This is a genomic window from Advenella kashmirensis W13003 (assembly GCF_000506985.1).
Taxonomy (GTDB): Bacteria; Pseudomonadota; Gammaproteobacteria; order Burkholderiales; family Burkholderiaceae_B; genus Advenella; species Advenella kashmirensis_A.
Map to the genome: position 1 here is coordinate 115,343 of NZ_KI650982.1, position 112,237 is coordinate 227,579.

General features: G+C 54.2%; 119 protein-coding genes, 2 tRNA genes and 1 riboswitch (2 of these 122 cut by a window edge). Of the genes, 56 read left to right on the top strand and 65 right to left on the bottom strand.

Features of this window, described 5'->3' with window-relative positions:
• The 5 genes from W822_RS42500 to W822_RS42520 form a co-directional block, all read left to right on the top strand.
• A protein-coding gene (locus W822_RS42500; RefSeq protein WP_024006889.1) for a thiolase crosses the window boundary here: on the top strand, positions 1 to 330 show its 3' end. Its footprint begins 843 nt before the window's first position; 330 of the gene's 1,173 nt are visible here — the last part of the coding sequence; its start codon lies beyond the left edge, outside the window; its stop codon occupies positions 328 to 330.
• A 22-nt stretch (positions 331 to 352) separates the two neighbouring features.
• Positions 353 to 1,027 (top strand): 3-oxoacid CoA-transferase subunit A, encoded by a 675-nt coding sequence (locus W822_RS42505; protein ID WP_024006890.1) that lies wholly within the window; start codon positions 353 to 355, stop codon positions 1,025 to 1,027.
• Positions 1,020 to 1,730, top strand: coding sequence for a 3-oxoacid CoA-transferase subunit B (locus tag W822_RS42510; protein WP_024006891.1), 711 nt, complete (start codon positions 1,020 to 1,022; stop codon positions 1,728 to 1,730). The genes W822_RS42505 and W822_RS42510 overlap by 8 nt, the downstream gene beginning before the upstream one ends.
• The gene (locus W822_RS42515) at positions 1,727 to 2,725 is read left to right on the top strand and encodes a Bug family tripartite tricarboxylate transporter substrate binding protein (RefSeq protein ID WP_253272341.1); all 999 of its coding nucleotides are present in this window, start codon (positions 1,727 to 1,729) and stop codon (positions 2,723 to 2,725) included. Before W822_RS42510 ends, W822_RS42515 begins: the two co-directional genes overlap by 4 nt.
• A gap of 75 nt (positions 2,726 to 2,800) precedes the next feature.
• Positions 2,801 to 3,769, top strand: coding sequence for a Bug family tripartite tricarboxylate transporter substrate binding protein (locus W822_RS42520; protein WP_024006893.1), 969 nt, complete (start codon positions 2,801 to 2,803; stop codon positions 3,767 to 3,769).
• Positions 3,770 to 3,864: 95 nt separating this feature from the next.
• Here the strand turns inward: W822_RS42520 and W822_RS42525 are convergent, their stop codons facing one another.
• Entirely contained in the window at positions 3,865 to 4,863 is a 999-nt protein-coding gene (locus W822_RS42525; protein ID WP_081724460.1) for a Bug family tripartite tricarboxylate transporter substrate binding protein, read from the bottom strand.
• Between the two features lie 222 nt (positions 4,864 to 5,085).
• Positions 5,086 to 5,994, bottom strand: a complete 909-nt coding sequence (locus tag W822_RS42530) for a LysR family transcriptional regulator (RefSeq protein ID WP_024006895.1) — start codon at positions 5,992 to 5,994, stop codon at positions 5,086 to 5,088.
• A gap of 156 nt (positions 5,995 to 6,150) precedes the next feature.
• Between W822_RS42530 and W822_RS42535 the strand changes: the two genes are divergently transcribed.
• Both W822_RS42535 and W822_RS42540 read left to right on the top strand, forming a co-directional pair.
• Entirely contained in the window at positions 6,151 to 7,065 is a 915-nt protein-coding gene (locus W822_RS42535) for an SDR family NAD(P)-dependent oxidoreductase (protein WP_024006896.1), read from the top strand.
• 17 nt (positions 7,066 to 7,082) lie between these two features.
• Positions 7,083 to 7,943, top strand: a complete 861-nt coding sequence (locus W822_RS42540) for a MaoC/PaaZ C-terminal domain-containing protein (RefSeq protein ID WP_024006897.1) — start codon at positions 7,083 to 7,085, stop codon at positions 7,941 to 7,943.
• A gap of 55 nt (positions 7,944 to 7,998) precedes the next feature.
• Here W822_RS42540 and W822_RS42545 read toward each other — a convergent pair whose 3' ends face one another.
• Together W822_RS42545 and W822_RS42550 are read right to left on the bottom strand one after the other, a co-directional pair.
• Entirely contained in the window at positions 7,999 to 8,853 is an 855-nt protein-coding gene (locus W822_RS42545) for an undecaprenyl-diphosphate phosphatase (RefSeq protein WP_024006898.1), read from the bottom strand.
• Between the two features lie 28 nt (positions 8,854 to 8,881).
• Positions 8,882 to 9,676 (bottom strand): inositol monophosphatase family protein, encoded by a 795-nt coding sequence (locus W822_RS42550; protein ID WP_024006899.1) that lies wholly within the window; start codon positions 9,674 to 9,676, stop codon positions 8,882 to 8,884.
• 111 nt (positions 9,677 to 9,787) lie between these two features.
• Here W822_RS42550 and W822_RS42555 point away from each other — a divergent pair, with 111 nt between their 5' ends.
• Positions 9,788 to 10,666 (top strand): RNA methyltransferase, encoded by an 879-nt coding sequence (locus W822_RS42555; RefSeq protein ID WP_024006900.1) that lies wholly within the window; start codon positions 9,788 to 9,790, stop codon positions 10,664 to 10,666.
• A gap of 87 nt (positions 10,667 to 10,753) precedes the next feature.
• On the opposite strand, the gene W822_RS42560 is transcribed toward W822_RS42555, so the two are convergent.
• The gene (locus W822_RS42560) at positions 10,754 to 11,575 is read right to left on the bottom strand and encodes a mechanosensitive ion channel family protein (protein ID WP_024006901.1); all 822 of its coding nucleotides are present in this window, start codon (positions 11,573 to 11,575) and stop codon (positions 10,754 to 10,756) included.
• A gap of 224 nt (positions 11,576 to 11,799) precedes the next feature.
• Between W822_RS42560 and W822_RS42565 the strand changes: the two genes are divergently transcribed.
• Together W822_RS42565 and W822_RS42570 are read left to right on the top strand one after the other, a co-directional pair.
• Positions 11,800 to 13,293 (top strand): AMP nucleosidase, encoded by a 1,494-nt coding sequence (locus W822_RS42565; RefSeq protein ID WP_024006902.1) that lies wholly within the window; start codon positions 11,800 to 11,802, stop codon positions 13,291 to 13,293.
• An 8-nt stretch (positions 13,294 to 13,301) separates the two neighbouring features.
• A complete protein-coding gene (locus W822_RS42570; RefSeq protein ID WP_024006903.1) occupies positions 13,302 to 14,231 on the top strand; it encodes an AEC family transporter in 930 nt (309 codons plus the stop codon).
• Between the two features lie 196 nt (positions 14,232 to 14,427).
• Here W822_RS42570 and ehuA read toward each other — a convergent pair whose 3' ends face one another.
• The 7 genes from ehuA to W822_RS42605 all read right to left on the bottom strand — a co-directional run bounded on the left by ehuA (position 14,428) and on the right by W822_RS42605 (position 21,351).
• On the bottom strand, positions 14,428 to 15,303 hold the full coding sequence (gene ehuA, locus W822_RS42575) for an ectoine/hydroxyectoine ABC transporter ATP-binding protein EhuA (RefSeq protein WP_301280280.1): 876 nt from the start codon (positions 15,301 to 15,303) through the stop codon (positions 14,428 to 14,430).
• On the bottom strand, positions 15,300 to 15,992 hold the full coding sequence (gene ehuD, locus W822_RS42580) for an ectoine/hydroxyectoine ABC transporter permease subunit EhuD (RefSeq protein ID WP_024006905.1): 693 nt from the start codon (positions 15,990 to 15,992) through the stop codon (positions 15,300 to 15,302). Before ehuD ends, ehuA begins: the two co-directional genes overlap by 4 nt.
• A 2-nt stretch (positions 15,993 to 15,994) precedes the next feature.
• Positions 15,995 to 16,666 carry an ectoine/hydroxyectoine ABC transporter permease subunit EhuC gene (gene ehuC / locus W822_RS42585; protein ID WP_024006906.1) on the bottom strand — a complete coding sequence of 224 codons (672 nt, stop codon included), beginning with the start codon at positions 16,664 to 16,666 and terminating at the stop codon, positions 15,995 to 15,997.
• Positions 16,667 to 16,867: 201 nt separating this feature from the next.
• Positions 16,868 to 17,731 (bottom strand): ectoine/hydroxyectoine ABC transporter substrate-binding protein EhuB, encoded by an 864-nt coding sequence (ehuB, locus tag W822_RS42590; RefSeq protein ID WP_024006907.1) that lies wholly within the window; start codon positions 17,729 to 17,731, stop codon positions 16,868 to 16,870.
• A gap of 483 nt (positions 17,732 to 18,214) precedes the next feature.
• Entirely contained in the window at positions 18,215 to 19,138 is a 924-nt protein-coding gene (locus tag W822_RS42595) for a dihydrodipicolinate synthase family protein (RefSeq protein ID WP_024006908.1), read from the bottom strand.
• A gap of 30 nt (positions 19,139 to 19,168) precedes the next feature.
• Positions 19,169 to 20,374 carry a mandelate racemase/muconate lactonizing enzyme family protein gene (locus W822_RS42600; RefSeq protein ID WP_024006909.1) on the bottom strand — a complete coding sequence of 402 codons (1,206 nt, stop codon included), beginning with the start codon at positions 20,372 to 20,374 and terminating at the stop codon, positions 19,169 to 19,171.
• A gap of 8 nt (positions 20,375 to 20,382) precedes the next feature.
• Positions 20,383 to 21,351 (bottom strand): Bug family tripartite tricarboxylate transporter substrate binding protein, encoded by a 969-nt coding sequence (locus W822_RS42605; RefSeq protein ID WP_024006910.1) that lies wholly within the window; start codon positions 21,349 to 21,351, stop codon positions 20,383 to 20,385.
• Between the two features lie 124 nt (positions 21,352 to 21,475).
• Here W822_RS42605 and W822_RS0124055 point away from each other — a divergent pair, with 124 nt between their 5' ends.
• From W822_RS0124055 to W822_RS42620, 4 genes are all read left to right on the top strand, one after another.
• Positions 21,476 to 22,165 carry a FadR/GntR family transcriptional regulator gene (locus W822_RS0124055; protein WP_051401857.1) on the top strand — a complete coding sequence of 230 codons (690 nt, stop codon included), beginning with the start codon at positions 21,476 to 21,478 and terminating at the stop codon, positions 22,163 to 22,165.
• A gap of 317 nt (positions 22,166 to 22,482) precedes the next feature.
• Positions 22,483 to 22,833: a hypothetical protein gene (locus W822_RS42610; RefSeq protein WP_024006911.1), complete on the top strand. Its 351-nt coding sequence runs from the start codon at positions 22,483 to 22,485 to the stop codon at positions 22,831 to 22,833.
• The gene (locus W822_RS42615; protein WP_024006912.1) at positions 22,805 to 23,479 is read left to right on the top strand and encodes an SOS response-associated peptidase; all 675 of its coding nucleotides are present in this window, start codon (positions 22,805 to 22,807) and stop codon (positions 23,477 to 23,479) included. The genes W822_RS42610 and W822_RS42615 overlap by 29 nt, the downstream gene beginning before the upstream one ends.
• Positions 23,480 to 23,513: 34 nt before the next feature.
• Positions 23,514 to 24,374 carry a hypothetical protein gene (locus W822_RS42620; RefSeq protein ID WP_024006913.1) on the top strand — a complete coding sequence of 287 codons (861 nt, stop codon included), beginning with the start codon at positions 23,514 to 23,516 and terminating at the stop codon, positions 24,372 to 24,374.
• A gap of 158 nt (positions 24,375 to 24,532) precedes the next feature.
• Here W822_RS42620 and W822_RS42625 read toward each other — a convergent pair whose 3' ends face one another.
• From W822_RS42625 to W822_RS42740, 29 genes are all read right to left on the bottom strand, one after another.
• The gene (locus W822_RS42625; RefSeq protein ID WP_024006914.1) at positions 24,533 to 24,880 is read right to left on the bottom strand and encodes a hypothetical protein; all 348 of its coding nucleotides are present in this window, start codon (positions 24,878 to 24,880) and stop codon (positions 24,533 to 24,535) included.
• Positions 24,874 to 25,509, bottom strand: coding sequence for a glycoside hydrolase family 19 protein (locus tag W822_RS42630; RefSeq protein ID WP_216593325.1), 636 nt, complete (start codon positions 25,507 to 25,509; stop codon positions 24,874 to 24,876). The genes W822_RS42625 and W822_RS42630 overlap by 7 nt, the downstream gene beginning before the upstream one ends.
• Positions 25,493 to 25,822, bottom strand: coding sequence for a hypothetical protein (locus W822_RS42635; RefSeq protein ID WP_024006916.1), 330 nt, complete (start codon positions 25,820 to 25,822; stop codon positions 25,493 to 25,495). The genes W822_RS42630 and W822_RS42635 overlap by 17 nt, the downstream gene beginning before the upstream one ends.
• Positions 25,822 to 26,247 carry a hypothetical protein gene (locus tag W822_RS42640; RefSeq protein ID WP_024006917.1) on the bottom strand — a complete coding sequence of 142 codons (426 nt, stop codon included), beginning with the start codon at positions 26,245 to 26,247 and terminating at the stop codon, positions 25,822 to 25,824. The genes W822_RS42635 and W822_RS42640 overlap by 1 nt, the downstream gene beginning before the upstream one ends.
• Entirely contained in the window at positions 26,244 to 26,486 is a 243-nt protein-coding gene (locus W822_RS42645; RefSeq protein WP_024006918.1) for a hypothetical protein, read from the bottom strand. Before W822_RS42645 ends, W822_RS42640 begins: the two co-directional genes overlap by 4 nt.
• On the bottom strand, positions 26,483 to 26,722 hold the full coding sequence (locus tag W822_RS42650; protein WP_024006919.1) for a hypothetical protein: 240 nt from the start codon (positions 26,720 to 26,722) through the stop codon (positions 26,483 to 26,485). Before W822_RS42650 ends, W822_RS42645 begins: the two co-directional genes overlap by 4 nt.
• Before the next feature lie 408 nt (positions 26,723 to 27,130).
• Complete coding sequence (locus W822_RS42655) at positions 27,131 to 30,943, bottom strand: pyocin knob domain-containing protein (RefSeq protein ID WP_024006920.1); 3,813 nt, start codon at positions 30,941 to 30,943, stop codon at positions 27,131 to 27,133.
• A gap of 56 nt (positions 30,944 to 30,999) precedes the next feature.
• The gene (locus tag W822_RS45995; RefSeq protein ID WP_024006921.1) at positions 31,000 to 33,834 is read right to left on the bottom strand and encodes a host specificity factor TipJ family phage tail protein; all 2,835 of its coding nucleotides are present in this window, start codon (positions 33,832 to 33,834) and stop codon (positions 31,000 to 31,002) included.
• A complete protein-coding gene (locus W822_RS42660; RefSeq protein WP_024006922.1) occupies positions 33,831 to 34,199 on the bottom strand; it encodes a hypothetical protein in 369 nt (122 codons plus the stop codon). Before W822_RS42660 ends, W822_RS45995 begins: the two co-directional genes overlap by 4 nt.
• 55 nt (positions 34,200 to 34,254) lie before the next feature.
• A complete protein-coding gene (locus tag W822_RS42665; protein WP_024006923.1) occupies positions 34,255 to 34,761 on the bottom strand; it encodes a hypothetical protein in 507 nt (168 codons plus the stop codon).
• Positions 34,751 to 35,251 carry a hypothetical protein gene (locus W822_RS42670; RefSeq protein WP_024006924.1) on the bottom strand — a complete coding sequence of 167 codons (501 nt, stop codon included), beginning with the start codon at positions 35,249 to 35,251 and terminating at the stop codon, positions 34,751 to 34,753. The genes W822_RS42665 and W822_RS42670 overlap by 11 nt, the downstream gene beginning before the upstream one ends.
• Positions 35,251 to 37,593, bottom strand: coding sequence for a phage tail tape measure protein (locus tag W822_RS46635; protein WP_024006925.1), 2,343 nt, complete (start codon positions 37,591 to 37,593; stop codon positions 35,251 to 35,253). Before W822_RS46635 ends, W822_RS42670 begins: the two co-directional genes overlap by 1 nt.
• 2 nt (positions 37,594 to 37,595) lie before the next feature.
• Positions 37,596 to 37,829: a phage tail assembly protein T gene (locus tag W822_RS42680; protein ID WP_024006926.1), complete on the bottom strand. Its 234-nt coding sequence runs from the start codon at positions 37,827 to 37,829 to the stop codon at positions 37,596 to 37,598.
• Between the two features lie 74 nt (positions 37,830 to 37,903).
• Complete coding sequence (locus tag W822_RS42685; RefSeq protein ID WP_024006927.1) at positions 37,904 to 38,215, bottom strand: hypothetical protein; 312 nt, start codon at positions 38,213 to 38,215, stop codon at positions 37,904 to 37,906.
• Between the two features lie 2 nt (positions 38,216 to 38,217).
• Complete coding sequence (locus W822_RS46000; RefSeq protein ID WP_024006928.1) at positions 38,218 to 38,700, bottom strand: phage tail tube protein; 483 nt, start codon at positions 38,698 to 38,700, stop codon at positions 38,218 to 38,220.
• Positions 38,701 to 38,762: 62 nt separating this feature from the next.
• Entirely contained in the window at positions 38,763 to 39,137 is a 375-nt protein-coding gene (gp17, locus tag W822_RS42690; RefSeq protein ID WP_024006929.1) for a tail completion protein gp17, read from the bottom strand.
• Complete coding sequence (locus tag W822_RS42695; protein WP_024006930.1) at positions 39,137 to 39,616, bottom strand: HK97-gp10 family putative phage morphogenesis protein; 480 nt, start codon at positions 39,614 to 39,616, stop codon at positions 39,137 to 39,139. Before W822_RS42695 ends, gp17 begins: the two co-directional genes overlap by 1 nt.
• Complete coding sequence (locus W822_RS42700) at positions 39,609 to 39,953, bottom strand: phage head closure protein (RefSeq protein ID WP_024006931.1); 345 nt, start codon at positions 39,951 to 39,953, stop codon at positions 39,609 to 39,611. The genes W822_RS42695 and W822_RS42700 overlap by 8 nt, the downstream gene beginning before the upstream one ends.
• Complete coding sequence (locus tag W822_RS42705) at positions 39,953 to 40,228, bottom strand: phage head-tail connector protein (RefSeq protein ID WP_024006932.1); 276 nt, start codon at positions 40,226 to 40,228, stop codon at positions 39,953 to 39,955. The genes W822_RS42700 and W822_RS42705 overlap by 1 nt, the downstream gene beginning before the upstream one ends.
• Positions 40,229 to 40,284: 56 nt before the next feature.
• Entirely contained in the window at positions 40,285 to 41,505 is a 1,221-nt protein-coding gene (locus W822_RS42710) for a phage major capsid protein (protein ID WP_024006933.1), read from the bottom strand.
• The gene (locus W822_RS0124070; protein ID WP_031243539.1) at positions 41,502 to 42,368 is read right to left on the bottom strand and encodes a head maturation protease, ClpP-related; all 867 of its coding nucleotides are present in this window, start codon (positions 42,366 to 42,368) and stop codon (positions 41,502 to 41,504) included. The genes W822_RS42710 and W822_RS0124070 overlap by 4 nt, the downstream gene beginning before the upstream one ends.
• On the bottom strand, positions 42,355 to 43,596 hold the full coding sequence (locus tag W822_RS42715; RefSeq protein WP_024006935.1) for a phage portal protein: 1,242 nt from the start codon (positions 43,594 to 43,596) through the stop codon (positions 42,355 to 42,357). Before W822_RS42715 ends, W822_RS0124070 begins: the two co-directional genes overlap by 14 nt.
• A 4-nt stretch (positions 43,597 to 43,600) precedes the next feature.
• Entirely contained in the window at positions 43,601 to 45,328 is a 1,728-nt protein-coding gene (locus W822_RS42720; protein ID WP_024006936.1) for a terminase large subunit, read from the bottom strand.
• Positions 45,294 to 45,812 (bottom strand): P27 family phage terminase small subunit, encoded by a 519-nt coding sequence (locus W822_RS42725; protein WP_024006937.1) that lies wholly within the window; start codon positions 45,810 to 45,812, stop codon positions 45,294 to 45,296. The genes W822_RS42720 and W822_RS42725 overlap by 35 nt, the downstream gene beginning before the upstream one ends.
• Before the next feature lie 144 nt (positions 45,813 to 45,956).
• A complete protein-coding gene (locus tag W822_RS42730) occupies positions 45,957 to 46,292 on the bottom strand; it encodes an HNH endonuclease (protein WP_024006938.1) in 336 nt (111 codons plus the stop codon).
• Complete coding sequence (locus W822_RS46440) at positions 46,289 to 46,447, bottom strand: hypothetical protein (protein ID WP_024006939.1); 159 nt, start codon at positions 46,445 to 46,447, stop codon at positions 46,289 to 46,291. The genes W822_RS42730 and W822_RS46440 overlap by 4 nt, the downstream gene beginning before the upstream one ends.
• Positions 46,448 to 46,582: 135 nt before the next feature.
• Positions 46,583 to 46,963 carry a hypothetical protein gene (locus tag W822_RS42735; RefSeq protein ID WP_024006940.1) on the bottom strand — a complete coding sequence of 127 codons (381 nt, stop codon included), beginning with the start codon at positions 46,961 to 46,963 and terminating at the stop codon, positions 46,583 to 46,585.
• A 352-nt stretch (positions 46,964 to 47,315) separates the two neighbouring features.
• A complete protein-coding gene (locus W822_RS46005; RefSeq protein ID WP_024006941.1) occupies positions 47,316 to 49,661 on the bottom strand; it encodes a VapE domain-containing protein in 2,346 nt (781 codons plus the stop codon).
• 10 nt (positions 49,662 to 49,671) lie between these two features.
• Positions 49,672 to 49,950 (bottom strand): winged helix-turn-helix transcriptional regulator, encoded by a 279-nt coding sequence (locus W822_RS42740; protein WP_024006942.1) that lies wholly within the window; start codon positions 49,948 to 49,950, stop codon positions 49,672 to 49,674.
• Between the two features lie 407 nt (positions 49,951 to 50,357).
• On the opposite strand from W822_RS42740, the gene W822_RS46445 reads away from it, so the two are divergent.
• The 4 genes from W822_RS46445 to W822_RS42765 all read left to right on the top strand — a co-directional run bounded on the left by W822_RS46445 (position 50,358) and on the right by W822_RS42765 (position 52,187).
• Positions 50,358 to 50,531, top strand: a complete 174-nt coding sequence (locus W822_RS46445; RefSeq protein WP_024006944.1) for a hypothetical protein — start codon at positions 50,358 to 50,360, stop codon at positions 50,529 to 50,531.
• A 64-nt stretch (positions 50,532 to 50,595) separates the two neighbouring features.
• Complete coding sequence (locus tag W822_RS42750; RefSeq protein ID WP_024006945.1) at positions 50,596 to 50,826, top strand: hypothetical protein; 231 nt, start codon at positions 50,596 to 50,598, stop codon at positions 50,824 to 50,826.
• Positions 50,827 to 51,217: 391 nt separating this feature from the next.
• Positions 51,218 to 51,667 carry a helix-turn-helix domain-containing protein gene (locus W822_RS42760; RefSeq protein WP_172642826.1) on the top strand — a complete coding sequence of 150 codons (450 nt, stop codon included), beginning with the start codon at positions 51,218 to 51,220 and terminating at the stop codon, positions 51,665 to 51,667.
• A gap of 106 nt (positions 51,668 to 51,773) precedes the next feature.
• Entirely contained in the window at positions 51,774 to 52,187 is a 414-nt protein-coding gene (locus tag W822_RS42765) for a hypothetical protein (RefSeq protein ID WP_024006948.1), read from the top strand.
• Positions 52,188 to 52,341: 154 nt separating this feature from the next.
• Here the strand turns inward: W822_RS42765 and W822_RS42770 are convergent, their stop codons facing one another.
• Positions 52,342 to 52,914: a hypothetical protein gene (locus tag W822_RS42770; RefSeq protein WP_024006949.1), complete on the bottom strand. Its 573-nt coding sequence runs from the start codon at positions 52,912 to 52,914 to the stop codon at positions 52,342 to 52,344.
• Between the two features lie 316 nt (positions 52,915 to 53,230).
• On the opposite strand from W822_RS42770, the gene W822_RS42775 reads away from it, so the two are divergent.
• The 17 genes from W822_RS42775 (at position 53,231) to W822_RS42845 (ending at position 64,313) form a co-directional block, all read left to right on the top strand.
• On the top strand, positions 53,231 to 53,461 hold the full coding sequence (locus W822_RS42775; protein WP_024006950.1) for a hypothetical protein: 231 nt from the start codon (positions 53,231 to 53,233) through the stop codon (positions 53,459 to 53,461).
• Positions 53,458 to 53,649 carry a hypothetical protein gene (locus tag W822_RS42780; RefSeq protein ID WP_024006951.1) on the top strand — a complete coding sequence of 64 codons (192 nt, stop codon included), beginning with the start codon at positions 53,458 to 53,460 and terminating at the stop codon, positions 53,647 to 53,649. Before W822_RS42775 ends, W822_RS42780 begins: the two co-directional genes overlap by 4 nt.
• A 7-nt stretch (positions 53,650 to 53,656) precedes the next feature.
• Positions 53,657 to 54,277 carry an Lcl domain-containing protein gene (locus W822_RS42785; RefSeq protein ID WP_024006952.1) on the top strand — a complete coding sequence of 207 codons (621 nt, stop codon included), beginning with the start codon at positions 53,657 to 53,659 and terminating at the stop codon, positions 54,275 to 54,277.
• A 42-nt stretch (positions 54,278 to 54,319) separates the two neighbouring features.
• Positions 54,320 to 54,661 carry a hypothetical protein gene (locus W822_RS42790; protein WP_024006953.1) on the top strand — a complete coding sequence of 114 codons (342 nt, stop codon included), beginning with the start codon at positions 54,320 to 54,322 and terminating at the stop codon, positions 54,659 to 54,661.
• 10 nt (positions 54,662 to 54,671) lie between these two features.
• A complete protein-coding gene (locus W822_RS42795; RefSeq protein WP_024006954.1) occupies positions 54,672 to 55,550 on the top strand; it encodes a DUF2303 family protein in 879 nt (292 codons plus the stop codon).
• A 9-nt stretch (positions 55,551 to 55,559) separates the two neighbouring features.
• A complete protein-coding gene (locus W822_RS42800; RefSeq protein WP_155848208.1) occupies positions 55,560 to 55,964 on the top strand; it encodes a hypothetical protein in 405 nt (134 codons plus the stop codon).
• Position 55,965: 1 nt separating this feature from the next.
• Complete coding sequence (locus W822_RS42805) at positions 55,966 to 56,352, top strand: hypothetical protein (protein ID WP_024006956.1); 387 nt, start codon at positions 55,966 to 55,968, stop codon at positions 56,350 to 56,352.
• Entirely contained in the window at positions 56,349 to 56,504 is a 156-nt protein-coding gene (locus W822_RS46455; RefSeq protein ID WP_024006957.1) for a hypothetical protein, read from the top strand. Before W822_RS42805 ends, W822_RS46455 begins: the two co-directional genes overlap by 4 nt.
• Positions 56,501 to 56,707: a hypothetical protein gene (locus W822_RS42810; RefSeq protein WP_024006958.1), complete on the top strand. Its 207-nt coding sequence runs from the start codon at positions 56,501 to 56,503 to the stop codon at positions 56,705 to 56,707. Before W822_RS46455 ends, W822_RS42810 begins: the two co-directional genes overlap by 4 nt.
• A 412-nt stretch (positions 56,708 to 57,119) precedes the next feature.
• Complete coding sequence (locus W822_RS42815; RefSeq protein WP_024006959.1) at positions 57,120 to 57,743, top strand: hypothetical protein; 624 nt, start codon at positions 57,120 to 57,122, stop codon at positions 57,741 to 57,743.
• A gap of 41 nt (positions 57,744 to 57,784) precedes the next feature.
• On the top strand, positions 57,785 to 58,378 hold the full coding sequence (locus tag W822_RS42820; protein WP_024006960.1) for an Lcl C-terminal domain-containing protein: 594 nt from the start codon (positions 57,785 to 57,787) through the stop codon (positions 58,376 to 58,378).
• 103 nt (positions 58,379 to 58,481) lie between these two features.
• On the top strand, positions 58,482 to 58,640 hold the full coding sequence (locus W822_RS46460; protein ID WP_155848209.1) for a hypothetical protein: 159 nt from the start codon (positions 58,482 to 58,484) through the stop codon (positions 58,638 to 58,640).
• Entirely contained in the window at positions 58,637 to 59,179 is a 543-nt protein-coding gene (locus W822_RS42830) for an ASCH domain-containing protein (protein ID WP_024006962.1), read from the top strand. Before W822_RS46460 ends, W822_RS42830 begins: the two co-directional genes overlap by 4 nt.
• 81 nt (positions 59,180 to 59,260) lie before the next feature.
• Complete coding sequence (locus W822_RS46815; RefSeq protein WP_081724463.1) at positions 59,261 to 59,467, top strand: DUF4224 domain-containing protein; 207 nt, start codon at positions 59,261 to 59,263, stop codon at positions 59,465 to 59,467.
• Positions 59,464 to 60,453 (top strand): tyrosine-type recombinase/integrase, encoded by a 990-nt coding sequence (locus W822_RS42835; protein WP_024006963.1) that lies wholly within the window; start codon positions 59,464 to 59,466, stop codon positions 60,451 to 60,453. Before W822_RS46815 ends, W822_RS42835 begins: the two co-directional genes overlap by 4 nt.
• Before the next feature lie 39 nt (positions 60,454 to 60,492).
• Complete coding sequence (gene mutS, locus W822_RS42840; RefSeq protein WP_031243552.1) at positions 60,493 to 63,126, top strand: DNA mismatch repair protein MutS; 2,634 nt, start codon at positions 60,493 to 60,495, stop codon at positions 63,124 to 63,126.
• Positions 63,127 to 63,131: 5 nt separating this feature from the next.
• Entirely contained in the window at positions 63,132 to 64,313 is a 1,182-nt protein-coding gene (locus W822_RS42845; protein ID WP_024006965.1) for a JmjC domain-containing protein, read from the top strand.
• A 103-nt stretch (positions 64,314 to 64,416) separates the two neighbouring features.
• On the opposite strand, the gene bamC is transcribed toward W822_RS42845, so the two are convergent.
• The 3 genes from bamC to W822_RS42860 all read right to left on the bottom strand — a co-directional run bounded on the left by bamC (position 64,417) and on the right by W822_RS42860 (position 67,297).
• On the bottom strand, positions 64,417 to 65,538 hold the full coding sequence (gene bamC / locus W822_RS42850) for an outer membrane protein assembly factor BamC (protein WP_031243556.1): 1,122 nt from the start codon (positions 65,536 to 65,538) through the stop codon (positions 64,417 to 64,419).
• 15 nt (positions 65,539 to 65,553) lie between these two features.
• Positions 65,554 to 66,459 carry a 4-hydroxy-tetrahydrodipicolinate synthase gene (dapA, locus tag W822_RS42855; protein WP_024006967.1) on the bottom strand — a complete coding sequence of 302 codons (906 nt, stop codon included), beginning with the start codon at positions 66,457 to 66,459 and terminating at the stop codon, positions 65,554 to 65,556.
• A 208-nt stretch (positions 66,460 to 66,667) separates the two neighbouring features.
• Positions 66,668 to 67,297 (bottom strand): L-threonylcarbamoyladenylate synthase, encoded by a 630-nt coding sequence (locus tag W822_RS42860; protein WP_024006969.1) that lies wholly within the window; start codon positions 67,295 to 67,297, stop codon positions 66,668 to 66,670.
• A gap of 92 nt (positions 67,298 to 67,389) precedes the next feature.
• On the opposite strand from W822_RS42860, the gene W822_RS42865 reads away from it, so the two are divergent.
• A tRNA-Arg gene (locus W822_RS42865) sits at positions 67,390 to 67,466 on the top strand.
• A gap of 25 nt (positions 67,467 to 67,491) precedes the next feature.
• On the opposite strand, the gene W822_RS42870 is transcribed toward W822_RS42865, so the two are convergent.
• The gene (locus W822_RS42870) at positions 67,492 to 68,946 is read right to left on the bottom strand and encodes a phospholipase D-like domain-containing protein (RefSeq protein WP_024006970.1); all 1,455 of its coding nucleotides are present in this window, start codon (positions 68,944 to 68,946) and stop codon (positions 67,492 to 67,494) included.
• Between the two features lie 116 nt (positions 68,947 to 69,062).
• Between W822_RS42870 and W822_RS42875 the strand changes: the two genes are divergently transcribed.
• Positions 69,063 to 69,138: transfer RNA gene (locus W822_RS42875), tRNA-His, on the top strand.
• Positions 69,139 to 69,321: 183 nt separating this feature from the next.
• Here W822_RS42875 and W822_RS42880 read toward each other — a convergent pair.
• Positions 69,322 to 69,546 (bottom strand): hypothetical protein, encoded by a 225-nt coding sequence (locus W822_RS42880; RefSeq protein WP_024006971.1) that lies wholly within the window; start codon positions 69,544 to 69,546, stop codon positions 69,322 to 69,324.
• Positions 69,547 to 69,901: 355 nt separating this feature from the next.
• Between W822_RS42880 and W822_RS42885 the strand changes: the two genes are divergently transcribed.
• The 3 genes from W822_RS42885 (at position 69,902) to gdhA (ending at position 75,780) form a co-directional block, all read left to right on the top strand.
• Complete coding sequence (locus W822_RS42885) at positions 69,902 to 73,462, top strand: indolepyruvate ferredoxin oxidoreductase family protein (protein WP_024006973.1); 3,561 nt, start codon at positions 69,902 to 69,904, stop codon at positions 73,460 to 73,462.
• 139 nt (positions 73,463 to 73,601) lie between these two features.
• Positions 73,602 to 74,015 carry a heme-binding protein gene (locus W822_RS42890; RefSeq protein WP_024006974.1) on the top strand — a complete coding sequence of 138 codons (414 nt, stop codon included), beginning with the start codon at positions 73,602 to 73,604 and terminating at the stop codon, positions 74,013 to 74,015.
• Between the two features lie 412 nt (positions 74,016 to 74,427).
• Positions 74,428 to 75,780 carry an NADP-specific glutamate dehydrogenase gene (gdhA, locus tag W822_RS42895; protein ID WP_024006975.1) on the top strand — a complete coding sequence of 451 codons (1,353 nt, stop codon included), beginning with the start codon at positions 74,428 to 74,430 and terminating at the stop codon, positions 75,778 to 75,780.
• Positions 75,781 to 76,129: 349 nt separating this feature from the next.
• On the opposite strand, the gene pnp is transcribed toward gdhA, so the two are convergent.
• A complete protein-coding gene (gene pnp, locus W822_RS42900; RefSeq protein WP_024006976.1) occupies positions 76,130 to 78,295 on the bottom strand; it encodes a polyribonucleotide nucleotidyltransferase in 2,166 nt (721 codons plus the stop codon).
• Between the two features lie 161 nt (positions 78,296 to 78,456).
• Positions 78,457 to 78,726 (bottom strand): 30S ribosomal protein S15, encoded by a 270-nt coding sequence (rpsO, locus tag W822_RS42905; protein WP_014751468.1) that lies wholly within the window; start codon positions 78,724 to 78,726, stop codon positions 78,457 to 78,459.
• A 499-nt stretch (positions 78,727 to 79,225) separates the two neighbouring features.
• Between rpsO and W822_RS42910 the strand changes: the two genes are divergently transcribed.
• Positions 79,226 to 79,717 carry a hypothetical protein gene (locus W822_RS42910; RefSeq protein WP_034280987.1) on the top strand — a complete coding sequence of 164 codons (492 nt, stop codon included), beginning with the start codon at positions 79,226 to 79,228 and terminating at the stop codon, positions 79,715 to 79,717.
• A 78-nt stretch (positions 79,718 to 79,795) separates the two neighbouring features.
• Here the strand turns inward: W822_RS42910 and pssA are convergent, their stop codons facing one another.
• Both pssA and W822_RS42920 read right to left on the bottom strand, forming a co-directional pair.
• A complete protein-coding gene (gene pssA, locus W822_RS42915) occupies positions 79,796 to 80,719 on the bottom strand; it encodes a CDP-diacylglycerol--serine O-phosphatidyltransferase (protein WP_024006979.1) in 924 nt (307 codons plus the stop codon).
• A complete protein-coding gene (locus W822_RS42920) occupies positions 80,716 to 81,399 on the bottom strand; it encodes a phosphatidylserine decarboxylase (RefSeq protein WP_024006980.1) in 684 nt (227 codons plus the stop codon). The genes pssA and W822_RS42920 overlap by 4 nt, the downstream gene beginning before the upstream one ends.
• 337 nt (positions 81,400 to 81,736) lie before the next feature.
• Between W822_RS42920 and W822_RS42925 the strand changes: the two genes are divergently transcribed.
• From W822_RS42925 to W822_RS42940, 4 genes are all read left to right on the top strand, one after another.
• Complete coding sequence (locus tag W822_RS42925; protein ID WP_024006981.1) at positions 81,737 to 82,630, top strand: amino acid ABC transporter substrate-binding protein; 894 nt, start codon at positions 81,737 to 81,739, stop codon at positions 82,628 to 82,630.
• A gap of 83 nt (positions 82,631 to 82,713) precedes the next feature.
• Positions 82,714 to 83,478, top strand: a complete 765-nt coding sequence (locus W822_RS42930; protein ID WP_024006982.1) for an amino acid ABC transporter permease — start codon at positions 82,714 to 82,716, stop codon at positions 83,476 to 83,478.
• A 9-nt stretch (positions 83,479 to 83,487) separates the two neighbouring features.
• On the top strand, positions 83,488 to 84,255 hold the full coding sequence (locus W822_RS42935) for an amino acid ABC transporter permease (protein WP_024006983.1): 768 nt from the start codon (positions 83,488 to 83,490) through the stop codon (positions 84,253 to 84,255).
• 17 nt (positions 84,256 to 84,272) lie between these two features.
• The gene (locus W822_RS42940) at positions 84,273 to 85,007 is read left to right on the top strand and encodes an amino acid ABC transporter ATP-binding protein (RefSeq protein WP_024006984.1); all 735 of its coding nucleotides are present in this window, start codon (positions 84,273 to 84,275) and stop codon (positions 85,005 to 85,007) included.
• A 112-nt stretch (positions 85,008 to 85,119) separates the two neighbouring features.
• Here the strand turns inward: W822_RS42940 and pcaF are convergent, their stop codons facing one another.
• The 6 genes from pcaF to W822_RS42970 all read right to left on the bottom strand — a co-directional run bounded on the left by pcaF (position 85,120) and on the right by W822_RS42970 (position 92,816).
• Complete coding sequence (gene pcaF / locus W822_RS42945) at positions 85,120 to 86,322, bottom strand: 3-oxoadipyl-CoA thiolase (RefSeq protein WP_024006985.1); 1,203 nt, start codon at positions 86,320 to 86,322, stop codon at positions 85,120 to 85,122.
• Between the two features lie 53 nt (positions 86,323 to 86,375).
• A complete protein-coding gene (locus tag W822_RS42950) occupies positions 86,376 to 87,014 on the bottom strand; it encodes a 3-oxoacid CoA-transferase subunit B (RefSeq protein WP_024006986.1) in 639 nt (212 codons plus the stop codon).
• Positions 87,015 to 87,026: 12 nt separating this feature from the next.
• Positions 87,027 to 87,707, bottom strand: a complete 681-nt coding sequence (locus W822_RS42955) for a 3-oxoacid CoA-transferase subunit A (protein ID WP_024006987.1) — start codon at positions 87,705 to 87,707, stop codon at positions 87,027 to 87,029.
• 87 nt (positions 87,708 to 87,794) lie between these two features.
• Complete coding sequence (locus W822_RS42960; protein WP_024006988.1) at positions 87,795 to 89,444, bottom strand: long-chain fatty acid--CoA ligase; 1,650 nt, start codon at positions 89,442 to 89,444, stop codon at positions 87,795 to 87,797.
• Positions 89,441 to 90,619: an acetyl-CoA C-acyltransferase gene (locus W822_RS42965; RefSeq protein ID WP_024006989.1), complete on the bottom strand. Its 1,179-nt coding sequence runs from the start codon at positions 90,617 to 90,619 to the stop codon at positions 89,441 to 89,443. The genes W822_RS42960 and W822_RS42965 overlap by 4 nt, the downstream gene beginning before the upstream one ends.
• A 112-nt stretch (positions 90,620 to 90,731) precedes the next feature.
• Positions 90,732 to 92,816 carry a 3-hydroxyacyl-CoA dehydrogenase NAD-binding domain-containing protein gene (locus W822_RS42970; protein WP_024006990.1) on the bottom strand — a complete coding sequence of 695 codons (2,085 nt, stop codon included), beginning with the start codon at positions 92,814 to 92,816 and terminating at the stop codon, positions 90,732 to 90,734.
• A 347-nt stretch (positions 92,817 to 93,163) separates the two neighbouring features.
• On the opposite strand from W822_RS42970, the gene W822_RS42975 reads away from it, so the two are divergent.
• From W822_RS42975 to W822_RS42985, 3 genes are read left to right on the top strand one after another with little or no spacing between them, the layout of a single operon-like run.
• On the top strand, positions 93,164 to 94,360 hold the full coding sequence (locus W822_RS42975) for an acyl-CoA dehydrogenase family protein (protein WP_024006991.1): 1,197 nt from the start codon (positions 93,164 to 93,166) through the stop codon (positions 94,358 to 94,360).
• A 55-nt stretch (positions 94,361 to 94,415) separates the two neighbouring features.
• A complete protein-coding gene (locus W822_RS42980; protein ID WP_024006992.1) occupies positions 94,416 to 95,582 on the top strand; it encodes an acyl-CoA dehydrogenase family protein in 1,167 nt (388 codons plus the stop codon).
• A 15-nt stretch (positions 95,583 to 95,597) separates the two neighbouring features.
• Positions 95,598 to 96,023, top strand: a complete 426-nt coding sequence (locus tag W822_RS42985) for a PaaI family thioesterase (protein ID WP_024006993.1) — start codon at positions 95,598 to 95,600, stop codon at positions 96,021 to 96,023.
• 153 nt (positions 96,024 to 96,176) lie between these two features.
• Here the strand turns inward: W822_RS42985 and W822_RS42990 are convergent, their stop codons facing one another.
• Positions 96,177 to 96,998: an IclR family transcriptional regulator gene (locus W822_RS42990; protein ID WP_051401846.1), complete on the bottom strand. Its 822-nt coding sequence runs from the start codon at positions 96,996 to 96,998 to the stop codon at positions 96,177 to 96,179.
• 369 nt (positions 96,999 to 97,367) lie between these two features.
• Between W822_RS42990 and W822_RS42995 the strand changes: the two genes are divergently transcribed.
• From W822_RS42995 to W822_RS43025, 7 genes are all read left to right on the top strand, one after another.
• Complete coding sequence (locus W822_RS42995; protein ID WP_024006995.1) at positions 97,368 to 98,336, top strand: NAD(P)H-dependent flavin oxidoreductase; 969 nt, start codon at positions 97,368 to 97,370, stop codon at positions 98,334 to 98,336.
• A 15-nt stretch (positions 98,337 to 98,351) separates the two neighbouring features.
• Positions 98,352 to 99,101, top strand: coding sequence for an enoyl-CoA hydratase-related protein (locus tag W822_RS43000; RefSeq protein WP_024006996.1), 750 nt, complete (start codon positions 98,352 to 98,354; stop codon positions 99,099 to 99,101).
• Positions 99,102 to 99,134: 33 nt separating this feature from the next.
• Entirely contained in the window at positions 99,135 to 100,289 is a 1,155-nt protein-coding gene (locus tag W822_RS43005) for an acyl-CoA dehydrogenase family protein (protein WP_024006997.1), read from the top strand.
• A 128-nt stretch (positions 100,290 to 100,417) separates the two neighbouring features.
• Complete coding sequence (locus W822_RS43010; protein WP_051401858.1) at positions 100,418 to 101,380, top strand: tripartite tricarboxylate transporter substrate binding protein; 963 nt, start codon at positions 100,418 to 100,420, stop codon at positions 101,378 to 101,380.
• A 237-nt stretch (positions 101,381 to 101,617) separates the two neighbouring features.
• Positions 101,618 to 102,217 (top strand): nitroreductase family protein, encoded by a 600-nt coding sequence (locus W822_RS43015; protein WP_024006999.1) that lies wholly within the window; start codon positions 101,618 to 101,620, stop codon positions 102,215 to 102,217.
• Between the two features lie 258 nt (positions 102,218 to 102,475).
• A complete protein-coding gene (locus W822_RS43020; RefSeq protein WP_024007000.1) occupies positions 102,476 to 103,435 on the top strand; it encodes a Bug family tripartite tricarboxylate transporter substrate binding protein in 960 nt (319 codons plus the stop codon).
• Between the two features lie 92 nt (positions 103,436 to 103,527).
• Positions 103,528 to 103,614: riboswitch (glycine riboswitch) on the top strand.
• A gap of 131 nt (positions 103,615 to 103,745) precedes the next feature.
• Positions 103,746 to 105,011, top strand: coding sequence for a D-amino acid dehydrogenase (locus W822_RS43025; RefSeq protein WP_024007001.1), 1,266 nt, complete (start codon positions 103,746 to 103,748; stop codon positions 105,009 to 105,011).
• Here W822_RS43025 and W822_RS43030 read toward each other — a convergent pair.
• The 5 genes from W822_RS43030 to W822_RS43050 all read right to left on the bottom strand — a co-directional run bounded on the left by W822_RS43030 (position 105,008) and on the right by W822_RS43050 (position 109,440).
• Entirely contained in the window at positions 105,008 to 105,733 is a 726-nt protein-coding gene (locus W822_RS43030) for an amino acid ABC transporter ATP-binding protein (protein ID WP_024007002.1), read from the bottom strand. The genes W822_RS43025 and W822_RS43030 overlap by 4 nt on opposite strands.
• A complete protein-coding gene (locus W822_RS43035; protein ID WP_024007003.1) occupies positions 105,730 to 106,407 on the bottom strand; it encodes an ABC transporter permease subunit in 678 nt (225 codons plus the stop codon). The genes W822_RS43030 and W822_RS43035 overlap by 4 nt, the downstream gene beginning before the upstream one ends.
• 1 nt (position 106,408) lies before the next feature.
• Complete coding sequence (locus W822_RS43040; protein ID WP_024007004.1) at positions 106,409 to 107,146, bottom strand: amino acid ABC transporter permease; 738 nt, start codon at positions 107,144 to 107,146, stop codon at positions 106,409 to 106,411.
• A 66-nt stretch (positions 107,147 to 107,212) separates the two neighbouring features.
• The gene (locus tag W822_RS43045; RefSeq protein WP_024007005.1) at positions 107,213 to 108,136 is read right to left on the bottom strand and encodes a glutamate/aspartate ABC transporter substrate-binding protein; all 924 of its coding nucleotides are present in this window, start codon (positions 108,134 to 108,136) and stop codon (positions 107,213 to 107,215) included.
• 26 nt (positions 108,137 to 108,162) lie between these two features.
• The gene (locus W822_RS43050; protein ID WP_024007006.1) at positions 108,163 to 109,440 is read right to left on the bottom strand and encodes a hypothetical protein; all 1,278 of its coding nucleotides are present in this window, start codon (positions 109,438 to 109,440) and stop codon (positions 108,163 to 108,165) included.
• 147 nt (positions 109,441 to 109,587) lie between these two features.
• Between W822_RS43050 and W822_RS43055 the strand changes: the two genes are divergently transcribed.
• Complete coding sequence (locus W822_RS43055; protein ID WP_024007007.1) at positions 109,588 to 110,490, top strand: LysR substrate-binding domain-containing protein; 903 nt, start codon at positions 109,588 to 109,590, stop codon at positions 110,488 to 110,490.
• A gap of 96 nt (positions 110,491 to 110,586) precedes the next feature.
• Here W822_RS43055 and W822_RS43060 read toward each other — a convergent pair whose 3' ends face one another.
• The gene (locus W822_RS43060) at positions 110,587 to 111,576 is read right to left on the bottom strand and encodes a Bug family tripartite tricarboxylate transporter substrate binding protein (RefSeq protein WP_024007008.1); all 990 of its coding nucleotides are present in this window, start codon (positions 111,574 to 111,576) and stop codon (positions 110,587 to 110,589) included.
• A gap of 33 nt (positions 111,577 to 111,609) precedes the next feature.
• Positions 111,610 to 112,237, bottom strand: the 3' portion of a protein-coding gene (locus W822_RS43065) for a methionine aminotransferase (RefSeq protein ID WP_024007009.1). It continues 515 nt past the right edge of the window; only the last 628 of its 1,143 coding nucleotides appear in the window; the start codon falls outside the window, past its right edge — the gene reads right to left on this strand; the stop codon is at positions 111,610 to 111,612.

Consider the following 112,237-nt stretch of genomic DNA (forward strand, 5'->3'; position numbering starts at 1 on the left):
GTGGCCGAAGTGTATGACGCGTTCACCATCAATACGATTCTGTTTATGGAAGACCTTGGATTTTGCAAAAAAGGAGAAGGCGGAGACTTTGTGAGCAAAGGCGGCATTGCCCCCGGCGGGCACTTGCCTGTCAACACCAACGGCGGCGGGCTTTCCTGCGTGCATCCGGGCATGTACGGAATGTTCATTCTGATCGAAGCGGTCAGGCAATTGCGCGGCCAGGGCGATGCGCGCCAGGTCGCCGACGCACAGCTGGCCCTGGTCCACGGCAATGGCGGCACCCTGTCGAGCCAGTCCACCGCCATTCTGGGCACTGAAGCCACGTTATGACCCCTTCCAATACAGGACAAAGATGATAAACAAAATTCTTGAAACGCATGAAGCCGCATTAAGCCAGATTCCCGACGGGGCATCCATTATGGTCGGCGGTTTCGGTGACTCGGGTATTCCATTTGAAATGCTGACCAGTCTTGCTCATATGGGCACGCGCAATCTGACGATCATCAGCAACAATGCAGGAACACGCGAAGTGGGTATCGCAGGTCTGATCAAAAACGGTCAGGTCAGAAAAATTATCTGCTCGCACCCTCGTCCTCCGCAATCGGATATTTTTGCACAGGCGTTTCGCGCAGGACAGGTTGAACTGGAATGTACTCCCCAGGGCACGCTGGCCGAAAGGATGCGTGCTGCCGGCGCCGGCATGGGTCCGTTTTTTACGCCGACCGGGTATGGTACGCGTGTCGCGGAAAACAAAGAAGTGCGCGTGGTCAACGGCATTGGTTACGTGCTCGAAGAGCCTTTGCACGCCGATTTTGCGCTGGTGCGCGCCCATCTGGGCGATCGCTGGGGCAACCTGACCTATCGCTGGGCCGCGAGGAACTTCAATCCGGTCATGTGCACGGCCGCAAGGCACGCCATCGCGCAGGTAGACAAAATCGTCGAACTGGGCGACATCCATCCGGAGCAGGTGATGACGCCGGGTATTTTCGTTAAAAGCATTGTCCTTGCAGGAGCGCAACATGGCTGATTACACCCGTCTTGACAGAGAACAGATCGCCAGACTGGTCGCCAACAGCCTGCCCGATGGCGCCTATGTCAATCTGGGTATCGGCATGCCTACGACCGTGGCCGATTATTTGCCGGCCGACCGGGAAATCATCCTGCACAGCGAAAACGGTATTCTGGGCATGGGGCGCAGTGCGATTGACCACGAAATTGACACTGACATCATCAACGCCAGTCGCAAGCCCATTGTATTGTTACAGGGCGCATCCATTACCGAACATACCAATTCATTTGCCATGATGCGCGGTGGCCATCTGGACTACTCTATTCTGGGCGGTTTCCAGGTGGCGGAAAACGGCGATCTGGCAAACTGGATTACCGATGCCCCGAACGCCATTGCCGCCATCGGCGGCGCGATGGACCTGGCAGTCGGCGCCAAACAGGTGCTGGTCATGATGGAGCATACCACCAAGACAGGCGAGCCCAAACTGCTGCGTTCCTGCACCTATCCCTTGACCGGAGCCGGGGTGGTTGATTTTGTCTATACGGATCTGGCAATCATCGAAGTCAAAGAGAGCCGATTCCTGATCCGTGCCATGGTGCAAGGGCTGACGCAACAGCAACTACAGGCCCTGAGCGAGGCGACACTGCATATGGACGAGCCCTGCGCGACCATTGCCGTAGACGACGCCGGACAACCGTTTTTCAAGGAGGAGACGCAATGACTATAAAATGGATCAAATTGCGGCAAGGCATGCTGCGCAGCGCATCGGCGCTGGGACTCGGACTGGCCATCGGGCTGACGGCAGCCGGCAGCGCCCAGGCCTTTCCCGACAAACCCATCACCCTGCTGATACCCTATCCGCCGGGCGGAAGCGCCGATCTGCTGGCGCGACCGATAGCCGCCCAAATGCAGAAAACCATCAAGCAGCCGGTCGTGCTTGAATATCGTCCCGGCGCTGGCGGCACCATTGCCACCGCGCAACTGGCCCGGGCCAAACCCGACGGCTATACCGTTCTGATGGTGCTGGCAGCGCATGCCATCAATCCAAGCATGTATAAATCTTTGCCCTATGATACGGAAAAGGATTTCGCACCGGTCTCGGTACTGGCAACCTTGCCCATGCTGGTGGCTGCGGCCAAACAGACACCCGTCAATACGACGCAGGAATTGATCGACTATGCCCGCGCCAATCCAGACAAGCTGACCTTTGCCTCTGCCGGTAACGGCAACACCAGTCATCTGGCCGCCGAGCTGTTCAAAAGCGCTACCCATACCAAAATGATTCATGTGCCCTACAAAGGCAGCGGGCCGGCTGTCGTCGCCATGCTGTCGGGCGAGGTGTCGCTGATGTTCGACAGTATTTCGACTTCCCTGCCCCATGTGAAGGCAGGCAAACTAAAAGGCATTGCGGTCACCGGCAGCAAACGCTCCGCCGTTCTTCCCGATGTGCCGACGGTTGCCGAATCCGGCGTACCGGGCTTCGAAGTCAACGGCTGGTATGGCATCCTCGCGCCTGCCGGAACGCCGGACAGCGTGATCAGGGATCTGAACAAAGCTTTTAACGATGCAGCGCGAACCCCTGCGGTCAGCAAGCAGCTCACCCAGTACGGTTACGAAATAGAAGGCTCCACCCCTGGAGCGTTTTCCAGTCTGATAGCAACTGAAATAAAAAAATGGAAAACAGCGGTCGACCAGTCGGGGGCCCGCATCGAATAGAAACTGAACCATGCACGGGATACGCAACACACACCACTGTGTCTCGCGCCTCATGAACAGAATAATGGAGACTGTATGTCAAAACGATACCTGCGTTTCATCCCACTGCTGTTCTTTCCCGTGCTCGGCCATGCCGCCGATACATGGCCCGACAAACCCGTCAAACTCGTCGTCGGCTATGCCGCTGGCGGACCGGTAGACACGGCAGCCCGCCAATTTGCCAGGTTTTTTGGCGATCAGATCGGCCAGCCTGTCGTCGTTGAAAACAAAGCAGGTGCAAGCGGTATTATCGCAGCTGAAAATGTGGCGCGTGCAGCGCCCGATGGCAGCGTACTCTATTTCCTGGCAAGTCCGACACTGACGATCACCCCACACATCCAGAAAGGCATATCAATCAATAAAGACCGCGACTTCCGCTATTTGGGCAATCTGGTCGAATATACCAACGTGCTGGTGATCAACAACAATCTGAAGGTAAACAGCATTGGTGAATTGATCGATTATGCCAAAGCCAATCCGGGCGCCCTGTCTTTTGGCTCAGCCGGCGTCGGTTCGTCCAACCAATTATCGGCCGAGCTTCTGAAACAGCGCACCGGCACGCAAATGCTGCATGTTCCCTATCGTGGCAACGCCCCGGCCATGATTGACGTTATCGGCGGTAAAACGTCAATGATGTTTGACATTACCGGAACGGCAGTCAATTACATCAATAGCGGCAAAGTACGCGCGCTGGCAGTGACATCCAAAGAACGCAATCGCGCACTGCCCAATGTACCGTCTATGTCGGAAGCCGGTATCAAAGACTATGATGTCACGGGCTGGTACGGCATTGTCGGCCCGGCAAAATTAAGCGATGCGACTGCCGGACGCATTGAACAGGCGCTCAAGACGGTATCCGATATGCCCGAATATCGTAAGCAAATGGAAAAAGTGGGCTATACCATTTCCCTGCGCAGCGGGCGCGATCTGAAATCGCGTATCGACAAGGAATATGTGCTGTGGCAGGAAGTGACAGAAAAGGCGGGGATCAAGACGGGTCAATAGGCCGGCCGGCATCAATACGACGCTGTTGACAGGCAGCGCAATCCGATACGATCGGCAGCGCAGGACTTGCCGCCATACGCTGCCTGCCCGGGCAATCAGCCCTGGATGGTGATTTTTGCATCCGCGATCGTTTTATGCCACTTGGCAATTTCAGCCCGTAAAAACCCGCCGAACGCATCCGGTGTCATGGGAATGGGCTCTGAACCGCTGCGATGCATTTTCTCAATGACCGCTTTGTCTTTCAGTTGGGCATTGATGTTTTCATTGAGCGTGTTCACGATATCCGCAGGTGTACCCGCTGGTGCAAAAAGCCCGCTCCAGGAATACGCCTCGTAGCCCGGCAGTCCTTCATCGGCAATCGGTGGTACGTCAGGCGCCAGCGCCGAGCGCTGCGGATTGCCAATGCCCAATGCAACCACCCTGCCCGATTTCATAAAAGGCAGCGCAGACGTGGCATCGGCGAACATCAATTGCACTTGTCCGCCTACCAGATCCTGTACCGCAGGCGCACTTCCCTTGTAAGGCACATGCTGCAGGCTGATATCGGCCATACTGGCGAACAGCGCGCCAGCCAGGTGAGTGCCGCCGCCCGTTCCTGACGAACTATAGGCAATCTTGCCGGGCTGCGCTTTGGCCAGCGCGATCAATTCCCTGACCGATGACACCTTCAGAGAGGGATGGGCAATCAGAATAATGGGAAACCGCGCGACGCCACCCACCGGCACAAAGTCTTTTTCGATATCGTAGTCCAGCGCGCTGTTCAGACTGGGTAAAATGGCGTGGTGAATGGCCGCGAAAAAATAATGATAACCATCGGGCCTGGCTTTGGCCGACAGCCGGGCACCCAAAATGCCACCCGCACCCGCCCGATTGTCAATGACTGCAGTCTGTCCCCATTGGCGGGACATACCTTCGGTCACAATACGGGCAGCGGTGTCGACCGGGCCGCCTGGTGCAAAGGGCACAATAAAATTGACCGGCTGTGCCGGCCAAGTCGCAGCAAAAGCGCTGAAAGGTCCCAGTCCATAGGATGCGGCCGCGCCATACAGCATGGATTTGAGCAGTTTCCTGCGTTGTATCATTTCAGTTGTCAAAACAGTCTCCTTGTCTGGCCATGCTCGTAACGGCATGACTCTATTGGTTATTGCATTCTCAATTATGCCGCGAGACCGGGCCAGGCCGGTTTTTAATCCATGAAGGAGTCCCTCAGCCAGGCCGAAGTCAGACCGCAAGCTCAGCATTATGGACAGCAGGCCAAGGGTTATGTTTTGCAGTTGCTTTATTCCGGCGCGTTTTGCAGTTACCCTGTCCCGTCGCTAGCGGGCGTGCAGGCGACGCGACACGTCCAGCAGATGGCTGATGAATTTTTCTGCGTAAGCCGGCAGATCGCGCCCGGCAAGACGACAGATATTGCGTTCGCGATCTGCCCATTCGTCGGTGAGTTTCAGAATATGCAGCCGGGGCGCCCGGCTGTAGGCGCGCGCGCATTCGATCGGCACAATCGCCAGGCCAATCCCGGCATCGACCATGCGACATACCGCCTCGAAACTGCCGACATGGACACGCTGGTGCAAACGCTTTCCCAGCTTGTATGCCTTGTCATCCAGAAAAGTCTGAATGGCGCTTTCCGGGTTGATTCCGATAAACTGATATTGATCGATCAATGCTTCAAATGCAATATCCTGACGCTGCGCCAGTGGATGTGCCAGATCGGTCACCACGACCAGCTCGTCCCGAAACAGCGGCAACACGTCCATGCCATCCAGATTGACATTGCTGGATACAATGCCGATGTCGACCGATCCGCCGCGCACGGCCGAGACAATTTCCTTGGACAGTTTTTCTTCCAGTTCGATATCGATATCGGGATTTTCAGCCAGGAACGTGGACAGGGCTTCGGACATGAAGGAGTGCGTCGCGGCGGTATTGGCCATGATGCGCAACTTGCCCTTGATCCCGCTGGAAAACGGCTGCAGCTCCGCGTGCATGCACTCCAGCTGCTGAAACACGCCCTTGGCATATTTCAGAAATACCTCGCCGGCCGGGGTAACGCTCACGCCCGTGACCTGACGAATCAGCAGTCGCACCTTGAGCGAGTCTTCCAGGTTTTTGATCCGCGCACTGGCCGCAGGCAGCGACAGGAAAGATTTTTCTGCGGCCTTGGTCAGATTGGACACTTCGCCAATATGAATGAACAGTCTCAGATCGGTCAGGTCATAGCGCATCTTAAGCTTTCACGAAGGGGGTAATTGAGAAAAATGAACAGTGCCATCGGCCATTTTGGCCTATGATGAAATACCACAGCAATAGATCATAATCCCTAACGGTGCCGGCTGGCCGCCATGAGGGTCGAACCCGCGAAATTGACAGGAGTAAAACGGATGGGCGCAATAGCAGAAGGAAAAGTAGTCATCGTAACCGGCGCAGGCGGCGGGATCGGCAAAGAGATCGCCCTGGCGTACGCCCGCGCCGGTGCCAAAGTGATCGTGAATGATATCGGTGTATCGCTCAGTGGTCAGGGCGCCAATGATGGCCCCGCCCATGCGGTGGTCGATGACATTATCGCCGCAGGCGGCACAGCTGCCCCCAGCACCGACAGCGTTGCCGGCTATGAGTCGGCCAGCAAGATTGTACAGGCGGCCATGGACCATTTCGGTCGCATCGACATCGTAGTCAATAATGCAGGTAATTTGCGCGACCGTCTGTTTCATAAAATGAACGAGGAAGAATGGCGTCAGGTGATTGATGTGCATCTGCACGGCACGTTTTTTGTAAGCCGCGCGGCCGCCCCCTATTTTCGCGAGCAGGAATCCGGAGCCTACGTGCATATGACCTCTACCTCGGGCCTGATCGGCAATTTTGGCCAGGCCAACTATTCGGCCGCCAAACTGGGCATCGCTGCCCTGTCCAAGTCTATCGCTCTTGACATGTCCCGCTACAACGTCCGGTCCAACTGCATCGCACCGTTTGCCTGGAGCCGCATGACCAGTTCCATTCCCGCTGAAACTCCCGAAGAAAAAGCACGGGTGCAAAAACTGCAAAAAATGGAAACGCATAAAGTAGCGCCCATGGCCGTCTACCTGGGTAGCGATGCCGCGAGCCAAGTCACGGGCCAGATTTTTGGGGTGCGCGCCAACGAAATTTTGCTGTTCAGCCAACCGCGCCCGGTCCGTTCAGTGCATATGTCCGACGGCTGGACCCCCGAGCTGATCGGGCAGATTGCCATTCCTGCCATGCAGGGCCAGTTCCACAAGCTCGAGCGCTCACCTGATGTGATCAATTGGGATCCCATCTGACGACAGGAGACAGACGTATGCCCCTGGACTACGAGCGAATTAAAAACTGGACTTTTGCCGATACGCGCCATGAATACGCCCGGCGTGACAGCATATTGTATGCGCTGGGAATCGGTCTGGGCGCTGACCCGGTGGACCCATTTCAACTGCAATATGTCTACGAAAAAGACCTGCATGCCTTCCCGACGATGAGCAGTATCCTGTGCTATCCGGGGTTCTGGATGCAGGATGCGGCCACCGGCATCAACTGGGTCAAACTGGTTCACGGCGAGCAGCGCAGCACCTGGCACCGGCCGCTGGCAGCCGAAGGCGTGCTGACCGGCAGAACGCATATTTCGCATGTCATAGACAAGGGCGCCGACAAGGGCGCACTGGTGATTGCCGAACGCAATATGTATGATGAAGACAATACCCTTGTTGCCACCATACAGCAGACCACCTTCTGCCGGGCCGATGGCGGCTTCGGCACAGGCGACAGCCCTCCTGCCGCCCTGCCTGCCGTACCGCAGCGGGACCCCGACCTGCAGGATGAAATCGCCGTGGCGCCAAACGCGGCTATTCTATACCGTCTCAATGCCGATCCCAATCCCTTGCATATCGACCCGCAGACCGCTGCGGCTGCCGGTTTCGAGCGCCCGATTCTGCACGGGCTGAGCACCTACGGCCATGTTGCCAGGGCGGTGGTGCAACATTGTTGCGACCAGGACCCGGCCCGGCTGTTTCGTTTTGATGCCCGGTTTTCAGCGCCGGTCTATCCGGGCGAGACACTGGTGTGCGATATCTGGCGGGACGGCCCGCAAGATATCCATTTCCAGGCGCGCGTCAGGGAGCGAAACGTGACGGTGCTCAGCCACGGCTATGCCGCATTGCGGACATAAAAAATGCCGGTCGCAACCGGCATTTTCAATAACATCAGCGTAGCCGCAAGGTGGGCTAGGCCATCTGGTTCCAGGCCCACATCGCAACGATGAGGCCAAATACGATGCGATACCAGCCAAAGGGCCGATAGGATGCGCTGGACAGAAAACGCATGAGGGCGCGAACCACCAGCAACGCACTGACATAGGCAGCAATAAAACCCAGTACGACCGCCAACAAGTTGCTTTGGGTCAATTCTCCGCCATGCTTGTACAAGCTCAATACCGTTGCGGCAATCATGGTCGGCATGGCCAGGAAGAAGGAAAATTCGGTCGCCGTCTTGCGGTGAATGCCGGCCATCATGCCCGAAATAATCGTGGCTCCTGAGCGAGAGGTGCCTGGTATCATGGCCAGACACTGAGCGAAGCCCACCACCAGCGCCTGCTTCCAGGTAATATCCTCCAGGCGTTGCACCTGATGGGCCAGTTCGTGATCCTGCAACGTGGTGTGCTTGGCCATTGTAGGCCGCCGCTCAACCCACAACATGATGATACCGCCGACGACAAGCGTGAAGGCATAAATCATGAACTTGCCATCAAGCAGCCGGTTGATCTGGTTAATCAGCAGCAAGCCAATGATGGCAGCCGGCAAAAAGGCAATGATCAAATTGAGCGTAAAGCGCTGCTCGGTCCGGTTGCCCGTGAACGTACCCACAATGACTTCCCGCAGCCGCTGCCGATAGAGCCACATGACCGCCAGGATAGAACCCAGCTGAATCACGATTTCATAAACCTTGAATTGCCCGGAGTCGAATCCGATCCAGTCGCCCAGAATCAGCAAATGAGCCGTGCTGGAGATCGGCAAAAACTCGGTTACGCCCTCAACCACGCCCAGCACGATGGCTTTAAACAGATACCACACTTGATCCATAACAGCTGCTCCGAACGGGGCTTAAAGCTTACTGCTTCAGCGAAATTAGCATTTGGGTGAAGATTTTGGGACTGGCTGCCAGCACATTGCCGGTCTTCTGCCACGTCTGTTCCCCTTCGAAGTCTGCAATGAGGCCACCCGCTTCCAGAACCAGCAGGCTGCCTGCCGCCAGGTCCCAGGGTTTCAGGTGCACGCCGCAATAGCCATCGAAACGTCCGGTGGCAACATAGGCCAGTTCCAGCACCGTCGCGCCCAGCCGACGAAAACCGGAGCATTCGTCTACCAGGCCGTAATACCGTTCTGCGCCGGTGCGATTCGAACCGGAAACGGATGGAAAACGACCGGCGATCAGGGCGTCGGAAAAGCGCGTGCGGCTGCCGACGCGCACGCGCCGGTCATTCAGGAAGGCGCCACCGCCCCGGGTGGCCGTGAACATTTCATTGCGCGCAGGGTCATAGACGACCGCCTGCGTGACCACGCCTTTGTGCAGCAGCGCGATGGAGACTGCATAATTGGGAAAGCCGTGGACGAAATTGGTGGTGCCGTCCAGCGGATCAATCACCCACTGGTACTCGGGCATTTCATTTTCCTTGTCCTTGGGACCGGGAATATGGCCGGACTCTTCGCCCAGAAACGCATGGTCCGGATAAGCCTCGCGCAACACCTCGATGATCGCCTGTTCTGCATTGCGATCGATTTCGGTAACATAATCGTTTGGTCCCTTGCGTGCAACCTGGACTTTATCCAGATCGAGACTGCCACGATTGATAATGGAGCCGGCACGGCGGGCAGCGCGTACGGCAATGGTGAGCATGGGGTGCATAACTATCCAGACTTCGGTTGAGTAGTAAAATACGCATTTTAATGGACATTAAAGCAGACTTCTGCAAATCCATTGGTTTGTGTCCATATTCATGCCGTTCGAAGGAATATTATGTCACCGTTGCATACCCGGGTCCGTTTTATCATGGTGTCCCCCACCCACCCAGGCAATGTAGGCGCTGCCGCCAGGGCCATCAAAAACATGGGGTTTGGCGAGCTGGTACTGGTTCGCCCGCGGGATCCGGACATTCTGGGCAATGACGAAGCCCGAGCGCTGGCCAGTGGCGCAACCGATATCCTGGACAGCGCCCGCATCGCCCCCGATCTTGACGCGGCGCTGACAGGCAGTACCCTGGCCTTTGCCCTCACGGCCCGCAGCCGCGACATGGGACCGCCGTCGCTGGATATCCGCCAGACAGCACAATTATCCCGCACGCATCTGCATAATCACGCCAATACCCGTATTGCAATTGTGCTCGGCACAGAGCGGACCGGCCTGGAAAATGACGATATCAGCCGTTGCCATCGCATTTGCCATATCCCGGCCAACCCGACATACAGCTCGCTCAACGTTTCCCAGGCCCTGCTGCTGGCCGCCTGGGAATTGAACTATGCCTTGCAGGCCCCCGTGGCATCCCACCAGGCTGCACCAACAGCAGACAGCCCTGCGGTGTCACCTCCTGCTGCAGCGACAGTAGACAGCAGCCCCGCACACATGCATCCGGCCCTGGCCCGGCTCGCTTCACTGGCGACCGACCCGGCGGCGCCGGCTTTGCCTGACCGCGACTATGCGCCTGCGGAAAAAGTCGAGGCCTTTATCAATCATTGGGAGAGTGCGCTGATCGGGATTGATTTTCTGAACCCGAATCATCCGAAAAAACTGATGCCGCGCATGCGCTATATGTTTACCCGCATTCATATGACACAGGAAGAAGTGGATATGATGCGCGGTGTGTGCACCAATATTCTGAAGACCGTCTATCGTCCTTAACCCACAGGCATGGCAGACCCTTTTGGGTGGTGACATTCACCGGGGTACCATGCCAGGCGGCATACGAAGGTCAGTCTTCGCATTGACTCACGGATGCTTCCCGGTGTCCACGGCAACCCGAACCGGCATGGGGCTTTGGAATCCCTCCTGCTCCAGTCGCATCTGAACCTGGCGATTCAGGTCATTCTGCAGATTCGTGAAATCACCGGCGCTGGACCAGACACGCAAGGTCAGCGTAATGGTTCCGTCCTTGCGATCACTCACAAAGACAGAGGGTTCGGGCATCTTCAGCGCCACAGGCTGCTCGTCCAGCAGCTTGAGCAGAACCTCGATGGCCCGATTGACATCTTCCCCATACCGGATAAACGCCAGAATATCCATCCTGCGATTATGATTGCGGCTCAAGTTGATGATATTGCCGTTCCATACGGTGCTGTTCGGGATCGTAACCTGCACGCCATCGGCTTGTACGATGCGTGTCAGAAACAGGCCTACTTCATCGACTGTTCCGGACACGCCACCGGCGACCGTTACGCTTTCCCCGGCACGCAAGGGCCGCAGCCCCAGCAACATAATCCCGGCAGCAATGTTCTGCAGGGTTCCCTGCAGCGCCAGACCAATGGCCAGGCCGGCTGCGCCTAGTACGGCAATCAGACTGGCTGTTTGCACACCGAATTGCGAGAGCACCGCGATTACGGTGAAAATCCGGATACTCCAGACCACCACCGTGCGAAACATGGGGATAATGGTCGGATCAATCCGGTCTGAGCGTGCGCTCAGACGTTGCACCACGTTGCCCAGCCACCTGGAAATCGTCCAGCCCAGGGCAAGAATAAGAACGGCGACAACCACATCAATGGCAAACCGCTGGAAAAAAGGCCAAAAGCTTTCAATATGCTGAATATCCATACAAATCACTCTATTGAGGTTAATTGAAGGGGTGTGGCCGACGCAGACGTGTGCACCCAACTACACCGACAGCCCCATCCCGGCGATGGGCATTCGTTGTTTCAGGATTTTAACGTGTCATAATGACAGAATATACTTCAGGATTATCAAGCAGCGCCGATTTCAACTGAGCTCTTTCATGAAACGGCCTGCATTTTGTCGAAGACTGTGACACAAGCCTATTCATGAATACTCAGCAAAGCACCCCTTCTCCCTTTTATTCTCCTGAAAGAATCGGATTTTCCAGTTTCCACGAGCCTGCTCAGGCTTATGAAGCACTGCTGCACATCTACGAGCGCAACACACTGTTCATTCGCGAATCCTTTTACCGTTATATCAGCGACGAAAACCGGTCAACCCGGCGCACGCGTGCCTGCTACCCGGCCATCCGCCTGCATGTACCTGATCACCAGGAAGTTGATTCGCGCCTGTCCTACGGCCATACCACCGAACCAGGCCTGTATCAGACCACGATTACCCAGCCGCAGCAGTTCAAAAGCTACCTGCTGGAACAAATCGCGCTCATCATGAAAAACCACCAATTGCCGGTCGAGATCGGGGAGTCGGATGTTCCCATCCCCCTGCACTTTGCATTCACGGGCGGCCAGTATATCGAAGGGGTGTATGCAGACACGCTTGGATCGTCGCTGCGCAATTATTTCGACGTACCCGATCTGGCCGTGATGGATGACGCGATCGTCAACGGTACATTGCGCGAGGAGCCCGGCCAGCCGGGGCCGCTGGCACCGTTTACCGCACCCCGGATCGACTATTCGCTGCACCGGTTGCAGCATTACACCGCCACCGCCCCCGAGCATTTCCAGAATTTTGTCCTGTTTACCAACTACCAGTTCTATGTCGACGAGTTCATCAGCCGCGCGACCCAACTCATAGACGATGATGCTTCAGGCTATACAGAACTGGTGGAGCCGGGCAATCATATTTCACGCAAGAATCAGCCCGACACCTCGCAGAAGCTGCAAAGACTGCCACAAATGCCGGCGTATCACCTCAAGCGGGCAGACGGCAACGGCATTACACTGGTCAATATCGGCGTGGGGCCTTCCAATGCCAAAACCATTACCGACCACATCGCCACCTTGCGGCCCTCAGCCTGGATTATGCTGGGCCATTGCGCCGGTCTGCGCAATACACAACGCCTGGGCGATTATGTGCTGGCTCATGGCTATGTGCGCGAAGATCACGTGCTGGATGCCGACCTGCCGCTGTGGGTACCGGTTCCGCCACTGGCTGAAATCCAGATCGCCCTGGAGCATGCCGTAGAGGAAATATCCGGTCTTTCCGATTGGGAACTTAAACGCATCATGCGTACCGGAACGGTCGCCACGATTGACAACCGTAACTGGGAATTGCGTGACCAGCACGAACCCGTCCAGCGTTTTTCCCAATCACGGGCGATCGCGCTGGACATGGAATCGGCCACCATTGCCGCCAATGGCTTTCGCTTTCGCGTTCCCTATGGCACCCTGCTCTGTGTGTCAGACAAGCCACTACATGGCGAGCTGAAACTGCCGGGCATGGCTTCTGATTTTTACCGCAAGCAGGTGAGCCAGCATTTGCGCATTGGCATGCGTGCCCTGGAAAAACTGCGCGAAATGCCGCGCGAGCGCCTGCATTCGCGTAAACTGCGCAGCTTTATTGAAACCGCCTTTAAGTAGTTTGTATTTTGAATGCCGTTATTAATGCCGCCTTCCCGGTCTTTGCGCTGATCCTGGTTGGCTTCCTTGCCGCGCGTACGCACATTTTGTCGGAGCAGGCCAGCCAGCACCTGAACAGTTATGTCGTCTGGCTGGCTCTTCCGGCGCTGCTGTTTCATTCCATGGCCACGGTCAGTTGGGAATCACTTAACCAGATTCCGTTTATCCTGTCCTCCATCGGCGGCATGCTTGCGACATTTATTATATTCATGGTCTGGCAGCGACGTGCATTCAGCCTGTCTGACAATAGTGTTGCCAGTTTGTCTGCTTCCTACAGCAATACGGGCTATATGGGCCTGCCGCTGTGCATGCTGGCATATGGCGAGGCGGGTATCACACCCGTCATACTATCGATGATCCTGACGGCCTGCGTGCTGTTTGCACTGTCCATCGTTTGCCTGGAAATGGGCCTGCAAAAACACGGTAGTGTCTGGACGAGCGTGCGTCACTCGGGCATGGCTTTACTGAAGAACCCGCTGATCATCTCACCGCTGGCGGGCATGGCGCTCTCCGGCCTGGGTATCCCATTGCCCGACCCGGTGGCTGAACTGGCACGGCTGCTGGGCAGTTCGGCCAGTCCGTGTGCGCTGGTAACGATTGGTCTGTTTCTTGCGCAAACCCGCAGCGCGCGGCCCCATCCGGCACTGGCCGCAGTCCTGTTCATGAAGATGCTGTTTCTGCCCGCCATCACCGCCGTACTTGCTTTTCTCGTATTCGACATGCCGCAGATCCAGCGTGAAGCAGCCGTGCTGCTCGCTGCCCTGCCCATCGGCACCGGGCCGTTCATGCTGGCATCCATGTACCGGCGCGATACTCAGCTTGTCTCGCAATCTATTTTTATTTCAACTGTGCTGTCGGTCGTAAGCGTCTCGGTGCTGCTGGCCTTGTTTCACAACTAAGATCGGACGCCGCTACCATCGTGACGGCCAGGCGTCATCACGATGGTTTGCCCTGATCAGAGCATCACCTCGATGAGTAGCCTGGTTACAGGAGATCATCTCGGCGACTTACCCTAATCGCAGCATATACCTGACCGCAGCATGTACCCCAAAGGAAATCGGGCCGCCATGACTCCGTTTCCCGGAGCATGCCGCTTCAGTGCTGCTCGATAAAGCTTTTGAGAAATTCTTGTGTACGTGGCTCTTGCGGGTTGGTCAGCACTTCGTCTGGCGTGCCCTGTTCCACAATTTTGCCTTTGTCAAAGAAACAGACCCGATCGGAAATCTGCTTGGCAAACTGCATTTCATGAGTCACCAGCAGCATCGTCAGATCGTGCTCTTCGGCGAGACGTTGAATGACATTGAGCACCTCGCCGACCAGCTCGGGATCCAGCGACGAAGTCGGTTCATCGAACAACATGATATTGGGCCTCATGGCCAGGGCGCGTGCAATCGCGACACGCTGCTGCTGTCCGCCTGACAGCTGGCTCGGAAACTTATCGGCCTGATCCGACAGACCGACCAACTCCAGATAGGTGTCGGCACGTTCATTGGCCTCTTCCTTGGACAGTTTGAGCACCTGCACCGGCGCCTCGGTCACGTTGCGCCGCACCGTCATATGCGGAAACAAATTGAACTGCTGGAAGACCATACCCATTTCCTTGCGCATCTCGCGCAAGTGATCCTCTCCGGCAGCAACCAGTTCGCCATTTTTTTCCTCATGCCATAACGGCCTGCCGGTCACATAAATCACGCCTTCATTGATATTTTCAAGTGTCATCAGAATGCGCAGAACGGTCGATTTACCCGAGCCGGATGGCCCGATAATAGTGACCTTTTCGCCTTTGCGAACGTCAAAATCCAGCTCGTCCAGCACGGTCACATCACCAAATTTCTTGACAACTTTTTCAAAACGAATAATCGGTTCGCCGGTGTCCAGACGCCCTGCAGCGCCATCGACTTCGACGATGTCTTCGCCCTGTGTCTGATTCTGCACTGGCGTGCTCTGATTGTTCTCTATCGAATTATTCATCGTAATGGTATTCCTCGTTTTGGCAGGTGGGTATCCAGATAGCGCACACCATAGGATGCCGCAATGGTCAGAATCAGGTAGATTGCCCCCACCATGGATATCGGTATCAGGTAATTAAAAGTACGGTCACCAATGATTTTGGCCACGTTGAGCATTTCAAGCACCGTCACAACCGACAGCACCGGTACATCTTTCATAATGGACACGAGGTAATTCCCCATGGCCGGAATGATGCGCGGGATCGCCTGCGGCAAAATCACAAACCCGAACGTGCGCACGGGCGGCAGATCCAGCGCCCGGGAGGCTTCAGTCTGGCCGCGGGGAATCGATTCGATCCCGGCCCGGTACACTTCGGACAGATACGCGCTGTACTGCACGCCCAGCGCCAATGCGCCGGTCAAAAATGCGGGCAGAACAATGCCATGCTCCGGCAACACGTAATATAAAAAGAAAAGCTGGACCAGCAGCGGTGTATCACGAATGAATTCAGTGATAAATTTTGCCGGCCAGGAGATGATGGCCAGACGCGCGCTTTTGAGGCCGGCCAAAATCAATCCCAATACCATGGCGACAAAAAAGCCCACCACGGTTGCCTGCAGCGTCACCACCAGCCCCTTGAGCAGGATCGGAAAAATCGAGACCGCGAACGCCCAATTGCTGCTTGTATCCCATTCAATACCAAATAGCATAATCAGGCCCTCCCTGCACGCCAGCGCCCGACCGAGCGCTCAAGCAGTTTCATGATTCCTGTCAGAATCAGCGCCATGCCAAAGTACATAAAGAGCAGGATGGTATACACCGTAGTGCTGTCCTGCGTATAGTTGCGAATCTGTTCGGCACGAAATGCCATATCGCCCAGGCTGATCAATGACACGAGGGCGGTGTCCTTCAGATTCTGCACGGCAAGATTACCAAAGCTGGGCATCATCTCGGGAATCGCCTGAGGCAGGCTGATAAACCGCAGGGTTTGCCGTGGCGTGAAATCCAGCGCCTTGGCCGCTTCATATTGCGAGCGTGGTACGGCCTGAATGGCGCCACGCACCACTTCTGCCCCATAGGCGCCAATATTGAAGCCAAGCGCCAGCGTGCCGGCAACCAGCGGCGCCATGCGAAAATCCAGACCCAGTGCCTGACCCAGCAGGGGCAAGGCAAAAAACAGCCAGAACAGCTGTACCAGCAACGAAGTACCACGGAAAATCTCAATAAAACAGATAGAGAATCCGCGATAGAACCAGTTGCTTGAACGTTTACCGATACCGAAAACAAACGCTGTGATGGCGCCAAGTATGGTTGAATAGACTGTCAGTTGAACGGTTACCCACGCCCCTTGCAAAAGGGGCGTCAGATATATATTCCAATCCATCTGTCACCTTTTATTGTGTTGAAAATAGATGAAGAATGCAGCAGGCGCAACTGGGCCAGGACCCGCATTACGACGTGATACCCGTCACAAACGGATGCAATGCATTTGACACCGCAAGAATCTGACGTCGCGGTGCCGGCAACAGGAGCGTGCCATACCTTCTCGGCAAGATCGTTCACGCTCCTGGCAATAACGCCAGCCTTACTTCGCAGCGCAAAGCTGTTCAGTCGTCTGCTTAGTGGATTCCTCAAGATCATGATCGGTAAAGCCATAATCGGTCAGGATTTTTTTCCACTCCGGCGTCTTTTTGAACTTGGCCAGCTCGTCGTTCACGGCCTTGCGCAGGTCATCGGAATCCTGGGAGAAAGCAAAACCGCCCCAACTACGCGCAGGTTTGCCGTCAATAACGGGATCTTCAAATTTGGCAGCCGGCTCCACCTTGTCGCTCTTGCCTGCCAATTCACTGACCGTCAGGCTGGTCGCAGCGTAGGCGGCAGCACGCCCGGTGGACACCGTTGAAATGGCGTCGGCATTATTGGAAATCGTGACCATCCGTCCGTCATCAACACCCAGCTTTTGCATCATTTCAAGCTGGTCAGCGCCTGCCATGATGGCAATTTTTTTATCGGACTTGGCAAAGTCTTCATACTTATGCAGATTATCCGGATTGCCCTTGGCAACAAGCAGTCCTTCACCATAAGAACTATTGGGTTCGGAAAAAGCCACTTGCTGGCAGCGCTGCGGCAGGATAGCCATTTCGGCTGCCACCATATCAAACTGATTTGCTTTCAAGCCTGGAATGAGCGAACCAAAACCGGTGGTGACCCACTTGATTTCCTTGACACCCAGCTGTTCCATAATGTGCTTGGCTACGTCCGGGCCAGCACCTTTTGCCGCGCCGGTGGGGTCGACAAAACCGTAGGGAATTTCGTTGGCCACGGCGATCCGTACAACGCCCTTATCCTTGATTTCCTGCAACGAGGCGGCCGATGCCACTGTACCAAAAGCCGCAGCGGTTGCTACAGCGAGAGCCAGCAGGGTTTGAGTTTTGCGGATTCTATTCATAGTCTTTACTCCCCTTGAAGTTGGTTTATCCTGAAGTTTTTATCTGCACTACTTAGATAAAAATCGCATTTGAAATTACCTTCATACGCAGCGAAAACGCTTCTCATACATGCTGAAAATTCATTGCATGGAAAAACAGTTTAGCTGCGCGAGTGGTTGTCGCTTCATATATAGAAGTAACATACATAATTGGTTCTGCACAACCGGATGAACCTCATATCTTCATATTTGTTACATTCGCCACGCGTCATTAATATGAAATATATGCACGGAATTTACTGGCAATATTTCATTTGAAATACCATTTTTCAATGGCAAAATTGACCCGATAAAATTTCACAATGCCGTGCTATCAGGCGCTCTCACGCCGCTTGTGCGGCAGCGAATGCACCAAGCCCTCCGGCCTATATTCGCTGCCATTTTATTATTACTGATGCAGCGATCAGGACAGGCACGATTTTTGCGTACCCGGCTGCGTCGTGCTTATCCGTGTACGGGCGAATCCCAGGTTTTCAGCAATTGCTTCAGCGTTTCGAGCGCAGTCGGAGTCATGGGCCACGCCGCTGGCGGACGAGCCAGCCCGCAATCATCTCCCAACAGCTGTAAGGCGGTTTTCACCACCGTCACATTGGTTCCGTTATTTTCCTGCGCCCGCAATACCTCAAACGGCAACATCTGCTCAATCAAATGATTTGCCGAAGCATAATCGCCCGCTTCCAGTGCCGTATGGATGGCGACACTTCGCTCGGGAACAACGTTGATGAGCCCGGAAGTGAAGCCGCGCGCACCTGCCGCATAAAACGCAGGCGCCCAGGTTTCGGCCAGCCCGCCGACCCATGCAATATCCCGTTGACGGGTACGACGTATCGCTTCAGCCAGCAACAGCGGCGTTGGTGACGCCCATTTCACGCCAATGACAGACGAAATACTGCAAAGTTCTTCTATGGCTTGCATGCCAATCGCTTCATTGCGCAGATACAGCACCAGCGGCAGCCCCGGCGCGGCCTTTTCTATTCTGCGCACATAGGCAACCACGCCCCTTGGCGCAACAAACGGATCGGGTGGCTGATGGATCATTAGCGCATCTGCGCCTGCTGCCTGCGATGCCGTCGCAAGATCGCAAGCCTCTTCTACCGAACGACCTACACCGGCCAGCAGCGGCACCCGGCCTTGTACCTGCTGGGCTGCGGCTTGAATCATGGCCTCGCTTTCGCTGTATCGCAAGCTGTAATACTCACTGGTGTTGCCGTTGGCGACCAGTACATGTACACCGGCGTCAACCGCACGATCAACAACGGGTTGCAAACGCCCAGGGGCAATCTTGCCCGTATCATCGAACGGCGTTACCAGAATGCCTGAAATGCCGTTAAGCGCAGCGCGTACTGCTGCACGGTCAAAATGGGCCATGAATTTTCTCCGTGATAAATTACCTGATGTTTACAATGGCAACACGCTGCGGCGCACACACGCCTGCGGATCTGCCTTGACAGCCTGCGTCAGCGTCGTACCCAGTCCGGGCTCGGTTGGACGTAATAAAAATCCTTTTTCAAGCACAGGCAATTGCGTGACGAGATCTTTATAGAAGGTGTTGAGAAACGCGCGAACCACTTCCTGGAAAATCGCATTGGGCGAAGCCAGCGCCACATGCAACGAAGCCCATAGTACAACAGGACCGGTGCAATCGTGAGGCGCAATAGGTTTCTGATAGGCATCAGCCAGACTGGCAATCTTTCTGGCTTCGGTAATGCCGCCACACCAGGACAGATCAAGCATCACGATATCCAGCGCATGCGCCGCCAGCAGATCACGAAATGTACTCTGGGCCGCCAGGGTCTCGCTGCCGCACACCGGAATTTGCGCATGCTGGCGATAGTCGGCCAGCAGGCCCGGGCTATCCATCTTGATCGGGTCTTCAGCCCAGAAGGGTCGGTATTGCTTCAGTTCACGAGCGATAGCCAGCGCGCTGGTCAGATTCCACATCGAATGAAATTCGCACATCACTTCGATTCGATCTCCGACGGCCAGCCGTATTTTTTCGAATACTGCCAGACCCTGGCGCATATGTGCCGCGCTGATATATTGGCCACCTGTTTGGGTGGCAGCCGCATCAAAGGGCCATATCTTCATGGCACCAAACCCTTCCTCGATCAGACTCTGGGCCAGCTCGGCCGGATTCTCGATAAAAGCCACCTGATCATCGTAGCGGCCGCGGATTTTTTCTTCACCGGTCTGAATCAATCTGCGCTGAATGCTCTTACTGTTGTAGTCGACACCCGCACAGGTATTGTATGTGCGCATGCGCTCGTGACAAGCCCCGCCAAGCAATTGGTAAATAGGCTGATTGCAGACTTTGCCGAAAATATCCCACAGCGCAATATCAATGGCCGAAGCGGCCCGGGTTTCGACGCCACTTCCGTTGAATCCCAGATATCCCCGAAAAAGGATTTTGTGCAGGCGCTCGATGTCCAGCGGATTTTCGCCCAGGATGAGTGGCGCGGCCATGGAATGCAAATAGGTTTCCACCGCTTCTGCGCCGCGGAATGTTTCGCCCAGCCCGGTCAGGCCTTCGTCGGTTTCAATCTGGATCCACAGTAAATTTGGCTGGGACTTCAGTCGAATGGTTTCAAAGCCGGTAATACGCATATTTTTATTTACTCTGTGGTGATATGTTGTGTGCGGATCAGTTCTGCCCATTTGTCATGTTCGGACTTGATATGCCCGGCAAGCACAGAAGGCGCCCCGCCAATCGCCCGGATGCCTGACTGACTCAGTGTTTTGATCACGGACGGATCCTTCAGCGCCTTGTTGAACGCGGCATTCAATCTGTTGATAACCGGTTCTGGCGTGCCTGCCGGTGCGCCGATGGCGAACCAGGGTTCGATCACGAACCCTTTATAGCCGATTTCCTCCATGGTCCGCACATCCGGCAAATTGGCCGAACGCGTCTTTCCCGTGACGGCAAGAACCCGGACTTTTTCAGACTTGATAAAGGGCAGAATAGACGGCTCGTTGTCGAAAAACACATCGATCCTGCCGCCAAGCAGATCGGTGATTGCCGGACCAGATCCCTTGTAAGGCACATGCAAAAGCGACACCTGGGCCATTTTCTTGAGCAGTTCGCCTGCCAGGTGATTGGACGCGCCAATCCCCGACGATCCATAACTCACGTTGCCTGATTTGGCCTTTTCAAGCAGAACCTCAACGCTGTCTATACCCGTATCGGGCCCGGCAACCAGTGCATTGATGGACGACCCCAGCAAAATGACGGGTGCGATATCCTTGAACAGATCAAATCCAGGATTCGCATACAGGCTTGAATTGACTGAACAGTTCCCAATACTGCATAGAAAAATGGTGTAGCCATCTGCAGGCGAATTGACGGCGGCAACCGTGCCGATATTGCCGGTGGCACCGGGGCGATTATCAATGACGATCGGCTGCTGCAGGTCTTTGGCGGCAGCGCTGGCCACCAGACGCGACACCAGATCGCCCGAGCCACCGGGCGGTACCGGCACAATCATGCGGATGGGTTGGGCGGGGAATGTTTCGGCACCCGCCTTGACCGGCCCCAATAGTGCGCCTGCCAGTATCAGCGCCATTCCAGTTAACGGCTTTTTCATGCACTGTCTCCTTAATATGAACTGCACGGCTTGTTATTGTTTATGATTTAATCATATAATCATTATATGATTAATGTCAATCATTCCGTTTCCGCATTTGAACCTTACGGTTATACTTGACGCCATGTCTTCATCTCCGTTGCGCAACTTCCATCACCAACTCGTCGATACCCTAGGCAGCAGTATCGTTGCCGGCCGCTACGCCGAAGGCACACAGTTGCCTACAGAGCCCGAACTGGCCGACACTTACGGCACCAGCCGCCTGATCGTCCGAGAAGCAATGAAAAGCCTGGCCGCCAAAGGCCTGGTCTCGATCCGCCCCCGCACGGGCACGCACGTGTTACCGCGCAGCCAATGGAATCTGTTCGACACATCCGTGCTTGAGTGGTATGGACGACGGCCGCCGGATAAAAAACTGATGGCTGATCTGATGGAACTGCGCCAGGCAATCGAACCACAGGCAGCACGACTGGCGGCCATGCGGGCCGCACCGACCGATATTGAAGCACTGCATGCGGCATACCAGGCCATGGCATCGGCACGCAATCGCTCTGACTATATTGCGGCCGACCTTGAGTTTCATGGCGCAGTCTTGCGTGCCAGCGGCAATGTATTTATTCAGCAGTTGGAAAAGGCCCTGTCGGCAGTGTGGACCACCAGTTTTCGAGCATCCAGCGGCGACTGGGGACCAGACCCGCAGGCGCTGGCGCTTCATAAAGCCCTTCTGGACGGCATCGGGGCAGGCAACCAAAAAGCGGCGGAAAAAGCGGTGTTGGCGCTGATAGAGAGAGCGGTCATACGAATCGCCGGTTGACGCGTTCCATCGTCCAGTCCTTCGCCAGAAAATCGTAAAATAGCCGATTGAGTGACGAACTACCTTTGGACAGCCCACACCTGATGCCCGCAGAACCCAACACACAAGCAGCTTCCGGCCACACCCCCATGATGCAGCAGTACTAATTACTGGCGCATAATGCTTTGATTTATAATAATAATCATGCTGTTTTGTCTAAAACTGATTTGTATTATTAGGCGGAATTTGTCCTTATTTATCAAGGCTCACGTTTTTTGTTTTAGACAGGTTACAATCCCATTTCTAGGCCCCTAATCTGCCCACCCCATGGAGCAGATATGAAACAATTTCCCTTGACCCGAACCGATCTGATAAAGATCAGGGACACCAACAAAAGCGAGCAAGTCCGGGTATTATTACGAGAAATCAGCCGGTTGCACCAGGTCATGCGATCGCTCAATATTCAGGTCGAGCGTATCCGCATTGCTGTCGCGAATGGCCGTGCCGCCGATGACATCATTTTTGATGCAGCCGAACGCATACTGGAGCATGAGATGCGGCTTTATGGTCCCCCGCCGTTTGATTACAAACGGGATCGCAAGCAGGCCCAACTCGAAGCCAGTGAAAAACTGATAGACGAAGCCTTGAAAAGGGAAGCGAATGTGCGGAAGAATCAGACAGGGAAATGACCCGGACGAGTATTTTGCGACGATCTTTACGAATATGCGCAAGGTGTTCGACGTCGACCCCGGCTTACGCTTCAATGTGCCGCCTGGCAGCGAACCGATGGTGATCCACGAGCTGGCCAGCACACGGACCGTAGAGCGGCAGTTCTGGGGATATAAGCCCGTCTGGTACAAACGCAAGCCCGTCATCAACGCCAGGTTAGATAAGATCGTAGCCGGCTCCAAGTTCTGGGCGCCGCTGCTGGAGCACGGGCGGATGATAGTTCCGGCTGACGGGTGGTTTGAGTGGACTGGTGAGAAGCCGAATAAACAGCCTTGGTTCATCCGGCCAGTGGATGGTCAGCCTATTCTAATGGCGACTATCGCGGCATGGAAAGAAGGCGCTGAGCCAGGGGAACAGCACGGCTTTGCGATTGTGACGGACGATAGCGCGGGTGGCATGGTGGACGTTCACGACCGGAGGCCTGTGGTTTTAACGCCTGAGCACGCCCGCGAATGGCTGGATCCGGACACGACCGTCGACCAGGCGAAGGAATTATTGTCTGTGGCCCGTCCTGAATCGGCGTTTGAATGGTATGAGGTGACGCGGAAGGTGGGGAATTCGAGGTATCAGGGGGACGACGTCGCGGAGCCCGTTAGGAATCAATAACTGAGCGGCTAATTTTTTAACTCGAACGAGTCACATGAAAAAAATAAAATCCATTCTTTTTAATTTTGGGCTACTAAACTTGATGTGGTCAGGCGTAGCAGTCACGATCGCAACAATAGCGTTTTTCTTTTATATTTTCAGAACAATGCCTTTAGAGAAGGACGTTACAAAGTGGGGCGCCTTTGGCGATTATATTTCTGGAACAGCAGGAACTTGGATCTCATTTATTACATTGATAATGGTCTGGATTACCTTCTTGTCCCAGAAACGGGAATTAGAAGAGCAAAAGAATCTCAACGCCCGTCAAACAATTGTGATGGAGAGGCAGGCGTTTGAACAAACTTTTTTTTCCTGGATTGGTCACATAAAAAATATCCATCGAGATTCGGACATAAATGCACTGTTTTCAGATTTTCGCACACAGGCAAGCGAGTCTTTTGAAAATCTCGTTGGGTATGCCCGAAACCATCGTCAAGATGTAAATTATAAGAATCAATTCAGCACGAATATTGCCTCATATATCAGCGGAATTCAGGATTTTTACAAACGAGGGCAAAGGTTGGGGAATCACAGAAAATCGTGGCTGGAACAAAACATACAGAATTTAGAAACCCTCGTTGCATTTGTGGATCGAGCAGACAAATACCCTGCTACGCTCGAAGAAAAATCTATATATTTCAATATACTTAAAGCACAATATACGAATTATGAACGATATGTTTTAGGCTTAGAAATTATGGAAGTAAATAATGATATTCTGTTTACCTTGACGAAATTTAGGTTTTTCGACTCCGAAGAAAGACATTTTATTCCAAAATTAATAGAGCGTAGACTCAGAGGAAAATTAACGGACGAGTTTATTAAGGAAGAAATTAATTTACGTCTTGGTCAGTAGAAGGTAAAACATTTCTAAAAAATATCACGTAGTTTTACCACTGCTTCACCACAAAGTCGTGCTTCACCTTGCACTCATAGAACCGAGTGATCGCATCTCCCAGCGCAAGCGCGATCGAGTCATATGCAGCATCAGTCGGCGACTTTGGCTCCACGCATTCAGTCATGCCGCCCGGTAGCGGTGGATGGGTAGAGGTTGAGGATACTGCGCAGCCGGCCATCAGTGCCGATGCAATCAATAGGGTTGACGCGCATTTCATTTTGGTACGCCTCTTGGAATGTGGTGAATTTGGTTTGCGTGGTGTTCAGGACGGCTTGCGCGGTCTGGCTGGCGTTCAGCAGGTCGGTGGCGGCTTTCTTGTAGGCTTCCAAGTCCGCGACTTTCAGCTCTTGCACGGCATCGGCATGGCCGGATCGGTACTGGATGGCACCATACCCCCATGCCGCCACCAGCGCCAGCCCGGCGCACACGGCATAGCCTTTCCAGCCGGTGAGAAAGGTCAACATAGAACCGCCTTCGCCCGTGATAGCCGCGCCTTGCGGTCGTCCAGTCCGTAAGGGGTGATATCAGACGTCGCGCTGCCGGTGTTGATCAGTTTGGACAAGGCCAGCACATTATCTTGATCCATCCACTTTATTGCCCCATGCGACCATAACCACCAAGCCGAAGCGCGGGCGGCTGTATCGGGGTCGTTTTCCAGTAGCTCCAGCATCCGGTCAACAGGGATACCCAGCGCCTCAGAAGCGACCGCCGTGTTGTTTTTCCCGGTGATCTGAATCAGGCCATGGCCACGATACTTCCATCCGTCGCCAGAGCCTTCAGGGCCGTTACCCATGCGGTTTGCATAGACCCTATTTGCAATCGCCACCGGCTTGCGGGCGTACTGCTGGGCGAGCGCCATTGTTGGGAAGTATTTACGTTTGTCGCTGTAGAGCGCTTCGGCTGAATAATTCAGATTCTCTGTGGTTCGGGCGAACCCCATGGACTCATGCCCGACTTGCGCCAGAAAATGCGCCATACGCAAGCCTGTGTATGGGATGTATTCGCCAAAGGCCGTCACGACAGGCTCATACCATTTGTCAGCCAGCGCAGCAGATATGCCAGCAGCGCGCTGAAATTCATTCTTCGACATCATCCTTTTTCACTCCAAGCCAGTCGCGTAATTTTGATTTCATGACGCCCGGCAACATGACCCGTGACAGGTCGAGAAAATAAACGCCCAGGAAACCAACAATCACCCCAGCGCCCAGGTAGGCAAATGGGTGATATTTTTCCGGGTCGAACCAATAAGTTGTTGTGGAAACGGAAGCCACCACCGAGATACAGAAATTGGTGATGGATTCGCCGATGGGATTTTTATCGTCGTCGGTCGTGTAAAACGCTTTCAGGCCGCCAAGGGCGCCGCCCGCTATAGACATCCAGACGTGCACAGTAAATAGTTCATGCATCACGTCCCCATGCGTTTAGATTTCTCGATAATGCTGATTCCGACGACCAGATTGAAATAGGCGAAGAGAAGGTATAGCGACATGGCCGGTATCAGCGGTGGATAGGCTCCCCAGAACTCGACCGCCGTCATAAACCAAGCCAGCGCGCCACAGACCATCACGTAGCCTGCAATGAAGCGCAGGCGGCTGGTTTTGCGCAGGCCAGCCAGCGACAGTACGAACATCCCCAAATACATACTGGCGTAGGCCCCGGCTGGCCATTCGAATCCCCGGTAGGTCGGCAGCCCGAACAACCGCTGGTCAAGAAAGAGCGTCAACGCCCATACCAGATAGGCGGCTGCATTGAACATTTCCCAGGGCCGGGATCTGATGAGGTCGATTTTGAGCAGAAACAGATTGACGAAGAACATCAGGAAGCGTTTCATTTGGCGCACTCCTTGTACATGCGAATGACCGTACGCTGCCAGGCGCTGACCTCGGCGGGTTGCCAAGCAGGGTTAAATTCTGGCAGAGCTGGGCAATCGCGCATGACCGTGACTGTTTTGGTTCGGGTCACTTTCTTGACCTTTTCCACTGGCACGGCAATGATCTTGTACCGGTCCACAGGCTCCGGAGTGCTACACCCGGCCAGAGCAACCGCCAGAACGATAACAGCGGCCCTCATTTTTCAATCTCCTGCTGAATGGCGTTCTTTTGCTCGGTGAAGATATCATTAGCGCTTTTCGCCGCTTGATTTGCGGTATTTGCTGCCCGAATTGAGCGAAATGCAGCCGCCGAGCACATGGTGGTCACAGGCGTCATAGCCAAGGCGAAGCCGTCACGCAGGGCCTGTACATCAGCTTCCTTTTCCGCTTTGAGCTGGGCGCGCAGCTTTTCCATTTCCCAAGATCGGGCGGCCATAGCCCCGATCCCCATGAACGCCACGCATAGTAGCGGTATCAGTAGTCGTCGCATTGTCGCGGCTCCAAAAGAAAACCCCGACCGAAGCCGGGGTAGTGGTATGTATAATAGGTCTGCAAGTAATTTCCTCCCTATGCAGACGTTACTTGCCGCCCCGCGCTTCCGATCAGTTGACGTGGGGCGTTTTTGTATATAATTGCCGGGCAATCGATCGCGCAGCTGTCAGAGGGTGCGCAATCAGTTGCCGCCCCGGTCCATCCTTCGGGGCGTTTTTATTGGTTGTAGGGTTTCTCCCAATATTGACAGCTTCTATATACTCAAGTGGCGCAGTACAAAAGCCAATCCTATCTCTTGGGCTGCGCCGCTTCGCCCGGGCCGTGATTTGTCCGGGCGGGGTGTTTTACTTCCTCATACAGTGATGTAGTCATCACCACTGACGACCATCGTATGCGCCGATTCACCTGCAACTGAATGACTCAATACTGAGTCGAACGTCGCGGAAGTGATATCCGAGCCTATCGCGTACCCGCCCTTGAATTCGTAAGACGGGTTTTCGTCGTTCAGCACTGTCGGTGTGGTTCCGTTGACGACAACCCCTGCATATACCTTACTATTGCCCTCAGTGCTTGAACCTCGGAACCTCGGTTCCGCAGATGCAAAATTCTTCGTACCCACCGCAGAATCCATCCACAAAGCAGCCTGACCGTTAGCTCCTTTCAAAATCATCGCCCAAGCGTTCGGATACGCAGAGGATGCGCCGCTGGTGTCATTGACGCTATACGCCTTGCGAGTCGCGATTTGGCTATCGAGTATCAAAACGGTGTCGTTAAAGCCGGAACCCACCATTTGCAAGCCATAGTCGCGATACACATTGACGTCTTCCAGTTTCACGATCTTGCCATGCACCCGCGCACCACCAGCTACGAAGTCCACCTTAAAGTTTTGTCTAAGCACGTATCGGCTTACCGTGATCGTGTTCCGGGCCATCAACTCATTGCTGATCAACGCGGTGACGGATGTCGCATAGCCCGACACCGCACCATCGGGTAGGGAAGCGCCATCTACGAGGAGCTTATAAAGCACGTTGCGGGCCGTTTTGTCGCCTGAGGCCGAATTGGTAGAGCCATGATTGCCACCAGTGAACCAAAAGAAATTGCCGTCATGCTGGCCGTCGCCATCGTTTACCGCCTCGATCACCATAGGCGGCAAGTAATCTGATAGCGTGTTGTTGATCTGTGTCCAGGTAGCTGTCTCAATGTCACCGAGGGGTGCGGTGTCAGCCCCATAGAAATTCGGCAACTCATTGAAATTATTGATACCAAACCGGTACCGGTACATCTTGTCGGTGTCTTTCCACGCTACGGTGAGGGCGCCGTTAGCGTCTTTTGTATAGAAGACGTTGTTTGGCATACGCATAGCAGTTGGTACAGGTATTTTTGAATCAGTGTATTCATTCGCGGATACCAGCGTTGCAGCGTCTTTCGCGTCAACCTGTGCGACTGTAGGATATTCTTCAGTTGGCTTATACGAGTAATTGGCTGGGTCAATAATCCATGAATATCCTGAACTGCCAGTGCCATTCATGGCAATGTGTGAGAACGCGCTCGCAGCAGGAAGCTTGCTTGTGTCAAGGGTGATAATGAATTTCAGGCCAGCAACGACATCGGATTCTATCACGACGGTTTGGACACCACTGCGCGGAATCGTAGGAACTGGCGTTGTGTTAGAGAGAAGCTTGATAACATCCAGCCCTGTTGGGCTTGTTGTTTCATAGTTTTCCGCATCATACTCGACAATCTGCCAGGCATCAGGGTATGGATTTGAAGAGAAAATACCTGCTGTAGAGCCATTACGGAAATACCGGATACCGTAATACTTTCCTGGGCGGTCCCCAATCACCTTGATCGAGAGAATTGCATCGCTCAGGAAGGTGTTGGCACCGCTCACGATGCTGTTTCGAGCAATAATCTTGTTGGGAAAGGCCGCTCCCTGATTTCTCAAAAGTGACCCCAGAGCTTTAACCGCTAAATCAGCTGAATCAGCATAAGCGTTTGCTTCCTGGATATCCGCCTCTGTTGCCTGTTTGATCCACTCTCCCCATATATCCTGATACAAGGTTCTTTTATATGACCTATTCGCGCTTGTTCTAACAAAAGGGGTGTACTCCTGGTATACGTAAGAAGATGCCCCCACGCCCGACGAAGAACCCACATTCACCTTTAAAATTCCTGGCTGATTTACGGGTGAATTTATTAATGTATTTGCCACAGCGGCTACGTTTGTAAAATATGTGCCAGATGTCTTGTATTCATTAAAATCTGCATTTTCCAGAATAACTTTTGGTATAACAAAAGATTCAATAGCGGTAACCCGAGAGTCTACCGCCGGGATACCCGATGTCTTTTCATCGGTATATGTTTTTGAGTCCGCCAGCGTTGTCGCATCAGCCGAGGTGTAGTCAGCGCGGATATCTATCTCTCTGGCATCTGTATAAGAGTTTGCCGAACTTAGGGCGGCAGCGTCGGCTGCGTTAAAATCATCCCTGATTGATGTTTCTCGTGCGTCGGTGTAAGAATTCGAGCTGATAACCGCCTGAGAATCACCGCTAGAAACATCTACGGTAGTCGCGTCTTTGATCCAGATGCTCCAAGAATCAAGGTACAGCGTACGCCGGTAGCTGCTGTTGCCGGTGTAGGATGTGACGGTTTGATAAACAAAAGAGGATTCTTCCACCCCCGCAGGGTCTGCAACGTCCACTTTAACAATACATGCCACGCTGATAGGACAGTTAAGCCAAGTCGCAACCGTGGCGTTTGAATTTGAGTAGTAAACACCAGCGGTCTTTATGTTGTTTAAATCTGTTGCCGTTGGCAAGGCTTGCGGAATTACAAACGGCTCTATAACTCCTAAAGCTTCGTCTGTGTATTGCTTGGCGGCATTCAGATTTGCAGCATCAGCAGTCGCCGTATCAGACCTGATAGCTGTCTCGCGGGTTGCCGTGTATTGGTTTGCAGAACCAAGCGTAGCTGCGTCACCAGCCGCCATGTCTGTTCTGACAACAGAGTCCTTGCCGTCCGTGTAAGACTTAGAGGAAGAAAGTGTCGCGGCGTCTGCCACAGCATAATCCGTTCTGATCGACGCCTCTCTTGAAGCTGTATACTGATTTGCCGCAGCAAGGGTGTCGCCTTCTCCGGCCGCCATATCGTCCCTTATAGCGGCCTCACGTTCATCCGTATACTGTTTAGCGCTAGACAGTGTAGCGGTAGCAGAGCTGGTCACATCAGAAATCGTTGCATCCTTAATCCACGCTGACCAGTTATTGTTATACAAGGCGCGCCGGTAGCTGCTGTTGCCGGTATAACTTGTAATTGTCTGGTAAACAAACGTCGATTCATCACTACCTGTTATGCTCCCAACATGGACCTCAATTACGCATGCAACGCTGATAGGACAATTCAGCCATGTTGCTACAGTGGAACTTGACCGAGAGTAGTAAGTTCCAGCGGTCTTGATGTTATTTAAATCGGTATTGCTCGGCAGAGCCTGCGGAAGAACAAAAGGCTCGATAACTGCCACGCGCTCGTCAGTGTAGTTTTTCGCGGATTCAAGCGTAGTGGTAGCGGTCGCGGTCACATCAGTGATGGAAGCGTCTTTAAGCCACTCCCCCCAGACTCCGTTATACAGAGTCCGTCGGTAGCTGGAGTTGCCGGTGTAGCTGGTGATCGTCTGATAAACAAAAGACGTTTCATCGGTCCCTGATGGATCGCCGACCGTAACGTCAACGACGCACGCAACAGAGATCGGGCAATTCAACCAGGACGCCACAACCGAATTTGAATTTGAGTAATAGACTCCGGCTGTTTTTATATTGTTCAGATCGGTACTGCTTGGTAGCGCCTGAGGAATGACGAATCGACCAAACTTGTCAAGCGGATCATCCGTTTTCACCCACGCGCCATCCCACAAATACAGACCTTTATCCGGACCTTCAGTGACGCGCGACATTGCATGAGCACCATCCGGAGTAATTGCCAGCAATTCGGGCAACGTCGTGACGCCGATCGATTGGCTCGATGTAACCTCCAGCATCGCGCCGTAAAGGGTCTTTTTGGTCAGGCCGTTAATATCCACAAACGTCTGATTTGTAGAGTTTGTGAATTCGTTCGTTTTCTGCAGGTTGATAGCAGCCCGGTCAAAGTCCGCAGGAGTTGGGATCGCCATGTCTCTTTTCCATAAAAAAAGGCCACCCGTAGGTGACCTGTTGTGTTACCGTGTGATCAGTTAATGACCGTTTCTTTTGCCGGTATAGGCTGAGTATCCGCTTCGTAGTAGGCATCGGAATAATTGATTCCAGTAACCTTCACGTACTTCTTATCCTTCATGTCCAGATCGGTGATGAGATATGCCATCGCCGCCCTGCGTCCCTCTGGTGCAAAGCTGAAAATTGTTCGGATGCCCTGATCCGAGCCATATTCTGTGACCGGGTTCTCTGACGGCAGATTCTGCAAAACGACATGTTCAGCGTCTGCGCCCGGCGTGACCGGGATTGAATCAAGTGAGCCGTCGCGCTTCATCAGGACAATGCTGTGATCCTCGCCAGGGGTGAATTCCGCCGGCTGGCTTAGTCTCAGCGTCAGCGCCCCGTCCCATCCCACCACATCCCCATCAAAGGACTTAAATCGCGTGTTGTCCACGACATCAATGCGCTTATTTGGCAGCAATGCCCGACCATCCAGGGTGACGCCCGTCTCTACCCTCACCCGCTGGCCCATCAGCTTCTTGTACTCCCGATTGGCCCGCAGCCAGGCCTGCGCGAATGACCGGATACCTGGTATCTCGAACCGCTTCAGGCGTGTGTAATTGCCATCTGTAGGCAAGATGATGGTTTCCGTCTGGTTACTGTCCGGGTCCGTGTATAAGAACTCCACCCCGTCGTATTCACCGTCGTTGGCGAACGTACGGGTGATCGTCTCCGATTTGGGCTGTTTGTTCCGGTGCGTGAACATGGCTACGGACCGATCTTGCCGAAGGTCCGGCGCCAGCCTGATCTGGGTCGGCTGCCGGTACGCCACGCAGAAAGCAGCATTGGCGATCATCGAAATGGTGTCTTCCAGGGACAAATTGTCCGAGTCGAGCGTGTAGTTGAACTGTCCCATCTCCCAGTGCGTCTGGTTTAACTGATACTGGACGCCGTAAATCTGTGCCATGTCCACGTCGTCCACAGACCGATTGCCGATCTTGGGGTCCAACATCACGGCGCCGATAATGTCCACGATCTGGCTTGTTTTATGGATCGTGCCGGAAACATGCCGACCTTCCGCATCAAACGCACCCGAGAACACCGAACCATTGAATGTCGGAATCAGGCGGCTTGCCAAACAGTTCAGTTGACGGGTTCGTGCCGATGTTGCCCGGGCGGTCGGATACGTCACCGTGTGGATCGTCGTCTTGTTGCCGAAATGGGCCTTTGCAACCGGAGTCACCGCATAAAGGTCCGTCCATTTGATCTCATCCATGACCGTGCCTTCATAGCCATAGTCATAGTCAGTCAGGCGGCGCATGCGCACTCGAATTGGCCCCGTCCATCCTGTGACGTGCTCCAGCGTCGTGGCACGCTCATCTGTGACCGATCCGGAGACAGACCCCCATACCTGAATAATCGGGCCCTGGGGGTTGAAATTGGCATCAAGCTGCTGCCATTCGAGATGAAATTCCACTGTCGCCACTGAATAACCACCATCGAATTTGTACATCCCGTTGTTGGCCACAACATTTACCCAGACCTCGGTTCGATCCTTTTGAGGCAAAGTCACCCAATCTGTAAACTGGCTTCGTCCGTTGATCTGGAGTCGGCCGGTCGGAGCTGACCCGCCGTTATTCAGATACGCAGGGAAAGTCGAGGTTGTCAGGCGAATCTGCTTATCGCCCACTTCCGCTACTTCATACGTCCCGTCGAAAGAGTAGGTCTGCACCGCGCGCGACACAGTACCGTTTGCCGCGTCAGGTGCGCTCGGCGATATGGATTCCGCCACGCCGATCGAGTTCAGACTGACAAAATCCACCGTATAGGTTCCATTCAAAAAGTCAGTTGGCGCAAAGCCGGTAACTTGAATCGTGTCACCAACAGCCAGGCCGTAGTTCGTAATATTTCCGAACCCCGAAGTACGGGAGAACAACCCTGTCGTCGCGTCATAATTGACTTGATCGTAAGACCGGGCCGGACGGGTGAACGACGAGTTTGAAACCGTGATAGTGTCGCCAATGTCAATCACTGAATTGAAATTTGGCCGCGCTGGTGAACCCTGGGAAATATAGTCCCCGCCAGGGTTTGCGGCGAACCCATACTCTTGCACTGAATTTGGCAATTGCACCTGGTTCCATGCCTTGAGCGTCATGCCGTCGATCTCGACAGCCCTGTCCACCGTTAGGATCGGGTCAATGATGGCGTCGCCGATTTGCGTCACCGGCGCGTCACCGCTATTCGGAGAGGTGAACGGCTTGTATATTGCCGCGCTGGCGCCGTCGATCCCAGAGACAAGCGTATCTGCATCCTTGATGTCGTTCAGCTCGTAATAACCTCGCCCGACGCAGTAATACCCAAACTCCACCCGCCGGTGCTTGATGTACTTGTTGTAAGTCGGCATCATCAAGGATGGAACAGACAGAACCGTGCCAAAGATATCTTCGACCCGCTCCATGTACCGGACCTTGTTTTCCCGGTCGGCCAGCTTGTTGTTGTCCGAGGATTGGGTGCGGTTTACGTTACCGGGCTGACGTGGAGGCGGGAACAGGATCGCAGAGACGACCGTGAGGGCGACGGCGACCGCGATATTGATCAGAATCGCGCCAACAGTGGTAGCCGGGTCCCCGGGATTCTGGAACACCACATAAATCGGCCCATTTTCCTCACGCAACTGCGCCAGCCGCTCGTCCGGACTGCCCGTATGCAGAATTTCATTGCCGGCAGCTGCTGTGTCCCGGAAAAACTGAATCGATCCAACAATAGGCCGATCCGCATAGTACGTTCGCACCCAATCGTACAGACTGTCCGCCCGAAAATCCTTCGCCGCCGTGCCAGCCAGCGGATGATCATAGAACCGGATTAGGGTCATGCCTTACTCCAGAACTCGATCAGTGGGTATATGTCTTTGAGGGATGCCATGTCCTGGTAGACAACGCCTTCAGGCAATGCATGCAGAACGTGGCCATCCAAAAAGATGCCGCAGTGATGGATGCCGAGCTTGTGCGATTTGCCCATCAGGACGATGCACATATTTACTGGTTCCGGTATCTGCATGAATCCATTGTTTGATTTCTGCAGGGCAAATCGGAACGCATTCGCTATATCCCGGATAGAATCGGTTACTGTTCTGAAATCCTGAACACCCTGCCCCAGTTCCCGCGTATACACGTCGGCGACCATGTTCCAACACGGGGGATTCGGATAGTTTTGCTCTTGGTAGTACTTGACATCCATCACGGCCGTCCATAAAAAAAGCACCCGAAGGTGCTGGTATGTTTTTTATCAATGCTCACTGGAACCCCCGAAGCATCGGTATTTCTCTCGGGCTGTACACCTCACCAGTGCGCAGCAGGTTGTATCTCGGGGACACGGCGTTAACGTTTGCCGCCCCTTTTACATAGGTCAGTGATTCAGCCTGGAGCCTCGCCAATCCCGTCGGCGCGTCCAGGACTGGGTACAGGAACGATCGGTACACAATCACAATCCGTTCTTTCGTGGTAAGCGGTATGCTATCCAACTCCTCTCGGAGTTCATCCTGAGAATCCACTACATCCACCGCGATCCTGAATAACTGATCCAGGTTCGAATTTGTGCCGTTTTGCTCAATTTGGAAATTCACCGACCTGTGTTCCATCAGCGTGCCTTCCACATCAAGCCATCCAACCCCAGGCTGATTCCAGAACCGGAACACTTTCGACAGGTCAGAATGCGCGATTGCAAGCGTATAGATCGGGTACTCGTCAGGCGGGTTGCTCGCCCAATACCGCTTCATGCGGTCGTCAATATCAAGGGCCACTGATCACCCCCAGAACGTTGACATCGTGGTTGATGTATTTGTCGAGGCCGGCAAAGAGTGCGCCATAATTACTCAGGCCGTCATTCCACAGATCAATCTCAGCCTGCGCGTCCTCTATCGAGCGTTTATAGGCCGATGGCTGGACATTCACCGTAAACGTCACAAATGAATGCTGCTGGTTTCGAACCATCGAATATGACTTGACCACCATGAAACACGTGTGCAGCTCTGCGCCATCACCAGAATCGATCATCATATCGAATGGCTTACTGCCCTTCTTAATGATACGGTGGTAAAACAGTGTCCAAATATGGTATTTCTCCGGCGTCAGTGGAAGCGTCACTGTAAATGGCTGCACACCACCATCATATTCAAGTGCGGTGCGCGGTGATCCGCCCTCCACCGGCGTTTCCATCACACCACCTATGTCGCCGCCCGAGTACGCACTGATAAGTGGGCACATGCCACGCGGAATCTGCGGATTTGCCATTATCTTGCGAACTCCACTTTAAAATTCTTCCGCAATGCGCTTGCGTGGTCACTATTGGGATTATTCAGTTCGGCCACCACCTGGCGCTTTGCTTCCTGAATAATCAGCATGCGTTCGCCGTCTGGTAATGTTCGCTCCTGAACGCTGTCAATCCGGCCTGTCGTTTGGTTCAAAATGGTGATGCCTGATGATTTGGCTGGGCCTGTAGCAACACCAACCGCTCCACCACTAGCATAACCACGCAGCCGCAGTGCCTCTACCCTGCTGACGCCGCCATGACGCTGTACGTCATCCTGAGAAAACACCACCTCGCCCTTATGGACGATGCCGGCAGGATCATATTTACCACCCGCGCCTGTGTATCCGCCGTCGTCGAACCCAATGCTACCGAAACCGTAAGAGCCGCCGTAATTAGGCAAACCTGCGCTACCGCCTACCGTCGTTGCGCCGCTTAATGCGCCACCAGCAAACGCACCAATGGCCGCCTTCGTAATCGTGCCAAACAAACCGCCACCACCGCCTGCCGCCTTCCCAAATAGGGCTTCGTTCAACTGAGTAGCCAGGGCCTGAGCTACCATCTTGCGCAACAGATCCTGCCATGCCTTGGCAATGTTATCGAAATTACCCGCAAGCACATCTTCCAGAGTCTGACCAAGCTGATCTTGAATATTCGCAGACGCTTGTTTAGCAAACTCCGACATTTCTTCAGTCGATTCCGAATATTTTTCGTTCAGCTCATTCAGGTATTTTTCATATTCCTGTTGGCCGAATACGCCATCTTCCCAGGCTTTGCGCAGATATCCAATTTCTTGCAAATGCTGATCAAGTTTCCCTTGGCCGGTTACTTCAGATAAGAATTTTTCGTATTTCTCGGCTTCTTCAGTCTGTTCCTTCATGAAGTCCAGAGTTTGCGCGCGCCCGAGAATCTCGTTTTTCTGAGCCTCTCCAACCTTGCCATATTTTCCAAGTTGGATATTTTCGAGCGCCTTCTCATACTCGGTTTCTTTTCCCAACAACGCGATTTGTTCATTTAATTGCTTGATATAGTCGCCCGCAAGGTCGCGCTGAGATCCTGCCGACTTACCGCCAGATTTCTTTGTGCCGCCAGCGCCACCCCGCTTTTCATCGTCAGCTGGAATAGCCCCAAGCAAAGGAATATCATCGACTCCGATGAGCTTACCCATCCTCTGATTTGCGGCATTAGCGCGAGCTTGTGTCCACATGTCGGAGTATTTCGTATCTCCAACCTTCCCGGCAGCATCGTTGAATTCAGCGAGAATGTCATCCACTAGTTTCTGTGATGCATTTGCGCGAGCGACGGTTTCTTTTACCATTTCCGGGTTAACAGTATTTGCCAGTGCATTGTTACTCAGCGTAGCATCAACATGATTAATCAGATTACCCGTTGCTGCGCCCGTCAGTTTCGCCGCGGCAATGAATGCCCGGACCGCATTGGCAGCAGATATGGCAAAATCAGCAACACCGGCCAGAAGACTGCCAACATCCATCAGCCATGTTTTGATTGACCCTTGTCCCGCCAAATCATCAACCGAACCTTTAAGACCATCGGTCTTTGTGGCAGAATCAGTGGCCAATTTAATGAAATTATTGATTTCAGGCAGAATCTCATTGGCAATGGTGACACTCAACCCCTTGAACATCGTTTCCAGGCGTTGTAGGTTCTTATCCAATTCTTTGGCGGCCTTGACTGTGTCATTATTCATGACGCCACCAAGTCTCGCAGCCTCATCACCCAAGCGCTTCATTTCTTCGCCATTCCTGGCGAGCAACGGAGCCAGCAGGGCTGAGTCAGAAGCCATTGCCTCCATATAGAAAATCATCTGGCTCTGAGAAACTCCTGCCTTTTGGAGGGAGTCGTAGAACGATTGCAACGCGTCAGGCCCGGAAAGGCGAGCGAACTGATCAGCTGTAACGCCAATTTTGGGCGCGATGTTTTCAAAGAAATCCTTCATCGGGCCGCCGCCCGTTGTCATGAAATCACCTACGCGATCCTGGACATCCTTAAATATGTCTGCCAGCTTCTCGTTTTCGATGCCGACCGTATTAGCCGCATATGCCATGCGTTGAAAGGTTTCCGCAGACGTATTGCTCAGCTCGGATAGTCGCGATACCTCCTTACCGGTACTAGCAACAGACTTTGCCCAGACCGTCGCAGCTGTGGCTGCCGCTGCACCGATAGCAAGGCCGACGGTCCCCATGGTCGCGCCAAGAGACAATGCATTTTTTTTCAGTGTCTCCAGGGAATTAACTGCTTTCTTGGTGTTTGTCTCGAAACTGCCCGTCTTCATGAGCAGATCGATAATAATACTTCCGGCTGCCATCGTTATTCCTTACCAAAATTAGCGGGCGGCGTCATGCCAAATGCTGCAAATGTATTCAGGTCCGCGTCTGTAACCTGCCGGGTCTGATCGTTTACAAGCATTTCGACATAATCTTCGTACTTCCCACCACCCATCTTCTGAGCAACGAGCGCGGCGGGTCTGTGGTACCTGTGGAGGTCATCGAATGGGCTTTGTTCATAGAAAGCCACCCACCGATTAAACTCTGCCGTTGACATGTATCGTTTCCACTCGGAAACCGATCGGCCCCCGAGCGCCAGGGCTATCACATGCCAGAACCACTCATCGCCCTTTATTCGTTTCCCTGGGACTTGTTGACCTCCATGATTGCGGCAAACAGCGCGTTCATGGGCTCAGCCTTCAGAAGCAACGCCTCTTCATAGGTAATTGCTGGCTCGCCGCCAGGCTCGCAAAGGCTGGCGGCAACGAGTTTTGCCAATGCGCCGGCCTGAACGTTGTCATCTGCTGACTGCTGCGCAATCCGAAACTTCTGATACTCCACAGCAGGAATCTCCTTGAAGTACAGAATATGCTTGCTGCCGTCGGCCAACTCCACTTCCTTTTCGTGAATTTCCTGAGAAACGAAGAATGTTTTATCCAGCATGATTAAGATTTCCAAGTCCAGGTTGTTTTGCCCGAGCGCTGAAGGGTAAGCGTGCCGGTGACGATCGTATTGGTCGCGATATCAATCGCCACATCCGCGACAGCCGCAGTAAATCTAGCTGAAGTACGATCGGTCGGTGGCACCATGACATCATCGGTGCCAAGCGTGGGAGCAGCAATGCCGTCGGAAAATCCCACAGTCCATTCGAGATTTTCTCCAAGCGCCTTGAGGTCAAACAGAATTTGATGCGATACCTGGCGTGGGTCGAAATTAAACGGAATTGCCATTTGCGCCGGCACTGCCAGGCCCAACAGGTATGTTTCCTCTTCGGTCTCGTCGAGACACGTTGTAGGAATGTTGCTGCGAGCACCTGCGCCCACCCCCGGGATTCCCGTCGGGCATACCAGCTTAATAATTGCCCGCGTTGCCGGAACAGTGATGCTGTCGACGAAGTAAAGGCCGGAACCTTGAGTCTTAATTGCCATTTGGACGCTCCAAAGTAAAAAGCGCCCCGGAGGACGCATTAAAAAAACCACCCCGCAGGTGGCTATCTATTTGTAATAAAATCCGCTTCAATCGAGATTCGGAACAACTTGGTGTCCGCCTCACGCATTTGAATAATTAACCTATTTGCTATTCCAGCGTCATCCAGCGCTTCCCGTACTGCCCTGGCTAGCCCACGAACAGTGGACCGCTCGCTGTCGTCAGGGCCAGCATATATGTCGATCTGCACGCTATCAAAATCACCGCACGGTGCACCAGATACTTGCTCATATGGAGCATCTGCCACATTCCGGAAAGTCATATAAGGTTTAGTAACGTCTTGAGGCGCGCTGCCGAAGTCATATATTCTGGGGTCTAAGGCCCCGACGTAACTTTGAATTCCTGGGACGTTCAATACTGGGAACACTGAAGGCAACATTATTTGCCCTCCGACAAGTATTTCTGTGCCGCCTTATCCACTCTCTTTTTCAAGTCGTCTGTGATCGTTGCGATGGATGTAGAAGCGGTTGCCACAAACGCAGGTCGGACCCACGGCTGTTCTGGCTGATGGCTGGAGCCATACTCCATCAACTGTGCTGTCTGACGCGTTGTGGCTGCCTTTTTCTGTCCTTCCTTCTTGGGATAGGATTTTCTCCGCACTGTCAAGACTAACTTATGTCCATTGTTGGTGCGACCACGCTTGATCTGTAAATTCTTCATAAGCAAGCCAGTGGATTCACTGCCGTTCTTATCGATAGATGCCTGGAGCATAACTTTCTGTTTAGCCTGGATCAACCGTGCGCCCTTACGCATCGACAAATTGACCATACCCCCTTGACTGCTGGACGCCACATCTCGCGGAAGCTTATTGAGAGTGTTAAGAACATTATCAATACCCTTGATATCAATGTCAGCCATTATTCACCCCTTGGGAGACGGGCATCGTCAGATATTCCAGTCCTGACTTATTGTCAGGCTGAATACCATGCAGGTTATAAATCTTTCCCCGAAAGACGATCCGGTCAGAGGCCCTAATATCCTCGCGGTACCGAACAGTTATCCTGGCTGTAACTTCACTTTGGGTTGCTCCCGCCTGCAAAAATTCTCGCGAAGAAAGCGGTGTGACATTCGCGTACAAGACGGCCATATCCTTCCATTCTCCAGACCGATCCCCAGTTTCAGGGTCAAGCGTTCCTGCGGCTCGGTCATATCGTTGCAAAACCACGCGGTGAATCAGCTTATGTGCGAGCGCCATTAGATGCCCAACTTTTCGCGATAAGGAAAAAGAATGGACTCAGCACGTTCTCGCCGAATCCGGAATTCGTCTGGCGTCAGGGTATCGTGCGCACACTCGACCAACAATGCGATCGCCGGCACAATTTCTGATTCATCAGGCAACTGATCCGCGTCAATGAACTGCAGGGCTTCCGCTTCAGCCGCAGCAATCAGTACGCCCAATTGCTCATCATCAAGCGCAGACGAATCATCAATGCGCAACATGAATTTGATCGTTGCGATATCTGTTGCCATGTCATAGACCCTTTGTAACCGGATCGGACTGTAGCAGCCCGATCCGAACTGCTCAATTACTCGCCAGCGCCATCATCAACAGGCAGACCGGTGAAGTTACCCTTCACAAACGCTTCTGGCCGGTACACAGTCAGACCAACGCGCTCTTCGCACAGGATCGTCACCATGTTTTTAACCAGGTTGTCCCGGTCCTCTGTCGAAACAACGACCGTGACATCTTCCCGATCCCAACCCTGGGCACCTTGTGCAAAAGCGCCCACCAGGAACTCATTTGCATCCAAGGCTTTTGTTGGCACCACAGGACGACCCCACAGGCCAGGAACAGCCAGACCGCGCGGCGTCGTGAACAGATACTGGTTGTCCGTCGTCTTGGTCAGCTCAATCTGGGCCCAGTCAATCGGGCTCAGCACAATACCGTCGGCGTCGTATTCGGCAAGAGCGGCCTGCAGCATGGCAATACGCAGACGGTCAATGGCTGTTTCATTCTGGACCGTCACACCGGGATTGGCATATGTCGAAGCCTGGGTGAAAATGCCGTTCAGATTCAGGCCGGTACCATCACCCTTAAGCAGCTGCACCTCTTCTTTCAGCTTCAAGCCATAGCGCAGACGACCGTCAATGTAGCTCATCAGCATGGGCACATCGGACAGCACCTGTTTTGAAGCAACGATGTGGTGAGCAATTGTGGCCACCGGCGCAGACCGCAGTGTGAACGTGATATCAGACAACGGCTTCACGGTGCTGGGGTTTTCAGCGACGGGCGCCGCATTGTTGGTGAAACCCGTCTCTACCGCATATTCGATGCTGTTTGATGTGGTGCGTCCCCAGTTCAAGAGATCACGCAGGAACAGTCGCTGACGGGTTGGCTGGATCAATCCAACGCGATCAGGTTCGATCAGCTCGCCTGCGGACGACCCGAGGCTTGTAATGGCAGCCTGCACTGTGTGAGAAAAACTGGCTTTGGCACCGCTGGCGCCGCGGCGGGCGAAATCGTCGTAACCCTCGGCTGCAACAAACATGGCGCCCATCGATTCTGGCGGCGCAGTACGGCCGCCACCTGAATCCAGTGCAACAATGGTTTGTTCAGCGGCCTGCAGGCGTGCCTGCAGCTCGCCCTGGGTTACCAACAATTTATCCACTGATTCTTTCGTTTCAGCAGACAGCGCCTGGTGCTGCTTGATCTGCGCATGCGCAGTTTCGGCGTGTTCCTTCAGCTCACCACCGACTTTCTCCAGAGCAGCCTGGATGTCCTTATACTCTTGACCGATATTACTCATTTCAAAACTCCTAATAGATTATTGGCTAGTTGTGCAGCGATACCCGGTGACGGGTCATTGACGGCAGCGTCACGCGTGCCGTGTCCGGTAGCGCCAGGCGTACCGCTGCCAGCGGCATCACGCGCGCTGGACTTAATTTCATCGAATAGTTTTTTGCGTTCAGTGCGAGGCATGCCGCTTCTGGCCATGGCCCGATCAAATTTGCGGGCAGCAAAAGCAAGGTTTTGTGCGGATCCGCCCTCATGCACAGCGTCACGAGACAGCAGCACATCGGCAAATCCCTGGTCAATGGCGTCCTGACCACCGATCCAAGACTCAGCATCCAGAAGCGCTTCCAGCTTTTTTTCATCCAAGCCGGTGCGCTCCTGGTAAATGCCCGCCATGGCCCGGTCAAAGGGTTCCATCCAGTCGGCGATTTCACGCAGGGCATGCCGATTGCCGGCGGCAAGCACCCAACAGTTATGGATCATGACGAAACCGGCGCGGGAGATTTGCACTTCGTCGCCGGCCATTGCGATGATGGAAGCCGCCGATGCAGCCAGCCCCAAAATCTTGACGGTGATCTTTCCCTTGTGTTCTCGCAGGGTGTTGTAAATAGCCAGCCCTTCGAACATATCGCCGCCAGGACTGTTGATATTGACAGTCACATCTTTATCGCCGATATAGCGAAGCGCGGCCGCAATTCGCTTCGCAGTCACGCCCTCGCCAGTCCAGTAGTCCTCCCCAATAACGTCCAATACGCTGATCGTGGTGTTGCTGTCAGAGTCCGCTGCTTGGATGCCCGGATTCCACTTTTCCAACGCCAAAGGGGAAAGATCGTAATTGACTTTATTTCGTAAAGTCTGAATGTCACTGGTTTTCATTGGTAGCCTTTATTTGTCCGATGCTGTCAAGGGTTGTCATAGCGGCTTGCACGGTCAGCACATCTGCATTACCGCCTTTGGCAGGCAGGTTTTCTTCGCGCCGCACATCATCGCGAGTCTTAATGCCGTTATTCACCTGGATTGCCTGGTATTCAGCGCGAGTCTTACTGTCGGCACGCAGAAGCCCTTCAATCGAAAATTCCGCGTAAAAGCGCTGTTGATCCACGGGAGAGAACAAGTCTTTATTGATGGCCTGCTCAATACGTGTGAGCCAGGGGCGTAGTGTGAAAGTTAGAAACCCGATCATCTGCTGCTCAATACCGGCGCCCCAGCTAGTGCTGTTGGACGTATGGCCCACCATGTGCGGGGGGACGCGGAACCACCGGCAAATTTCTTCCACAGAGAAGCCCCGAGACTCCAGCAGTTGCGCGTCTTTCGGAGGAATACCTATTGTTTTCGCATCCATGCCCGCCTCAAGCAATGGAGACTCGCCGGCATTTAATGCGCCGGAGATTTTTTTCATGCTTTCCCGAAATTTGTTGCGCTGGTCCTCTTTTATGACTCGGTCCATCGTGAATGCCACGGTCGGCGCCAAACCCTTTTCAAACGTGCTATTGGCCGCCTCCGCAGCGGCCAAGGCAGAACCAAACACTTTGGCACCGTATTCAATGACCGAGACCCCCCATTTGCCGTCCAGCGTGAATCCAGGAATGCGAAAGATCCGATCCTCTGGTATTTCTCGCTGCTTGCCGTTCTCCGTGTAGAGATACCGCAACTTCCCATTTGCTCCGCGATTGATCGTCAGCCTGGCAGGGACAAGGAAATCCAGCGCGACCAGGCGGTTACCGATATACTTTTTCTCGGACAACCCGTTGCCACGCAGCAGCATGGCCACAATTTTGGCTTCCCAGAAGACCGAGGCGGTCGTGTCTTTATTGGGCTGAGCATGAAGGATCGAATAAATGGGATGTTGGGTCGCGATAACGCGACTATCCGAGCGCTTTTCATACACTTTCAACGGCAAGGTTGAAATGGTTTCAGCAATGATTCGAGCGCAAGCCCACACGGTGGACAGCTGCATAACCGATTTCTGATTCACAGTCTGGCCAGCCGAGGTCGTACCAAACTGACTCCAGAAAGCAGTGTCTGTCAAAGCGATAGGCACACCCAGCCATTCCAGAAGCGCCGTTTTTACGCGGCCTGGTTTCTTGCGTTCTGTTCTGGTCATAGGTCTATACGATAATTGGGTCGTTAATAAAAGAGCTGATGTCTTCCAGGTACTCGCTGCCCGACGCAATCCCACAGGCCATGATGGAAGCAACAATGCCATCCACCCGTCCCGTGGCTTTATCTTTGGCCACTTTCCGGTTACCTGCAGGATCCTTCGTGACAACAGCATTGGCAGCGCACCAGGTCATGACCGGATTGCCGTCGTGCCGGATCTGGCGATCGAGCAGCAAGGCTTCGAACGTATCCAGAGCCGGGCTCATTTCCTTGAAGCCCTGACCGAATGGCTTCAACTCCGGAAGACTGATCCCTTCGTTTTCTGCCAGCATTTTCAAATCCTCGATCCGCCAGCGGTCATACGCCACACCCAGCAGATTCACATATTCTGAAATCTGCGTCAGGCGCTTCAACACGGCCAATTTGTTGATAGCGCGCCCGTCCTGTGTTTCCAGGTATTCCATATCGCGCCAATTCAAGTACGGCACCCGATCCTGATCTGCCTTCGTGTGCAGGTCATAACCCGGTAGCCAAAAGTACGGCTTCAGGCGCCAGTACGGATCGTCCTCGGTCGGCATAAACAGCAATGCCAGACAGGTCAAATCGGTCGTGGACGATAAATCAAGACCCCCATAACAATCCCGTCCGTAATACGGCTCCAGCCCAACGAGGCTGTCATCCTGACAATCCATCCAGGTCTCACCCGAGATCCAGGGAGACGCCGCTTCAGTCCAGATGCAGAAGTTGATTCGTTTCACGGCCGCTTGCTTGGAAGGCATGCCACGCGCCTGTGTGACCTGTTCCCGAAGGTATTTCACGCCGGGCAGCCCCGCATCCAGACTGGGGTTGGATTTCGGCCAGCATGATTCATCCCTGAACGGGTCATCACCTTCATCGTGACCGCAGATGAAGGCGAAGAACGAATCATCATCCTTAAGGCCCGAGCACACCTGTGAGCCGTATTGGTGATAGTCCCATCCCACACTTACCTTGTCGCTACCGCTGTTCGTGATCATGAAAATCAGCGCCTGTAGCCGGCTTTTGGTGCCGGCGCGAAGCATTTCCACAGCGGAAGCATCGCGGTGCTCATGAATCTCATCCAGCAGGCCGACGTGCGGGCGTTCTCCAGAACGCGCCTTGTCCGAACTCAACGTGCGAAAGTACGAACCGCTTTCAACATGAGCAAGGTTCCACTCCCGGCCCGGTGCGCCAGATGTTTCAATCCGATCTGTCAGCAGCGGCGATTGATTTACCATTGCCACCGCATCTCGAAACAGCACCATCGCCTGTTTGCGGTTCGCAGCAGCCGAGTAAATCTCTGCTCGCGGCTCACTATCGGAGGTCATGCAATACAAACCGACGCCCGCCGCCAGCGGGGATTTACCAGACCCCTTGCCGGTTTCGATGTACGCCACCCGGAACCGCCGATAGCCGTCCGACCCCTTCCATCCGAACAGACTGCCAAGTACAAATGCTTGCCAGCCGAGAACCTCGAATGGTTTACCCTCATATTGACCACCATTCAGGCAAAGAACCTCTTCGAAGTACCCTAGGACATGCGCCTGCGCCTCCAGGTCCCAGTACAAGCCGCGCGCAGGACCGTCTACCAAATCCTTCAAGTGTCTGCGACAGGCTGCCCGCACGTCCGGGCCGGCGACGATCTCCCCGGCTACGACCGCCTGCGCATACGCCGTGGCACGGTCAGAAGTATTTATTTGCGACTTGCTGCTGCTCATTTTCAAACAACTGGCCCTGCTGCTGCGACGCCTTTGGTTTTGAGCGCGCAGCGGGGTTCATGCCAAAGGAGTTCCCGGCAGAACGCATCATTTCGATGGCCTGTTTCTCCAAGGTTTTCCAGGCGCTGATCTGCTGAAAGCCATTCTTTGTGATGAGCACGTGGCCGGTGCTGTGCCGCGCTTCCTCTTCAACAATTTTCTGGCGGTAGCGAACCACGTCGCTATAGGCCTGGCAATACACCGCCAATTCGTCCCGATCCAGGCGCCCCAGCAATCCCAGGGAATGCAGGTCCCCGGAAATTTCTTCCCATCGTTGCCGGGCCACTTCGTCCAAATGACCCGGACATTGCGGCAGCGTTGCTACGTCGCTCCAGGGCACTTCGCCCGACAGGAGATCATTGAAATTTTTTTTCGAAGGGTTCCCACGCAACAGGTGGATAGCCGCCGGCACTGGCCGGCGACCAGATGATGAGTTTCCGGCCATTATTTTTCCTTAAAGTGTCTTATACCCCCCACCCCATATTTCCCGCTGATGCAAGAAGCGATGGGCGGCTGGTCTAGAAGCGGCAGGTCTTGAACTTTTGACCCACCCCTCCCCTCTATAAAATCGTGTCAATGAGAACGTTTCTCATTTGTTCTGTCGCGATTCCACATTCCAATGGTGTCGCGCATCAACCGGCACGCCCGTGAGGTCACATCCCCTCACGGTGCCAGTGCTTTCTTCCTGCTGTTTGATGGAGTTGTGGCATGTGTCGCAAAGTGACTGCCAGTTCGTTTTGTCCCAGAACAACGCCATGTCGCCTCGGTGCGGAATCTTGTGGTCGACGACTGTCGCCGGTGAGACCCTTCCAATCTGCTTGCAGTAGACACACAGTGGATGAAGTTTCAGATAACCCGCTCTGGCTTGCTGCCATTTGTATCCATAGCCGCGTTGCGTGCTGGACTTGTCTTCACGCCAGCTCATAGCATCGGGATATCGCGATCAGTTCCAAACGGCGAAGCGTCCAAGGAGAAGTCTTCTGGCAACTGCACCTCTGTGTCCTCGTCATCCAGCAGCATCGCCAGAATTAAATCCAGCTTCGCCTCAATGCGTTCAATAGGATCATTGCTGTCGATCATTTCGAACCCCCAATAAAATGGCCCGGATCACTCCAAATGATCCGGGCCTGTCCCTACTACACATCCAGTGCTGTCGCAACAACCGCCTGAACGTATCACATATTACCCATGTCGGTATAAGTTGCAAAATTGTTTTTAATCCAACACCACAATTTCTTTTCCAATCTCTCTCACCACAAACCGCCTGCCAGCAAGGTAATCATCAAGCCGTAGGTCAGCCTGGCACAGCCGACGATGAATTGTTGCTCGTGTGACTCGAAGGCGATGTGTCACCATCATCAGACCGCCTTCCCATGTGTACACCGCAACTACTGTTTTCTTTAATTCAGGCGGCAACGACGCGATCGCCAAGTCCATCTCCATGCAAGCCTGATCCTGATCTGCCGTGTAATCCACAAAAGCACGCGGCGTTTCGTTGCCTTCCGATTCGAAATCAATACCACGATAGCCAGAGCCGCCCACGCGCCATTCTGCCCATTCAATTAACCGACCATCAATGTAATTAATTCTCTGCATATTCCCCTCGCCTTACCAGATAATTTTCAAGACAACGTTGGACGTTTAAATAATTATTTAATATCAATAACTTATATATCACCCTAACCTACCTGACATGGATGTACATACGCGTGTGCGTGCGCACGGGCAGGCGGGCGCCCGCACGCGCCCACGCATGCACGTGATGGGGCTGGTTGGAAAGGTCGGACGGTAGGACAGGTCATTGATTTATATAGTGTTTTCATTGTCTAACCTCGTAATAGTGACTGGAAGGACGATCCGTTTAGTAGGCGCGTAAATATCCCTGACCAGCATGTAAAGCCAGTCAGGCGTGCAAGTGAATAGAGCGAGAATGAATGCTGGCGCTAAGTCATGGCACATGCCCTTTGTGGTTTATTGCCGCTTCCTGCGTGTCCGGCCGCTGATAGTAATAGCCTCTAGTGCCCGCAGAAGAGCGCTTTTTTCTCCAACCCAGCTTATGCATGATAGCGCCGACCTTCGTCTCAGACTGCCGTGTGGGATTGATCCTGGCCGCTTCAAAGCCCAGGCAATCCATCAGAATCTGACTTGTTGTAAACGTCCGGGTTGATTTATTAATCGGCGCGTCCAGCCAGTTCTGAATGATCTGCTGCCATGAATCGACAATCTCGCGCATCTCCTGCTCAGGCACAATCAGTGTTTCTTCTTCCTCTCTTGTCGGGTAGATTCGTTCGCCAGCTCGCACCTCATGCAAGGCTTGCGCGAAGAGCTGATCTCTTACGGTCCGCAGGCCGGCAAGGTCAATTCTGGAACAGCGCACAGACCAGAAGCGCCGGTTCCCCGTCGTGTCCTTATGGTATTCATAATTGTTCGTTGTGCCAGCAAACACCGTATGCCTGGGCTGATCGATCATGCGTTTCTCGTAAGGCAACCGGTACCGGTCAATCGGCTGCGTAATGAACGCCTTGATCCTTGTGGCCTCAGAGCGATTAAACGCATCGAGCTCAGCGATCTCGTAGAACCAAACCCCATTGATGGTCTGATAGACGTCCTTGCTATTAAGGTCCAACGGCGCGTCAGAGAAGAAGTCGCCACCCAGTGCGCGCAAAGCACTGGATTTCTGAATGCCCTGCAGGCCTTCGAGAATAAGCACATAGTCGGCCTTGCTACCCGGATTCATAGCGCGGCTGACCGCCTGTCGCAGCCACAGCGGCCCAATTAGGCGAACATAGTCACTATCAGGCACGCCGAGCAGATCGGTCAGCCAGACCGTGTTTCGATCAACATGATCCCATTTCAACGCGTTCAGATAGTCTTGCAGTGGATGAAATTTATTTCGGTGCGCAACCAGCTGCACGCCATGCCCAACATTGGCCAGAGATTTAAACACCATGGGTCCCTGACGCGCCAAGAAATCACTCAACTCCAAATCGTCGTTATCTGTCCACTCTCCGGGCTTGTCATTCCACGGCACTGGCTTAACGCGCATGACGCGTGCGGTGAACGCGTTGAAGGCCAGGCGACCCTTCAATTTAGGATGGTGCTCAAGACATGCAGCGACGTTTTCACGGCAATCTTCCAACTTCCCGCGATCATCCCGCAGCAGCCGATCATATAACGTCGTGGCGCCAGCCCGCGAAGGGGTCTCCTCCCCTTTCTCAGCTACCGCAGGAGCGGAATCTTTCGCGTCCGATACAGCAAAGGAGTCGGGTGAAACGATCCTGCCCCTCATCCAAGCCAGCAGCGCTGCCTGATCCATGCCTTGCGCAATGGCGTCGAAAATATCCCATCCGTCAGAAATAACGCCAGGTTTGTCGATTTGAATGATATTGACAGTGCATGAATGCGCTTGAAGGAGGGACGCGATCTTCAAAGCAGCCTTCAGTCCAGGTTGATCGTGATACTCCAGGTACGCCGTTTTAGCCTTGTTCATGATCGAATCGGTATCAGGCCAAATTAACACTTCCCGTTGGGCGAGAACTGACCAATCCGCTTTATGTACGGCATTGCTGCCGCCCGACCAGGTAATCACATCGTATAAATCCGCCAATGCAGTTCGGGCTGCATCCGCGCATTTCTCACCCTCCACGATCAATATCGGCTTTGCATCGCCCAGATACGCAAGGCCATACAGCGGACGTGGTTCAGAAAAATGCATCCACCGCCATTCGTACCGATCCCCTTTGGCATTGGTGTTCTTCGCATAGACCAGCGGCGCAATTTCTTTTCCGCCATCTGATGTTGTAAATCTGCACACATATCCGAGAATTCGGGCTTGCTGATCCTTATAAGTCCATAGCGCATCAGGCAGCCCTCGAAACGGATGCGCACGGGGCGGCGTGGAGGCACTGTCGGGCACTGGTAATACTGGCACCCAAGACGTTCGGGGCTTAGCGTCGGTCTTCGCGACCGAATTGGGCGTTCTCCGAGGAGCGTCATCGGGCTCAGGAGGTATCCCTAACCGCTCCGCAAGCTCGCGCAAGGCTTTGATCTTATCGCCTGGAGTATATTTTGCGGCATACAGATCAATCAGATCCGCCCCGCTCTCACCGGTTGCGAAATCGGACCAGACACCCTTTACAAGGTTTACGCTTAGCGATCCGCCGGGATCACCATCCAGATTTCCACACTTCCATTCAGGACCCGATCTGACGCCGCCGGGTAACCATTGGGGAACCAGGCGCTCCGCATCCGCTAAGGCAGCTTTAGCGACTTTTGAAAAAGAATATTTGACCATGTGAACCGTTTCAGAAGGGAAAGGACATTCGAACCGCTGGCGACAACGTCAGCCGCCGCACCGTTGCGTAAACAGCTACCGGCTTATTGACTCCTGGCAAGCGTTCGCGGCGCACCACCCTGATCAGCCCACGACTCTCTAAGCGGCTGCAGGTGTATTTGGCAGTATCAAGAGAGAGCAGAAGCAAGTCTGCAATTTGACGCACTGTGAGCATTCCCTTTTCGGATAAAAGCTCCAGCACTGATTCTGCAATGGGCCCCGCGGGGCGTCCAGGCAATTTCTCCTGCATTACTGACCTCCTGCGCAGGCCCCGGCCATGTTATTGCGCTCGCACCAGCAGTTGGCACCGATTTGCGCGCCGTATTTAAGCCAATTCAAATATCTGGGATCAACTAATACCATCCCGCAGGCCGATATCAGCTGGTTAATATCGCGCAACTGGATACCCTGTTGGCCGGACAGGACACGGGAACTACTGCTGCTAGGGTCTTTCCAGCCAACAGCAGAAGCGACTTCGTCACGCGTGGCGGGGTTGCCCAGGTGACTTCGAATTATTTGTTCAACCGATTTGGTTTGATACATGGGCTGAACTGGAGCATGTTGTAGGGACATATGCAACCTCATTCAAAATTCTCTGCGTGCGGTTGAACGTGCATCCGCGCAGAATGGAGTTAATGAAATTTCCTTGGAGTGAAAATGATGAAAACCCTTACTGCCGATAAGACAGAAGAGCTGATGGAGCTGGCCGCATGCATGGCACATGAGACCTTCGAAAAACCGGTACCGGAACACACGACCGGCATATACGAGCGCCTGGTGTTCGGGTACTGGCATGCAGAGTGCCCGAGTCGGGCCGCCACATTGCATTAGGGCGGCCGGTTTACCTATAGAATTGAAGATCCGACCCAACAACCCTTTCTTAAGGAAACCGACCATGGAAAATGGAAATTCGTTTGAAAAAATAGAAATACGGCTTAACGCGTTGCAGAAGGCGCTTGAAGTGACGATTGCAACAATTGAAAAAAATGAGACAGGTATCGGATTATTAGCCGCACTGAAGGCGAAAAAAGACGAACTCATCAATTTGGACGGCCCATATGATGAGGTTGGACATTGCTTTGATGTACTTTTCAAGAATGCCCAGGCATTAGCACAGGAAGATTGAACGCTCATCTGTTAACGAGCTCTTGAATTTTGGTATCCAACTGGCTGCACTCAACCGTCCGTCGGTTTATTCGGATCCGATGTTTTTCGATAGTTTCTTCAGCTCTATTCAACCGCACCACTGCCCGGCCTAACAGCCGGGCGCACACAAACAGGACCGAGCACATGATCAGGATCAGCAGGAACTGGACGGACAGGAGGATGTATATGAGGGACATGGGATTTCCTTAGGAGCGTTTATTTAGAAAATCGCTCAGCTTCGATAGTGTTGCAAGACCGGGATTCGGTATGTGTCCATTGGAGAATTTAGACAGCCAGGAATAGCTGACACCCGAATTCTTTGCAATATCCTGCCAATCGCCTTTCCGGGCAATTAACTGGTTCATTAACGAATGTCTGAAGTCTTGAATGTTCATAATCGAATAATAGCAAAACTTTGCTATTTAAACAAGCAACACTTTGCTAGAGTTATTCGGCATATTGGCGCCATGAATAAAAAACCGATCAACATCGTACTGGCTGAGAATTTGGCCCATTTCATGAGCCAAAGAAAATTAACCCAGAAAGGGTTGAGCGCATTATCGGACGTCGGTCAGACTACGATCAGCCTCTATTTGAATCCGGAACGGCGCCAAACCAGCAAATCAGGCAAAATGCCTTCCGCCAAATTAAGCGAAGTCGAAAGCTTAGCGCTCGCCTTGGAAGTGGATGTATGGGAATTGCTCCGGCCATTCACAGAGCAGGAACGGATCGCTTACAAGCATCTCGAAGCTGCATACAAAGCTATGTCTGATGGAAAACAGGAGGCCGACGATACAAAAAGCGGTAGCGAGGCAGCGTAAGAAAGGAAGGCACGTAGGGAATGTTATTTTTGATGTTTTCCCAAATTTTTGAGAACAAGTAACAGACTATGTAATATGTCTTCACTTATAACCAAGGGGTTTGACGATGAATGGCGCAGCTTTTAAAACGATAACGGCAGCGGCGTGCATATTCACAGCGCAATGGTCCTATGCCAGCGACATCCAATTAAAGGAGTTAACTAACGCAGCACAGCATTGGATATTTCTGACCGAGGCATGTCGTTTCACATATCCGGAACTGAACAAGCCAACCATATACCGCAAGATGGCATTGGATATTGTGCGAATTACAGGAAAACCCTATGCAAACGCTCAAGATTTAGCAGATAAGCAATTTGCATTTTACGAGGAAACATTACACGCTTTGGATCAAGAAAGATTACAAAAAATAAGACAAATTGACGATGGCTCCCAGGGGCATTTTATTTATTGCGAAACATCGGCCTTTGAAACCCAACAAAATTTCAGAAGCAAACTACGCAGCGCCTTTGAAAAGTAGAAGAATTGGTCTCCTCACCCGCCGCTAACGCGGTTTTTTTTGGTCACTTCCTAAAACTAGCAAAGTTTTGCTTGATTGACTAGCAATACTTTGCTATATTGTGAGCCATGCATTCGAAATACAGAATGCACTGTTCTTTAAAAACTGATTGAAATTAAGGTTTGGACGAATTTTTCGCTGATTTTTGTTGCGCCTTATCGGCAATTTTCTTCTGCCTGAGCAATTGCCTGATTTGAATTTCACATTCTGGATATTCGCCGATGATGTGCGCAAAGATCTTTTCCGCGCGCGTTAGGCGGCGTTCTTCGACAAGTAGATGGTCGCTTTTATAACCTAACATGGACAGCGAGTTAAGCCGAGCGCAGTGGGCGAGCAGTTGAATTTCATCGGTATCTTGATGCGTTATTTTTCTGTACTCAGTCCAGATTTCCTCATCGGACAGTTCGCTAAATCGGTCATAGATATTCTTGTAGGCTTGAAATTGAAACTTTGCAAACGATGCCTTCTGGCCAGGAGCGTAAACAAACTGATATGCGGTGAGAATCGCCATAATCAAGCCTATCGCGATCGACCAAATATTAAGCTGCGCAATGACTGCGCTGGAGAATAAGAGCAAAACAAAAGCAAATATTTTGTCTACTCTTCCATATAGTTTGTAGAGCGCCTTTTCGTAGCACATTGAATAAGCCAATGTAAATTTTTCTGTAGAAACGGCATCGTTTTGCATAGTATTTCCTTATTTATTCCCTCCTTTGTTCGGAGGAGGTGGAGGGGCTGGCATTTTCGGCGCGTGGTCTTTCTGCGAATAATTGGGTGGTGCTGGCTGCTTGATCGAATGGTTCGGTACCACGTTACCGCTGCTTTTGTTTTCGTTGCTCATATCTCACCTATTTTGTGATGGGTTGGTTTGGAAACTTGATCCTATCACGGAACGCGTCACCTGCGTAGTGGTGAGAAACCCGGGGCTGACCGGGACCTTCAAGAATCTTAATTTCAGTCAGTTTTTAAAGTCCGCCGAACAATTCCGGAAGGATGACTGACGAATGAATGCAATCCACTCCCTCGCTTTTTATCTGGCCGCCGGTATATTCACCTGGGCCTTCGTTGAAATTTCAGATCGAAGAAAGCTGAATAAGCCAGGACTCTCCTACAGCGAGTACCTGCGCCTGCAGGAAGAACGCATCCCCGTCTGGGGTTGGATCGGCGGCCTGGTCTTTTTCCTGATCCTGTTCGTCCTGGTCCCCTTCGTGGGGTTTGCGGCAGATCTGACATGAAACCCAGCATCGCTGACCTTCAAGAGGCCGCCCGTCGATCCAGATTGACGATCCCCCTTGAGGTCGCGATGCAATCCCCTGCCCTTGCCTATTGCTTAAACAAAACGGCGCTGATCATTGCGAAGCGCCGAACATCCACCCCGCCTAAGCCCGATTTCAAGAGACTGGCCGCCGGCGACATTGACTGAGAGAACCATGGAAACCATCCAAATCGAAGAAGTTCAGAACACCGACGTCCCTGCTACCCCTGGTATAGCTTTCGCCGGCGGGTTCTATTTCGGCCAAATCAACATCAACGGCGTCGCCCACGCACTGGTTGTATCTCCCAAAGAGGCCGGCGAGTTCGAAGGCGTCTGGGGCGAGTATGGCCAGGCGGTTGACGCTCGCAGTATGGTCGACGGCTTAACAAACACACTGGCCATGGCCGCAGCTGAATCAGAACTTGCTCAGCAGGCATTGGCTCTGACCATCAACGACAAATCAGACTGGTATATCCCTGCACGCGACGAGCTGGAGGTGCTGTATCGCAACCTGAAACCAACCGCCCGGCTCAATGGTTGCTGGTGGCGTGATGGCGAGAACATGAATGCCGTGCCGCCCACAGCTGCGTACACCAAAGACAATCCAGCCCAGACCGCCGCAACAGCCTTCCAAGATGACGGCGAGCAAGCAATGGCTGACGATTGCTATTGGACTTCGACGCAGGTCAGCGCCGACAGCGCTGCTATTCAGCTTTTCTACGATGGGTATCAGGGCTACTACGGCAAGGGTATTGAGTTCCGAGTCCGCGTTGTCCGCAGATTAAAAATTTTGTAATTCAGTCATTTCCAGCATCCAGTCCATAAAGGAATTCCAAACATGGCCCAAACCCCATTTGACGAAACCCTGCGCAAGATCCGTCGCGGCGTCCTGATCAACGAACTCACAGAGCAGCTGCAGGACATTGTGAAAGCGGTTGAAGACACCGGCAAAAGCGGCGAAATCGTCATCAAGCTGACCATAAAGAAATTTTCGCGCATGAATGCCATCGACATTACCGACAAGGTGACGGTCAAGGTGCCGCAGGATCAGCCAGAGTCCACGATGTTGTTTGCTACGGCAGAGGGCAACCTCGTCACCGAGGATCCGCGCCAACAGAAATTGCCACTGAGCGCGGTCAGTATTCCCGGCTCAGCGGATGTCATCGCCCTCAAAAAATAAGGAGCTTACCTTGAATCCAACCACAGATACACCCAACCTGGCCGAAACAGTCGCGCGTTTGACGCCAAAGCCTTTCACCCTCGTCACCGGGCAGCGTGGAACGCTGTTTGCCGTCCCGGATGGATATTCCATCGACACCGATGCGAAACTGGAAAAGCTCGAACCCGCACCGTACCGCAAAACCGGTTGTTTAAAGTTTTCGACGGCAGAATCATTTGCCGAATATGTCAACGCGCATAAAACGCCGGAGACGCGACTGTATGCAATGGTTAATCACGAAAGCACAACATGTCCGCTGCGTATTGTTGCCATTTTCAACGAACACCAGCCCATCGCCCAGAGCACCGATAGCATTGCTGGCTGGCGTGACTTCCGAGCCGAATTCATTCCCGCTTCATCCTATGAGTGGCGTACCTGGAATAAAAAGAACAAAGAGGGATTCAGTCAATTTGACTTTGCTGTCTTTCTTGAGGACAACAATAAAGACATCCATAAACCCGACGATGCAGCGAGCTGGCCATCCGGGATTGACATGCTGTCCATGGCTCGGGAGCTGGAAATCAACTCTGACAAAAGCTTCAAGTCGGCGGTTCGTACGCAATCGGGCGGCATGGCCCTCACCTTCGTCGATAACGACGATGCGGCCACAGCAGAGCGCATGGATGCCTTCAATAAGTTTGCCATTGGCATTCCCGTTTTCTGGCAGGACCAAGGCTATGTGATCACTGCCCGCCTACGCTACCGTCAGAAAGCAGGCGCACTAATGTTTTTCTACGAACTGGTCCGCCCTGATCTGACTGTGGATGATGCTGTCACCAAACTGCTTGCCAAAGTGGAAGAACAGGTATCCATAAAAACGCTGTTCGTCCAGAACGGGACCGAGGTTTAAGGATCGGCCATGAGAAAACGGTGCCCACGCAAACCTCGTGCAATCAGGATACCCGTTACGGGCTTGCGCGGCACCGTGGCCCTTGATGCGCGCCTTGCCTATGAAGTGATCAAGGCCACGCCCGATATCTACGCTTTCAATCGCTTGGTGGACTCTTTCAACATGATGTCCGTCGCCATGCTCAATGACAAGCGCTTCGAACTCGAACTGAACATCTATGGCGGCGCAACCCGCGCCCTGGACGAAGCCCGGACGTTGATCGCTGCCGGCGTCCAACTGCCCGCGCGGCTCCTGGAACCTATCCGCATTGGCGTGAATGTGATTGACGAAGTGTTGCCCCGCCTGGACCTGGCTTATCTCGCCAATTCTGAATTGACTGCGGTCAATACAGTTAAAGACATGATGAGGAACTGAAATGGATAACCCAGCAAATCTGATCCCGCGCCACGGGCTCGGTCTGAGCCAAGCAGAGGATGCCATGAAGGAAGATGCCGATCTGATTCCCCAAAAACGTATCACCGGTGACCTGGCGTACGGGGTTCCGATGTTGAAAATCGGTGACCTCTCACAATCTATTCCAGAAACGCAAGTAGGAGCACTGACTAACAAACGCTCTTTGCGATTAATCCTTGATCAAAAATCGGACGGCACCTTCGCATACAAGGTCCAAGACAATCATACGTGGCTGGTGCTCTATGGCGGAGAGAGGAATCAAGAGCACCTAGTTTGGTTGGCAATCCCGCCCGGAGATCGTGGGTTTATCGACCAAGTTCATTTGTACAGCGAGGGAAAACTGAAATGAAAATTGCCCTGTACACCCTGCTGGCTTTCGCAGCATGCATTCTTTTAGCGCTTTGGAGCCGGCAGGCGGTGCTCTATCTTGCCGCCGTCGTGGCATTTGTCGCATTAATAATGTACGGGTTGAGCGGCCGCGAATATGAGGGGTACCTATGATTCCCGTCCAAACAATCGAGCAGTTGGTGCTCAGTCATATTCGCCACCAATTGCCGCGCCATGAGCTTGACACGCAGATCAAAGACCGCAAGCGCCTCAATCACCTTCTGGACGATATTGGTCACGATTGCGGCGTCGTTATCTATGGCCCTATTAATACAGGCGAGGACATAGTGCGGTTCATCCGGGAGCGTCGGAGATGAATAACTACGCGCCTTTGCTCTGGTTAGCATGCGTGCTGGCATCTGCCGCACTCATTCCTCTATTCGAGCTAATTGCTCGTTTCTGCGCCGACCGGCTGTCGGCATTTCCATGTAGGAGATTCTATGTGCGACGGAGCGGATTGCCCCGAGAACGACATGTTCATGCCAAAACGTAAACGGTAATTGAACACAACGCCTGCATAGCTGGGATATAAGCATCACCCAGGCTCAGGACCCGCGCTGGCCGGTTGCCAGCACCTTGATTGCAGTCGCTTTTCGCCCGGCGTTATTCACCGGGTAACGTTAAAAGTAAGTCCGGCTTTTCCACAGTGCAACGAATTAAAACGGAAGGCGACTGCAATGAAGGTCAGTAGCAACTTTTTCCCCTGCAGCAACGAACATTGAGAGAACCATGGAAACCATTCAAATCGAAGAAGTACGCAAAGCAGAAGTCCCTGCTACCCCTGGCACAGCTTTCGCCGGCGGGTTCTATTTCGGCCAGATCAATATTGACGGCCAGCTGTATGCGCTGGTCGTCGCCCCGAAAGAGTCAGGCCAGTTTATCGGCAAATGGAGCGAGCATTACGACAAAATTGAAAGCGCAAATAGCGTGTCCGATGGCTTCAAGAACACCCTGGCCATGGCGGACGCCGGATCAGACATTGCAAAGCGTGCACTGGGCTTAACAATCAACGGGCAAGTGCCCTGGTACATCCCCGCTCGTGACGAGCTGGAGCAAGTCTACCGTCACCTGAAGCCCACCACCCGGGAGAACTATTGCTCATGGCGCGATGGCGAGAACGCGAATGCCGTGCCGGCAACCGATGTCTACAGGGAAGATCTGCCCGAACAGACTGCTGCGACTGAGTTCCAAGAAGAAGGAGCCGAAGCCATGGACGCTGGCTGGCATTGGTCATCCACGCAGGTCAGCGCCACCGGCGCTGCTATTCAGTTTTTCAACGATGGGAGTCAGAACGGCAACGGCAAGGATATTGAGTTCCGAGTCCGCGTTGTCCGCAGATTAAAAATTTTGTAATTCAGTCATTTTCAACGTCGCGCATTCATAGGAATACCAAAATGAGCCAAACAGTCACACTCGCCCTGGAAAACGCCAAGGTTGATATCCCGCTGCGATCACTGCTTGAGCAGATCGGCAGCACAATTAAGGTAACGATGCATGTGGATTCGGGCACTCCGCCCGTCCCCAAAATAGGCGAATACTGGCACGGCCAGGGTGGCATTTGTGCCGGCATCATGCGTGGCCATGGCGGCAAACCTGATTACCACCTGATCCTTGCTGTCGATTCCAGCGCCAAATTTGACGATATTAAATGGGGCGGTTATGGCACGAAGATCGACGGCGCAGACGATCAATGGGATGGTCAGGCCAATACACAGGCCATCTTACGCGCAAATGGCACTTTCCCTGCCGCTGAGCTGGCGACAACGGTGCGTTGCGATGGCCATACAGATTTTTACTTGCCGTCCAAGCGCGAATCCGCATTGCTGTATGCCAACCTTCCAGATCAGTTCGAAAGCGGCTGGCACTGGACTTCCACGCAGGTCAGCGCCTACAGCGCTGCTATTCAGAATTTCCTCAATGGGAGTCAGAGCAACTACGTCAAGGATGATGAGTTCCGAGTCCGCGTTGTCCGCAGATTAACCATTTAGTCCTTTATCTATTATGGCACTCCACACTGAACTTCCGATACATAAGGAGGCATACAACCTCCTGGACACCCTGCTGCAGTTGGCAAAACACCTGCCACGCGACATGAAGGTACTAATTGGCACCAAATGGCGCGACGAAGGCATGTATGTCCTTGAAATGGTCTTCAAGGCCAACGGCAGCATGGACAAAATCAGATTACAGATTGAATCGCTGCAGGGTCGACTGGATGAGTTTATGCAGACAGAACTGGAGGAAATATGAAGGAACGCCCGATACTCTTTTCGGCGCCTATGGTAAGAGCTTTGCTGGCCGGCAACAAAACGCAAACACGTCGGATCCTCAAAAGCCAGGGATCTGCGACAAAAGCGACGCTCGGGTTGGCGAATTGCCATCTTGGCCAGCCTGGCGACCGCCTTTGGGTACGAGAGACGTTCGCTCATATCTATCGTGGGAATGACAAGCCAGAAAGCAGACGTTCTGATGACGTCGCTTACAAAGCAGACGGATTCTCAGTTGACCCATACGTGTATGGGCCATGGAAACCAAGCATCCATATACCGCGCTGGGCCAGCCGCATCAATCTGGTAATCAAATCGGTGCGCGTCGAGCGCCTCCAGGATATCAGCGAGGCCGATGCACTCGCCGAGGGCATCACCTACGGCCAGTTGCCTGATAATCCGCATGACCAGCAGCGAGCCCGAACCTGGTATCGAGGCCTCTGGGAGCAGATTAATGGCGCCGGATCCTGGGAGGCGAACCCATTCGTCTGGGTGATTGAGTTTGAAAGGATTGAGAAATGACCGACGCCATACGCCGAATGCTGGCAATCACTAAGAAAGAATGGAACCTGCCTTGAGCGATCTTTTTGTTGGAGCAATGAAATGAATATCCTAACCCTATCAGACGATGAAATCGAGGAAATTACCCAGCGCAAACACCGATCTGCACAGGTGCGGGTACTTAATCAGCTTAAAATCCCCTGCGCGTTCAGGCCTGACCGATCTATTGTCGTATTGCGATCGGCAGTTATAAAAACCCTCGGAAACTCAATTCCATCCAGTACTGGCCGGCCAAAATTACGACTATGAGCAGACCACGAAAAAAAGACAAGCACTTACCCCCGTGTGTCCATGAGAAGCACGGCGCTTTCTACTATGTCAAAAAGGGCAAATGGAATCCAATTGGCAAAACCCTCGCCGAAGCGCTGGAGAATTATGCCAGACACGTCGATCAACCCCGCGGCGGCATGCCTGCTCTGATTGAAAAGGTCCTGACCTACATCAAGCCGTCCCTATCTGACAACACCTACGACCAGTATCGACAGGCAGCAACCCGACTGAATAAGATTCTCGCTGAGTTTGCCCCCGATCAGGTCATGACAAAGCATGTGGCGGAAATCAAAGTCAGCCTATCTGACACACCGGCAATGGCAAACCGGATCCTCAGTTTTTTGAAAGTTGTGTTTCAGCATGCCGTGGAGTGGCAGATGGTGGATTCAAACCCCTGTATTGGGATCAAACGCCACAAAGAAGGCCGGCGGGAACGATACATCACGGATGAGGAATATATCGCCATTTATGACCACGCCAATATCCGCCTCAAATCCATTATGGAGATTCTATACCTTACCGGCCAACGGATCAGTGATGTATTGTCGATCAGATGTGACGATATATCCGAATCAGGGATATCGTTCACCCAGAAGAAAACCGGCGCCAAATTGACGTGCGGCATGACGCCGGAGCTACAAGACGCCATACAGCGCGCCAAAGCCCTCCATGGCAGGAAAGAGTATCCCTTTCTGTTTGTGAGCCGATATGGGCGGGAATTGACGTATGGGGGCCTCCGTGACACGTGGAGGGAAGCAGTCAAGTCTGCGGGCGTTGTGGATGCCAATATCCATGACCTGCGGGCAAAATCGCTCACGGACGCTAAAAAACAGGGGATTGACGCGACCGCCCTGGCGGGACACACAACCGCGCGCCAGACAGAGCGCTACATTCGAAACCGTCAATCTCCGGTTGTAAGCATACCGAAATTAAGCCCAGCACTGCGCCGGAAGATCGTAAAATAGCCGATTGAAAACGGATTTATTTTAGACAGTCTAAAACCAATGGTCGAAGAACCCAATAAACATGCGCCTTCCGGCCACACCCCCATGATGCAGCAATATCTGCGCCTTAAGCTGGAGGCGGGATCGGTGTTGCTGTTTTATCGCATGGGCGATTTCTATGAAATGTTCTATGACGACGCCGAAAAAGCGGCCAGGCTGCTCAATCTGACACTGACCAAGCGCGGCAACTCCAATGGCCAGCCTATTCCTATGGCGGGCGTGCCTGTTCATGCCATGGAAACTTATCTGGCGCGCCTGGTGGCACTGGGAGAGTCTGTCGCCATCTGCGAGCAGATCGGTGACCCGGCCACCAGTAAAGGGCCGGTCGAGCGAAAAATCGTGCGTATTGTTACGCCAGGAACGCTAACCGACGAGACGCTGCTGCCTTCCAAACTGGATCGCCCTCTTCTGTCGGTGTTCCTGCCTGCCAAAGGCAAATCGCCCAAATATGGCCTGGCCTGGCTCAATCTGGCCAGCGGCCAGTTCAAGGTCACGCAATGCGATCAGGAGGCGCTGGAATCGGAAATCCATCGCATCGCCCCGGCAGAAATTGTCCATGCCGACTCCTTCGCACTTCAGACCAAATTTACCGGCTCAATCAGTCACACCGCCGACTGGCACTACGACATGAACGATGCCGACGCACTGCTGTGCCGGCATTTTAAAATCGATTCGCTCGCCAGCTTCGGCATGACCGATATGCCGGCGGCCATTTGTGCTGCCGGTGCCCTGCTGCGTTATGTCGAGCGCACGCAGACCCAATCGCTGTCGCATGTCCAGCACATCATGGTCGATCATGCTCTGGATTATCTGGTGCTCGATCCGGTCACCCGAAAGAATCTGGAGATCACCGAGACAATCAGCGGTGAAACACGCCCCACCCTTTTTTCGCTGCTGGATCACTGCGAGACGCCGATGGGCAGCCGCATGTTGCGACACTGGCTGCATCATCCGCTGCGCTCGAACAGCCAGATCCGCGCCCGCCAGGAAGCGGTCGCGGCCATGCTGGCTGGCCGCCCGGACGGACCGGTACACCCCCATATCGCCCTGGACAACCTGCGCACCGAATTGAACGCCTTTCCAGACCTGGAACGTATCGCCACGCGGATTGCGCTGCGCTCGGTCAGGCCACGCGAGCTGGCCAGCCTGCGCGATGCCTTGCAGCGGCTACCCCAATTGCAGGTTCTGCTGCGTAACCAGCACGCCAATGCGGCACGCCTGGACGCGCTGAACGAAGAGCTGGGTCTGGATACGCAATTGCACTCGAGCTTGCAGGCCGCCATTGCGCTTGAACCGGCTGCCATGATCCGTGACGGCGGTGTGATCGCCGAAGGTTTCGATGCCGATCTGGACGAGCTGCGCACCCTGGCCAGCGATAGCGGTGCCTTTCTTGTCGAACTCGAAGCGCGGGAGCGCGAACGCACCGGCATTGCCAATCTGCGGGTTGAATTTAACCGGGTCCATGGATTTTTTATCGAGGTCTCCAAGGGGCAGGTCGACAAAGTACCCGCAGACTACCGGCGCCGACAGACGCTGAAAAATGTCGAACGCTATATCACACCTGAATTGAAAGGCTTCGAAGACAAAGTATTGTCTGCACGCGACCGGTCGCTCTCACGCGAGAAATGGCTGTACGACCAGTTGCTCGACACGCTGCACGCCTGGGTGACGCCGTTGCAGCGTTGCGCGCAGGCCATCGCCGAACTGGACGTTTACCTGGCACTGGCCAGCCATGCGCGCGATAACGAATGGATCGCGCCGCAACTGGCCGACTCCCCGATTATCGATATCGAAGCAGGCCGACATCCTGTGGTCGAACACACGATTGAGCAATTTACTCCCAACAGTTGCCAGATGGATTCCGATCGGCGCATGCTGCTGATCACGGGTCCGAACATGGGTGGTAAGTCCACCTATATGCGGCAGACGGCCCTGATCGTGCTGCTGGCGCGCATGGGCAGCTTTGTGCCGGCCAGCGGCGCAACCATCGGGGTGATTGATCGCATTTTCACCCGCATTGGCGCCGCCGATGATCTGGCCGGCGGTCAGTCCACCTTCATGATGGAAATGACCGAAGCGGCAACCATTCTGGCTGCCAGCACCCCCAATAGCCTGGTCCTGATGGACGAAATTGGTCGCGGCACCTCTACCTATGACGGCCTGTCACTGGCCTGGGCCATTGCGTGCCGGCTGCTGGACCACAATCATGCGCTCACGCTCTTTGCCACACACTACTTTGAAATTACCCGCCTGCCGGATCTGAACCCGGCGGCGCTCAATGTACATTTGGCTGCGACCGAAGCAGCCAGCGGCCTTGTCTTTTTACATGAAGTTCAAAGCGGCCCGGCCAGCCGCAGCTACGGGATTCAGGTCGCGCAGCGCGCGGGCCTGCCTGTTGCCGTTATTCGCCAGGCCAAGCGGGAGCTGGATCGCCTGGAAAGCCAGGCCGGCGATATTTCACAACTCAATCTGTTCAGCGCCACACACGAAAGCGATGATCAACACAGCGATGATGCGCTTGAGCTGACCGCCTTCCGCGAGGCGCTGCAGGGGTTCGACCCCGACAACATGAGTCCGCGCGAAGCGCTGGACGCCCTGTACAAACTGCATAATCGATTTGGCGGAGAATCATGAAACCTATCAACATTGACGCGCCCATGACATTGCTGGGTGGCCGCAGCGCGGCCAATTTCATGAAAAACTACTGGCAGAAAAAACCGTTGCTGATCCGCAAGGCGGTTGAGGCCGGGCACAGCTGCCCGCTGCCGCCTGCAAGGTTAAAGAAGCTTGCCAAACAGGATGATGTGGAATCACGCCTGATCTGGCAGGAAAACGGGCAATGGAATATGGAAAACGGCCCGTTCTCGCGCTTTCCGAAAGTAGCCGAGCCGAACTGGTCACTATTGGTACAAAGCGTCGATCTGCATGATGATGTCACCGCAGAACTGATGCAACAATTCCGTTTTATTCCCGACGCCCGGCTCGACGACATCATGATCAGCCTGGCCTCGTTGGGCGGCGGCGTCGGCCCGCATTTTGACAGCTATGATGTCTTCCTGTTGCAAGGCCGCGGCCAGCGACGCTGGCGCATCAGTCAGCAGACCGATTTGTCACTCGTTCCCGACATCCCGTGTAAAATTTTGCAGCACTTTGCGCCTGAAGAAGAGTTTGTCCTGGAGCCCGGCGATATGCTGTATCTGCCGCCCCATGTTGCGCATGATGGCATTTCGCTTTCCGACGAGTGTATTACCGTTTCCATCGGCTTTCGGGCACCTCCGCTGGCCGTACTGGCGCGAGGCCTGCTTGAAGTGGCTGCCGACCAGTTAAGCGCACGCGCCGGGCTCGGTTTTGGTCCCTATTCAACACCAGCGTTACCGGGGCCGGATTTGTCGGGTATGTTTCGCGACAAAGGCCTGGCAGCGACGGAGACCCCGGCCGCTTTGCCCGAGGAACTCATCAGCAGTGCGCTGGCTGCCGTGCAGAAAATTGACTTTACCGAACGCATGGCCGCCCGCTTTCTGGGCTGCTGGCTGACCGAACCCAATTCACTGTCTGTTTTCCCAATCGCAGAAGACATGATCGATATTGAAGACGTGATCGATCGCAACGGCAGCCTGCAACTGGACCGTCGCAGCCGCATGATCTATCGCGGGGCTGACGTGTTTATCAATGGCGAAGCACTGGAGACGAAGTCCAATGCCCTTCTGAGAAAATTTGCCGACACTCGCAGGCTTGAGACACGTGATCTGAAAAAAGCCAACGCCGCAACGCTGACCCTGTTGCAGGAATGGCTGGATGATGGTTGGGTTATCGCCACGTAAAAAGCGGTAGTTCGACTGAGACGAGGGTATAAAAAAAGGTCCGACATGGATTTTGTCGGACCTTTTTGTTTTGAACATCTCCAGTGCGATGAGCTGATATCGATTACATCCGCTCGCCAAGCACCGTCAGGATACGACGTGCTGTCGCGCTGTTGTCTGCCTGCCCTTCTTCGTTACGTACCGTCACAACAGACTGATTGCCTTCGGAGGTGACCACGATCGTGTAAGGCAAGGGAGTGAGATTACCCTTGTCTCCCCACAGGCGACTGATAAAGTTGGACGCCTGACGCTTCTCGCCGGTGTCGGTATCCAGATAACGAACCACATAGGTGCCGGCTTGAGGATCACGGCGATCGACCGTGAATCCGGCTGAATTGATCGCTGCCCCGACCTGATTATAAGCCTGACTCTGGCCCATTTGCAGCGGCAGCGCGGCGGCATCGGCCATCACGACAGGATGGGTTGGCGCGGCGGCGGCCGCCGCGCTCTGGCGAACCTGGGCTTCAGCCTGCTGTTTGGTTGCCCCCAGAAATACCATGAGCCGCGACAGCATGGCCGCGTTCAGACCGGGATCTTCCTTGGCTGGCAGCCATTTGAATGTGGTGCCATCCCGATCCATTGGTGTTTCGACCATGCGTTCATGGCTGATAAACACCAATGTCTTGCCGTTGGAGCGCTCCAGACGAGTGCGGAAGCGTTCTCGCTCACCACTGTCTTCAACCATATTGATGATGGAGCCTAGCGCACGATTCAACAGGTTGCCCGGAATTTTTGCGCGATTTTCGGCCCAATCGGTTTCAATCAGACCCGCCTGGGGATTGTCGCGATTGATAGTGAAGCCCGTATCAACCCAGAAATCAATCAGTTTCGGATAGACTACTCCTGCCTCCTGGCTGACCTCGAGCCAGCGGTTGGCGCCGGAGCTCTGGATTTGCAGGCCGGGCGTTTGCGGCAGGACGGATGAGCCTGAAGCGGCATTTTTATTAGCCTGGGCCACGGCCTTGTTGTATTCGTTGGCCGATGCGTAGCCACCCGGAGCCTTATATGCCGGTTTGATCTGCGAAGATGACAAATCTGGCGGCAGGCTGAGCGGATCGCCCCTTACGGTACTTTTATAGTCAACCTGTTCGGTATCACCCATGACTTCGTCCATGACGTTACATCCTGCCAGCATGGTGAGCGACAGTAAACCTGATACTGCAAGAAAGCGTGCATTCATACGCATATTCTCAATCCTATATTATTTGACCAGCCCGAGATCTTTCAGGGCAGTCAGAACAGTTTCATGATGCTGGGCACCCAGATCACACATGGGGAGCCGGTACCCGGCCTGAATCAGACCCATTTGCACAAGCGCCCATTTAACGGGAATAGGGTTGGCCTCCAGGAACAACACCTTGTTGACACGCGCCAGTTTCGTATTCAGTTCACGTGTTCGTGGGACGTCCCCAGTCCTTGCGGCAACACAAAGTTCATGCATCAGCGCAGGCGCAATATTGGCCGTCACTGAAATATTCCCGTTACCACCCAGCAGAATCAGCGCGGCGGCCGTGGGATCATCGCCGCTGAAAACCTGGAAGTGATCCGGCTTGTCCCGCATCAGCAGACCCAGGCGAGCGATATCGGCCGTTGCGTCCTTGATACCGATAATGCCCTGCACCTCGGCCAGACGCAAAACCGTATCATTGGACAGGTCTGCCACCGTGCGACCCGGCACATTGTACAACATGATAGGCAGGTCGCCTTCACGGGCAATTGCGGAAAAATGTTGGAACAAGCCTTCCTGCGTGGGCTTGTTGTAATAGGGTACCACTGACAGACCGGCGTCAGCCCCCATTTCCCTGGCTTTTTTGGTCAGGTGGATGGCTTCGGCCGTGGAATTGGCGCCAACCCCGGCAATAACTGGAATCCGGCCTGCCGTGTGTTCAACCGCGACACGGATAAGCTCGGTGTGTTCCTTCACATCCACCGTGGGAGATTCGCCCGACGTTCCCACAACCACCAGACCGTCAGACCCTTCCTGGATATGCCAGTCGATCAGCTTCTTATAGGCGTCGAAATCAATATCCCCATTGGGTTGCATTGGTGTCACCAGGGCAGGAAAACTGCCCGTGAATACAGGATATGAAGAACTGTCGACCGCCATGATAGAAACGTCCAGAAAAGGTTGATGTTAATTTGAACAAACTGCCCCACGGGGAGCTAATTCGGTAGTTTAATTGAAATGCGTAAAATTAATAGAAAATTTGATGACAAATCCGTAAAACCCATTACAGACGACGTCGGCCCCGATGCGCCGGCTGTGCCAGGCGACAATGGCAAATGATTTACGAGCCTGTATTTTTGTTGGGAACTTACTCGGCCAGACCGATAGTAGCCGGGTCTCCCGCTCCTCGCCGGACAATTTCCGGTGTCGCCGTGGTCAGATCAATCACCGTGGTGGGCTGGATCGGGCACGATCCGCTGGCGATAACACCGGCAAGCGCATGGCCATAGCGATCGGTAATCTCGTGCGGATCATTCAGGGGCATGTCCTCGCCATCCGGGATCAGCGAGGTCGAAAGCAGCGGCGCGCCCAGCTCTTCGATCAGCATCAAGGTAACCGGATGATCCGGCACGCGTACGCCAATGGTCTTTCTCGAGGGATGGGAAACTCGTCTGGGCACGTCTTTGGTCGCTTCCAGAATAAAGGTCCAGGGGCCGGGGGTGGCGTTTTTGAGTAAACGATACTGCGCGTTGTCGACTTTGGCGAATTTGGCAATTTCTGCCAGATCACGCACCAGCAACGTCAGGTGATGCCGATCATCCAGCCCACGCAGGCGGCGCAATCCGTCCGCAGCCGCTTTATCATCCAGGCGGGCGACCAGCGCATAGCTGGAATCGGTGGGTATGGCCAATAAACGGCCGTTATCCAGCAATTGAGCGGCCTGCTTGAGCAGGCGCGGCTGAGGATTGACCGGATGTACATCAAACAGTATAGACATAATTGTTATTTACTCTGTGATTGGCTATGCGCCTATTGTAGCGAATTGAGTGACACATGAAGCCGCTTCGGGTTAGAATCACGGGCTAGACTGTCTCCGTAGCTCAATTGGATAGAGCACCCGCCTTCTAAGCGGGTGGTTGTGGGTTCGATTCCCGCCGGAGGCACCACTACTCTTTTGGCCGTTAACTTATATTATAAATAAGGCGACGCCAGCCAGATCAACTTGTTGCGCAGTGTCGCCAGCAAACCCTGGCTGCGCAAAGACTCCAGCGTCACGCGCTCGCCGTGGGCGATTTCATTATCGATTGTCTCGCTGATCCACCCAGCCAGCCGGCGGTCATACACTTCGATATCAATTTCAAAATTGAGCCGCAGACTGCGCGAGTCCCAGTTGGACGAACCGACCAGCGACCAGCTGTCGTCCACAGTCATGAGTTTGGAGTGATCGAAATTGCCGGCGCCTTTCCATACCCGGCAGCCGGTCTCAATCACCTGATCAAGCTGCGCCATCATGGCATATTGGATGAGACGAAGATTATTGCGGCCCGGAATCACGATATCCACTTGTACGCCACGCCGCGCTGCGGTGGTCAGCGCGCCGATCAGGACCTGGTCGGGCAGAAAATAAGGCGACTGGATCCGGATATGCGTTTGCGCTACGGCGCAGGCGGCCAGCAGAAGTTTGTGCGTGCTTTCGATTTCCCGATCCGGACCCGACGGCACGCAGCGCGCCGCCATGTCCGCCGGCATGAGAGGCGATTGCGGTGCGAGCCAGTCATCCATTTTCAACTTCTCGCCAGTCGAAAAAAGCCAGTCGTGACAGAAGATGACCAGCAGTTGCGCCACGATAGGCCCCTGCACATGAAAGTGGATATCCCGAGCCGTACTGTCACGCGTGATTTCGGTCAGAAACTCCTCACGAATATTCATGCCACCGGCAAACGCCCTTGCGCCATCGACAATCATGATTTTACGGTGACAACGCATATTGGCATAAGGCATCCGCCAGGTCACGGCATTGGTTTCAAACAGCTCCACCGTTACCCCATGCTCCCGAAGACGATGCACAATCGTGGGGTGCGAGTAGCGAACGCCGATGGAATCAATCAGCACCCGTACCCGCACACCACGTTCATAGGCCGCAATGAGACTGTCCGCAAAGCGATGACCGACAATATCGTTATCGAAAATATACGTTTGTAGCAGAATGGATTCCAAGGCGGAATCGATGGTGTTCAGCATGGCCGGATACGCCTGATCGCCCCCATTGAGCGGCAAGATTTCATTGCCGCCGCATAAAGGAAAACGCGTCACCGTATCGCTGGCTTTTTTCAGGGAAACGCATTGAGGTCCCGCATGCCGTGTCAGATCGCTTACCGTCACGCTCGCGTGATCGGCCCCCTCCTTGATCAACCGGTCCCGATGCGATTTGATCCGGGTTTGCCGGATCCGGTTGATGCCTACGACAAAATACAGGACAGGCCCCAGAAAAGGAGAAAAAATCACCACACCCACCCAGGCAATGGCGGCGCGCACGTCCCGCTTGGTCAGCGCGATATGAACCGCGGCAGACACGCTCAGGATCACGCTTGCTGCGAAAATCAGATGGGTTTCGTACTCAACCAGAAATTTCCACAGGGAAGACATTCAAAAACACCCGCTTAGCTTCAAAACCACTAAAAAGACAACAAAATAGCCTGTTGCGCGACTTTCTTCTTGTACTGCGCAGGTATAGTTGCTATACTCTTACGCTTACTCGGATGGTGACTGTAGCTCAGTTGGTAGAGTCCCGGATTGTGATTCCGGTTGTCGTGGGTTCGAGCCCCATCAGTCACCCCAGTAAATTTAATAAAAACAATATCCTAGCATAACCATACCACCCTGGTATTGGCAGCACAAAAATAGAAAAGCGATACATAAACAGCCCTGTCGCTTTTGCGCTCAACGCCCCAAAAAAATTGCCTCTCGATTGCATCTGGCTTCTTGTCATAAAAGAAACCCAAACGCGCTACGTTCTATGTTTTATTTATCCTCAGGCAAATTACCCTCACGCACAGATTGGCGATTCAATTTCCACACTGACACCACTGCAGAAATAAAAAACGAAACCAGCAGCCCTGCGCACGCGGCCACGACGAAATTGCCCAGCCCTATCCAGAATACGACCGTCAGCAGCAAGCCCGTTGACAACGGCCTGGCCGCCATGGCAGATACGATCCTGCCCAGTTTTGATAATAAACCCTTCAATTTTCTTTCCTGATTGTTGCACTTTGTTGCGCACACGACTAACATCATTCTAGGACATACCCTAATCCGGGTAAATTCTGTTTCGCCATTGGAGGAAAATGGCTTAACTTTACGTTAACGTCAATTGAGTTGCGAAACAGAATTTGCTACCCGCCGCAAGGCGGGCGTTTACCCCGGATCGCTCAAACTGATACGCGACGGCAACGCAAATGCCGCCAAGCATCAGGACGATATACCAGCGCCACCAAAGGTGGCGACCGTTCCACGCCATTGAACATACCGTTCACAAGACGACTATGGCAATGTCGGGGAATCATGCACTTGCGTGCATTTGAACCATATCGGAGACAACTGTATGAATGCCCCGCTACCCAAAGTGGCACACGATGCCCTGAAGAATACCACCATTGACGACAAATATAGCCTGGATCGCGGCCGCGTCTACATGAGCGGCACGCAGGCGCTGGTACGGCTGCCCATGCTGCAGAAAGACCGCGACCGGCGCGCTGGCCTGGATACCGGCGGATTTATTTCCGGTTACCGGGGTTCGCCACTGGGCAATCTGGATCTGAGCTTGTGGAAAGCTAAAAAATATCTGGCCGAACACGAAATCTCGTTTCAACCTGGTGTGAACGAAGAGCTGGGGGCCACGTCAGTGTGGGGATCGCAGCAGGTCAACCTGTTTCCGGGCGCCACCAAACAGGGCGTATTTGCGATGTGGTACGGCAAAGGACCGGGGCTGGATCGCTCCATGGATGTCTTCAAACACGCCAACTCCGCCGGCTCAAGCGAATTCGGCGGCGTGCTGTTGCTGGCCGGCGATGACCATGCCGCCAAATCATCGACGGTAGCCTACCAGTCCGAGCATAATCTGCAATCGGCCGGCATTCCCGTGCTATACCCCTGCAATGTACAGGAATATCTTGACTATGGCGTGCACGGCTGGGCCATGAGCCGTTACTCCGGATTGTGGGTTGCCATGAAATGCGTCACCGATGTTCTGGAGTCCAGCTCATCGGTTGAACTGGATCCGGACCGTGTCCAGACCCTGATTCCGACGGACTTTGAGATGCCTGAAGGCGGTCTGTCCATTCGCTGGCCCGATCCGCCGCTGGATCAGGAAGCCCGCCTGAACAATTACAAATTCTATGCCGCACTGGCCTATGTGCGCGCCAATAAGCTGGACAAAATCATCTTCGACTCGCCTAAGGCACGGTTTGGTATTATGACCGCCGGCAAGGCCTATCTGGACGTGCGGCAGGCCCTGACCGACCTGGGACTGGACGAGCAAACCTGTGCCGATATCGGCATCCGCCTGTACAAAGTGGGCTGTGTGTGGCCTCTGGAAGCCCAGGGGGCCCGCCAGTTTGCAGAAGGCCTGGATGAAATTCTGGTGGTCGAGGAAAAACGCCAGATCATGGAATATGCGCTGAAAGAAGAGCTCTATAACTGGCGCGACGACGTGCGCCCCGATGTCTATGGCAAATTTGATGCGCGGGATGATGGCGGCGGTGAATGGTCGGTACCTCGCGGCAAATGGCTGCTGCCGGCCAACCACGAACTGTCGCCGGCAATTATTGCAAAAGCCATTGCCAAGCGCCTTGAGAAACATGCATTGCCCGATGAAGTGCGTGCGCGCATTCAGGCGCGCATTGCGGTGATCCATGCCAAGGAACAGGACGCCAAACGGCCCGTGGTTGTTCAGGATCGCAAGCCCTGGTTCTGCTCGGGCTGCCCGCATAATACGTCGACCCGCGTGCCCGAAGGATCACGCGCCGTCGCCGGCATCGGCTGTCACTACATGACCATCTGGATGGACCGCAGCACCGATACGTTCACCCAAATGGGCGGCGAAGGCGTGCCCTGGATCGGCCAGAAGGACTTTACTACGACCAAGCATATTTTCGCCAACCTGGGGGATGGCACGTACTTTCACTCAGGCATCCTGGCGATTCGCGCTTCGATTGCAGCCAAGGTCAACATCACGTATAAAATTCTGTATAACGATGCCGTTGCCATGACCGGTGGACAACCCATCGACGGGACCCTGACGGTGCCGCAGATCAATGCGCAACTGCATGCCGAAGGTGCGGCCCGCATCGTGATCGTCAGCGACGAACCGGAAAAATACAAAGGCGTCAGCCTGATCGGCAACCCTGATATCTTCCACCGCGATTCGCTGGATGATGTACAGCTCCAACTGCGCGACACGGAAGGCACGACGATTCTGATCTACGATCAGACCTGCGCGACCGAGAAACGCCGGCGCCGTAAACGCAATGCCTATCCCGATCCCGACAGGCGCGTCTTCATTAACGAAGCGGTGTGTGAAGGCTGCGGCGATTGCAGCGTGAAATCCAATTGTCTGTCGGTCGAACCGGTAGATACACCGCTGGGTACCAAACGCCGAATCAATCAATCGTCCTGCAACAAGGACTATTCATGCCTGAATGGCTTCTGTCCCAGTTTCGTGACCGCCGAGGGCGCCAAGGTACGCAAGCCGCAGACCGCCACGCTGTCATTTGAAAAAATCGAAGCCGACATTCCCGAGCCTGCCATGCCGGCAATTGAGCGCTCCTACAATATTCTGGTTCCCGGCGTCGGGGGCACGGGCGTCGTCACCATCGGCGCCCTGCTGGGCATGGCGTCCCACCTGGAACAAAAAGGCGTTAACGTTCTGGATATTACCGGGCTGGCACAAAAAGGCGGTGCCGTGGTCAGTCATGTCCAGATCGGCAATCGGCCTGCAGACCTGCATTCAACCCGCATCGGCATGGGCGAGGCAGACCTGATCATCGGCTGCGATGCGATTGTGGCCGCGTCCCGCGAGATCACATCCAAGACCCGCAAGGGCATCACTGTCGCGGCCATCAACAGCGCGAAAGTGCCGACGGCCGAAATTTTCCAGAACCCCAAATGGCAATTTCCGTCCGCACTGACCGAGCAGGACATGCAGGATCTGCTGGGCAAAGACAAATGTGATTTCCTGGATGCCAACGGCTATGCGGTAGCACTGCTGGGCGACGCGATTTTTGCCAATCCGCTGATGCTGGGTTATGCATGGCAAAAAGGCTGGATCCCACTGCATCACGAAAGCCTGGAACGCGCCATTGAACTCAACGGCGTTGCCGTGGACAAGAACCTGGCCGCGTTTGAATGGGGACGTTATCTGGCGCATCACGGCCTGCAATCAGTGCCGCTGGCGACAGGCAAGCGCAGCGCCAGACACGAAAACCTGATCAGCATGCCGGAAAGCACCGAAACGCTGATCAAGCGTCTGGGCGACCATTTGACGAACTATCAAAACGCCCGCTACGCACAACGCTTCACCAAGGCCGTCGAGCGCCTGCGTGATCACGAACGGCAGCATGGCTTCAAGGGCGATTTTCTGACCACTGCAGTGGCGCGCAATCTGGCCAAATTGATGAGCTACAAGGACGAATACGAAGTGGCACGCCTGTATACGGATCCGGCGTATTTCGACAAACTGCGCGAGCAGTTCGAGGGCGAGCCCGGTCGCGACTATGCGCTGCATGTACATCTGGCACCACCGGCTTTCAGCAAAAAAGACAAAAAGGGCCACTTGATCAAGAAAAAATATGGCCCCTGGGTCATGAAGGCTTTCGGCGTGCTGTCCCGCCTCAAGGGGCTGCGCGGCACGGCACTGGATCCATTCGGCCGCACAGAAGAGCGGCGTGCCGAACGCGCCCTGATCGAAGACTATTTTGCCTTGCTGGATGAATTCCATCTCAGCCTGAATGAAAGCAACTATGAAACAGCGGTTGAACTGGCCCGCCTGCCCGACGATATCCGCGGATATGGCCACATCAAGGAAGCCAATATGGAAAAGGCCGCCGCCAGGCGGGCCCAGCTGCTTGAAGCCTATCGTCGCACAGCATTAAGCAAGGCAGCCTAGTACCGGGAAAAGGCCGGCCAGCCGGCCGGCCCTTTCGATTGTAAACTTTGATGCACACCGCTTTATCGCCAGAAGTTAGAACGCGGCTCCCTATCCTCTCTATAATAGAAGGCTTGATTACTTCTTTTTCGGAGCCCTTATGAAAACCAAGCCCATTCTCGGTCAGGAAGACGTTCAGCAAATCATCGACGCCGCTGCCGCCCATGCAAACAAAAATAACTGGGCAGTGACCATCGCAGTGACGGATGATGGCGGCCATTTGCTGGGCCTCAAGCGACTGGATGGCGCAGCGCCCGTCTCTGCACATATCGCCTCCGCCAAAGCCCACGCCGCCGCGCTGGGTCGTCGCGAAACCAAAGGCTATGAAGACATGATCAACAACGGTCGCTTTGCCTTTCTGTCTGCGCCAGAAATCGAAGGTATGCTCGAAGGCGGCGTACCTGTCATGATAGAAGGCCAGACCATTGGCGCCGTTGGCGTGTCTGGCGTGCAGGCCAGCCAGGATGCCGAAACAGCCAAGGCGGGCATCGCCGCCCTTACCAGCAAAGGCTGATGCGCGCGTCGGTTCGGCACATCACTTGTTGACCCCGCTCCTGGCGACAGGCAAACCGGCCAGCGCCATGCTCGTCACCTTTGCCTGTCGGCGCATCATCAGGGGAGTACGCACCGACAGCATGTGCTATACCCATTGCTTCAATACGGTGCGAGTTTCACCAATACGCACCAAAAAAAAAGCAATCCAGAGGCGAGATAACGAAAATGCACACTTGTGAATCAGGGCAATCCCTTATACGGTGCATTTTTCGCTGCACTGCACACAATATGGCGGTATCATTGTTACCCCTCGCATAACAATCACTGTGCTCTCTGCTATTTTCATCACAGAATCTCTGTGCGTTGGCGCTGTCGGCGCGCATGCGCGTTATCCCCTGTAACCCTTAACCCGCTCATTACATTCAACTCATATGACCTATATTGATACGACGCTGGCCCGGCTGGCCAAATCCAGCCCATCGCAATCGGAGTTCTATCAGGCAGTCCAGGAAGTACTGGAATCCCTCTCTCCGTTATTCGACAAAGAGAAACATTATCTGGATCAGAACATCATTGAGCGTATCGTAGAGCCGGAGCGTCAGATCATGTTCCGGGTTACCTGGGTCGACGATAAAGGTCGTATCAATGTCAACAAGGGTTACAGAATCGAATTCAATTCGGCCATTGGCCCATACAAAGGCGGCCTGCGCTTTCACCCCAGCGTGTCATCCAGCATCATCAAGTTCCTGGGCTTTGAGCAGACCTTCAAAAACTCTTTAACCGGCCTGGCGATCGGTGGCGGCAAGGGCGGCAGCGACTTCGACCCCAAGGGCAAGTCCGACAATGAAATCATGAGTTTCTGCCAGGCGTTTATGTCAGAACTTTACCGACATATCGGTCCGACGATCGATGTGCCCGCTGGCGACATCGGGGTAGGCGGTCGTGAAATCGGCTACCTGTTTGGTCAGTACAAACGCCTGACCGGTCGCTACGAGGGCGTACTCACAGGCAAACGCATTCCCTGGGGTGGTTCGCTGGTCCGTACGGAAGCGACCGGCTATGGTGCGGTGTACTTTGCCCAGAACATGCTGCAAAACAAAGGGGATCATCTGGACGGGAAAATATGTGCCGTGTCCGGTGCAGGGAACGTCGCGATCTATACCATCGAAAAACTGTATCAACTGGGCGCAACCCCAGTTACCTGCAGCGATTCGCGCGGCATGATTTATCACAAATCCGGTATCAACCTGGACACGCTGAAGCTGCTCAAGGAAAAGCAGCAGGCGCCATTGCAGAAATATGTGGAAGCACATCCCGACGCCGTTTACAAAGCCGTCGCCGATTACGCCCCCGGTCGCAATGAAGTCTGGTCTGTGCCCTGCGACCTGGCATTCCCCAGCGCGACACAAAATGAACTGAACCAGGCCGATGCGCTCGCCCTGCTTGGCAATGGCTGCAAACTGGTCGCCGAGGGCGCCAACATGCCTTCGACGCCAGAAGCCGTTGAAGAGTTCCTGAAGGCTCGCATCCATTACGCGCCGGGCAAAGCGGCCAATGCGGGCGGCGTCGCTACCAGCCAGCTGGAAATGGCACAAAATGCCGCCATGATCCAGTGGAGTTTTGAAGAGGTTGATTTGCGTCTGAAAAACATTATGAAAAACATTTTCACGACCGCATGGGAAACCGCAGATGAATTCAACCAGCCCGGTAACCTGGTGCTGGGCGCCAATATTGCAGGTTTCCGCAAGGTTGCCGACGCCATGATCGATCAAGGCGCCGTCTGACGACCCCGTGACCACGCCAGGGCAAGCCCGCCTGCGGAACAGTCATCTGTTTACCGCAAGCACGGGTTTGCCAGGGCCGCGTTCAGACTCATAAAAAAACCGATCGCACGAACAATCAAAAAAAGTCAAAAACAATAAAAAAACGATCACGTAATCGATCAAAAAAAGATCACACAAAAAAGCCTCGCCATGAAAAACACCCCAAAGGCTGGATTGATGTCCAACTTATGGGGTGCAGTTCAAAAGCGAGGCTTTTGTTTTATAAATGAAGTGCCGGCTGTGCGCCAAACGTGACCGCGACAAGCCTGCCGGGGCATTATTTCAAGTGAAATAATGCCCTGTTATACACTTACTCTGCAGGCTTGTCAGCAGCCTGTTCACCGCCTTCGGCAGGCGCATTTTCCTGAGCACCTTCCAGACCGCCCAGTGCCTTGGCTGACAGACGCAGACGACCACGATCGTCCGCTTCAATAACCTTGACTTTGACTTTCTGGCCGACAGACAACACATCATTGATATTGGCAATGCGATAGTTGGCGATTTCAGAAATATGCAGCAGACCGTCGCGGCCCGGCAGAATTTGCACGATGCCGCCAAAATCCAGCAGACGCTGTACGGTACCCTCGTATACCTGACCGACTTCGACAACTGCAGTCAGTTCGGCAATACGACGTTCCGCTTCTTTGGCCTGATCCAGATCTGCGCTGGAGATGGTGACAACACCTTCATCGCTGATATCAATATGGCAACCGGTTTCTTCTGTCAGCGCACGAATCGTTGCGCCGCCTTTACCGATCACGTCACGGATTTTTTCCGGATTGATCTTCATGGACAACATACGAGGCGCAAAGGTAGACAATTCTTCACGCGAGCCGGTCAGCGCTTCTGTCATTTTGCCCAGAATGTGCATACGACCTTCGCGGGCCTGAGCCAGCGCAACCTGCATGATTTCCTTGGTAATACCCTGGATCTTGATATCCATTTGCAAAGCGGTAATACCATTTTTGGTACCGGCCACTTTAAAGTCCATATCGCCCAGGTGATCTTCATCACCCAGAATGTCAGTCAGTACAGCGAATTTGCCGCCGTCCTTGATCAGACCCATGGCCACGCCGGCCACGTGATCCTTGACCGGTACGCCCGCATCCATCATGGCCAGCGAACCACCGCAAACAGACGCCATGGAAGACGAGCCATTGGATTCGGTGATTTCAGAAACCACACGGATGGTGTACTGGAAATCTTCGTGGGCTGGCAGCGTGGAAATCAGCGCACGCTTGGCCAGACGGCCATGACCGATTTCACGGCGCTTCGGCGCACCGAAACGGCCGGTTTCGCCCGTTGCAAACGGAGGCATGTTGTAGTGAAGCATGAAACGGTCGCGATGCTCGCCCATGACTGAGTCGATAATTTGTTCGTCCTGCTTGGTGCCCAGCGTGGCAATCACCAGCGCCTGTGTTTCACCACGGGTGAACAATGCGCTACCGTGGGTGCGTGGCAAGACGCCCAGGCGAATGGAGATCGGACGGACCGTACGTGTATCACGACCATCGATGCGAGGCTCGCCGGCCAGAATCTGGCCGCGTACGATTTTTGATTCCAGATCGAACAGAATATTGTCTACAGCGACGCTATCGGGCGCATCCTGGCCCGCCTGCTGCGCCTGTTCGGCCAACGTCTGCTTGACAGCGGCAGTCACTTCACGCAACTTGGTGGTCCGTTCCTGTTTCTGGCGAATTTCGTAGGCGCTTTTCAGACCTGGCTCGGCAGCTGCCGTAACGGCAGCAATCAGCGCTTCGTTTTTCGCTTCAGGCTGCCAGTCCCACTCGGGCTTGCCGGCTTCTGCCACCAGATCATGGATTGCATTGATCGCAGCCTGCATTTGTTCGTGACCAAAGACAACGCCACCCAGCATGACTTCTTCGGACAACTGCTTGGCTTCGGATTCAACCATCAGCACCGCATTTTCTGTACCAGCCACGACCAGATTCATTTCCGAATCTTCCAGCTGATCCTGTGTCGGATTCAGCAGGTACTGACCGTTTTTGTAGCCCACACGAGCGGCGCCGATCGGACCATCAAAAGGAATGCCGGACACGGCCAGCGCAGCAGAACTGGCGATCAGTGCAGCGATATCAGGATCTACCTGAGGATCAACGGACAGTACATGCACGATCACCTGCACTTCATTGTAAAAACCCTCAGGGAACAGCGGGCGCAGCGGACGATCGATCAGGCGGGATGTCAGGGTTTCTTTTTCTGAGGGTTTGCCCTCGCGCTTGAAGAAACCACCTGGAATGCGGCCGGCGGAATAGGTTTTCTCGACATAATCAACTGTAAGTGGGAAAAAATCCTGGCCGGGCTTGGCATTTTTTGCAGCAACGACGGTGGCCAGCACAACGGAATCACCCATTGATACTACAACGGCGCCGGAGGCCTGGCGGGCGATTTCCCCGGTTTCCAGCACAACAGTCTGATCGCCATACTGAAACGACTTGGTCACTTTGTTAAACATTTTTCATTCCTTACAATAAAGCCGGGCGGCGTTGTCCGTTTTCAGTCGCACACCACGATTCTGTGTACGCGCACAAACCGCCGACCCGGCGCAATAAAAAAAACCGTGCCAGGCGCCAGCCTGGCGCTCTGCACGGTTTTGTGTTGGGCACAAACCCAATATCACTTACGCAGACCAAGTTTCTCGATCAGTGAGCGGTAAGCGTCAGGATTGCGGCCTTTCAGATAGTCGAGCAGTTTACGGCGACGGCTGACCATGCGCAGCAACCCACGACGTGAGTGGTGGTCTTTCATGTGTTCTTTGAAATGACCGGTTAATTCGTTGATACGGGCAGTCAGCAATGCGACCTGCACTTCGGGAGAGCCTGTGTCGCCCTGGGCGCGACCGTATTGAGCAACAATTTCAGATTTTTTGATATCAGCAACTGACATATTAAATAGCCTCATGAACTGGCGGTAAAACCGAGGCGTTTTACCGTGAAGGATTAAAATAAAATAAATATTGGATCAATTTCCAACCGAAGCTGCCGCCGATGACAGTGCACATGACATTACATTTGTCATTGCATGCACAGAGGCACGCTACAAATACCCTATGGATATTCAAGCATTTGTGTAACGTTTGGATTTTCGGACAGCATTTGCATTCCGAACGACTTGCGACGTGGAACTACTACTCCACCGTAACCGAAAGCGCTACAATGAACCAGCTACTCGCGTTGCAGAGCCAACCCATTACTCTTCAGCCAAGACCGTCAATTATATATGACTCGGCCAAAAAATGCACGAAAACCTTAGCCAAACAGGTCCAAACATGCCTCAATTCCGCTTTTTACCCCATTTTTCGGGCAATTTTACCAACACTCGACGGTATCGCGAGGCCAATCGCGTACATCTGCCGCGTCCCGCATCCCACAGGCTGCTGCGCATCATGGGTCTTGTCAGCCTGTGCGCCACCCTGGGTGCCTGCGCCACCTACCGCGATATTCCACCCAATTCGCCCAGATCGGTCGTTCTGGACACCATGGGACAACCCAATTTCACCTGCCCGCTTCCCGATGGCGGCGTCAGGGCGATCTGGACCCGGCAGCCTAACGGGCAGTACGCATTCGGCACCCGCTTCAACAGCGCAGGGGTTGCAGACCGGGTCGAGTCTATATTGACTGACGAAAATTTCCGCAAGCTGGACAAGGGCGTCTGGACCCCCAATGATGTAACATGCGAATTCGGACCGCCCGCCCGCGTCACCCGCGTCGGTCTGGGCGAAAAAAATGAGGTCGTGTGGGAATACCGCTACAAGCAGTCCAATGTCTGGAACTCGCTGATGTACATTTATCTGGGGCGCGACGGACAGCAGGTCACTCACCACCACCCCGGCCCTGATCCTGCCTATGAATACGAATTTGAGTTTATGGGCTTTTAGCGCTCAACTTGGAGACACGGGCAAAGCGCGCGCGGCCATTGCATGATGATCCTGCGCTGCCCGGCTCCCTGCCCCGGTTCACTCTTCTTTTTTAAACCAGTCCTTCGGTTTGGCTTCTGGCGATGGCTCACCCAGATGCGGCTCGCTGCGCGGCGTTGACACAGGCTGCCCCGCATTCGTTGTCCCTGCCGCGCTCTGCATGGATCCCGATTCTGCTTTCGCACTGGCATCGAACGTCTCGCCGCTGCGACTCTCGCGCCGACTGTCATGCAGCTTTTGCGCCCTGCGCCAGCGAAAATACCAGACGATCCAGCCAGACAATCCATACACGATGAACAACAGGAAAAGCACAATAGGCGGATCAGACGAGACAAAGGCAAAAACCAGTACCAACACCAGCATGATATTTTGTGGTGACAGTTTTTTTTCCAGCGCCAGCGATTTGCCACTGAAAAACGGCGCGTTTGAAATCATGCTGATTCCCGCGTAGACCGTTAAAATAAACGCCAGCCACGCCAGCGACTCGTAAGCCGGAATCCGGTTGTCCACTGACAGCCAGACAAAACCCGCCACAAGTGCAGCCGCAGCCGGACTGGGCAGGCCCTGAAAGAAACGGCTATCGACGACGCCAATGTTGGTATTGAAACGCGCCAGCCGCAACGCGGCCCCGGCGACATAAATAAACGCAGCGATCCAGCCCCAGCGTCCGAGCCCCTGCAACTGATATTCATACATCACCAACGCCGGCGCAATACCAAAGGACACCATATCTGACATGGAATCGTATTGCTCGCCAAATGCCGATTGGGTATTGGTCAGTCGCGCAACGCGACCATCCATGGCATCGAGCACCATCGCAACAAAAATCGCAATGGCTGCCACTTCGAAGCGCCCGCTCATGGCCTGCACAACGGCATAGAATCCGGCAAACAGATTGGCGGTCGTAAATGCATTGGGCAGCAGATAAATGGCGCTGCGCGGGCGTGGCAGATTGTCACTCATAATGGTGTGCTCGACTCAGCCGGCGCACCGGCCTCGGGTAAGTCTGCCAGCGCGGTAGACGTGGCAGACACTTTGTCGCCGATAGCCACGCGCGGGCGGGAAGACGGCGGCAGATATACATCGACCCGCGAACCGAACCGGATAAATCCATAACGTTCGCCGGCACGTCCCGTGTCACCCGGTTTGACATAGCACAGGATTCTGCGGGCCACCAGGCCGGCGACCTGAACCACAGTAATCTGCTCGCCTGACGCCAGTGCAAGATGCACGGCGTTTCTTTCGTTCTCGATCGAGGCTTTGTCCAGCGCCGCATTGACAAACGAGCCGGGATAATACTGCACCTGCGTCACGCGCCCGGACACCGGAAACCGGTTCGAATGCACGTTGAACACATTCATGAATACGCTGATTTTCAGAGCCTGTTGCTGAGTATAGGGGTCAATGGTCTTGTCGACCGACACGATACGCCCGTCGGCAGGCGACAGCACCAGGCGCTCCCCATCGGGTGCCTGACGTTGCGGATCACGAAAAAACTGGATAACGAAAATAGCCAGCAGCCAGAAAATCAGGCCAACGCCAACAGACCACCAGGACACCAGTAACGCCAGAACAATGGCGCCGGCGATGAAGGGCCACCCCTCGCGGGCAAGTACTGGATGCGGATAGGAAGGCTTATACATGTAAAAGAAACCTGCAGATGAAAAATCTATTTTAGTCGCAAACACCTTGTACAAAGATAACGGGAGCAACAAAAGTGCAATTTTTGTATTATTCTGTTTGCCCTTATTTCGACCATTTGCCCATTTTGCTGGTGCATGATCGGCCTGTTTTCTTGCAATATGTATCCATGTGTATCTTATGTTTTAAAATACGTTGAAATACATTAAAACTACACTTATTGCAGTAAAAATGATCGTTTCCACACTCACATTGATTTCAAGCAAATTAGGGTAAAACCTGAAACCGTAGCATGAGCATTTCGTGCATACTGGCAACACCGTTATAAAGGAGTTTTCCATGAAGTTATCAACAAGTCTTGTGCTTGCTGCACTTATTTCCTCAATTGGTTTGTCTGCCCACGCCGAAGGTCGTCTGGACAAAATCAAAAGTACAAAAACAATTTCTCTAGGTTATCGTGACTCCTCCATTCCCTTTTCGTATCTTGACGGCGGCAAACCGGTAGGATACTCCAAAGAAATCTGCGACGGCATCGTCAAGGCACTGGAAAAACAGCTTGGTACGGAATTGACTGTCAAGCAGGTACCCGTAACGTCGGCCAGCCGTATCCCGCTGATTATGAACGGGACAATCGATCTGGCTTGCGGTTCCGCTACCAATAATGCCGAGCGCCAGAAACAGGTCAGCTTCGCGCCCACAACATTTGTAACTGCAACCCGCTTTGTTTCTGCCAAGGCCGACAACATCAAGGACCTGCAGGGCTTCAAAGGCCAGACAGTGACCTCTACAGCCGGTACCAGCAACATCAAGTGGCTGGCCGCGACCAATGCCAAGGAGAACCTCGGCATGAACATCATTCCGTCCAAAGACCACGCGGGTGCCTTCCTGACCGTTCAGGCCGGACGCGCCAAAGCCTTCTTCATGGATGATGTGCTCCTGGCCGGTCTGGTTGCGAACTCCGAAGATCCTGAAAAATGGGTGATCAGCGACAAGGCGCTCACGACCGAGCCTTACGCCATGATCGAACCTAAGGATGATCCCGATTTCAAGAAAGCCGTCGATGACGCAGTGGTCGCCATGATCAAAAGCGGTGAAATTGAAAAGCTCTACAAAAAGTGGTTTGAAAGCCCCATCCCTCCGAAAAACATCAATATGAATCTGCCGATGTCCGAGTCGCTGAAGAAGGCTCTTGCCAATCCGACAGACTCACCAGATCCGGCAAAGTACCAATAAGCCGGCATCTGTCCGACGGCACAAAACACAGCGAAAGCGGGTTTTGTGCCGTTTTTTGTTTTCTATAAATAGCGTTTCAAATTATGTCTATTTCCACATTTTTTTGTGACCCGGCCAATATCGACAACGCGTCACTGTTTTGCCAGATGTCTCCTAGCGGAAATACCTATCTGGACGCGTTCGGCACCGCCGTGCTCTGGACGCTGGAGTTGTCGGCCATCGCCTGGGTGCTCGCGTTTGTCGTGGGTGTCCTGGTGGGTGTCGGGCTGACCAGTCAGAACCGTCTCGTGGCGCGCATCTGCTCGGGTTATGTTGAACTGTTCCGGAACATCCCGTTACTGGTTCAACTGTTCCTCTGGTATTACGTTGTGCCGCAGGTGCTGCCTGCCTCGCTGGGAAAGGCCATCATCGGCATGCCCTACCCTTCGTCCGTATTCTGGCCGGCGGTACTCTGTCTCGGTTTGTTCACCTCTTCGCGGATTGCCATTCAACTGTCTTCGGGCATACGATCGCTGCCTCGCGGTCAGTCCATGGCGGCTACTGCACTGGGTCTGACCCGCTTTCAGATGTATAAGTATGTCTTGTTGCCCATGGCGATGCGTATCATCACACCGCCGCTGACATCCGAAATGCTTAACCTGCTGAAAAACTCTTCCGTTGCATATACCATCGGCCTGCTTGAGATCACCGGTGCCGCTGCGTCCATGCAGGAATCCACATTCCAGACATTCCCCTCATATATGGCGGCCACCGCCCTGTATGTGATTATCAATTTACTGATTCTGGTCATTATGTCAGCCGTTGAACGTTTCTTCAGTGTTCCTGGCTTTATTTCAGGCAAAGGATAGGAGCACACGATGAATTTTCAAGATTTGCTTATCTCCGCCTCCTCGGTCAGTGTCGCTGCCTTTGACTGGGAAGTCATCCAGCATGCCGCACCTGCATTGCTCAAGGAAGGACTGGTCTTCACGCTCAAGCTGACACTGTACTCTACAGTGCTGGCGCTGATCTGGGGCACCATACTGGCCATGATGCGCCTGTCGTCCATCAAGCCGTTCCGATGGTTTGCCGGTTCGTACGTAAACGTCATGCGTTCGCTCCCGCTGATTCTGATCCTGTTCTGGTTCTTCTTCCTGGTACCTTATATTCTGGGATGGATCGACTTCATGTGGGCAACGTATATCGACGGCAACGAGTCTGCCAGAATGGTGTCGCGACCGCTTAACGGCTTTACCTGCGCGCTGATTACCTTCACGCTGTTTGAAGCAGCCTATTTCTGCGAAATCATGCGTGCCGGTATTCAATCGATCCCGCGCGGACAGGTCGGCGCCGGGTATGCACTGGGTTTGCGTTACTTTCAGGTCATGCGCCTGATCGTGCTGCCCCAGGCGTTCCGCAATATGCTGCCGGTGATCTTTACCCAAATGATCGTACTGTTCCAGGATACCTCCCTGGTAACCGTACTGTCGCTGAATGACCTGCTGGGCATGGCGCGCATCAATGCCGATATTACCGGCCGGCCGGTAGAGCTGTATATCTTTGCGGCCGCCATCTATTTTATTATTTCTTTAGTTTGCTCTCGTCTGGTCAAAGTGGTCGATCGGCGTTTGACGATTATTCGATAAGGTATTTCTCCATGGCTATGATTGAATTTAAAAACGTTAGTAAATGGTATGGAAAATTCCAGGTTCTGACCGACTGCACCACTGACATCAAGAAAGGCGAAGTGGTTGTGGTTTGCGGTCCGTCCGGATCCGGCAAATCCACGCTGATCAAAACCGCCAACGGCCTGGAGCCCTTCCAGAAGGGCGAAATTTTCTTCGATGGCGTGTCGGTCGGCAGTCCGAAAACGGATCTGCCCAAACTGCGCTCCAAAATCGGCATGGTGTTCCAGCACTTTGAACTGTTCCCTCACCTGTCGGTCATGGAAAACCTGGCGCTGGCGCAGGTCAAGGTTCTGGACCGCTCAAAAAGCGAGGCCATGGAACGCGGGCGCAAGCTGCTGGAGCGGGTCGGCCTGCTTGAACATAAAGACAAGTTTCCCGGCCAACTCTCTGGTGGTCAGCAACAGCGTGTCGCAATCGCGCGCGCACTGGCGATGGACCCCATGGCCATGCTGTTTGACGAACCAACGTCAGCCCTGGATCCTGAAATGGTCAATGAGGTGCTGGACGTCATGGTGGATCTGGCCAAGGAAGGCATGACCATGATGGTCGTGACGCACGAGATGGGCTTTGCCCGCAAAGTGGCCGACCGCGTGATATTCATGGACGCCGGACAGATCGTGGAAGACTGCGACAAGGAAGAGTTTTTCGGCAATCAGGAAGCCCGCTCCGAGCGTGCGCGGCATTTCCTGTCGAAAATCCTGGGTCATTAACGCATACACGCATCGCTGTTGGAAGCAGTCAAAAAAAGTCGGGCAGGATAACTTGCCCGACTTTTTTCATTTGTGATATTGCCAATTATCACAGGAGCGCTGCAAAAACGGATCAGACGCGCTCGATAATGACCGCTGCGCCCTGACCCACGCCGATGCACATGGTGCACAAAGCGTACTTGCCACCCGTGCGCTGCAGTTGATACATGGCAGTGGTGACCAGACGCGCACCCGACGCCCCAAGAGGATGCCCCAGCGCGATGGCGCCGCCATTCGGATTGACGTTAGGTGCGTCATCTTTCAAACCCAGATCCCGCGTCACAGCCAGCGCTTGTGCAGCAAAGGCTTCGTTCAGCTCGATCACATCCATCTGCTCGATGGTCAGGCCGGTTTTTTCCAGAACCTTGCGCACGGCAGGAATCGGACCCACGCCCATGACGCGGGGTGCCACACCCGCCACTGCCATACCGACCACACGGGCCTTGGGCTTCAAACCATATTTTTTGACGGCTTCATCGGAAGCCAGCAGCACGGCGCAAGAACCGTCGTTCACACCGGAGGCATTACCGGCAGTGACGCTGCCATCAGGACGCACAACGCCCTTGAGTTTTGCCAGGGCTTCCGGCGTCGTCGCGCGTGGGTGTTCGTCAGTGTCCACAACGACCGGATCACCCTTGCGTTGCGGCACGCTCACAGGAATGATTTCTTCCCTGAAAACGCCATCGGCAATCGATTTGGCAGCGCGCTGCTGACTGCGCAATGCAAAGGCGTCCTGGTCGGCACGGGAAATTTTGTAGTCATCTGCTACGTTTTCAGCTGTTTCGGGCATGGAGTCTACACCAAAGGCAGCTTTCATTTTGGGGTTGACGAAGCGCCAGCCGATAGTGGTGTCTTCGACTTTCGCCGCACGCGAAAAGGCCGTGTCTGCCTTGCCCATCACGAAAGGCGCACGGGACATGCTTTCAACGCCACCGGCAATCATCAGATCGACTTCGCCGGATTTGATTGCACGGGCTGCCGTACCGATCGCATCCAGACTGGACGCGCACAGGCGATTCAGGGTCGCACCCGGAACCTGCACATCAAGACCAGCCAGAAGCAAGGCCATACGCGCTACGTTGCGGTTGTCCTCGCCTGCCTGGTTGGCACAACCGTAGATCACATCGTCCAGTTTGCTCCAGTCCACATCCGGGTTGCGCTCCATAAGCGCTTTGATTGGCAGCGCTGCCAGGTCATCGGTGCGCACTGATGACAGACCACCACCGTAGCGGCCAATCGGCGTACGGACAGCATCGCAAATATAGGCGTTATTCATAGCTTTCCTCAGTATTTAAATAATAGTGTGATATTGAAAATCGGGCCAGGCAATCAATTGAAGATCAGCTTGGCGCCGGTGAGCGCCTGCAATTCTTCATCTGTCATATCCACGAGTTTTTCCACTACCGTCATGCCGGCGGGAGTCACTTCGAGCACGGCAATGTCGGTGTAGACACGACTGACCACGCCCAGACCGGTCACCGGCAGCGTGCATTGCTCCAGAATCTTCGGCGAGCCATCTTTCGCATTATGTTCCATCAGGATGAACACTTTGCGTGCGCCAACGGCCAGGTCCATCGCGCCACCAACGGCCGGCGGCTCTCCAGGCCGACCAAGTGACCAGTTGGCCAGATCGCCTGTGGCCGATACCTGCATGCCGCCCATGATGCACAAGTCCAGATGACCGCCACGCATGATTGCAAATGAATCCACGTGGTGGAAAAAAGCACCGCCCGTCAGCAGGGTCACCGGCTTTTTGCCGGCATTGATCAATTCGCCATCGATATCGTCACCCGTGGCGGCCGGGCCCATGCCCAGGATGCCGTTTTCACTGTGCAGCAAAATCTCGTCTTCGGCTTTCAAATAATTGGCGACCAGCTCCGGCATACCAATACCGATATTTACATAGCTGCCCGGCGCAATATCGCGGGCCAGGCGTTCTGCCATTTGGTTTCTGTTCAATTTATTCATGATATGACCTGCTTAACTGGAGATGGCCGGATTGGCAACTTCCACAATCCGGTTTACAAAAATGCCCGGCGTCACAATGGTTTCCGGATCGAGTTCGCCCAGTTCCACTTTCTGCTTGACCTGAACGATCGTGGTTTTTGCCGCCATGCACATGACCGGCCCGAAATTGCGGGCAGCCTTGCGATAAATCAGATTGCCCCAGCGGTCGCCCTTTTCTGCCAGCACCAGGGCAAAGTCGCCATGGATCGGCTTTTCGAAAACATAGTTCACGCCATCAATATTGCGTGTTTCCTTGCCATCAGCCAGTTCTGTACCGTAGCTGGTCCGGGTATAAAAGCCGCCGATGCCGGCACCCGCTGCGTGCAGCCGTTCTGCGATCGTGCCCTGCGGCACGCATTCGAGTTCAATCTTGCCCGCTTTGTACATTTCGTTGAAAACGTAGGAATGAGACGCTTTGGGAAACGAGCAGATCATTTTGCGCACGCGGCCAGCCTTGATCAGCGCGGCCAGGCCTGTATCGTGATTGCCCGCGTTGTTGTTGACAACCGTCAGTTCACGCGCACCCTGCTCAATCAGGGCATGAATCAGCTCTGTCGGATGGCCCGCGCCACCGAATCCACCGATAAGCACGGTGGCGCCATCAAAGACGTCGGCGACCGCCTCGTGTATATCGTCCAAAAATTTATTGATCATCTCGATTACCTGTATTTTCCTTTGTCTGAATCTCTTTATGCGTCATTGCTGGCGCAAGCCATTATTTCATATTTCGATCGTGTTAATTCAACCCAGGGTACGCCACAGCACTTTTCCCGACGACGTTTTGGGCAATGCGTCGGTAAAGGCCACGATTTTAGGCGCTTTGTATGACGCCATTTTCTCCCGGCACCAGGCCAGCAGTTCCTGCTCGGTGACCTTGCCCCGGCTGTGCTCCTGCAGAACAATCCAGGCCTTGACGGTTTCGCCGCGCTTTTCATCAACCACGCCGACCACGCAGGCTTCCAGGACGGCCGGATGCGCGTACAGCATGGTCTCGACTTCTGCCGGCCATACCTTGTAGCCCGAAGCATTGATCATACGCTTGAGGCGATCCACCATAAAATAGTAGCCTTCTTCATCCATGCGACCCAGATCGCCGGTGCGCAAAAAATGCTTGCCATCCAGTTGAATGAAGACATCGGCGGTTGCCTGCGGATTATTCCAGTAACCCTGCATCAGTTGCGGGCCATGCACGATGATTTCGCCTACTTCACCCTGCGCCACTTCCTGCAGCGTGGCCGGATCGATAATGCGCGCATCCACGTCGAATATCGGAATACCCAGGCACTGCCGTTTCGGATGCTGTTCCGGATTGATATGCGTCGGTGCCATGACCTCGGACATACCGTAACCTTCCAAATAGGTCAGGCCGAAATCGCGATGCAATTTTGCTGCGACCGCTTCGGGCATGGCGGCACCGCCCCCGCTGACACGTGAGATACTGGACAGGTCAAAATCAGCCAGATCCGGCATCGCCAGCAGGTCAACAACCATCGCGGCAATCAGCGCCAATCTGCCGACGCGATAACGTTCGATGCATTGGGCGGCGACAACGCGATCCCAGCGAGTCATGATGACTGTGGTGGCACCCAGATAAATGGCGCTGTTCATGACGCCTTCCATGCCCGTCACATGAAAGAATGGCAGGACGCCCAGATAAACCGCATCCTGATTGCCGGCGTCATACCATACGGCCGGTGAGACCGTGTTGTACATGGTCGAGCGATGGGTATGCATACAACCTTTAGGATGCCCGGTCGTACCCGAGGTATAGGGCATCACCGCCAGATCCGCTGGCGTGACAGTCGAAGGCAAGGGCACACGCTGTTTGGCAAGTGCTTGCTGCCAGAGCACGACCCCGTGTCCCGGGACGCTTTTGGCTGACGTGGCAACGACCTCGGGCACAGCCAGATCGGTGCCCGACGCAGGCAGATAGTCGTGATACGCCGCTACCAGTTTGTGCGCAGGGGCGTTCCGGCCCAGCGTAGCGATATGTTCATGCAGTTCCTGGCCATACACAATGACCGATGCCTCGGTATCACGAATGTAATGCTGCAGTTCATCGGCCCTGTTCATTGGGTTGACCGGCACCACCACGGCATCGGCACGCAAAATGGCGTAGTAGGCCAGCACGAATTGGGGACTGTTCTGCATGTACAGCAGCACGCGATCACCCTTGCTCACACCGCAATCGTGCTGCAAAAATCCGGCCAGCGCCTGGACCTGTTCCAGCACCTGCCGGTAACTGTAGCGGGCGTCGTAATACACCAGGCAGGGCTTGTCCGGATAGCGCTGCGCGGATATCTCCAGATTGGTGTGCAGCGCCGTGTCGGGTACGCTCAGCGATGTGCTGCGCCCGCGCGGCCAGACTGCAGAATAGTCGGGGCGGGTCATGCCACTTCGAACAGTCCTGCCGCACCCTGTCCGCCACCGATACACATGGTCACCACCACATATTTGACGCCACGGCGCTTGCCTTCGATCAAAGCATGCCCCACCATGCGCGCGCCCGAGACCCCATATGGGTGACCGACCGCAATGGCGCCGCCGTTTACATTCAGGCGGTCATCGGGAATGCCCAGTTTGTCGCGACAATACAGTACCTGGCAGGCAAAGGCTTCGTTCAGTTCCCATAAGCCGATATCGTCCACTTTCAGCCCACTGCGCTCCAGCAAACGGGGTACGGCAAAGACCGGGCCGATGCCCATTTCATCCGGCTCACAACCGGCGACAGCAAAGCCGCGAAAAATGCCCAATGGCGCCAGGCCACGTTCGCGCGCCACTTGTGCATCCATCAGGACACACGCCGATGCGCCATCTGAAAACTGGCTGGCATTGCCGGCAGTAATCACACCTTTGGGAAAGACCGAGCGGATTTTCGACACCCCTTCCAGAGTGGTATCGGGACGAATACCTTCGTCTGCAGAGATCGTCACCTCACGCCGCGCGATACCGCCGGTGGCTTTGTCAAAGACGCTCATGACCGTGGTCATGGGCACGATTTCATCATTGAAGCGTCCATCGGCCTGCGCCTGCGCGGCCCGTTGCTGACTGCGCGCGCCGTATTCGTCCTGGGCCTGACGCGAAATACCATAGCGCTTTGCCACCATCTCCGCCGTCTGCAGCATGCTCCAGTATATTTCGGGCTTGTGTTCGCGCAGCCATGGGTCCTGGCGCATGAGCGTGTTGGCATCATTCTGTACGCAGGAAATGCTCTCGACACCGCCGGCGACCATCACGGGAACCTGATCCACAATAATGCGCTGCGCAGCCATTGCAATGGCCTGCAGGCCAGAGGAACAAAAACGATTGACGGTCACGCCCGCGGTGGTTACCGGCAGCCCGGCACGCAGGGCGATGGCCCTGGCGATATTACCGCCGGTCGTGCCTTCGGGCAAGGCCGATCCGATAATCAAGTCTTCGACGTCGGCCGGATCAATACCAGCGCGGGCGACGGCATGCGATACGGCATGCGCGCCCAGCGTGGCGCCATACGTCATGTTGAACGCGCCTTTCCAGGATTTGGCCAATCCGGTGCGGGCAGTGGAAACGATAACGGCTTCTCTCATGTCTCTTCTCCTGGTCTGTGCCGGGTGAGCAGGTACGCGAACCGATCACGCCTGGCCAGTCAATGCAAATGCCACGACAGGCCCGAAACAGGCCTGTCGCTATTTTGTTATCTTACTTCAGCGCTTCGCCACTTTGAGCGTGTTGCTCCAGCAGCGCAGCAGGTTGCCACGCCTGAGGCCGGCTCGACGTCGCGCCGAACTGCCTGATCGCACGCACGACATTGAACAGCCCGGCCTGTTGCGCATAATGCATAGGGCCGCCGCGATGCAGCGGGAAGCCATAGCCATTCAGATAAACGATATCGATGTCCGAAGCGCGTAACGCAATGCCTTCTTCAAGAATTTTGGCACCCTCATTGGCCAGCGCATATACACAACGCTCCACGATTTCCTGATCGCTGAAGCTGCGTGGCGTAACGCCCTTTTCCTTGCGGAACGTCTCGATCAGTGTCTCGACTTCCGGGTCTACATGGGGTTTGCGATCACCCGCAACATAGCGATACCAGCCGGCACCGGTCTTCTGCCCGAAGCGTCCGGCCTCGCACAGGCGGTCGGCCACCACTTCTTCGTAGCCTTGCGGGTTCGCTTCTTTCTTGCGTTTGCGAATCGCCCAGCCGATATCCAGCCCGGCCAGATCGCCTACACGATAGGGGCCCATGGCAAAACCAAAGCTCTCCAGCGCACGATCGACCTGCGACGGCGCTGCACCCTGCAACATGACCTCGTCCGCCGCATCACGATAGGCGTACAGCATGCGATTGCCGATAAACCCGTCGCATACGCCGGATACCACCGGCTGTTTGCCGATTTTCTTGGCCATGTCGATACATGTGGCCAGCACATCATTGGCGGTTTTCTCACCGCGCACAATTTCAAGCAACTTCATGACATTGGCCGGGCTGAAAAAATGCAGACCGATGACATCCTCCGGACGCTTGGTAAACGAAGCAATCTTGTCGACGTCCAGCGTTGAGGTATTGGAAGCCAGAATCGCACCGGGCTTGACTACGCGATCCAGTTCACGAAATACGACTTCCTTGACCCCCATGTCCTCGAATACGGCTTCGATCACCAGATCCACTTCATTGAGTGCATCATAGGACAAGGAAGTGCTCAGCAGATTCATGCGCTCTTCGACCTGTTCAGCCGTGATGCGCCCTTTTTTCATGGTGTTTTCGTAGTTCTTGCGAATCGTTGCCACACCACGCTGCAAGGCTTCTTCCTTCTGTTCGAGCAGAATGACGGGAATGCCTGCATTCAGATAGTTCATGCTAATGCCGCCGCCCATGGTGCCTGCGCCGATGACGCCAACCAGTTTGATGGGGCGCAAGGCGATATCGGCCGCAATACCCGGGATTTTTGTAGCGGCGCGCTCGGCCGCAAACACGTGGCGCAGGGCCAGCGATTCGGGCGAAGTCAGCAGTTGCGTAAAGAGTTGCCGCTCCAGGGCCAGACCGTCATCAAAAGATTGATTGGTGCTGGCCGCCACGGCTTCAACGCAGGCTGCTGGTGCAGGAAAGCGCGCGGAAGCGGCCTTGACCGCATTGCGTGCGTTCAGCAGCAACGCATCGGCATCCGCATCAGGCACGTTCAAGTCACGAATGCGTTTCAGGGGTGCATCGCTTCCCAGGCCTTTGGCAAACTCAACGGCAGCAGCCAGCGGATCAGTGTCAACGACTTTGTCAAACAAGGCGCTACCGGCAAACGCAGAGGCCTTGCTGATCTGACCGGACACGATCAGGTTAAGCGCCTTTTCCAGACCAAGCACGCGCGGCAACCGCTGGGTACCGCCGGCGCCAGGCAAAATGCCCAACTTGACTTCAGGCAAGCCGACTTTGGCGCCTGCGGCGGCGACGCGATAATGCGCACCCAGTGCCAGCTCCAGCCCGCCCCCAAGACACACACCATTGATCGCGGCCACAACCGGCTTGGCCGATTGCTCCAGCACCTCAATGACCGTGCGCAGCGTGGGTGCCTGCGAAGATTTAGGCGTACCGAATTCGGTCACATCGGCACCCGCCGAAAATGCACGCTCGGAACCACTCAATACAATCGCGCGGACCGCAGCGCTGCCGTTGGCGCGATCGACGCCCTCGACAATCGCCTGACGCAAACCGTGGCCAAGACCGTTGACCGGGGGGTTATTGAATGTAATGACGGCAACCCCGTCCTTTTCTTCGTAAAAAGCGTGATCCATGGCGAGAAGTCTCCTTGTCTGGCCAGTTTGAAGGCATGACGAACGGCTGCCGTGCATGATAGTTTTGCATAGCAGAATTGTTGCGCCGCGATTAATTTTTTGATGATACTCTGAGCGGGCATCGGGTGTAAAGCGATTTGTCGATTGGAAATATTTCCGTCATTTCCTCTTTTTCTCTTGCCTGAACTTTCCATTTTTGGAATAGCTGGCTATAATCAATTCCATAAAACGAATTTTAATTCCACAATGCAGAATTAATTGCGCATTTTCATCTTGTTCCACAGACAGAATCTGCGCAAAATAGCCATATGCATTTGCGGCTTAACAAACTAAAAGGAATATCGTCCATGGATATCCGCTACACCCCTGAACAAACGGCATTTCGCGAGTCAGTTCGCCAATTCCTGCAAACCGCGGTGCCTGCGTCGGTTCGCGACAAAACCCATCAGTGCCTGCCCCTGTCCAAAGAGGAAAAGCAGCAATGGCAGCGCAGCCTGTACGCTCAGGGCTGGGGTGCGCCCTCATGGTCCAAGGAATTCGGCGGTACCGGCTGGGACGCTATCGAACGCCATATTTTCGAAGAAGAATGTGCCGCTTTCGGCGCCCCCGAACAACTGCCCTTCGGCTTGAAAATGGTCGCTCCCGTGATCCAGAAATACGGCAGCAAAGCGCAGCAGGATCGTTTCCTGCCCCGTATTCTGTCAGGTGAAGACTGGTGGTGTCAGGGATACTCGGAACCTGGCGCCGGTTCGGATCTGGCTTCGTTGAAGACAGCGGCGGTTCGTGATGGCGATGACTATATCGTCAATGGCCAGAAAACATGGACCACACTGGCCCAGTACGCCGACTGGATATTTTGTCTGGTGCGCACCAATACGGAAGTGCGCAAGCAGGAAGGCATTTCATTTCTGCTGATCGATATGAAGACCCCGGGCATTACCGTGCGCCCCATCATTATGCTGGATGATGGGCATGAGGTAAACGAAGTCTGGTTCGAGAATGTCCGCGTTCCCGCCGCCAACCTGATCGGCGAGGAAAACAAAGGCTGGACTTATGCCAAATTTCTGCTGGGTCACGAACGCACCAACATTGCCCGGGTCGGTCGCTCCAAAGCCGCCCTGCAGCATGTGAAAGCAGCAGCGGCCCGGCAGATTGGCAATGACGGACAGCCGCTGCTGCAGGACGCCCGTTTTCGCGACCGGCTGGCGCAGGTCGAACTCGATCTGCTGGCACTGGAAATCACCAACCTGAAGCTGGTATCACAGGAAGGCAGCCGTCACGCTCCCGGTCCTGAAGCATCCATTCTCAAAGTCAAAGGCTCCGAAATCCAGCAGGCGATCACCGCACTGGCCTCGCAGGTTGCAGGCCCCTATGCTGCTGCGCGTATTCTGCCCAGCGATCCGCTGCACGATCTGTCCGCCGCGTTCCCCGAGTCCCAGGAACATATGACGGCTCAGTATTTCAACTATCGCAAAACGACCATCTACGGTGGGTCCAATGAAGTGCAAAAAGGCATTATCTGCCGGATGATTCTGGGGCTGTAACGCCTCGCCATCCCTTTTCGACCACTGACACAGAATACGCTACGGAGTCATCCAAATGGACTTTACCTTTACCGAAGAACAGCTCGCCCTGCAAGATACCCTGACTCGCTTTGTCGAGAAAGATTACGCTTTCGAACAACGCCGCAAGAATCTCGCCGCCAACCGCCATTTCGATGAAGCGACCTGGCAGGCATTTGCCGAGCTGGGCATTCTGGCCCTGCCCTTTGCCGAAGAAGATGGCGGCCTGAACGGCACCCCCCTGGATACCTATCTGGTCATGCGGTCGCTGGCCCGGGGCCTGGTTCTTGAACCCTATATCAGCACGGTTGTGCTGTCGGGCACCTTTTTGCAACAGCACGCCACGGCAGAACAGCGCAGCGTGCTGATCCCGGCCATCGCCGACGGCTCGGCCCGCTTTGCCTTTGCCCACTACGATGTCGAATCCCGCTACGAGGAATCCCGCATCCAAACCCATGCGGCCAATCACGCCAATAAATGGATACTGAATGGCCACAAGGCCATGGTGATTGATGCGCCCGTATGCAATCACTGGCTGATCACGGCCAGAACATCCGGTGAACAACAGGACCAGAACGGGTTGTCCGTCTTTCTGGTCAAGGCCGACCACCCCGGTATTACCGTCAAATCGTATCAGTTGCATGACGGGCACCTGGCTGCCGATCTGATCCTCGACAATGTCGAACTGCAGCCGGAAGCGCTCATCGGCGCGGCCGACACGGCGTATCCTGCTATCATGCAAGCCCTGGCAGCCACCCATGCCGCCCTGGCCGCCGAAGCCGACGGCCTGATGGCTGCGCTGAACGATGCCACCCTGGAATACCTGAAGACCCGCAAGCAGTTTGGCGTGGCCATCGGCACATTCCAGGCCGTGCAACATCGTATGGCAGACATGGCCATTGCCGCTGAACAGGCCACATCCATGGCCCTGCTGGCCGCCATCAGCCAATCGGCTGATGATCCTCAGGAGCGGATTCTGAAAGCGTCCGGCGCCCGGGCGTTGCTGGCCCGGCTGGCCCGTCAGGTAGGCGAAGAAGCCGTTCAGTTGCACGGCGGGATGGGCGTAACCGATGAACTGGTGGTGGCCCATTATTTCAAACGTGTTACCGTGCTGAACACTCAATACGGCGACGCAGACTTCCATTTGAAGCGATATAGTGATAGTTTGCTGACATTTAATCAAGGAGAGCAGGCCCACGCCTGAAGAAACACCCGAATCATGACTGACCAGACACTTCCAGAACACTATCGCCCGTTAAACCGCTTCAGCTCTTTCTCTGACCTGACCGGACCCTTTTATGAAAAAGTGGTCGACGGCCGCCATATCGGCATCGGCATCCGGGTCGAGGAGTCTCATCTGAACAAAGTGGGCGTTGCGCACGGCGGGCTGATCATGACTGTCGCAGACAATGCCTTTGGTGATGCCATTCTCAATGCCAACGAGGAACCCGTCTCCTTTGTCACGATGTCACTGACCTGCGAATTCATGTCTGCAGTCCATGCGGGCGACTGGCTGGAAGCCACGGTCGATATTCAACGCAAAGGCAAGCGGGTCGTCTTTGCCAACTGTGATCTTCGCGTGGGGGACAAAAAAGTGGCGTTCGCAACGGCGCTTTTTTCCATGATCAACACAACTAAAGCCTGAGATCAGTCCGATGGCGCCTGAGCGCAATGGCCGATCCCGTCGTGCCCGAGGGATCGGCCGATTCAGCCCGCCTCAGGCATGAGAACGGGTCCGGCCCGGCTCAGACGGGATCATTAACCTGCCCCGCTCAGACGAAACGACTACCCCGCCGGCTCAGGCGGGCTGACCGACGGTTTCCTTCAGCCTGCGCACGATGTCCAGTAATTTGGGCCGCGCCTCATCCAGCAGGAACGATTCGGACAAATGAAAAGACGGTCCGCCGCAACTGATCGCCATCACCGGAAACTGACGGCCCAGGTCCAGCCCAACCGCAATGGCATTGACATCCTTTTGCCAGTCTCCGAACGAACACGTGCAGCCCAGTCTTTCATAATCACTCAGGGATGACGCAATGCCGACCATTAAGGCATCGCTCGCCTGTTCATCCAGTTCGCGAACACGCCCGAAAATCTCTTCGCGCTCCTGCAGGGGAATTTCCGCCAGATAAGCACGGCCCATTGCAGTAGAGACAATGGGAATCCTGGCGCCCACATCCATACTGAGCGTAAGCGCCGAGCGACTGCGGCAATTTTCCAGATACAGCATGGACAGCCGGTCTCGTGTTCCCAGAGTGACCATGCCCTGGGTTTCGTCGGCCAATGTCTGCATGAGCGGGCGCGCGACCTGACGAATATCCAGCTTGGCCAGCAGGCCCACGCCAAGCGAAAGCGTCGCCATGCCCAGTTGATACTTGCTACTTTCCTCATCGTGCGTCAGATAGCCAAGCCGGGTGAGCGTATATGTAATACGCGACACGGTTGACTTGGGCAATTTGCAGCGTTGCGCAATCTCCTGATTGCCCAGCACTTTATTGCCCGAGCGGAAGCAGGCAAGCACATCCAGGCCCCGAGCGATTGCCGTGATGAAATGTCGGTCATCCTCATATTGATTGGCAAGAGGCGGCTTATTAATGGTTTTCCGGATATCAGCGGTCATAAGTAAAAAGCGTCTGAAAATTCCAATACGCAGAATAAACAATAAAAGATGGTGTACGGCCCAAAAAGGATCCACGACGAGCCCGATATCGTAATAATACCCGTTTTATACGGTGTATAAACAGAAAATTTCGTTGCCCCACGCTTCAGAGTAGTCTATTATAAGGCCTGACCGATAAACTGGAAATATGAGTTTTGTACCGCATTGCGGAATATTATTTCAGTTTTCACCATCCAGACGGCTTCGCACGTTCACACTGCGCCCGCCGGTTGCGCCGCCGACGTCCGCCTCGGCGATTTTCGTATCCGGCCGATGCCCAGCTTCTCTGTTGCCGGCTACAACTGACCCTTTCTGATCGAGGTTGTTTTCATGACTCATTCTGTCGTACAAGCATTGCGCGCCCAAATGACGCTCCCCGTGATCTGCTCGCCCATGTTCATCGTGTCCAATCCCAATATGGTCATCGAGCAGTGCAAAAGCGGTCTGATCGGCTCATTTCCGGCTCTGAACGCGCGCCCTGCTTCATTGCTTGATGAGTGGCTGGCCCATATTACCAACACACTGGACGAGGAACGCAAGCAACACCCAGACCGCAAAATCGCCCCGTTTGCAGTCAATCAAATCATTCATACCTCGAATGACCGGCTCGAACACGATATGCAAACCTGCGAAAAATACCGGGTGCCCATCATCATCACCAGCCTGCGCGCGCCCACCGATGTGGCCCATGCGGTCCACGGCTGGGGCGGCCTGGTCTTTCATGACGTTACCACTATTCGTCACGCCGAAAAAGCGCTTGAGGCCGGAGTTGACGGCCTGATCCTGGTGGCCGCCGGCGCTGGCGGCCATGCCGGCACGCTCAGTCCATTCGCACTGGTGTCCGAGGTGCGCAAATTCTACGACGGCCCGATTATTCTGTCCGGTTCAATCACCAGCGGCGATGCCATTCTTGCAGCGCAAGCCATGGGCGCCGATTTTGCCTATATTGGCACCCGCTTCATTGCCAGCCAGGAAGCCAACGCCGATCCGCGTTACAAGCAAATGATTGTCGACACCACAGCCAAGGATATTTTATACACGCCCTTTTTCACCGGCATTCCAGGCAACTACCTGACCCCCAGCATCACCGCCTCCGGGCTGGACCCACAGAATCTGAACGTGGAAGAAAAATCTTCCACCAATTTCGGCTCGACCCGGGTCAAGGCCTGGAAAGATGTATGGGGCGCAGGCCAGGGTGTGGGCACGATTGATTCGATTGATCCGGTTGCCACCATCGCCCAGCGCATGCAACAGGAATACGATGCCGCACGCCAGCGCCTTGCCGGCGACAGCCGCTAACCCAGGAGCCCGAGGATGACAAATAATACAGACACCACATTACTGAGTGACGTGAGCGATCGGGTTCTGACCCTCACGATCAACCGACCCGCACAGAAAAATGCCCTGGATAGCGCGACCTATGCAGCCCTGACCCACGCTTTGCAACAGGCCAGCGCAAGAGAAGACCTGAACGCGATTGTGCTGACCGGCGCGGGCAGTTATTTTACGGCTGGCAACGACTTGCACGATTTCGTCAAAGCACCCGAAGGCGCCAGTCCGGGCCTGACTTTTTTGAAAGCCATTAGCAAGGTCAATATCCCCATTATTGCCGCTGTCGAAGGCGGTGCCGTGGGAATCGGTGTCACCATGCTGCTGCATTGCGATTTTGTGATTGCAGGCAGCGGCGCACAGTTGCGCATTCCATTTGTACCGCTGGGACTGTGCCCGGAAGGTGCCTCCAGCCTGCTATTGGCGCGCTACGTAGGTATTCGCAAAGCCAATGAATGGCTTTATCGCGGCACGCCCTTCTCGGCAGAAGACGCCCAGCAGGCCGGACTGATCAATCGCGTAGTGGTGGCCGGCGAAGCGCTCGACACCGCCATGACCCTGGCCCGCGAGATGGCAAGCCAGTCCCGGCTGGCCCTGACCAGCACCAAGGCGCTGCTGCAGCGCGCCTCGGCCGACGAGGTCGCCGTAACACTGGACGCCGAACGGGACCTGTTCGCACAATGCCTGGCCTCGCCCGAAGCCAGGGCTGCATTCAACCGATTTTTGACCAAATAAGATACATCATTTTTACAAGGATAAAATACCGCCATGATTCGTGACCAGGAAACCCAGACGCTTCTCGAAGAAGGTGTTCGCCGCTTCGTACAAGAAGTGCTCGTGCCCGCCGAGAACGAGGTTGCCGAGACTGACGAGATTCCGCAGTCGATTCGCCAGCAAATGAAAGAACTGGGTCTGTTCGGGCTGACGCTGCCAGAAGAATACGGCGGCCTGGGCCTGACCATGGAAGAAGAAGCACGCATCGCCATGGAACTGGGCCGCACCTCGCCGGCCTTCCGTTCCTACATCGGCACCAACAATGGCATCGGTTCCTCGGGTATTGTGATTGATGGCACGCCTGAACAGAAAGAAAAATATCTGCCGCAACTGGCTGCGGGCGACCTGATCGGCTCTTTTGCCCTGACCGAGCCGGAAGCCGGTTCCGATGCCGGTTCCCTGCGCACAACAGCGGTTCGCGACGGCGACGATTACATTATCAATGGCACCAAGCGCTTCATTACCAATGCGCCTCACGCCGGCATCTTTACGGTCATGGCGCGCAGCAACCCCGATATCCGGGGCGCATCCGGCATTTCTGCGTTTATCGTTGAAGCCGGCACCCCGGGCCTGAGCCTGGGCAAGCGCGACAGCAAAATGGGCCAGAAAGGCGCGCATACCAGCGACGTGATTCTGGACAATTGCAGAGTCCCTGCCTCGCAACTGATTGGCGGCAAGGAAGGCGTGGGCTTTAAGACCGCGATGAAAGTGCTGGATAAGGGGCGGCTGCATATTTCGGCCGTGGCAATCGGCGCGGCCAAGCGCATGCTGGCCGATGCCCTGGCCTTTGCCAAGGACCGAAAGCAGTTTGGTCGCCCCATCGCCGATTTCCAGTTGATCCAGGGCATGCTGGCCGACAGCAAAACTGAGATCTATGCTGCAGAATGCATGCTGCTGGATGCGGCGCGTCGGCGCGACGACGGGGAAAACGTGTCGGCCCTGGCCTCCTGCGTCAAATACTTCGCCACTGAAATGTGCTGTCGCGTTGCCGACAGGGCTGTACAGATTCATGGTGGCTCGGGCTATATTTCCGAATACGCGGTTGAACGCTTCTACCGCGACGTGCGCCTGTTCCGTCTTTATGAAGGCACATCGCAGATCCAGCAGATTATTATTGCAAAAGATCTGATAAAACAGGATACCATCTGATCAGGATGGATCATTGCTGGCTTGTATGATCTGCCAGTGAGCAGACGGGCGCAGACCCGTCGCACACACTGCCATTTATCCGCACTATCAAAAACAAGGAGACAAACTTGATCAAATCAGCCACATTCATGTATACCGCAGCCATCGCAACATTCATGGCAGGCGGTATGCAGCCAGCCCAGGCCATGTCCGAAGCTGCAAAAAACTTCCCCGACAAACCTATCACAATCGTCATCGGCTATACCGCTGGCGGCTCAACGGACATTCCCTTTCGGGTCCTGGCCGAGAATCTGACCGGCATTTTCAAGCAGCCGGTTATCGTTGAAAACAAACCCGGCGCCGGCGGCGTGCTGCCGGCCATGCAGTTGCACAACAAAAAACCCGATGGTTACACACTTGCACAAACGCCAACTCCCGTTTTTCGCCTGCCATATATCAGCAAGATCGACTGGAATCCGGCCACCGACCTGACCTACGTGATCGGCCTTGCCGGCTATTCGTTCGGACTGGTGGTGCCCGCGGACTCGCCCATCAAGTCAATGAAAGAATATATCGACTTCGCCAGGAAAAATCCCGAGAAGCTGACCTACGGGACGCCCGGTATCATGACCACGCTGCATATCACCATGGAGGCCATTGCCCAGGACGCCGGCATCAAACTGGTGCACGTTCCCTACAAGGGCAACGCGGAATCACTCAAAGCCATTATTGGCGGCTTTGTCATGTCGGTGGCTGACACGCCCGCGTGGGCGCCCTATGTCGAAAACGGGAAACTGCGCCTGCTGTCTACCTGGGGGGAAAAACGCAGTAAAAAATTTCCGGATGCCCCCACGCTCAAGGAATCGGGTATCGATCGGGTCCAACTGTCTCCATTTGGACTGGCCGTCCCCAAAGACACCGATCCGGATATTGTCAAAAAACTGCATGACGGACTCAAACAGGCCATGGAAAAACCCAACTTCCGGGAAGCATTGGAAAAATACGATATGGAACCCTTGTATATGAGTACGCAGCAATACACTGAGTTTGCCAAAAACACCACCGCTGACGAAGGCAAGGTACTGGAATCCCTGGGGTTCCAGAAAAAATAGAAACGCCTCGCAGGCAGACCGCTGTTGACCACGATGCCGCAGCCCCTGGCCCTGGCCGCGGCATTCCCGTGCGCTGTTTGATCTCTTTATCATTCAAATATTTTGAATATACTCAACAAACCGGATGAAACACATTCACCCTGCAATGCAGCATAATGTTGACTATACAAACCGCACAAAGATCGGTTTCTGAGATAAAGACTCATTTCATCGGATACACTTAAAGGTTTAAACATTATGTCTGCACAGTTTCTGAAGCACCTGAAAAACCGTCGTACCATTTATGCGCTTGACCGCAACCTCCAACTCAGCGACGAGGAACTCGTCGGCCTGATCCAGAGCGTGATCAAGGAAGCCCCCTCTTCTTTCAACTCCCAGACCTCACGCGCTGTCATCCTGCTGGGCAAACAGCAGGACCGCCTGTGGGAAATCGCCAAGGAAACACTCAAAGCCATCGTCCCCGCCGACGCCTATCCGGCCACAGATGCGAAGCTCAGTGGCTTTCAGGCTGCCTACGGCACAGTGCTGTTCTTTGAAGACCAGGACGTGGTAAAAGGCCTGCAGGAAAAATTTGCGCTTTACGCGGACAATTTCCCGATCTGGTCCGAACACTCCACCGGCATGGCGCAACTGGCCGTCTGGACAGCCTTGGCTGAACATGGTATTGGCGCGTCGCTGCAGCATTACAACCCGCTGATCGACGACAAAGTCAAAGCGGAATGGAATCTGCCTGCCAGCTGGAAACTGCGTGCACAAATGCCATTTGGCAGCATTGTCAGCCCGGCCGGAGAAAAAGAATATATGGACGATAACGAACGTTTCCGTGTATTTGCCTGAGTCAGTCTTCCGATTTCATCTGCCATACAGCACGAACACGACCCGACTTAACCGTGTCGGGTCGCAGGAAAACAAGAACGCACCTTAAGCCCCATTCTGATGTCTGTTCCGCTGTGCAAAAAGCCCGCCAGGACTCGTTCTGCGGGCTTTTTGCATATTTGGCGAATTCCTTTTTTATTTCAACAGAAATTGTCTTATTTGCAATCAATGTTTGCTATCCTTTAGTGGTTATCCAAATCAGATAAAAGGATTTTTCCAATGAAAACAAAAGGGACATCTCTTCTGGCGCTGTCTGTCATCGCTGCTCTTGTGACCCCCATGGCAGCACAGGCTGCCTGGCCGGATAAACCCATCAAGGTCATTGTTCCGTATACGCCGGGGGGCGCCACCGACACAGTGACTCGTGTCGTGATGCAAAAACTGTCCGAAAAACTCAAGCAGCCGATTGTGATTGAAAACAAGCCAGGCGCAAACAGCACGATCGGTACAAGCCAGGCGGCGCGCTCCAAGCCCGATGGCTACACTTTCGTCACAGTCCTGGCCGCCTATTCCGCCAATCCCCATCTGTACAAGCTGAACTACAGCAACAGCGATTTCGTGCCTGTGTCGCATATTGCCGACCTGCCGCTCTTCCTGTTTGTCAGTAAACAAGTACCTGCCAATAACGTCAAGGAACTGGTCGAGTATGGCAAGAAGAACCACCTGACGTATGCCTCCAGCGGCACAGGCTCCAGCGCGCATCTGACCGGCGCCCACTTTGCCGGCGAAGCAGGAATCGAAATGACGCATGTGCCGTACAAAGGCAGCGCGCCCATTCTGGCCGACCTGCTCAGCGGCCAGGTGTCCATGGTCTTTGATCCCATTCTGGTTCCCATGGGCTATGTCAAAGAAGGCAAACTCAAAGCCCTGGCCATTACGTCCGCCAAACGCTGGGAAGGGGAAGACGACATCCCCACCATGGAGGAAGCCGGTTTTAAAGGTTTTGTCATGAACTCCTGGACCTCGCTGCTGGCGCCCAAAGGCACACCGCAGGACATTGTTGACCGGGTTTCGACTGAGATTGCGCAAATCGTGCAGGAGCCCGATGTGAAAGAGAAATTCAAAACGGCCGGCTTTGTACCCGTGGGAGGCTCTGCTGCGGAGCTGGGCGAATTGATCAAGCGCGACTCGGAACTGTATGAAAAAATCATCAAGGACAACAATATCACCGTGCAATAATCTTCAGCATGCGAGGGCATTGAGCTCACCGGCATCGGGTAAGTCCCTAGTTGCGCTTCTGTCGCAGACGACTATCATACCCGGTGTCGACAAGCGCTTTTGCAGGAGAGTTCAGCCCTGCTGACGCCGACGGAGCAACCACCCCGGAAACTCTCAGGCAAAAGGACTGTAAAAAGGCGCGACAATCTGGAGAGAGGCGCATGCGCCCACCGAAGGGGAACCGGTTCGACTGAACCGGTGAAGCTCTCAGGTACCGTGACAGATGGGGTATGCAGATCAGCTGATCTGCATCACTCTATCGGAGATATTCATGTCACGCGTCGTTATCATCGGAGCCGGCATCACCGGCATTACCACCGCCTATACGCTTGCAAAACGCGGCTATGCCGTCACGGTCATCGACAAACACCGGGATGCCGCTATGGAAACCTCGTTTGCCAATGGCGGACAGCTGTCGGCCAGCAATGCAGAGGTCTGGAACAATACCGCCACCGTGGCCAAAGGTCTGCGCTGGTTGGGCAAGCGCAACGCTCCGCTGTTATTCAACCCGGCTTTCAGCTGGCACAAATATGGGTGGATCGCCGCCTTTGTCCGGAACATTCCCAATCACCAAGCCAACACCATCGAAACCACGCGACTGGCCATCGAAGCACGCCAGTATCTTTACGATATGGCCGAGAAAGAACAGATCCAGTTCGATCTGGAAAAGCGCGGCATTCTGCACATTTACTATGACCGAGACAGCTTTGACAAGGCCGTCAAAACCAACGCACTGTTGCAGGCTGGTGGCCTGGAACGCTATGCCGTCACGCGCGAAGAAGCCAAAGCCATTGAACCGGCATTGACCCAGGATTTTTTTGCCGGTCTGTATACGCCGTCCGATGCCACCGGCGATATCCACAAATTCACCAGCGGTCTGGCGGCGGCATGCCGGCGGCTGGGCGGGCGGTTTGAAATGGATGCGTCCGTCACAGCAATTTCAACAGCAGGACAGCAACACCGGATTGCCCTGGCGCGTTACGCCCATGCCGAACCTGGTGTGATAGAAGCCGACCAGATCGTTGTGTGCGCCGGCACCGGCAGTCATGCCATTGCGCGCATGCTGGGCGACCGCATGAACGTGTATCCGGTCAAAGGCTATTCCATCAGCGTTCACCTGGATGACGCGGATAGCCTTGCCGCAACACCGCGCGTCAGCCTGCTGGATGAAGATGCCAAAATCGTCACCAGTTTTCTGGGCGATCGGTTCCGGGTTGCAGGCACAGCGGAATTCAACGGCTACAACAAAGACATTCGCGCCGACCGGGTGCAGCCGCTGGTCGACTGGACCCGGCGCCTGTTTCCTGATATTTCTACGCGACGCGTCGTGCCTTGGTGCGGCCTGCGCCCGATGATGCCCGATATGATGCCGCGGGTGTGCCGGGGTCGCAAAGCTGGTGTCTTCTATAACACCGGGCACGGACACCTGGGCTGGACTTTGTCTGCGATTACGGCGCAACGACTGGCCCGGTTGCTGGAAGAATCGTCGCAGCGCTCCACGTTGCAGAAAAGTTCATCCCAATCAGCGGTTGCCTAAAGCAGAATTTTTTCCAGAAAATCCCGGGCCCGCTCGCTCTTGGGCTGGGTGAAAAAATCCTTCTTGTCCGACTGCTCGACAATGGCGCCGGCATCCATGAAAACCACCTTGTCAGCAACCTGCCTGGCAAAGCCCATTTCGTGCGTGACACAGAGCATGGTCATGCCCTCCCTGGCCAGCTCGATCATCACATCCAGCACTTCGTTCACCATTTCAGGATCCAGTGCCGAGGTCGGTTCGTCAAAGAGCATGACTTCAGGGTCCATGCACAGGGCACGCGCAATGGCCACCCGCTGCTGCTGTCCTCCCGACAGCTGGCCTGGATGTTTTTCTGCATGTGCTTGCAACCCCACCCGTTTCAATAACGTTTGCGCCTTTTCCGTGGCCTCGGATTTGGATCGTCCCAGAACCTTTTCCTGGGCAATGGTCAGATTCTCCAGAACGGTGAGATGCGGGAAGAGCTCAAAGTGCTGAAAAACCATTCCTATCCGAGTCCGCAGCAGATTCATATCCCCGCCGTTGGCACTAATCTGATGGGTTTTAAAATAAATCTCCCCTTCCTGATAAGGCTCCAGTCCATTGATGGTTTTGATCAGCGTCGACTTTCCGGAACCCGATGGGCCGCAAAAAACGACCACCTCCCCTTTTTGAATCGAAACGCTGCAGTTTTTAAGCGCCTGAAATTTCCCATACCATTTGGATACATTCTTAAGTTCAATCATATTTCACTCTTTTTCTGCACGAGTTTTACAAGTATTGTGGCCACAGAGCAGATCACCCAATACGTCAGGCCTGCAAACAGCAGCATTTGAATCAGCGTGCCGTCCCGTTCGCCCACACTTTTTGCCCGGCTGAAGAAATCACCCAGCGCAATCACATACACCAGCGAGGTGTCCTGGAAGATCACGATGCATTGCGTCAGCGTGATCGGCAGCATTTTCCTGAACGCCTGCGGCAGAATGATCAGACGCATGGATTGGGCCCAATTCATACCCAGCGCCTTGGCCGCATTGAACTGACCGGCAGGCAGACTCTGAATGCCGGCACGAATGATTTCACAGAAAAAAGCCGCTTCAAGCAGGGAAAAGGCCACCATCGCCGAGATCAGGCGGATGTCCACGCTCGGGGAAATGTTCAGCACAGCCTTGAGCACTTGCGGCACGATCAGGAAAAACCACAGCAGCAACATGACAAGTGGAATCGAACGAAACAAAGACACATACATCTTTGCCAGCCAGTTCAGCAACGGCACGCGCACAACGCTCATCGCTGCGAGAACGACCCCGAAACCCAGCCCGGCAAGAATCGCGACGACGGTCACCTGAAGGGTCAGCCACATGCCCGTCAACAGCAGCTGGCGGGATTGGAAGATCATGTTCCAGTCAATATCAAGCATCTCAGTCTCCCAACAGGCCAGGAATATGGCTGCGGTTTTTGATGAATCCCATCAGGCGGATAATTACAAAATTGATGAGCATATAGGCCAGCGTGACGCAAACAAAAGACTCATAGGGCTGGGCCGTATAGTCAACCAGTTGACGCGCCTGGCCTGACAGCTCCAGCAGGCCGATGGTCGAGGCGACCGCCGAGTTTTTCGAGATAATCAGGAACTCGGATGTCAGTGGCGGGATGATGGCGCGATAGGTCACCGGCAGCAGCACAAAGCGATAGGTCTGAAACAGCGTGAAGCCCAATGCGAGGCCCGCGCTTTTCTGTCCGCGAGGCAGGCCTTGTATGCCGGCGCGTACTTGCTCGCAAATGCGCGATCCCGTATATACGCCCAATGAGAGAACCGATACCACAAAGAACTGCATGGATGGGTCCAGGTTTTTGATCCAGTCGCCCATGGAAACCGGCAACATTTCCGGCACCACAAAATACCAGATAAAGAACTGCACAATCAGCGGCACATTCCGAAAGATCGACACATAAGCCGTGCCCAGAAAAGCCAGCCCACGATTGGGCAAGGTACGCATGACGCCGAACACCGACCCCAGCACGAGCGCCAGCACCCAGGCGGAAGCGGTCAGCAGAATGGTATTGACCAGCCCGATGCCCAGCCAGCCCAGATAAGTTGTGTTTTCACCGGTGGCCACCTGCTCCAGCAGAAAGCCCCAGTTCCATTTGTAATCCATTGAAGACACCACTGTAAAACGCGGTCAGCCCGCGTTGTTTATTGCACGAAACACACGCCCACGCTGCTAGGAAGCAGGTTTGTCACTGGGCTGTGCAAAGAGTTTTTTCATCCCTTCGGACATCTCGAATTCCAGATTCAGATTTTTCGGTGGAATCGGACTTTCAAACCATTTGTGATAAATCTGGTTCGCCTTGCCCGATGTTTCTGTTTCTGCAATGACCTTGTCCAGCAATGACTTGATGCCCGCATCGTCCTTGCGGACCATGCATCCATAAGACTCATACGATTGCGGGGTTCCCGTAATCACATAGTCGTGCGGATTGGCAGTTTTGGCACGCTCTCCGGCCAGCAGCGCATCATCCATCATCATGGCCTTGGCCCGTCCGGTGGACAATGTCAGGAAAGACTCGCTATGGTCCTTGGCACTGATAATACGCATGCCCAGCTTCTGTTCAACATTGAGTTTTCGCAACAGCACCTCCGAGGTCGTACCCGCACCCACCACAACGGTCTGATCCTTCAGGTCTGCAAAATCACTTATTCCAGATGATTTTTTAGCCAGCAGCCGGGTGCCAACCTGGAATATGCTATTTGAAAAGGTCACCTGTTTGGCGCGCGATTCATTGTTGGTCGTTGTAGTGCATTCAAAATCGATGGTGCCATTTTGCAGCAGCGAGATACGATTCTGAGATGTGATGGGAATCATGCGCACGTTCAGATCCGGCTTGCCGGTGACCTCTTTGATTTTGTCCAGAATCAGAGTCGTAAAATCCATGGAATAACCAATAGGCTTCTGATTCGAATCGTAATAGGAAAACGGGATAGAGGCTTCCCGATAGCCGACAACGACAACGCCGTCATCCTGTATTTTCTTGAGTGTCCCCTCCAGTACCTGCGGCGTTTGCGCGACAGCCAAGGGTGCACAAACCAGGCCTGCAAGCGCAAGACCGGCCAGTGTTCTGATATGCTTTATGACGTGTGTGTTCATGGTTTTCTCCCTGTTCTGGTATGAACCTAACCTACGATATGAGATACATCAATTAAGTAAAGCTGCCTCTCGGATTCGTGCACCGAGTCTATACAAATCTGCATGCCGTCGCGACGCCAGCGCGGATGCAGGTCACAGCGATTGACTTTCTTTAACGCGGGATCGGTGTAGAAGCTGCCCAGTTTATGACAAACATTGTTGTCCATGTCAAACAGGATCAGCAGCCGCTGATTCGTGTCCGCATCGGGATAGGTATCGCTCAGCAGCCAGCGCTTGTTGACCGGAGAATAGGTCATATGGCCGTTCTCGGTCAGAATGTCCTTGCCTACGACCTGCACCTGACCGGCATCCGTATCGTGATAAAGATGATAATGAATCTGACCGTCGTGCGGACTCCAGACAATAATCCGCTGATCGTCGCACCATAACGGATGAGATATCTGATACTCGGACTTTTCGTAATCGAACGTCCCCACCGCCTCGGGGTCAAAATCATCGGCCAGCTGCGGCAACGGATGATCGGAGTCTTCCAGCAGGCGCAGATTTGAGCCGTCGGGGTCCATGGTAATGAGCCGATGCAAAAAGCAGGTTTCATCTTCTACCCGCTCGGTCCAGCGATGAAGGAAAAGCACGCGACTGGAGGATGGATTGATTTCTACATGGGAAATCCAGTGAATCGCCTTGTCCATGGATTCGACATGGTGAAACTCGCTCAGTTGCTGCAAACTGACGGCCAGCCGGTAGGCGCCGGTATCCAGGTCCAGATAGTAGATGCCGTCATCGTCGGCCAGATTCGGTATGGACGGCGGGTTGTTCTGCCAATATCCAATGGTTTCATGGGTAATAAACAGGCGGCTGTAATTGACGCCCAGTGCGTAACGGCTATTGGGCGCCACGACCGTAATCGGGACCGGCAAGCGGGTTTTCTCGCCGGTATCCACATTGCATATGGTGGATTGAAAGCCTGGGTACGGCCCGTCGGTCGATTCGCTGCGGGTATTGTAAATGCAATAATTGCCTTCCCGGCCATCCAGCCACTGCAGCTGGCAACCCATTTGCCAGTTCCAGGTTGTGGTTGAATCGACCGTCACAAACTTTTCGTTGTCAGCAAGATCGAAGTATCCCACTTCTGCGGCGAGGCCCGGCGCCAGCTGCGCGGTCATGAAAGGAACACGGTTGGCCAGCAAACGGGTGCCCACCTTGTTCCAGTTTGATTTGTTGTAGTAGCCGAAGAAATGATGCATGCCATCGTCGCCAACGCGCCGGCATGGCGACATACTCGATATGTATTTTGTGTGGTCCATAAAAAAATCTGCACTAAGTGACTGAAATTGTGTAGGGAGTCAGACTAAAACCGCAGCCGCATACATACAAATTCTTTTTTAGGTGAATACTATGCAAAATTGATATACTTCATAGGATAAGTATGTCATTCGTACGGGATTGTCCTAATGAGCAAATCACTCAATTTTCAGCAACTGGCGGCGTTTCGCGCGGTTATGCAGACGGGCACCACCACCACCGCAGCCCAAATGCTCAATACTACCCAGCCGTCGATCAGCCGGCGCCTGCAGGAATTGCAGGCATCCACACAATTGAAATTATTCGAGTTGCATGGCGGACGGTTGCGCCCGACCAGCGAAGGCAGGATGCTGCACAAAACCATTGAACGCTATTTCAGCGGTCTCGAACGCATTGAAACCGTTGTCGATTCAATGCGTAAGGCGGGCGTGGGTACGCTGCGTATCGGTTGTACCCCGACGCTGGGCATCGGACTGCTGCCACAGGTCATCTCAACATTATTGAAAAAATTCCCGAAAACCCATATCGACCTGGAAACTGCCGGTACGCCGCAATTATCCAATTTTCTGCAACAGGATCTGGTGGATATTGTGCTGACCACTGGGCGAATCGAAGATAGCGATCTGCACACCGAGGTGCTGACCAGTACCTCGGCGGTTTGCGTGCTCCCGCTGGATCACCGACTCAAACAGGCCGATCGCATCAATCTGGAAACCATCAAGAGCCAGAAAATCATCTCATTAAGCGACTCGGACGAGCTGACCCAGCAGATCAAGCACTTTCTGGACACGCATCACATTTCTCATGATTTTATTATCGAAACGCCGTCTTCAATCACAGTCTGTGCACTGGTCGCCGCCGGAACGGGAATCGGTATCGTCAACCCATATGTGGCCACCACTTTTGAGGGGCGGCTGCTCATCAAGCCCTTTCATCCACAGATTGCCACGCCAGTGCAGCTGGCCTTGCCTACGCACACTGCCCCGTCTTTGCTGACCACGCACTTCATCGATATTCTACGCGCTCATATTCAGCAGTTGAAATTCGAGTAGCGACACGGTGGCAAAAATTGCACCATAAAGGCTGAACAGAATAAAAAAAGCAGCGTCGTGTATGACGCTGCTTTTTTGCCGGACATTCAGCCCGAATCAGTTAAGTGAGATATTCGCGGTTTTGATCACCTCGGCCCACTTCTGGGTTTCACTCTGGATAAACTTGGCAAAGTCTTCAGGCGTGCCGCCAGCGGACTGGCCACCCGTGCTATCAAACGCTTTTTGCACTTCAGGCTTTTTCAGAATATTGTTGAACGCGGTGTTCAGTTTGCTGATGATGGGTTCGGGTGTGCCGGCCGGGGCAATAACGCCCTGCCAGTTATACGACTCGAAATTTTTCAGGCCGGCTTCCTGCATGGTAGGCACGTCGGGCAACAGCGGCAGGCGCTTGCTGCTGGTCACGGCCAGCGGATGCACTTTTTTCGCATCAATCGCCGGCATGGCGGCATAGCCCATTTCAAACATCATATCGATATGGCCCGCCATCAAATCACTGCCTGCCGGTGCACCGCCCTTGTAGGGCACATGCGTGAGTTTCAATCCTGCCTCAGACGCAAACAATTCGCCTGACAGGTGATGAGCACCGCCCACGCCAGACGAACCGAAAGTCAGCTTGCCCGGCTCCTTTTTCGCCTGGTCGATCAACTCCTGAAGGCTCTTGACCGGCAGTTTATTGCTGACACTCAGGATCAGGGGGCTTTCCTCGATCAGAATCACAGGCGCCAAATCTTTTTTAACATCATATTTGACATTTTTGGGCATCAGCGTCGGATTGACGGACAGCGGCGCCAGATTGCCGCTGCCGATCGTATAGCCATCAGGCTTGGCCTTGGCAATAAACTCGGTGCCGATAATGCCACCCGCGCCGGCCTTATTTTCGACCACGATGCTTGTTTTGAGTTCGTCGGCCAGTTCACGCGCCAGCAGGCGCATGCGGGTATCGGCAAATCCACCGGCGGCATAAGGAACGATAAAGGTGATAGGTTTGGACGGCCAGTTGTCCTGCGCTGCAGCCGGGGCAGACAATGCCACCATGCCGCTTGCGCCCAAGACGGCGCATAAGGTCATTTTTTTGACGAATTGCATATGATTTTCCTTGAATGAATGAACGGAATCGGGTCAGAGTTTGCAAAGGCGCCGGGCACCCTCTTCCAGGGTGGCGTCATCCTTTGCGAACGACAGGCGGATCACGCCCAGGTCGGTCTGGTCCGAATAGAAGGCGGACACCGGAATCGTGGCCACGCCAAACTCCTCGATCAGTTTGCGCACCATTTGCACATCAGACAAATAGCTGAACTGGCGAAAGCTGGCCAGCATGAAAAAGCCACCCCTGGACGGAAGAATATCAAATTTCGAATTTCTGAGTGCATGCGCCAGCAAATCCCGCTTTTCCTGATAAATGGTAGGCAAATTCAGGTAGTGGTTGGGCGTTTCCATCATGGCGGCCAGAGCGTACTGCATGGGCGTATCAGCGCTGTACATCAGGAATTGATGAATCTTGCGGATTTCAGCCGTGATAGCAGCCGGCGCGACACAGGAGCCGACCCGCCAGCCGGTCACATGAAATGTCTTGCCGAACGAGGTGACCACCACGGCCCGTTCCCGCAAGTCTTCGTAACGTGACATACTGCGATGTATATCCTGGTCGAACACCATATGTTCGTAGACTTCGTCAGACAAAATCACGATATCGGTATCGGCAACGATCTGCTGCAACGCCACGATATCGGCGTCCGACAAAATGGAA

What these genes read in the sequence shown, in the direction of transcription:
- W822_RS42760 (WP_172642826.1), top strand. Translation starts at nt 51,218, where the DNA reads ATGTCTGAAGTCTTGAATGTTCATAATCGAATAATAGCAAAACTTTGC.
- W822_RS42765 (WP_024006948.1), top strand. Translation starts at nt 51,774, where the DNA reads ATGAATGGCGCAGCTTTTAAAACGATAACGGCAGCGGCGTGCATATTC.
- W822_RS42890 (WP_024006974.1), top strand. Translation starts at nt 73,602, where the DNA reads ATGAAAACCAAGCCCATTCTCGGTCAGGAAGACGTTCAGCAAATCATC.
- W822_RS42680 (WP_024006926.1), bottom strand. Translation starts at nt 37,829, where the DNA reads ATGTCAACGGCAGAGTTTAATCGGTGGGTGGCTTTCTATGAACAAAGC.
- W822_RS42800 (WP_155848208.1), top strand. Translation starts at nt 55,560, where the DNA reads ATGAGAAAACGGTGCCCACGCAAACCTCGTGCAATCAGGATACCCGTT.
- ehuD (WP_024006905.1), bottom strand. Translation starts at nt 15,992, where the DNA reads ATGCTATTTGGTATTGAATGGGATACAAGCAGCAATTGGGCGTTCGCG.
- W822_RS42970 (WP_024006990.1), bottom strand. Translation starts at nt 92,816, where the DNA reads ATGGATCACGCTTTTTACGAAGAAAAGGACGGGGTTGCCGTCATTACA.
- W822_RS42515 (WP_253272341.1), top strand. Translation starts at nt 1,727, where the DNA reads ATGACTATAAAATGGATCAAATTGCGGCAAGGCATGCTGCGCAGCGCA.
- dapA (WP_024006967.1), bottom strand. Translation starts at nt 66,459, where the DNA reads ATGGCGGTCGACAGTTCTTCATATCCTGTATTCACGGGCAGTTTTCCT.
- W822_RS42980 (WP_024006992.1), top strand. Translation starts at nt 94,416, where the DNA reads ATGGACTTTACCTTTACCGAAGAACAGCTCGCCCTGCAAGATACCCTG.
- W822_RS42605 (WP_024006910.1), bottom strand. Translation starts at nt 21,351, where the DNA reads ATGAAAAAGCCGTTAACTGGAATGGCGCTGATACTGGCAGGCGCACTA.
- W822_RS42640 (WP_024006917.1), bottom strand. Translation starts at nt 26,247, where the DNA reads ATGAAACGCTTCCTGATGTTCTTCGTCAATCTGTTTCTGCTCAAAATC.
- W822_RS42625 (WP_024006914.1), bottom strand. Translation starts at nt 24,880, where the DNA reads ATGTTGACCTTTCTCACCGGCTGGAAAGGCTATGCCGTGTGCGCCGGG.
- W822_RS42620 (WP_024006913.1), top strand. Translation starts at nt 23,514, where the DNA reads ATGAAAAAAATAAAATCCATTCTTTTTAATTTTGGGCTACTAAACTTG.
- W822_RS46460 (WP_155848209.1), top strand. Translation starts at nt 58,482, where the DNA reads ATGAAGGTACTAATTGGCACCAAATGGCGCGACGAAGGCATGTATGTC.
- ehuB (WP_024006907.1), bottom strand. Translation starts at nt 17,731, where the DNA reads ATGAATAGAATCCGCAAAACTCAAACCCTGCTGGCTCTCGCTGTAGCA.
- ehuC (WP_024006906.1), bottom strand. Translation starts at nt 16,666, where the DNA reads ATGGATTGGAATATATATCTGACGCCCCTTTTGCAAGGGGCGTGGGTA.
- W822_RS42555 (WP_024006900.1), top strand. Translation starts at nt 9,788, where the DNA reads ATGTCACCGTTGCATACCCGGGTCCGTTTTATCATGGTGTCCCCCACC.
- W822_RS46635 (WP_024006925.1), bottom strand. Translation starts at nt 37,593, where the DNA reads ATGGCAGCCGGAAGTATTATTATCGATCTGCTCATGAAGACGGGCAGT.
- gdhA (WP_024006975.1), top strand. Translation starts at nt 74,428, where the DNA reads ATGACCTATATTGATACGACGCTGGCCCGGCTGGCCAAATCCAGCCCA.
- W822_RS42700 (WP_024006931.1), bottom strand. Translation starts at nt 39,953, where the DNA reads ATGGCGCTCGCACATAAGCTGATTCACCGCGTGGTTTTGCAACGATAT.
- W822_RS42550 (WP_024006899.1), bottom strand. Translation starts at nt 9,676, where the DNA reads ATGCACCCCATGCTCACCATTGCCGTACGCGCTGCCCGCCGTGCCGGC.
- W822_RS42775 (WP_024006950.1), top strand. Translation starts at nt 53,231, where the DNA reads ATGAATGCAATCCACTCCCTCGCTTTTTATCTGGCCGCCGGTATATTC.
- W822_RS46445 (WP_024006944.1), top strand. Translation starts at nt 50,358, where the DNA reads ATGATGAAAACCCTTACTGCCGATAAGACAGAAGAGCTGATGGAGCTG.
- bamC (WP_031243556.1), bottom strand. Translation starts at nt 65,538, where the DNA reads ATGCGTATGAATGCACGCTTTCTTGCAGTATCAGGTTTACTGTCGCTC.
- W822_RS42995 (WP_024006995.1), top strand. Translation starts at nt 97,368, where the DNA reads ATGACTCATTCTGTCGTACAAGCATTGCGCGCCCAAATGACGCTCCCC.
- W822_RS42820 (WP_024006960.1), top strand. Translation starts at nt 57,785, where the DNA reads ATGAGCCAAACAGTCACACTCGCCCTGGAAAACGCCAAGGTTGATATC.
- W822_RS42615 (WP_024006912.1), top strand. Translation starts at nt 22,805, where the DNA reads ATGTGCGGAAGAATCAGACAGGGAAATGACCCGGACGAGTATTTTGCG.
- W822_RS42770 (WP_024006949.1), bottom strand. Translation starts at nt 52,914, where the DNA reads ATGCAAAACGATGCCGTTTCTACAGAAAAATTTACATTGGCTTATTCA.
- W822_RS42705 (WP_024006932.1), bottom strand. Translation starts at nt 40,228, where the DNA reads ATGGCAACAGATATCGCAACGATCAAATTCATGTTGCGCATTGATGAT.
- W822_RS42990 (WP_051401846.1), bottom strand. Translation starts at nt 96,998, where the DNA reads ATGACCGCTGATATCCGGAAAACCATTAATAAGCCGCCTCTTGCCAAT.
- W822_RS42535 (WP_024006896.1), top strand. Translation starts at nt 6,151, where the DNA reads ATGGGCGCAATAGCAGAAGGAAAAGTAGTCATCGTAACCGGCGCAGGC.
- W822_RS42735 (WP_024006940.1), bottom strand. Translation starts at nt 46,963, where the DNA reads ATGCAGAGAATTAATTACATTGATGGTCGGTTAATTGAATGGGCAGAA.
- W822_RS42560 (WP_024006901.1), bottom strand. Translation starts at nt 11,575, where the DNA reads ATGGATATTCAGCATATTGAAAGCTTTTGGCCTTTTTTCCAGCGGTTT.
- W822_RS42965 (WP_024006989.1), bottom strand. Translation starts at nt 90,619, where the DNA reads ATGAGAGAAGCCGTTATCGTTTCCACTGCCCGCACCGGATTGGCCAAA.
- W822_RS42940 (WP_024006984.1), top strand. Translation starts at nt 84,273, where the DNA reads ATGATTGAATTTAAAAACGTTAGTAAATGGTATGGAAAATTCCAGGTT.
- W822_RS43060 (WP_024007008.1), bottom strand. Translation starts at nt 111,576, where the DNA reads ATGCAATTCGTCAAAAAAATGACCTTATGCGCCGTCTTGGGCGCAAGC.
- W822_RS42645 (WP_024006918.1), bottom strand. Translation starts at nt 26,486, where the DNA reads ATGAGGGCCGCTGTTATCGTTCTGGCGGTTGCTCTGGCCGGGTGTAGC.
- W822_RS42930 (WP_024006982.1), top strand. Translation starts at nt 82,714, where the DNA reads ATGTCTATTTCCACATTTTTTTGTGACCCGGCCAATATCGACAACGCG.
- W822_RS45995 (WP_024006921.1), bottom strand. Translation starts at nt 33,834, where the DNA reads ATGACCCTAATCCGGTTCTATGATCATCCGCTGGCTGGCACGGCGGCG.
- W822_RS42805 (WP_024006956.1), top strand. Translation starts at nt 55,966, where the DNA reads ATGGATAACCCAGCAAATCTGATCCCGCGCCACGGGCTCGGTCTGAGC.
- W822_RS42885 (WP_024006973.1), top strand. Translation starts at nt 69,902, where the DNA reads ATGAATGCCCCGCTACCCAAAGTGGCACACGATGCCCTGAAGAATACC.
- W822_RS42860 (WP_024006969.1), bottom strand. Translation starts at nt 67,297, where the DNA reads ATGTCTATACTGTTTGATGTACATCCGGTCAATCCTCAGCCGCGCCTG.
- W822_RS42710 (WP_024006933.1), bottom strand. Translation starts at nt 41,505, where the DNA reads ATGAGTAATATCGGTCAAGAGTATAAGGACATCCAGGCTGCTCTGGAG.
- W822_RS42830 (WP_024006962.1), top strand. Translation starts at nt 58,637, where the DNA reads ATGAAGGAACGCCCGATACTCTTTTCGGCGCCTATGGTAAGAGCTTTG.
- W822_RS43050 (WP_024007006.1), bottom strand. Translation starts at nt 109,440, where the DNA reads ATGGACCACACAAAATACATATCGAGTATGTCGCCATGCCGGCGCGTT.
- W822_RS42950 (WP_024006986.1), bottom strand. Translation starts at nt 87,014, where the DNA reads ATGAATAAATTGAACAGAAACCAAATGGCAGAACGCCTGGCCCGCGAT.
- W822_RS42870 (WP_024006970.1), bottom strand. Translation starts at nt 68,946, where the DNA reads ATGTCTTCCCTGTGGAAATTTCTGGTTGAGTACGAAACCCATCTGATT.
- W822_RS42630 (WP_216593325.1), bottom strand. Translation starts at nt 25,509, where the DNA reads ATGATGTCGAAGAATGAATTTCAGCGCGCTGCTGGCATATCTGCTGCG.
- W822_RS42935 (WP_024006983.1), top strand. Translation starts at nt 83,488, where the DNA reads ATGAATTTTCAAGATTTGCTTATCTCCGCCTCCTCGGTCAGTGTCGCT.
- W822_RS42715 (WP_024006935.1), bottom strand. Translation starts at nt 43,596, where the DNA reads ATGACCAGAACAGAACGCAAGAAACCAGGCCGCGTAAAAACGGCGCTT.
- W822_RS42780 (WP_024006951.1), top strand. Translation starts at nt 53,458, where the DNA reads ATGAAACCCAGCATCGCTGACCTTCAAGAGGCCGCCCGTCGATCCAGA.
- W822_RS42660 (WP_024006922.1), bottom strand. Translation starts at nt 34,199, where the DNA reads ATGGATGTCAAGTACTACCAAGAGCAAAACTATCCGAATCCCCCGTGT.
- W822_RS42530 (WP_024006895.1), bottom strand. Translation starts at nt 5,994, where the DNA reads ATGCGCTATGACCTGACCGATCTGAGACTGTTCATTCATATTGGCGAA.
- W822_RS43025 (WP_024007001.1), top strand. Translation starts at nt 103,746, where the DNA reads ATGTCACGCGTCGTTATCATCGGAGCCGGCATCACCGGCATTACCACC.
- W822_RS42720 (WP_024006936.1), bottom strand. Translation starts at nt 45,328, where the DNA reads ATGAGCAGCAGCAAGTCGCAAATAAATACTTCTGACCGTGCCACGGCG.
- W822_RS42520 (WP_024006893.1), top strand. Translation starts at nt 2,801, where the DNA reads ATGTCAAAACGATACCTGCGTTTCATCCCACTGCTGTTCTTTCCCGTG.
- W822_RS42595 (WP_024006908.1), bottom strand. Translation starts at nt 19,138, where the DNA reads ATGGCCCATTTTGACCGTGCAGCAGTACGCGCTGCGCTTAACGGCATT.
- W822_RS42650 (WP_024006919.1), bottom strand. Translation starts at nt 26,722, where the DNA reads ATGGCCGCCCGATCTTGGGAAATGGAAAAGCTGCGCGCCCAGCTCAAA.
- W822_RS42540 (WP_024006897.1), top strand. Translation starts at nt 7,083, where the DNA reads ATGCCCCTGGACTACGAGCGAATTAAAAACTGGACTTTTGCCGATACG.
- W822_RS46455 (WP_024006957.1), top strand. Translation starts at nt 56,349, where the DNA reads ATGAAAATTGCCCTGTACACCCTGCTGGCTTTCGCAGCATGCATTCTT.
- W822_RS42955 (WP_024006987.1), bottom strand. Translation starts at nt 87,707, where the DNA reads ATGATCAATAAATTTTTGGACGATATACACGAGGCGGTCGCCGACGTC.
- W822_RS43030 (WP_024007002.1), bottom strand. Translation starts at nt 105,733, where the DNA reads ATGATTGAACTTAAGAATGTATCCAAATGGTATGGGAAATTTCAGGCG.
- W822_RS43005 (WP_024006997.1), top strand. Translation starts at nt 99,135, where the DNA reads ATGATTCGTGACCAGGAAACCCAGACGCTTCTCGAAGAAGGTGTTCGC.
- W822_RS46815 (WP_081724463.1), top strand. Translation starts at nt 59,261, where the DNA reads ATGAATATCCTAACCCTATCAGACGATGAAATCGAGGAAATTACCCAG.
- W822_RS43055 (WP_024007007.1), top strand. Translation starts at nt 109,588, where the DNA reads ATGAGCAAATCACTCAATTTTCAGCAACTGGCGGCGTTTCGCGCGGTT.
- W822_RS42670 (WP_024006924.1), bottom strand. Translation starts at nt 35,251, where the DNA reads ATGGCAAATCCGCAGATTCCGCGTGGCATGTGCCCACTTATCAGTGCG.
- W822_RS42545 (WP_024006898.1), bottom strand. Translation starts at nt 8,853, where the DNA reads ATGGATCAAGTGTGGTATCTGTTTAAAGCCATCGTGCTGGGCGTGGTT.
- pnp (WP_024006976.1), bottom strand. Translation starts at nt 78,295, where the DNA reads ATGTTTAACAAAGTGACCAAGTCGTTTCAGTATGGCGATCAGACTGTT.
- W822_RS42600 (WP_024006909.1), bottom strand. Translation starts at nt 20,374, where the DNA reads ATGCGTATTACCGGCTTTGAAACCATTCGACTGAAGTCCCAGCCAAAT.
- W822_RS42725 (WP_024006937.1), bottom strand. Translation starts at nt 45,812, where the DNA reads ATGGCCGGAAACTCATCATCTGGTCGCCGGCCAGTGCCGGCGGCTATC.
- W822_RS42635 (WP_024006916.1), bottom strand. Translation starts at nt 25,822, where the DNA reads ATGCATGAACTATTTACTGTGCACGTCTGGATGTCTATAGCGGGCGGC.
- W822_RS43040 (WP_024007004.1), bottom strand. Translation starts at nt 107,146, where the DNA reads ATGGATTACAAATGGAACTGGGGCTTTCTGCTGGAGCAGGTGGCCACC.
- W822_RS46005 (WP_024006941.1), bottom strand. Translation starts at nt 49,661, where the DNA reads ATGGTCAAATATTCTTTTTCAAAAGTCGCTAAAGCTGCCTTAGCGGAT.
- W822_RS42505 (WP_024006890.1), top strand. Translation starts at nt 353, where the DNA reads ATGATAAACAAAATTCTTGAAACGCATGAAGCCGCATTAAGCCAGATT.
- W822_RS43000 (WP_024006996.1), top strand. Translation starts at nt 98,352, where the DNA reads ATGACAAATAATACAGACACCACATTACTGAGTGACGTGAGCGATCGG.
- W822_RS42835 (WP_024006963.1), top strand. Translation starts at nt 59,464, where the DNA reads ATGAGCAGACCACGAAAAAAAGACAAGCACTTACCCCCGTGTGTCCAT.
- W822_RS0124070 (WP_031243539.1), bottom strand. Translation starts at nt 42,368, where the DNA reads ATGAAAACCAGTGACATTCAGACTTTACGAAATAAAGTCAATTACGAT.
- W822_RS0124055 (WP_051401857.1), top strand. Translation starts at nt 21,476, where the DNA reads ATGTCTTCATCTCCGTTGCGCAACTTCCATCACCAACTCGTCGATACC.
- rpsO (WP_014751468.1), bottom strand. Translation starts at nt 78,726, where the DNA reads ATGTCAGTTGCTGATATCAAAAAATCTGAAATTGTTGCTCAATACGGT.
- W822_RS42920 (WP_024006980.1), bottom strand. Translation starts at nt 81,399, where the DNA reads ATGTATAAGCCTTCCTATCCGCATCCAGTACTTGCCCGCGAGGGGTGG.
- W822_RS42815 (WP_024006959.1), top strand. Translation starts at nt 57,120, where the DNA reads ATGGAAACCATTCAAATCGAAGAAGTACGCAAAGCAGAAGTCCCTGCT.
- W822_RS42750 (WP_024006945.1), top strand. Translation starts at nt 50,596, where the DNA reads ATGGAAAATGGAAATTCGTTTGAAAAAATAGAAATACGGCTTAACGCG.
- W822_RS42685 (WP_024006927.1), bottom strand. Translation starts at nt 38,215, where the DNA reads ATGCTGGATAAAACATTCTTCGTTTCTCAGGAAATTCACGAAAAGGAA.
- W822_RS43045 (WP_024007005.1), bottom strand. Translation starts at nt 108,136, where the DNA reads ATGAACACACACGTCATAAAGCATATCAGAACACTGGCCGGTCTTGCG.
- W822_RS42810 (WP_024006958.1), top strand. Translation starts at nt 56,501, where the DNA reads ATGATTCCCGTCCAAACAATCGAGCAGTTGGTGCTCAGTCATATTCGC.
- W822_RS42790 (WP_024006953.1), top strand. Translation starts at nt 54,320, where the DNA reads ATGGCCCAAACCCCATTTGACGAAACCCTGCGCAAGATCCGTCGCGGC.
- gp17 (WP_024006929.1), bottom strand. Translation starts at nt 39,137, where the DNA reads ATGTTGCCTTCAGTGTTCCCAGTATTGAACGTCCCAGGAATTCAAAGT.
- W822_RS42655 (WP_024006920.1), bottom strand. Translation starts at nt 30,943, where the DNA reads ATGGCGATCCCAACTCCTGCGGACTTTGACCGGGCTGCTATCAACCTG.
- W822_RS46440 (WP_024006939.1), bottom strand. Translation starts at nt 46,447, where the DNA reads ATGATCGACAGCAATGATCCTATTGAACGCATTGAGGCGAAGCTGGAT.
- W822_RS42695 (WP_024006930.1), bottom strand. Translation starts at nt 39,616, where the DNA reads ATGGCTGACATTGATATCAAGGGTATTGATAATGTTCTTAACACTCTC.
- ehuA (WP_301280280.1), bottom strand. Translation starts at nt 15,303, where the DNA reads ATGAATAATTCGATAGAGAACAATCAGAGCACGCCAGTGCAGAATCAG.
- W822_RS42740 (WP_024006942.1), bottom strand. Translation starts at nt 49,950, where the DNA reads ATGCAGGAGAAATTGCCTGGACGCCCCGCGGGGCCCATTGCAGAATCA.
- W822_RS42565 (WP_024006902.1), top strand. Translation starts at nt 11,800, where the DNA reads ATGAATACTCAGCAAAGCACCCCTTCTCCCTTTTATTCTCCTGAAAGA.
- mutS (WP_031243552.1), top strand. Translation starts at nt 60,493, where the DNA reads ATGGTCGAAGAACCCAATAAACATGCGCCTTCCGGCCACACCCCCATG.
- W822_RS42925 (WP_024006981.1), top strand. Translation starts at nt 81,737, where the DNA reads ATGAAGTTATCAACAAGTCTTGTGCTTGCTGCACTTATTTCCTCAATT.
- W822_RS42510 (WP_024006891.1), top strand. Translation starts at nt 1,020, where the DNA reads ATGGCTGATTACACCCGTCTTGACAGAGAACAGATCGCCAGACTGGTC.
- W822_RS42730 (WP_024006938.1), bottom strand. Translation starts at nt 46,292, where the DNA reads ATGAGCTGGCGTGAAGACAAGTCCAGCACGCAACGCGGCTATGGATAC.
- W822_RS43035 (WP_024007003.1), bottom strand. Translation starts at nt 106,407, where the DNA reads ATGCTTGATATTGACTGGAACATGATCTTCCAATCCCGCCAGCTGCTG.
- W822_RS46000 (WP_024006928.1), bottom strand. Translation starts at nt 38,700, where the DNA reads ATGGCAATTAAGACTCAAGGTTCCGGCCTTTACTTCGTCGACAGCATC.
- W822_RS42985 (WP_024006993.1), top strand. Translation starts at nt 95,598, where the DNA reads ATGACTGACCAGACACTTCCAGAACACTATCGCCCGTTAAACCGCTTC.
- pcaF (WP_024006985.1), bottom strand. Translation starts at nt 86,322, where the DNA reads ATGAATAACGCCTATATTTGCGATGCTGTCCGTACGCCGATTGGCCGC.
- W822_RS42960 (WP_024006988.1), bottom strand. Translation starts at nt 89,444, where the DNA reads ATGACCCGCCCCGACTATTCTGCAGTCTGGCCGCGCGGGCGCAGCACA.
- W822_RS42910 (WP_034280987.1), top strand. Translation starts at nt 79,226, where the DNA reads ATGGGTCTTGTCAGCCTGTGCGCCACCCTGGGTGCCTGCGCCACCTAC.
- W822_RS42785 (WP_024006952.1), top strand. Translation starts at nt 53,657, where the DNA reads ATGGAAACCATCCAAATCGAAGAAGTTCAGAACACCGACGTCCCTGCT.
- W822_RS43010 (WP_051401858.1), top strand. Translation starts at nt 100,418, where the DNA reads ATGTATACCGCAGCCATCGCAACATTCATGGCAGGCGGTATGCAGCCA.
- W822_RS43015 (WP_024006999.1), top strand. Translation starts at nt 101,618, where the DNA reads ATGTCTGCACAGTTTCTGAAGCACCTGAAAAACCGTCGTACCATTTAT.
- W822_RS42610 (WP_024006911.1), top strand. Translation starts at nt 22,483, where the DNA reads ATGAAACAATTTCCCTTGACCCGAACCGATCTGATAAAGATCAGGGAC.
- W822_RS43020 (WP_024007000.1), top strand. Translation starts at nt 102,476, where the DNA reads ATGAAAACAAAAGGGACATCTCTTCTGGCGCTGTCTGTCATCGCTGCT.
- W822_RS42975 (WP_024006991.1), top strand. Translation starts at nt 93,164, where the DNA reads ATGGATATCCGCTACACCCCTGAACAAACGGCATTTCGCGAGTCAGTT.
- pssA (WP_024006979.1), bottom strand. Translation starts at nt 80,719, where the DNA reads ATGAGTGACAATCTGCCACGCCCGCGCAGCGCCATTTATCTGCTGCCC.